Source organism: Arthrobacter rhamnosi, from assembly GCF_054510855.1.
The window spans coordinates 111,167-225,900 of record NZ_JBTNDT010000004.1 but is presented as its reverse complement, the minus strand read 5'-3'; the positions used below and the strand labels follow the sequence as shown (position 1 = coordinate 225,900).

The following is a 114,734-nucleotide window of genomic DNA, read 5'->3' as shown; positions in this document are numbered from 1 at the left end:
CAGCCCGTCCTGACGAGGAAGTTCTCATGCACCGCATCACCACTCTCACCACGCTTGCCCTAGTCACCTTCCTGTGGCTCATGGGGTGTTCCTCGGGCTCGGTAGAGAATGAAGCACCGACCACGGGGGCAACATCCTCGACGTCTGCCGCAGCAGAAAACACCCCCGCGACCTATCAACTCGATCAAACATTCACGGCGACGACTTCCTATGGAGCAGTGATTACCGTTGAACTCCCCGCGGCGGGACCACCCGAAGTTGAACAGTTACGGACGGATCTGAAGATTGACCCGGTCAGTTATGCGAAAGTCGGCATCGACAACAGGCAGGGCACAACAGATGTGGACGTCTACCTGATCACCGTCTACGACGAGAGCGGAACCGCCTACGAGTTCCAGGACCTCTCCGTGTTCCACATAGCTGATTGGGGACCGAACTACACCGATGCCCTCGGCGGCGTCGAAGGTCAGTACGGCTACACCCTGGCCGACGGCACAGTCCTCGACGAACGCGTCGGGGACGACCTCAGTAGAAAGTCCGTCGACCTTCACAACAAGTACCTGAACGGCACAAACGCTTCGAAGCTCGAGGTCTCCACCGGTTGGCTTGCTTCCACTACAACCAAACTGCCTGAGCGGATCACCGGTATCACCATCCAGCCCGATGGGCTGAGCGAAGAAGTAGCCATGGCACCAGGCGGGACGATGCCGTCGGTCAAGGCCTCCCCGGCCCCAACCACCAGCACAACGACCCCGCCTGCCCAACCCACAATTCCCCCCAGCAAATTGGCCCCAACAGAGGACGCTACTTCTGACATGGGTACGACCGAGAAGTTCACCTACGAGGAAGCCCTTGCAGCTGTCAACAACGGCATGCCGTACTACGAAGCTTTCTGCCTTCGCTACGAGCCCACCACTGATGGAGGCAGGTCCCAATGCGAAGGCATCGAAGCCGGCACTGTCGACCCCGTCACTGGCGAGTACCTCGGAGGGTAAGCCCAACAATCGGCGCCCTTACCGATATCCTCAGAATAACAACAGGTGACGGGCCGCCTGTTGCTTTCTCAGGGGAACAGCGACACCTCCTCATCTGTTGTGAAACACTTGCCTCCGACCGCGCCCTAATCAGCGGCAGGATGCCCCGCACCCATTCCCTTTAGGACGACTGTGAAGAACGCGCTTTTCCCCACCCTTACCGTTGCAGCGCTACTGTTCACGGCATGCAGCTCGGCAGAGACCGCGGCATCCTCTGAAGATGCGACACCGGCACCTACTGTGTCTGTTGCACCAGCGTCCCCCAGCGCGGAGCCCGCGGAAAGCTCTTCTGCCGCCCCAACGCCGAACAGGAACGAGCGCGGGGACATCATCAAAGCAATCGGTGAGAACGGCGGATGGAAAGCGGTCGAGGGTGGACCCAACACCATCAACTTCAAGGTCACCTCCATAGCTCCGGCAGTTTGTGACAGCCCATACCCAGGAGAAGCCAACGGCATTCCCATGGCGGTCACCCTCGAGATCGAGACCACCGCGGACTTCGAAGGACCGATCGCCGTTAACGGAGTTCCTGGTCAGATTAGCTTCGGGCCCTCCTACTGGAAGGGTTACGCGGACAACGGAACGCGAATGAATACCGTCGACTCCAACATCAACAGGACCTGCCTGGCCAACGAAGCACTACTGCTCCCGGACTACATTGGCAAAGGAGAGAAGCTGAACGGTCAGGTCATCCTCGACGTCACCACTCCAACCGGGGAACTGTCTTACTCCCCTGACGGTGGCGGGAGTGGTTGGGTCTGGCAGTACCCGTCTGCTGGCTAAGAATCAAGTAACCAATGCCGAAGTCGATGCCCGCATCACCTGCCCCCGTCCCTGAGTACAGGGACGGGTGATCCACGGATGACACTGACGCTCGACTCGATCCTGCGAAGCGTCGGGATCGATTCTGGTGAAGCCCAAGTCATCCGCCACGCCTACGTGCGCGAGCACGAGGACGTTGGCCTCAAGGGCATCCATGCGGACTCCACAGACGACGAGATTCTGGACTACACGCGACAGCAATCCGCGAACCGGCGCGTCTTCCCCATCACGCCGGCCGCCATCTACGTCATCTTTGTGCGCGAGGGAGGCGATCGGGCTCGACTTTGGTCGGTGGTGGAGAACCGCGGCGAAACCTCGAACGACGGACAGCTGCGCGTCTTCAACCTAGTGATGTCCGAGCACATGGTTGACCTGAGGAACCGGCTGGTCATCCGCTAGAAGTCACCGCGCACCTGGCGGCTCAACGGCCCAATGGCCGCCGGCTAACCGGTCATGGAGATCGCAGATGCGGGCATCGGGGTCATGACTACATCGATGTTCACCACATACTGCCGTTGCATGCTTCCGGCCCAACAACCACGCGATTGCAGGACCTTGCACTTCTCTGCGCCAACCGTCATCGCATGATTCACCGTGGCAACCCCTGGCTAACGCCGAACGAACTTAGAGCCATGCTTAGTTCCGGCACCTAGCGGTCGGCTCATGGTCTCTTCGGACATTCGGCGGAGGGAAGGGGTAGTGTTTGCCAGCTGAGGATGGTACGAAGGGGTCGAGGTCCCCGAGGATCAGCAGCGCCAACCGCTGTTCCTCTTTTGAGGACCTCGACCAGTCACGGAAGAGTCCCTGCGCGTCGACTGCACCTTCAATCCGAGTTACGACTTCCGTAGCGGTGACAACCATGTTCGCATTCTGCTGAACCACACGCCGGTCAGCACTGATTCAGGTTCAGCCATTGGTTCTCAGGCTTCGGATCAGGTTGATGACATGGCTCGGGTTGCGGTCGAGCATAAACGTATCTACATAAACCGTGCCATCGAGACCCACGTGGTCTGCATTCAGTTGGGCTGTAGCCTCGGTGAGTCTATTGGACATTAGATTGGCTTCTCCTGATTCTAGGGGGTGCCGTAGGATTACCGCAATGCGCCCCTCAGCAGGACTTTCCCATAACGCACATGCAGCGAACTTGTTTTCGAGGATGGGAGCGTTGTAGACCTTCGCCCAATTGTTGATCGCGTGCCGGTGCTGGTCCAACTCAATCGTCAACTCTCGACCATCGAGCACCGTCTTCAGGTCTTTGGCTAGGCGCCAATCAAGTAGGGCATGGTACGCCATATTCGAATAATCACGCAGGCAGCGGTAACAGGAAGAGGAGCACTCGATAGAGTGCTCACCGGCCAGTTCATCTAGGTAAGTATCAATGTCTACGAGGTATTCGGGAAGGATGTCGGGTTTCCCCAGGTGACTGCTGAAGCCAGCGCCATTTTCTAACGTATCAGCAAGGAAAGCGAATGTGGTTGTCCTTCCATCCTTCAGCCCGGTGTGAATTCCCGCATTGAACTCTTGGGCCTGTATATCGAGTTTTTTCGCACCAACTGTCCTCATGAGGAAGCTCAACGAGTACCACGCGGCTCGGCGGCCTTGAATCGAGTCATATGCGCCGTTGCGTTGGGCCTTCCCGCTGCTCAGATCCAACCGCAGCCCTTGAGACTCAATCACTGCTGACTTGGGGCCGTAGAACAGAAAGTCCGTCGGTTGGATTGTACCCAGCGCGGCGGCGATGGAAGGCTTGGACTTGTCGGTACCGACGTTACTCGACCCGTCAGCAGCTAGGGCTATGTAGCCTCCCCAGTAATCGTTGGGGAGTACTTGCTGGAATTGGAACGATTTGCCGGAATTGTCATTGATCACGTATCTTTTTCCGGGGCCGGAGTATGCGACTGAACTGGGAAGGGAAACGGGTAACAGTTTTTGAAGGTCGGCCACGGCCCGGGTGGAGGTTGATTTGGGCGACCAGGAAAAGTTGCCGTCAAAGTCGCGGGGATTGTCTGCTCGATATCCTTTGGGTTCCCGGAGATCGATGGTACTGAAAATTCCGGGGTCAGCTCCACACCGCGGGCAAGAGCCTCCTGCATATTCTGAGCCTGCTGGTCTCTCTTCCACGAACGCGCACTGCCTACACACGTCAATCAGTCGTTGGTCTCCCAAGGCATTGTCCTCAGCTGCGACTGTGCGACCAGCCGGGTAGAAGGCGGCGGCGCCGATAACAGGATAAATTTTCCCGTCGCGCACCAGCTCACTTCCGGGAGAAAACTGGTTGACTGCCATCGCTGCATCGCGGTCGATCACGTTGTTTGGCGGCCAGGGGAAGGCGGAACTCGGTTTTCTGAGGTAAAGGTTCCGAACTTTCGAAGGGAACCCGAACATCGGTAGGAGACCGCTTTCAGCCAGCCGCTGACTAAGGTCAGAATGGCCCGGGACGTCACTGAAGGCAACCCGGGATATATCCTCAACCAAGGACGCGATACTCGCACGCGCAGAGCGCAAGTCATCCTGGCTTAGGTTCGTGTATGTCGCTAGACCGCTGACCGCCTCATCAACTGCGGACCGGTTCTCATCAAGCCATTCGCTCAGCCGTGGCTTAACGCTTGCCCAGTCAGACACCAACCCGAACTGACCGTGTGTGTTATTACCAAATCCCTGAAATTCCTCGTCTAAGGAAAGGACATCGGACAAACCGATGAATGCACGCCGGAGTGTCTCGCTTCTCAATGCTCGGATGTAGATTTCAGGGCGGTTGAGTGCCAAGTAAGGCTTCGGTGTCGGTTCGTTGGTGATGAGTTCGGGCCGCCCGAAGTAATACTCATCGTGGCTGCGGCCCCTGCAGACGGTGAGAGAGACGGCCATGGGGGTCAATCGGCGACCGGCACGTCCTACGCGTTGTTGGTAGTTGAAGCGCGTAGGTGGCATGTTTGCCAGGATGACGGAATCTAGGGCGCCGATATCAACGCCGGCTTCCATTGTTGTGGTGACGGAGAGAAGTTCGATCCCGTCAGACTTCTTGTTTTCCGTCTGATTAAGGAAGACATTCTGGAAGCGGGCTTGCCGAGATTGGGCGGCAAGGCGGTCGGTCTGGCCAGTAAGTTCAGCTGACGTGAGGCGGAACTGTCCTTGAGCATATGTGGCCTTATAGCCGTAATAGTCGAGGACAGTCCCGTGAGTAGTTGCCTCTGGAAGGTCTTTCCCGCAGTACGTGCACAGACCACACCCGTATACCAAGTGTCGGCGTCGGCAGTTCTGACATGTCCATTCATTGGTTGAGGGCTGGTACATGGTCGCGCCGCCGGGGACGATGAGGAAGTTCAATACAGCGTCGCCCCATGCCTTCCGAACCTCAGATTGGACATCATCGAAGTCCATATCGAACTTCAGCGCGACAGCTTGCCAAAAGCTTTTCAGTTTCCTCGGGGGCGTATCTGAAACGTACCTCATGCCGACGAATCGCCGCATTCCTGCGAGGATACGAAGGCTTGATTGGGCGATGGCAGCCGAAGACGATGGAATATTCTGGACAGCACTATCAGATCCGACGAGTCCTACCCAACCTAGGCCCAAAGATTCGTAATCACGGCCTACTCCGGAAAACAGCCCGTCGATGATTTCCTTCTGCAGAGCTTCGTCTATGGCATTAGCCAGCTTTGTCTGGGCGGTCGATAGATCGCTTTTGCGTGCTGGTGAAGGATCCCAACGGTAGATGAGGGACCAGGATGAGGGGGTCTTCTCGTCGGTTCGCTGGAGGGAAGCCGATGGACCACCGGGATTTATGCCCATTTCTACGAGTCGCTGACTGACACGTTCAGTAAGCACTGGAAGAGACGGTGACTGAGCGAGTCGGCGAATCGCTTCACCTTCCGGCATGTCACTGTCGCCTTCCCAGACATCCCGCAGGTCGGTGTACGCGCGCAAATCCTTGGCCTGCAGACGTTTGATGGCATCCCCCGACTCCGGAGTGCGCCGCCGGTCAACAACATGTTCCCTAGCTAAACCAACATCTGCGGTGATTCGGTCGGAGGCGGCGAGTTCGGCATGAAGAAGTAACCGCAGGAGATCCTGATAGTGGCGAAGACTGATTCCAGACGATAGTTTGGCCGCATCCTGCCGGCTGTCGGTGAAGACGATCGTCTTCCGGTTTTCCGGCTCCAGGTCTTGAAGCAGCTCAGTGATGAGCACCTGATTGATCTTCTCGAAACCGGTGCGCATTGCTCGGATGGGCGATCTCTGGCGCTTTTTATCTGCCGCTGAGACTGCCCCGTCAGCGGTGTGCGTTATCTCCCAGTCATCGGCGCAGTTGGGGCACCGTGTGGGGAACGGGGACAACTGCTCCGGATCCCTTTTAGGTACCCCCGTGTTTGGTCCGCGTTTACCAGTTGGGGCAACCACATGGAACGTCCAGCCTGTGTGATCGTCACTTTCGGTTGGCCGCAGTTCGCCTGTCTCGGGTCTGAGGACCGACCTGCGGAACGCGTATTCGACTTTTTTGCCGTCTACCTTCCACTCCAGATCATCCAGATCAGGGCGCTCCTTATGTGGCCAATAAAGCAGGTAGTTATTGGCTGTCCGCTCAAGACCCACCTGGTCAGGCAGGTGCTCGATGTCGGACAAGTCGGCCAGCAGTGTTACCTTCCCCGGAAGCTGCGTTGAACCGGAGGGTGTGTACCCTCCTAGGAAAACGTCGCCGCAATTCTGGCAGTACAAAAACTCCAACACTCTGGAACCGCACAGACACCGGCTCACTGGTTCGGAATACAGGCGCCCTACGGGTCGTGTGAGGGTACCTGATTCCTGTACCTCCGGGCAGGCAGGATCGGTGCAGGCCCACATGCCCGGTACGTTGCGGAAGAAGAGGTGGGTTCTTAGTAAGGGCCATTTGATGTTGCCTGGGCTCTCCGCAGGTGTTGCAGCAGCTCTTAAGAGCTTCTGCACCGCTTCAACCCGTGAGCCTTCAGACAGCGCCGGGAATAGGTGCTGTCCCATCTGCTTCAGAGATTTTGCCTCCGGTTTCGATTTAGGCTTTCCGTCCTCTGCCAGGAAGAAGACGTTGCTCAAGGCGCTGGCGCCCAACAAGGAGTCTTCCGGGGTAGCAATACTGTCCTGGCTTGCAAACCCAGTGTTCGAGAGGTCGAGTGTCGGGTCTTGTGCGCGGATGAGTTGGCCTGGGTGGAAGTCGAAGGATTCGCGGGGAACACCAAAGAACTCCTCGACGAAGGCTTCATCTCGGTTGGCTTCCAAGGACGCCGAGGCGGCAATGACTTGGAACTGGTTCGTGTTTTCAACTAGTCCGAGTCTCATCTTGAGGTTGCGGATGAGCAGCGCGACTTCTGTGCCCGCGGTACCTCTGTAGGAGTGCAGTTCATCGACGACGAACGTGAATCTATGGTCAGGACTGGCTCGCAGCCACTGACGGGTCGAGTCAAAGTACCGGCTGTCGCGTTCGCGTAGGAGCAGGACGTTCAGCATCGAATAGTTGGTAATGAGGATGTCCGGAGCAGCGTGGGCCATGTCCCACCGGGAAACCATCTCAGCTCCGCCAAGGCGGGGCATGAAGTACTTAGACTCGTCGTCAAGCTCTTGTATTTGGCCGCTGCGATGATCGACGTCTTCAAGGTAGGAGCGTAAATTCCCCATCGGGACCTTGTCCCCCAATCGTCCGGTTACAGGCGTCGCACCCGTGTATCGGCCGAAGTAGAAGCGGTGGCCTCGTCTGTTTTCATCTAGCCAGCTCCGGGCGGCTTCGCTGTCTAGAGCCTTTCGCAGCCGGATGAGTTGATCATCAACCAGGGCGTTCATCGGGTACAGGATGATGGAGCGGACAGCTTTGATGCGTCCAGTCTCGGTTTCCCGTTGTGGCACGAACGGCCCATTGGCTCGCCTCCACCAAGGCGCAAACGTCGACCCGCGGCCACTCCACGAGCTTGATTCGGTTAGGAGGTTTGACAGGAGCGGTAGGAGGAAAGCTTCTGTCTTACCGGCACCGGTACCTGCGGTCACCACGACGTTGCGTCTGTCCCTCACAACGGATCCCAGGGCCGCCTCTTGGTGGGTGTACAGATCCCGGCCAGAGGGAATAAGGCCCGTTCGTGCGAACTCGACCAAATCCTTTGAGGCACCAGTTCCTTCTACGGATTTTTCAAAGGACTGCGTGGACGTTTTGTATTCCGGCCGCAGTTCGATGAAGGGTTCACGATAGACACCGTTGTCCTTATCGAGAATCCGACGTCGTTCTGCCTCAAGATTCTCGTCAGCGAGTCCGAACGGCGTGTCATAGTAACGGAAATAAGACTCGCGTAAATGGTTGAAAGTCTCAACAATGTCTATAGGCATGAATTTGTCTTTCTACGGAATGAGCATGAGTGTTGGAAGTGTTCAGCGCACTTGCAGGTGTTGATGTACGGATCGAGCGATAGCTGAAGCAACAGAAACGGGCACGTTCTCATAGGCCCATGCTCCGTCTCGCGTCCTAATGGGGCTGATTCCGCTGCACGAGACCAACGCCCGGCGGTGCTGCACGGGTAGCGGCAAAGCGGCATTGACACTCAGTGCCCCGATGGGATCAGCAGTCTTCTCAGTAACTCGCAACTGAAAGTATTTAGTGTCTCTTCTAGACATAACCAGACACTTTCCTTCGGCGTTGGTGGTTGAAAACCAAGCCCCCGACCGGGAAAGCCAATATTGATAACGACCATTAACTGTCTGCCTAAAGAGCCCGTCTCGGCTGAGCACTTGAACAGGGACAAATTCCTGTGCTGAAAGATCAAAAAACTCGATCGGCACTCCGTGCATGTTTGGCCCTGCAGACCGAGGTCCTGAAGTCAGCGGAGGAAGACTCGCGGCTATGGCAGACGCGGCACACGGAATGAAAATCGCTCCTACATCAGCAACGACTCTCCTCAGCTCTGATTCACTGTCGTATTCAATAACTAATGCGCTAGGGTTTCCGAGAGATGCCGCCTCGGAGTTTACTGATTCGATTTTGTGAAGCACCACAACTTCTTCCAGCCGTTCCTCCAACTCAGGTGTTCGTTCGCCGATAACCAATGCAAACGCGGAGGAGCCCGGAAGTTGTGTGATTACGGTTGGTCGGATTCGCCATCTGCTCTCTGCCCACAACAGGTCAAGATGCCCCAGCACCTCCAAACGTCCCAGATACGCTCTAGAGACGTTGATTTTGGTACGTGCTGAGCCCTCTACAAGCGCAGCGACGGATGAAGTTACGTCGGAGATGCGGCCATGACCACGGCAGCTCAACCACTGAAGAAACAAATCACCGTGCATAGATACTGTCCTTAATTGACTGCGACAAATATGCTCGCCAAAGAGGATCGGGGTTGCCAATAGTTTCCTGAGCTACTCGCCTCCAAAAAGCCAGGGCTGGTGCGTCAAGCACTCCAAAGGCTGGCGGATCAGCAGTAATACAAAGCGGCTTGGAAAGCTTCCCTCCCCATTCTGTCAAAACCCAGCTTGCACCCTCGGCGACAGGGACTTTCCATCGGTACGACTCGGGAAATCCGAGATCTCTTAAAGACGGCGGGATCAAAAACTCAGTACACTTCCACACCAACCCTGCAGGGGTTACAAACCATACGGCCGCCCCTCTTCCCCGCCTACACAAAACGTATTCAAAAGAGTTTTTTTCTAGGTCGGAACCAGGAACCTTGAAGTCATAATTTCTTTCTTTAATCTTCCCTTGCGCAGCAGAGCCGCTCAAGTGGACGAAAAACTCTAGTTTTGAGCTATCGACTGAAACGACATGCTTGCCCGCGGTAAAAGTTCCAACTAGCCGGAGAGAAAAAAGCGACCCATTGGGCTTTATCCGCATTCCAGGCAACTTGTCATCGAGGACAACTTGGACGTACTCAACCGAATGGTCTTCTGGGAGCTGCACATCCGGTTCACCCCCTAGCAGGTAGTGTTGCCCACCGACATCTGTGTGGAGCTTCAAGCCGTTCACGAGTCGTGCTTGCAAGCTAGAAGGCACTTTGAGGAGCTGGCCCAGGCTGTTGAACGAGCCTGCCGATGACAGGTCAATCGGCTCTACGAAAGTCACCCCGGCATATACCGCCCATCCCGGAAAGAGCGTGCCCCGAAATCTCCAGTAACCGGGAGCGGCGCTACTAGCCAGAAGCTCGTTCAGCTCCGACACGTCGGATTCCTGGACTACCAACAGGTGCTGCTCACCAGGACTAACGCTGGCTACTGACTGCCAGTGCCCCGATAAGGAGTCTCGACGCAGAACCCACAGTTGGCGCACTCTCTTCGTCAGCACTGCTCGGGTTCCTGTCGCCCGATAAGGGTGGTTGATCAATGAGGCGTTCTGAGAGAGGTTGCCGTCTACCACCTGGTAGACGGATCCATAATCAGGTTTCCTGATCGTCAGCAGCGTACCGTTATCCTGCTTCAGTTCGTCCGTTTCCAACCGGGGGTGTACCGGAATCACCCAGCTGATGGACCAGTCGTCCGAGTCAATACGCAGGCTCAGGTCCAGCCGCACTTGGTTATCGGCTTGAGCCGGTTCTGCGGACTGTTCGGTGGCCAACTTGACGATTACAGCCAGCAGCAACGGATTGCCCGGGCCTGCTTCAACTAGATCGACGAACCCCGACGAGAATCCCCTTGGCTTGTCCATCCACAAGCGAAGTTTCGCTAACAGCTCGTCGGGTGAGGGCGGGGAATTTCGGTCGACCTGGAGTCTGTCGAAGAACGCAGACAGTCTCTCTCGATCAGATGCTTTCAGCACGGTTTGGGAAAGCGGGTAGCCAATCCTTTTGAAAGTCTCGTGAGTGTGTATGGTGCTGGTACCGACCAAGTCTCGGTTTCGTTCTATCCAGTCATCCAGTGTTTTCCACATCTGGGCAACTTGATCAAAATGCTTCTGCATTCCCGTCGCAGTGAGCCTGTTCGTGCCGGACGTCATCAAACTGACGAGCCGAGGATAGTAAGCAGAGGACGAAAACATTCCGTCTCTGCGCATCCGGGATGCGGCGAGAACGGTGACGGCTAGCAAGGGCAGACATGGTGGTGGCTGGTCTTGGGGGCCCGTCCTCCATGAGGCAAGGCGCCGGTCAATACGCTCGAAAATCGCAGGCTTATCGGTTTGCCTAAGTTCGGCAAGAACAGCTGAGCGCAGCGACTCCATTGGATCAGGTAGAGCAGGACATAGCCGCTTCAGTTCTTCGTCATCGAGGAACATGACCACGGGTTCATCGAGTTGGTTCGCCGGAAAAAATTCGGCGGACAACTTTGACTGCCATCGGTCGTAGTTCATCCAATTTTCTGAACCTTCATCATGCCCCACGCTTACAACTCTAATCAGTGTCACTGACACCTAGGCCCCGGCCACGCCGGCCTCAAGTCACCAGTTATTAGCCCATGAGGTATGCCGTCCTGAGTCTGTTGGGGCATGAACCACCCGGATCAGTAGATCCTGAGCTCGACGCAATTAGAGCAACACTGCGCTTTTGGAGCCGAACGACTCTCGCACGGCCAGGATATTCCGAGCAACGGCGCTCTTTTACTCGCTAGTGTTCCGGCCGGAGCTGGTCTGTAACATCCTGTCGACGATCAGACGGGACTCGCAGGTACGCCGCCCACGCGCGGTCAAGCTCGGTTAGACCTCGCCTCCCACGCATCATCCAACGAATGAGTCTGCGAAGCTCTCCGGGACTAAGGTCCCTTGCAGCCGTAGCGGCGTCCTGAACATCGATGGGTGTTGCAACTCGCCCTGACCTACACCGTTTGCATTCAGTTACGAGGGCATCTGCTTCCCGACCATCGAAGGTACGGATGGTGCGGCGCGAGACCGCGAGAACGGCTGTCATAACATTGTCGTCTGGGTATGGCTCCGCACCCGCGATTCCGCACAGGGTACACATGTACCCGTCTCGTGCGAGGACCGCCTGTCGCTCCTTGCTTGAGAGAGTTTTTTGCGGCGCAGCATTCCTCCGCTCCCGCGGGTCCCACACTGCTGCTCCAGCCTTCACAAACCGCTGGTCTTCGGCGAGCAAAGATGCATCCTCATTGCTCGAATGCACAACCCACCCGTAGTCCCTTAGATCCCGAATCCTTCTGTCTATTTGAGAAACACCGGGAAAAGCATTCCGCAGCTCGGTTTTCGTGAAGGTACCGCCCTCACCGACCACCTGCAGAAGCCAGAGAGCCCCCCGAACCATCGACCCTGCCGTGGACTCAGGGTTGTCCCAAGCTGATTGTTCCATGCTGTTTCCCCAATCTCATGTCGCCGACCTGCTAACCCTTTACCGATAACGCTCGCGCTACTGCGCCGTATGCCAAGGTGGAAGCTTGCTCGCCGCGTCCTGTCCAAGCTGCGGGACTTGGTGCTCGATAATTTCCGCTGGTATTTCGAGCTTGCACGAGGCCCAGCTCCCGAAGGGCCCCGAATCACGTGGGACGTTTGCTGCAATCCATTCCTGGGGCACAGACCCCACTCCGATAATCTCGTGTTTGGCGGTCAGCCGCACGGCGACCAGCACCCATTGCTCATCGCGGAGCATCACACTGCACTCGTGCCGCGACAGATATGCCGTAAATCGTCCGGCCCGGGTTGTGCTTTTGACCTCGAGGTGAGCGGACACCGTGCCCTGGGCGAAGGCGATGTCGTATCCGAACCCATCAGACCATGTCGACACATGGTCGACGCGGCCGTTAGTGCCTTCCCTGAGTAAGGTGACGAGCGCTGCTTCGCCCGCAGCACCCACCCGCTCACGCACAGTGGTGTCGACCTTGCCCCAACTGGTAATCAGCTGCTCATACACCCCGTTCGAGTCGAGGCCCAAAACGTCGCCGGCCGAGACAATGTCCGAGGGCAGCTCGTCCGGTGATCGAACGAGCTCGTCAGCGTCCTGTACCCAGGTAGGTGCTGCGTTCTCGAAGATTGCACCCAAAATCAAATTCGCCGGAGGGATCGGGGGTTTCCTTGGTTCAAGGAGCTTCAGGTCGCGCAGCCAGCCAAGCGCAGTGGCGTACTGAGTGGGCGACAAGTCGCTGTACTGTCTGTGGGTCGTCAGTAGGGCTTGAGCGCGTGGGACGCCACCGCTTGTGGGCAGGATTTCCAGCCACCGCCTGGCAGCGAGCAGGACCGGTTCAGGTGGAAGACGCATGCAGGTGGCCCATCAATGCCTGAAGGTCGCCCTTGTCGAGACCTCCACCCACGGGGGGTTCCTCATCCAGATCTGCGAGCTGCTGCACCGCAGGGTCATCGAGGACACCGCCCATGAATGTCAGCTTGCTGGCAAGCCGTGCCGCAACTACCTCATCGATAGTGCCTTCTGAGGCCAGGACTGTAATGCGGGTTGCGACGTCGGGCTTTAGCCCCAGACGGTGGATCCGATCGAGACTTTGCAGGAAGCGGCCTGCAGCGAAGTCACGGTCCACGTACACCGCGTCATGGCAGTCATGATGCAAACTGATCCCTTCGCCCAGCGTCGCGGGATTGGACAGCAGCACCATGCAGTCGGGGTCGTCTCTAAACCGCTGAATCTGCTCTTCACGGTCAGGGGTACCTCCGTGCACCATGGCAGGGCCAAACTGTGCCAGGATCCGTTGCAGAGTATTGAGGCTGCGAATGAAAGTCGACCACACGAGGGTCTTCCGACCCTGAGCGGCGTTATCACGCACGATCGCGAGCACTTCCTGATACTTCGGCGACATTTCGTAGGCAGGTAAGTCCTGCATCAACTGATAAAGCGAGGACCGCTGTGGTACTGCAAGCGGGGGAACCTGATACGCCAGCGGTTCATGTCTGGTAGTTCCGACTGCGAGAAGAGCAGGGCTGGTTGCAGCCATGAGCATGTAGACCAGGATCCGACCGAGAGCCTGAAAGTCTCCCTCGTGTCCCGTTGCCCGGGCAGAGAATTGGCCGACGAGGGCCTCGTAGATCTCGGCGTGCAAAGGTGGCAACGCAATGGTCCTGAGCGTGGTCTCCACTGGCGGCAAATCAAGCTCGCCTTTCGTTGTCCGCGTGAAAAGCGGCCGAAGCGCGCGGCTCGCCTCGGCGAGATTGCCACCGTTAACTGCCCGGAGAACGCTTTGGCGACCAGTTCCCGGCCACACAAAGCCGAAGAGGTTTTCAAGATCTTTGACGCCGTTTGGTGCTGGTGTCCCAGTGAGGATAAGCCGGCGCTTGCTGCGGGGACCGAGAGCGAGGCAGGCTGCGCCATATGCCCCATCTGCCCCAAGTTTCATGCGGTGGGCCTCGTCAAGGATAATCATCGAAGACCGCTCCGTGAGCCAGCGGCTAAGCGAACCAACCAAGTTCGGGATTCGCTCGTAGTTGACGATGATTGCTTCCGCTGAACTCGCCGGGGCACCGTCGACTACTTCCAGAGACAGCGCCGACTGGAAGCACTTGGTGTTCTCGTACTGCCATGCGCTGTAGCTCGACTTAGGTCCTACAATCAGCAACCGCTCGATACCCTCCCGGCGGCGCAGGGCTTGAAAAACCGCCAGCCCAACTCTCGTTTTGCCGGCGCCAGGGACGGAGAAGTTTGCGCCGTGCCGCAGCGACAACAACTTGGCAACGTCGCGGCGCTGGAACAGCGTGAGATCACCGATCCATTCGGGCCCAAGAACTTCGGGGACAGACTCCGCCTCCACGGCTTCTGGTGCGTGTGGAGAATCGAGTTGATGAGAAAGAGTCTGCGCGTCGTGCAATGAGTCGACCACAAGCGCCTGCAAATGCGTGTCCCAGACCACTTCGCCGTCGGCCGTATACGGCCACTTGCTGAGGACCTCAAGGTTCATCAGGAGGTCGTCGAGCTCGATCTCGACGCTACCTGGCGACCGCCGCGTACTGCTCCGGAAGCCGACCGCGAGTCTACGAAGATCCTCCTCCAGCCCGGGCCGGACAAGAAGCCGGGCTCGCGTCGCGTCGACAGCGAGACTAAGGGTGAGGCTCGGACCATTGACTGACATTATCGGGAGCGGACTGCGCTGAGGAGCCAGGCAACGCCTTCCCCGGGGGCGGGAAAGGTCCGTCCTGCCTGGCGGGCGAGACTTTCGAGACTATCGCGGAGCACGATGAGTGCGTCATCGAAAGCTTCGTCGTCGAGGGCTCGCTTTGCCTTTGCCTCCGCGAACTCGCTCGCACACTGTGTAACGTAGTCCGCTGCGTCGGTTAACCGCTCGGGCACTGCGGTTTGCCGCTTGACGAGCTCTGCGTTTTGCCCGGCAAGCTTTACCGCCACGGCAAATGTGTCGCGCGCCTGCTTTATTACCGTTGATGCTTTCGCTATGTCCTCGGGGGTCGAACTCTTGTCATCGTTGGCCACGGCCTTCGCCTGGAGAAGTTGATTCGTAAGAGCTTCGGCGGACGCAGAATCGTTGCTCTGATCCGGCAGTATAGCTCCTGGAATGCCCGGAACTGACAGCTTCTCTGAGCGGGGCATAGTCGACTTAAGATCCTCCGGCAGACGGCTTTGAAGGTACCGCACGTGAAAGTCTGCCTCTGCGAGACGCAAGGAGGTTTTCGGGTAATCCAGAAGCACCATCGCCAGCCGTGAGTGCATGAGCCGCTTAGCTGCATCGGAGTCGGTTGTAGCCAACTTTGTGTAGTCGCGGTGGAGCTCGCGAAGCTTCTCCTGGTGCTGCTCAAAATCAATCAGACGCAGGGCTGCACCATCCGGGGTTTTACTGCGGTCGATTGCATCGAGTATGAGCGCGTAAACCCAGCGGTCGCGTTGCAGCGTAGCTGGTTTGATGTTGAAGTCCCTAGCAACGTCGGTTTCGGAGCGGCCGCGCCCCAGTTCCTCGTCGATCGCGATCAGACGGTTGATGTAGGAGTAATCACGCCGCCGGTCTCTGCGCAGCTGGAGGGACAACTCCACCGTGTTGATGTCTTGACGCGAGGTGTCATCCGGCAGAACGCCGACCCTAATATTTCGCTCGCCGAGATCGCGCAACGCGGCAGCTCGAGTGTTGCCGTCGACCAGGATCCCATGCGGGCTCACGATGCCAGCCTCGCGCTGACCGACATCGTCCAGCTCGTCCATCAACGCCGTGTAGTCAGGGTCCCGCTGATCCGGGTTCGCAGGCCGCTGCCTAAGTAGGTCGTGGAGGTACTCCTGGGCTATTTGCCCCCAGGGATCCTCGTCAATTGCTTTATCGCGTTCCGGATCGAGCGTTCGCTGAGCGCGGATCCGGTGAGTGTCCGGGTTGAAGAAAAGCATATCGACCGGCATAGAGATCACATACAGATGGCGTGGCTCACCACGCCAGTCGATCGTGATCTTGGCGCCGTCTTCAGTCATTGCCTGTTTCAGGCGCTGACTTATGACGGCTTTGATCTCCTCCCCTTTGGGAGGTATGCCGAAGTCTGTCACTGAGAAAATCCTCGCGCTGGTTCTTGATGAAGTGTGCCAATACCCTGACACTCGAAGCCTATCGGCCGCCTCCGCAATACTGCTGGAGGACCTAGTGTGGCGCGGTTGCTCAGGAAACTAACTATGTCGAGCGAAGGCCAGTTCGCTCAGCTAATTTTCGAGCGTAGACGGTCGATCGCGAAAGCCTCGTGGCGGGCGTGGCCCTCCTGCCCGCGGAAGGCGCGCCACTCCCCGAGCTTGTATGTGGGTGTGCCACCGCGCAGACGCACCTCGACGTCGAAGTCGCGGCGGATGAAGCCCACCCTGCGCTCAATCTCCAGGTCGGCCAGGGTTCCTCGGAGCGCTTTGCGCAACCCCGCGAGCGAGATAAAGCCCCCATGCTCTCGTAGCACCCGGTACACCTCGTCATGGCTGACCACACCATGGATGTTGGTCGAGGTTACTTCCTTGCGCAGTGCCGACGCGATGGCGACCCCAACGGCACGCGCTACCGGCGGGGGGAACGCATTGCCGATTTGCCGGTAGGTCGACGTCTTACGCCCTTTCCGTTCAGCGAAGTCCCACTCATACTCTGGACCCCACCACCCCTGAATGCGCGCAACCATCTCATTCGTCAGCTTGGGGATGAAGTCACCCGGGGTGTCAGGACCAGGTGCCGCATCCGCAATTCCGAGGCCATCAACGCCCAATAAGCGCCACTCGCGCTTCGCACGGGTCGGGCCAAGATCGGGTCCGCCGTGCTTTTTCGAACCACCGACGATGGTTGGAGCCACTCGATTGGCCCTCATCGCCCAAGCCTCCGCACCCGGCCAACCGTTCTCTGCCATCAGATCGTAGAGGGCAGCGCCCACCGTCTGTGTGGAGGGAATCGGCTCCGGCCACGCGAAGTATGGTGCAAACTCTTCGCGCAGCGCTACAAGAATGAAACGAGGCCGTAACTGCGGGACACCGTAGTCCCTCGCCTCCAGAAGCCGCCAGTCAGCCCGATACCCCAACTCGGCGAACCTATCGAGTACGGCCTGTCGATAACCGGCAAAGCGCGGCATCGACAGCCCACGGACATTCTCAAGCAGCACGGCGTCAGGCATCATTCGACCCGCCGCCTCGACAGCCCACGCGAACAGGTCACGCTCATCGGATGAACCCAGTTGCTTACCGGCGATTGAGAACGGCGGACACGGCACACCACCGGCAAGTAACGACACGCCTACGTGGTTGGCGGGGTTCCACACCGACTCGTCAGCGACGTCCCCAATGGCGACCTCCGGCTCCGGGTGCCCCTCGCTAGCCGCGAGGCGGGATAGGTTGCGCTTAAGGGTGTCGGCCGCGGCATGGTCGATCTCGACCGCCAGTGTGTGTCGGAACCCAGCGAGATGAAGGCCGAGGCTTTGGCCGCCGGCCCCGGCGCAGATTTCGACGGCGGTCAGCTCGGTGGTGCGTTTTGTCCATTGCATGATGGCTCCATTCTGGCAGGGCTCACCGACTCTCTCGAAACGCTCACCGCATTCATGCAGCTCGATGCAACCGACTGCTAACCCGGCTCTCGGTCCTGAACGTGCAGGAAAATCACTAGCCGTCATGGCCATAGTGGCAGGACTTGCGTTGACGCCGCTGTTGCCGCTGAAGGGGTCGTGCAGACGGTACGGTGAATTCAAATTTTAGGGGGAGCTATGCGTTCAATTCCGGCCGAGCCCGAGTTCACTGAAGCTCAGTCTGCCGAGAGGGCTGCGTGGGAGAGGCTACGCCAGGACCTGCCAGGTAATGCCGTCGTCGCCCACTCCGTGCAGGTGCGTGACGGTCGCGCGGAGTGTGAAATAGACCTGCTGGTGTTCTGGCCCGGCGTCGGCCTTGCTGCCATTGAAGTCAAGGGTGGCCTCGTGTCGATTGAGGGCGGTCAGTGGTACCAGTCCGGCGGCACCGACGGGCGGCACAAGATTCAGAGCCCCGTCGTCCAGTCCCAGAGCTCCATGCATGCCTTTCGCACCTGGATGGAGAAACAGCTGGGTAGCCGTGTTTCGAGCAGGTTCGCGTACATGGCGTGCTTCCCCTACACACAGGTTCCACAGCAGTGGGAGATGGCGGGTTGTGCTCGAACCCTGATTCTCGACGCGGATGACCTCCTCTCCCCCGCCATTCGTATTCGTGAAGCCATCGAGCGCGAGGGCGGTGGCACGAATCCGTTGGCCACCTCTTTTATGGAGCGCATGCTGCCGAAGTTAGGGCAGCTCGAATCAGTAGTTGACCCGTCCTATTCAGCCCGCGAAGCGGAGGACAACCAGGATCACCTCACCGAGCGCCAGGCGATCCTCCTCGCCGCCACCCGCTCACTGCCTCGAGTGCGGTACGTGGGCGGGGCAGGAAGCGGTAAGACCTGGCTGGCCATCGAGAAAGCCAAGCGGATGGCAAAGGAAGGCAAGCGGGTCGGCCTTCTCTGCTACAACAAGGGGCTCAGCCAGCACCTCCGGAACCAGGTGCAGGGCTGGCGCCAGGCAGCCCCGGTTTTCACGGGCGAGTTCCACGAATATGCCCTCGCACTCGGTGTACAGGACGGCAAAGGACAGGAGTACTTCGACGAACAGCTTCCTCAGGAGCTCCTGGTTCTTGCGGAGTCCCTGCCGCAAACGGAGAAGCTCGACGCCGTCGTCGTCGACGAGGCACAGGACTTCGCCCCGCTTTGGTGGCAGGCCCTGAAGATGTGCCTGAAGGACCCGGAGGCAGGCGAGATCTACGCTTTCATGGACGACCAGCAGGACGTGTACCGGCGCTGGAAGGCTCACACGCTTGAAGAGGGAACCGCTCCGCTTGCCGACCTTGTCCCGATTCACATCGATGACAACCTCCGCAATACCCGCAGGATCGCAGAGACCTTCAAAGGCTTCGCTGGCCCCCACTTCAGACCCAGAGGTGCAACCGGCCTGCCTGTCCGCCGTGTCCGCTGCTCAACCGAGGACGCCCTCGACCTGGCCGGGGACTGCGTCGATGCCCTCATCGAGGAGGGCTGGGCCGCAAATCAGATAGCGCTCCTCACCACTCGCCACCGCCATCCCGTGCACCAGGAACACTTCGACAACGGCACCATTGGCGACTACTGGCGCGAGTTCTATCAGGACGACGCCGAGTTCTACGGACACGTCCTCGGGTTCAAGGGTCTTGAACGCTCCGTCATCATTCTGTGCGTCAACGGCTTCCGCGATATGGAACGAGCGGCCGAGCAGCTGTACGTCGGGCTGTCTCGAGCGAGAAGTCTTCTCGTCATCGTCGGTGACGACGCCGAGATTACGGCAGCTGGCGGCCGAAAGCTTGACCAAGCACTGCGGAGTGCCGAGCAATGGCTCCCCGCCGCTAGTACGCCGGCTACTTGGGTCTGACGTCCGTGACGACCGCAACGAGACGTCTCACGGATTCGAAGGACAGCTCGGACAACGGTACATTCGGGCGGCGTTTCCATTCGGATTCGCGCAGGATTGATGCAGCGCGGTGGAAATCCTCAATCTCCTTGAGATGCCTGAGAAATGCGCCCATGCGATGGTGGTAAGCATCCGATCCGGCCGCTTTCGGTATTGCCGTGAAACTGAGTTCAATGGACGTTGAGCTCGCCGTGTAGTGATAGACGTAGACGTGCCCGGTTGTGCCGGCATCGTCCAACACGATCTGAAGGGACCCGGCCGGCACGCCCTTCTCCCGCTTCACTGAACCGACGAACGGAATACTGCGGTGCCGGGCCTCTTTGAGGAGTAGATCGAACCTGGACAAGTTCTCCGGGTCGTTGTCCCGCATCCATGAACGACATTCTTCCTCGGTCCAGCGCCCATGGGTCCGCTCCGCAGCGGCAGTCTTCGCCTCGGCGAGTTCCTCCCCGTACGTGGTCGGCAGGAGGATCTCGGTGTGCTCGGTCAGCAGCCGCTTGTACGCGACGGCAATGACCGATGTTGCCGGTCCGGACGTCGCGTTCAAGTACTCGACGATGCGCGTGAGGTCGTCGTTTATGGCGTCCACCGCCAGCACGATATTGAAGCGCCCCTCTTTCAGGTTTTCAGCGACGGCGCTGGCAAAGTCGGGATTCGCCGAGACGACGCTGTCGGAGAGACTTATGCCCGAGCGAGCGAGCCATCGCTGCTCAAACTCAGCCAGCGGCATTCGCCAAAACGCTGATGCGTAGTCGAACATCTGCCCGATGATTTCGCGCCGCACCTGGCGGTTCGAGGCGAGCTTGCACTCGACCAATGTCAGGCCGCCTGCCTGATCCACAACGATCAGGTCGGCAGGGCCTGCACTCGACTGCACCTCCTTGCATGCAACGGCGTCCTCTCCTACCCCCGGGATGAGACCTGGATGGTCGGCAAGAATTTGCTGCAGGTCGGCCTCACGCTCGTAACCGACCTGGGACGGCTCGCTCCAGGAGCCACCCAGCGGACGCACGAGGATAGAGGACATCCCTACTCCTCGGGATCAGCTATGTCATCGTCATTGTCAGGCTCAATCCCAAGCTCGATGCCATGCATCCAAAGCACGATGTCCATCACTCGCAGCGCCGAGATGTGTTTAGGAGCATCAGCGGTCTCGCGTATAGCCTCCAGCCGCTCAGGGAGATCGGTACCATCAGTCAGCGCGGCGTGCCATGTGGTCCACTGGCCTCCGGAGTCCTTCAGTCCCATGAGGGGACGAACCACGGAGTCGTAGATAGGGATCAGACGCGGGCGTTTGCGAGCCATGATCTTGCTTGCCCGAGTGGGGCCGATGCCCCACTGCCCGTACTTCCTGCCCCGTAGAAGACGCCACAGCTCGTCTGCGGGATTACCCGTTGCATTCAGCTCGTCGATGTCCGTATCCCAGAGGTCGACGTCAGCCGGAAGCTGACGAAGCAGGTCAGCAATTTCGTCGGCGTGCTTCTCCAGCAAACCGATAGCTGCGCGTCCCTTGATATCCACCGACAGGAAGGACACAGCTACCAGGTCGTCGGCAGTGATGAGGTCAGCAACGTCCGGCCGATCGCCGCCCCCCGCCCAGTCATCGAACCGCGTCCCCGTGCGAGGACTGGAATTGCCCGCGATAGGTCGGTAGTACCGTCGGACCAGGTCCGCGGCCTGGGTCACGTGGTCTTCGTCGAGGATTGCAGGATAATTCATGCTGCTTCTTCCTGTAGGTGTCGCCGTGCCAAACACTGGCGGCTCCGGTCAGCAAGGCAACGTCGTTGCCGTGCTAGCTTCTTGCCTGACTACCGCCAACAGTGCCCGCAGCTTCCACTCAGGCATTCTCATTAGGGCACTTCGTACTCCGCCACGCCATTGTCAGAACTAAGCTTCTTTCCTTCTACCATGGGGCAACCTGCGATGACTATCTCCGGGTGCCTGTCGATGCTGATTGGAACACCATGCTGTCCATGATCAGCCACACCCATACGCACAAACAGGACAGCCCACGTTTCGACTCAGATGCTCTTGTTTGCTCGTCCGCCGCAGAAGATATTCATTACGCACAAAATGTTCCGATCTCCCTGCGCAGAGGGCGAGCTCGTTCATGGCACCTCCCGCGGCGGCCCGAGCAGCCTGCCAGCGGGAGCACTTGAGATAAAGTTCCATTTTTGCCGCAAAGGCGCCGCCCAGTCGGGCTGAACGTCAAGCGCGTGCGCCAACAGCCCATCGACGTGGCGAAGGTAGCTCTCAATCGACGTGAAGCCACGGGAGGCTGAATATTCAGCAATGCCGAAACGCTCTGCCCCGTATACGTGCCATTCAATTAAGCGCTTGAAGTCGTGCCTGAGTCTTGGATACTCGGAATCCACGAGCATCCCGAGCACTAGGAGGCGGCTTCCCGGAGGCCGAATACGTATCTTGTCCTCGTTGAGAGTGAAGCCGTGCGCAGCAACCTTGCTTCGCACCTGCCTGACAATGCGAAGTGCCTTCGATCGCGAGAAGGTCCCGGAGGATGAAAAAATCAAATCGTCTGAATACCGGCTGTAACGGAGATTCAGATGTCGGGCGAATAACACAAGCGACTCGTCCAAAGCGGCGGCAACAAGATTCGCTAGTAACCCGCTAGTCGGCGCTCCTTGAGGCAGGAACCGCGCTCCCCCTTCACCTGCTCGCCTAGTACAGATGAACGCCAATTGCGAGGAAAATTCCTCCGTCAGACCAATGCTAGTGAATGCCGCCGCAACCCGAACTGCGCTGACCGAACCGAAGAAATCCTTCAGGTCGAGCTTGACCAACCATCTAGCCGGGGAATGTACCCTCGCACAATCGGTGACGGATACTCCCCTGTGATAAGCGAAGCTTTGTGATGCCCGTTGGGGGGCCGACAAGATATTGTCTAGAATTGACCGCTGCAACTTCCCAAGATCACGCGAAGGAGCAGCAATGATACGGAGGGCGCCGTTCCGTCCTTTCGGGATACGAAACTCAGTATATGGATCCACCTGACCCCGAATAAGATCGAACAAAGCGGTCTCGGATACTTGAGTCTTTTGCATGAGCTGCTGCAGATTCGTCAGTTCCACCGCTCCCCCAAAGGTCCAACTCGTGAGCGATGCCGACGTTTCCGCAAGAGACCGCTGCCGACTACTCAGTATCTACCAATCAGAACCATCATCAAACAAGAACCGACACAATTGGGCGGCCCAGCGCTTCGCGAGACGCTAATAGGGATAGCCGATCTATCCGGAGTAATCGGCCTGCCCATGCTAGGCGCCAACGGCCTCCTGCTATGCGGACTGTATCTTCCTGTCCTACCTCGGTCAATTCGGCCAGATCGTGTCTTCACAATCTGATCAAGCCGTCCTCGAAGCGGACCTCGCTGAATCATGAGAGTGGTCTCCGTACAGCACCGGCTTTCAGTGATCGTTCAATTCCTCACAGACGTCCCGGCTGCACGATCACTGGTGATGACCAGCTGACGTGGCGCGTACGCTGTTGGTTCCAGGCTCCCGTGATGCTCTGGGAACCCATCTCCTCGTACCTTGGCGGTGCTCAGGACGACCACGAGAGCCGCCGCACGTCAGGTTCGAGTAATTCTTATGGATGGGCAGGAGTCCCGACTTCGGGATGAGCTTGAGAACCTTGTTGCAGATAGAACATTTTCCTTCGATGTTTTGTCCCTCGACCGACTTCCGGTCCTCGATGCGTTCGCCCGAAAGGTCGCAGCTCCTGCCGTTTGGTGCTACGTGATCCGGCACGATCAGCTCGAATTGAAACTTGAGTCTGGCACCACACAGGCGGCATCGTTTCTCGGCGCCCGGCAATCTCTCGGTCATCCAATCAGAGTACGGATTTGACTGATAGTACGGGGGTTTGCAGACGAAGGCTTCACCAAGCTTTTGAGTAGCTTCTCGGACGGCTGGATCACGCTGATTCCCGGGCAGGTCGGGCCCGCGCGCCCAGGAGAGTCGGATGCACGACGGACGACGGCAGTTGGGGTGCTGGCGCTAGGAGTGTCCCGACGGCACGTTCTAGCCCTCCGGCTCCGAGGTCGTGTGCTGAGCTTCTACACCGTCCGAGCACCGCATGGGTTTGGGACGGAGCGTCATAATCCGGATACGGGGCTTGATCAAATCCCGGCGGGTCGTCAATGACGCAACCATTTGCAGCCGTGTTCAGAGCCGGACGTGCGCGGTGGATAGCTCACGTATCCTGGCTCGATGGCTGAAGCACGAGGTAGTGACTGGACGGACGCGGAGGTGGGCGCCATCGTTTCCAGCTATCTGGGGATGCTGCGGCTGGAACTGGCCGGGGAGCCGTTCAATAAGGCTGAGGAGAACCGAAAGCTTCAAGAGATTATTGGCCGCACCAAGGGCTCTATCGAGTTCAAACACCAGAACATCTCAGCCGTCATCATCGAAGCCAAGGGCATCCCCATTGACGGCTACAAGCCGATGCGGAACGTCCAAGACCGCCTACGCACAGCGGTCCTCGATGCCTTTCAGGGTGACGCCGAGTTGCGGCAGCTCATGCTCCGCTCGGTTGAAGACACGGTGCTGCCGATGAGCGGTCCTGCAGATTTGCTGTTCCAAGCGGACGCGCCAGTTCTGGAGCTGACCAACACGAATGGAAGGCATCCCCGAGCGGGGCGCTTCGTCGATTTTCAGCAAGTAGAGGCTCAGCGAAGGGATCTCGGCTTAGCGGGGGAACTGGCGGTCGTCGCCCACGAACAGCGCACCCTGAGGAACCTTGGCAAGACGAAACTCGCGGATCGGGTAGAGCACGTGTCCATCACGCATGGTGATGGATTGGGCTATGACGTGCGATCTTTTAGGCCGTCCGGTGAGGAGAAGTACATCGAGGTCAAAACGACCCGAAGCATCAAGCAACTTCCGTTCCTGGTCTCACGCAACGAGGTCGAATTCTCGACTGAAGTTCCCGACCAGTTTCACCTGTACCGCGTGTTCCAGTTCGGCAAGCCCCAGGTGGGCTTCTACAGCCTTGCAGGTTCACTGCGAAGCACAACAAAACTCGACCCAGTGGTCTATCAGGGACGGCCAGCCTAACCCAGCGGCGAGGGAGAGTGGAGGGAGTCGAGCCCGCAATCCTCAGCCAAAAGGCTTATCCGGGTCACAACTTCCGCTATCTTCGTCGTAGATCCCGCAGCGGGGACCGCTGCACTGGCATTGTCCCCCAAACATCACAGGTGGATGAGCGCCAGCAGGCGGCACACAGAACCGTGGCTTTGACGTCAGTTGCCGGCCCTAAGGCGCTTAAGTCGTGTCCGCCGCTATGCGCAATGCCAGCCGGTATGGTGCTCGCAGTATCCAAGGAAAGCAAGGCGTTCGATACCAGCAGAGCCGGACTTCACCGAAGAGCGGCGCCGAATGCCGCAGGGCGAACCCCTTCACGAGGTAGCGGGGTCTGGACGACGCACCTCTGTCTGAAACTCACGAGCCGACTGGTGCGCCCAGGGCGTCGGCCGTCTCCCACCAGAGCCGGTTCACCTCGACGTAGCGGTCGGTGGGGTCGAGCGGCTTCGCCCACGGCTTGTCGATGATGTAGTGGATGTTCTTCACCGCCGCCGGGTTCCACACCGACGGGTGCTGGTGCTGCAGGGTCTTCAGCGCGTTGTACACGTAGGGCAGCGGACGCCAACGGTCGCGGTAGAACTCGTTGAGGAAGTCCTGTTCCGCGAACGGGTAGTGCGACAGATCATCCACGCCTGCTAGCCGCCACATCATGTCGGCGAACACGGCCTCATCCGGTGACAGCACGAGGAAGCCGCCGTTCAGGTAGTTGTCCGTCGCGCCCGGTTCGGTGACGTGGTCCCCGCCCCTGCAGTGCGTGTAGAAGCAGGTCTCGGGTGTCCAGCTCGGCGGATAGCTCGCGATCCGGTTGGGGTTGCACCGGCAGGCGTGGCACGCGGCGATGGCGCCGTCGGCCAGGTCCAGCGAGAACAGCTCGTCCATGTTCCGAGTCACCAGCATGTCGGCGTCCAGGAAGACGACGCGCTCGAACTCCGTGAGGCCCCAGACAGCCAGCTTGGTCCACACCTCCGCGAACCGGGCGTTGGCGTAGCTGTCCGTCGACCCCCCGGCCGGACGCAACGGTGCCACGTCGCGCAGGAGGCACCCGTCGTCCTGCAGGAGGCGCCGGGCCTGCTCGTCGATCCCCTCGGTCACCATGACCACGAGGGGGATGGTGCTGCCGGAGGCCGCGAGCGACGCCCGCAGCGTACGCACCCCGATCAGGTAGTCGGATTGAGTCAGCAAGGTCACCCAGGCGTTCATCGGTGGTGTTCCTGTCCTAGTGGGCGGGTCGGGTCAGTCGAGGAGCGCATCGGTGAAGGCATTCGCGAACCTGTGCTCCGGGTCCAGCGTCTCGCGCACCCGGCGGAAGGCTTCCCACTGGGGGTAGAGCGCCGGCCAGTCGTAGAGGGACTCGTCGAAGTACTTGCCCCAGTGGGGACGGCCGCCCTCCTCGGCCAGGGCCCGCTCCACGGCCCGGAGGAAACTGCTCCCCTCCTCGGACAGCGAACCGTCGGCCGCGTAGTAGACCACGAAGCCGAAGTAGCAAGTGTCCTGGCCGTTGGACGGGCTCAGCCATCCGTCGGACGCGCCGGTGCAGCGGAGGATCACCGGGTAGTGCATGCGAGGGCGGGTCTCCGCATGCCAGTCCTTGATCTTCCTGATGACCGCTCCGGCCTGCGCGAGCGGGATGCCGATCTCCACGTTGATCTGGGGGGTCGCGATCCCCTTGCAGAACACCTGGTAGATGTCACCCGTGACGTCGGTGAAGTCCCGGAAGCGCGACACCGTGCGGAGCGACTTGCCGTTGTCGGCGACGCCCTTGCTGTCGTCGCGGAGGTGCTGCAGCGTTGCCTCGATCGTGCTGTTCATGGACGTATCGGTCGTCGCGTACTCCACGAGCTGACTGCCGCCGGCCCGGTACCGCGACACCTCGTCGTCGGACGCCTCGTTGGCGGTCCACACCTGGACCTGGTTCTCCTGCGGGAACCACCACGCCTTGACCAGGATGTTCTCCCGGTTCCAGGTCTCCAGGTCCGTCTCGAGGGTGCCGGCGTCGACGGCCTTCTTCACGCAGGTGTAGATCATCGACTCCCGCGCGCGCAGTGTCACGGCGGTGATCACGCCCAGCGAACCGAGGCCGAGCTGGACGGCGGGGAAGTCCGGGTGGTCACGGTCGAACTCCGCGACCGTGCCGTCGGCCAACACCATGCGGATGGCCAGTGCGGCGCCGGCGATCGAGCTCTGCTGCAGGCCCTGACCGTGGGTTCCGGTGGACAGGGCGCCGGCCAGCGTCTGCTCGGCGATCACCCCGGGTGAGGCGTCCAGCATCTGCCCTCGCGCGGTGAGGAACGCATACACCTCGGCCAGGGAGGTGGAACCGGCGAAGGTCGCGGTGTCCTCGGTGCTGGAGATCAGGCCACTCAGCCTGCTCAGGTCCAGGAGCGTGCCGGCTCCGTCCGCGACCTCGATCATCCTGCCGGGCGACATCCGGCTCCCGATCATCCGGACCCGGCCGTCACTGGTGGACAGGAAGTCGCACAGCTCCGCCTCGGTGGCCGGCGCGACGACCGAGCCGGGCAGGCCCAGCCGGGAGTTCCTGGCCCAGTTGCGGAGCCGGACGTCCTCGCCGGTGAGCTCCGGCTCCTGGTGGGGGTAGGTGAGCTGTGTGATGACCATGACGAGTCTCCTGTAGAAGTTCGGTTCTGCCTTCTAAGCCGCACCGACGGGCGCGGCTGATCCATCGGGCACGGGTGTTTCCGGCCACCGTGGATGAATTTCTGGATGTCTACACTGACAAAATGACTGTCGTCTGCGTACCCGATTCGAATGCCCGCGATCTCCTCGGAGCCCTTCCCGACGAGGTCGACGTGATCGTCTGGGACGGCGAAAGCGAGAAGCCCGCACGCCTGGCGGAGACCGTCTTCTGGGTGCCGCAGGTCGAGGACTCCACCAACCTCGCCGGGAAGTTCGCCGCCATGCCGAAGCTCGAGGTCACCCAGCTGACGAGTGCCGGCGTCGAGGACATCCTCGAGCACGTCCCGGACGGTGTGACCCTGTGCAGCGCGCGTGGCGTACACGGCCCGGCCGTCGCCGAACTGGTCCTCGCCGTCGTCCTGTCCACGCTGCGTCGGCTGCCCCACTTCGGCGAAGCGCAGCGACAGGGCCGGTGGGACCCGATGGAGGCCGACGACCTGCGCGACAAGCGCGTCCTGATCATCGGCGCCGGTGACCTCGGAGAACAGACCGCGCGGCGCCTGCAGAGCTTCGACGCCGTTCCCGTGCTCGTGGCGCACACGGCGCGCGACGGCATCCACGCGACGTCGGAACTGCCGGACCTGCTGCCCGAGGCCGACGTGGTGGTGCTGACCGTTCCGCTCACCGCCGGTACGACAGGTCTCGTGGACGCGGAGTTCCTGTCCCGGATGCCCGACGGCGCCCTGCTGGTCAACGTGGCGCGCGGCAAGGTCGTGGACACCCCGGCACTGCTCGCAGAACTGACCTCGGGGCGACTGCGTGCCGCCCTGGACGTGATGGAGCCGGAGCCCCTGCCTGCCGACCACCCGCTGTGGAACGCGCCGAACCTGATCATCACCCCGCACGCCGCCGGCTCGATCGCCCAGTCCGGCCCACGGGCCTTCGCGGTGGTCAACGCGCAGGTGCGCCGCTACGTGGCCGGCGAGGACCTCGTCAACGTCGTGAAGGGCGCCCACTGAATCCTCACGCATACGCCGTGAAGTGCGGGCCGAGGGTGTCGAGCCAGGCGACCGGATGCACGGCCACGGCGTCGGCGCCGGGCCGGGCCCACGCGGCCGCGAGCGCCTCCTGCAGCGCCGCTCCGGTCCGGGCGAACGGGTAGCGGTCGAGCACCCAGCGGCGGTTCTCCGCACGGACCGGCGCCAGGGCGTCGAGGTCCTGGATCAGGGACGCCACCCGGTCGCGGATCAGCAGCGGTCGCTGGTCCGGGACCCGCCAGGCACCGTGTGCCTCGAACAGCTCGTGCCCGCCGCCGCCGTCGTACCCGACCACGAGGCAGCCCGAGGCCAGCGCCTCGGCGACCGGCAGACCGTAGCTCTCGGTGTGCCCGAGGGCGACGAAGACCGCAGAGCCCGCCAGGGTGGCGGCCACCTCCGCCCGCGGGGCCTGGACCAGTTCCACCAGCTCCACCCCGGAGAGCCGTGGCTCGTCGGCCAGCAGCCGCTTCAGCAGTGAGGCCTCGCGCGGCCGCTTCTTCGGGAACCAGCTCACCCGCAGCGGCGCGGTGGTGCCGGGGGCGAACAGCTCGCCGTCGACCGGGTTGGGCACCACGCTCACCGGTAGGCCGGGCAGCGCAGCGGACAGCACGTCGCGGCTCTCCTCTGACACCACCCAGATGGCGGGCGCCGGCGACCACCCGGGGAAATCCTCGCCCGGGGCGCCGGCGGCGAAGGTGTAGAAGTGGTTTTGGTTGAAGATGACCTTGCGGGCTCCGGGTGCCGGATCGCGGCCCTGGACGGTCGGTGTCTCCGGCAGCACCAGGAGGTCGTCTGCGCCGATCGCGGTGGTGGCGCCGAACAGCATCGGCACGTCGTCGGCGATCCAGTCGGTGCGGTCGTCCGGATCGGGCAGCCACAACCAGGCCTCCAGTCCGCGCTCACGCAGCAGCCGGACGTGCTGGCTCATCACGTGCACGCCGCCGCTGTGGTGGCGCGTGGCGAAACCCGCGTAGACGATCCGCCCCGGAGACCGTCCGAAACGGCTCACCATGCCGGAGCCGTCAGGTACCACGACGCGCCGCTCCCGGTGTTGTGGGCGGGGAACGAGTCCGGGCCGAGCCCGACGTCGGCCCGCCACCCGTCGCCCCACTTCGCGTCCAGGCCGTGGAGGATCTCCGCCCGGTTGCCCTCGGAGCTCTGACCGGTCCTGTTCATCGTCTGCCGCCGTAGGTGCGAGACGTAGGCGCCCTCCGTGACCACGCACCGCAGGCCGGCCGCCCGCACGCGGATCGCCAGGTCGATGTCCGCACCGTAGCCGTGTCGGGGGAAGGTGACCTCGTCCAGACCTCCCAGCTCGATGACGGGGGGCACCGCGAACGCTATGGCGGTGCCGTCGCAGAAGTCGACGTCGCGCAGCACGTCGCGCGGGACGTACTCCGCGGCGGTACCCGGGATCGCACGGGCCCGCTGGTGGAGCCAGAAATCGTCGTAGCAGGCCGCCGCGAGCGCGATGTCGTCAGCCGTCAAGAAGGGCGCGAGCAATCCGTCGAGGAACCCGGGCGAGAGCCGGATGTCGTTGTTCAGCACCACGCAGACCGCATGGCCATCGCGCGACGCCGTCTGCAGGGCCCAGTTCGCGGCGCCGATCCACCGCAGGTTGCGCCCCGGACGGTAGACCGAGATGTTCCCCTCGGGGAGCACGTAGTCACCTGCGTTGTCGACAACGACGATGCGCAGGGCCGGGTCGAGGTCGCTTCCGTCGCGGCACAGGTCACGCACCACCGCATCGGTCAGCTCCGGCGAGCCGAAGGCGGGGATGACCACCAGTGCCGAGGCGGCGGTCGTCAAGGGGGTCACTGCTCGGCGCGGGCGGCGCGGCCCTCGCGGTGGCCGTTCAGCGTGATGGTCAACATCGGTTCCCGTCGGGTCAGGTGGACGTGTGCCACGGCAGTGAAGACTACGGAGTAGTTCTGCCAGGCCGGGCGAAAGGATGGCTCTTTCTTGTGTGATGTGCCCCACTCGGCCTAGAGTAAATACATCGTGTCCGTACTACTTGTACGCACTCTTCCTTCCGCACACAGTCCTCCCGTACAGAGAGAAGATTCGCCATGGCAGCCGAATCGCTTCCGAAGTCCCGCATCCCACTGTTCGACGGCATGAACCGCATCCCCGGCGGACTCATGCTCATCCCCCTGATCCTCGGCTCCATCGTCGGGACCTTCGCCCCGCCTCTCCGCCGGCGACCGAGCAGGCCCGGGACGCGACGTAGCGGTGTCGAGGAGAACGGCTAACGTGGAGTCCTCCGCACCCATCGTCGGCATCGCGGCCGACGACGTCACCGGCGCCACCGACTCCGTGGTCCAGTTCTCCCGCACCGGCTGGTCCTCCCGGCTGCTGCTGGGGGAACTGCTCCCGAACTCGGTGGCACCGGGCAGCGCCCTGGCCGTGAACACCGACGCCCGCGCGATGGGCACCGGCACCGCCCGGCAGGCTACGGCGAGCGCCATCAGGAACCTGGTCAGCGCCGGGGCGAATCACCTGTACCTGAAGATTGACTCCACCATGCGCGGCAGCGTCGGGGCGCAGGTCGTCGGGGCTCTCGACGCGTGGCAGGAACAGCACCCCGGCTGCTTCGCCGTCGTGTGCCCGGCCTACCCGGCCATGGGGCGCACCGTCGAGGACGGTCTGCTGCGCGTCCACGGCGGACCGGCCGAGAGCTCCCCCGCGGGCCGGGATCCGGTCACGCCGGTTCCGACGAGCGAGTTCTCGCAGCTCCTGCCCGGCACGACGACGATCAGCCTCAGCGGCTCCGCCGAGCGGGATGCGCAGGCCCTCCGGGGCGCGGCGGGCGACGGCGTCGTGGTCGTCAATGCGACCTCCGACGACGACCTCCGCGCCCTTGCGGCAGCACTCGTCGTCGCCGGTCCGACGGCAATCCCCGCCGGGTCGGCCGGCCTCGCCGCTGCGCTGGCAACAGCCTGGGCCGAGTCGGGAGCCGTGCGCGCTTCACCGGAACCGACCCCTGCAGCGCAGGGGCCGCGGATCGTCGTCGTCGTCAGCTCGCTGCACGACGTCGCCCGCGCCCAGACCGACCACCTGCGCTCCCAGCTGGACCCGGCCGACCTTCGCATCCTGCAGCCCGACGGGTCGCTGCTCGACCAGCCGAACCGGCTCGCGCAGTGGGCCGCCGGAGAGCTCGAGCTCCCGGAGTCGCTCCCGCGGGTGATGGTCATCATCTCGCCCGAGGCGGTCGGCGGCTCCGAAACCCTCAGCGGCGCTGCCATTGCGCGCAGCCTCGCGTCGGTGGTGCAGCAGACCCTGGCCCGCGCATCCGTCGGCGCCCTCGTGCTCGTCGGCGGCGACGGGGCCCGCGCCGTCCTCGACGCAACCCGCGCCCAGGCGCTGCGCATCACTGGCGCCATCCAGGAGGGCATTCCGGTCGGCGTCGTCGAAGGCGGCACCGTGGCTGGGAAGATCGTCGTCACGAAGGCCGGCGGCTTCGGGCCGGTCTCCGCCCTGCTCGACACCGTCACCGAACTCACCCGAACCCTCACACCCACCCTCGCCCACTCCACGGAGGCATCCTCATGAGCATCCCCACCCTCGCCGTCACCCTCGGCGACGTCGCCGGCATCGGACCGGAGATCACCGCGAAGTCACTCCTCGGGCACGACGACGTCCGGCAGGAATGCAGGCCCGTCGTCATCGGCGACGAGGCCGCCATGCGCCAGGGCGTGAAGAACGTCGGCGGCAACCCGGACACGGTCCGCGTCCTGTCCTCGATCGAGGACGCCACCAACGAGCCCGGCATCATCGAACTCCTGCAGACCGGTCCGTCACTGGCCGACGTGAAGCTCGGCGAGCTCAGCCCCGCCGCAGGTGATGGCTCCTACCGCTTCGTCGTCGAGGCCTGCCGCCTTGCCCGCGAGGGCAAGGTGCAGGGCATCGTCACCGCGCCGCTCAATAAGGCCGCGATGCACGCCGGCGGACACAAGTGGCCCGGCCACACCGAGCTGCTCGCGCACGAATTCGGCGTGGAGAACTTCAGCCTCGTCCTCTCCGCGGGCGACCTCTACTTCTTCCACCTCACCACCCACGTCTCCCTGCGGCAGGCCATCGAGGACGTCACGCCGCAGCGCACCACCAACGTCATCGAACTCGTCAGCGCTTTCACCAAGGCGCTCGGCAACCCGGACGAGCCGATCGGCCTCGCCGGACTGAACCCGCACGCCGGCGAGAACCGGCTATTCGGTGACGAGGACGCCGACATCCTCGCCCCCGCCGTCGCCGCCGCCCGCGAGAACGGCATCAACGTGCACGGGCCCATCCCGGCGGACGCGCTCATCCCCGCCGCGGTCAAGGGCAAGTGGAACATGGTCATCGCCTGCTATCACGACCAGGGCCACGCACCCTTCAAGGCGGTCTACGGCGACGACGGCGTGAACATCACCGTCGGCCTGCCCGTCGTCCGCGTCTCGGTGGACCACGGGACGGCGTTCGACATCGCCGGACAGGGCATCGCCCGCGAGGCGAGCCTGGTGCTGTCGATCCGTCGGGCCGCCGCCCTGGCGCCGGGCTGGGACCACGTCTGGCGGACTGCGCAGAAGAAGTAGCCGGCCCCGGACATTTAGGATCGGAATCATGACAAGCGACGAAGACCTCGACCCTCCCGTCCCCAGCTACCTCGAGGGCATCGAGCTCAAGCGGGTCCACGACGGCAAGGTCCTCGAGGAGCACGACGACGACGGCTCGTCGCCCATGGACAGCCCGGGCGAGTAGCTCCTCGACGACGATCCAGAACCGGAGCAGACCTCATGGCTGGAACAGAAACCCCTGACGCTCCCGAGCGCACGCTCGACGCCGGGAGTAGCGAGCCGCTGCATTTGCAGTTGCGTGGTCACCTGCGGGCGCAGATCATGAACCACTCGCTGCCGCCGGGGACGTCGCTGCCCAGCGAGGCCCAACTGCAGGTGCGGTACGGCGTCTCCCGGTCCGTGGTGCGTCAGGCCCTCGGTGCGCTCGCTGACGAGGGGCTGATCGAGCGCGGCCGTGGTCGCGGCAGCACCGTCGCTCCGCGGCGTGAGCACCACCGCCTCGTGCATCGGACCTCAGGGCTCTCGGCGCAGATCGGGAGTACCGGGGCGACGGTGGGCACGAACGTGCTCTCGCTGGTGGTGCAGGACGCTGATGCGTCGACGGCGGTCCTCGGGACGCCACAGGTCCTCGCCCTCGAGCGGGTGAGGACGGCCGACGGTGTGCCGATTGCCGTCATCCATACGTGGCTGCCCGCGCCAGCATTCGTCGACCTGACGGCCGAGTCACTGCGGGACGCGTCGCTGCACGCGGTGCTCGCGGAGAAGTTCGGTGTGCAGATCACCTCCGGGAAGCGGCAGATTCGCGCCGTGCCCGGCGACCGGGACCTGCTGGGGCTGCTGCATCTGGACGCAGGCTCGCCGGTCCTGCTGCTGGAAGGCACCAGCTACGATCAGGACGGGCGGCCCGTGGAGGTCTTCTCAACGTGGCACCACCCGGATCACGTGGTCTTCGACATCGACATTCAGCGAGAAGCCGCAGAACCGGGTCCCGCCCAGCGGCCAGAACCGCCGTTGTTACCTGCCGATTCGCCCGGCGTTGCCGACCGAGCCCGCCAGCTGGGCGCGGAACTGCTGCGCTTTGCCGACCAGATTTCCAGCCCGGGCCGCTAACCTCCACGTCGTCCCGGCCATCGGCGTCGCCCTGTGTCCTGAACACAAGATCGCTGCACGTGCCGCTGGAATGGTCTCGCAGCGGCCAATCTGCGAGCAGTAGCTTTCCAGATGTTCGTACCGGTGACCCCATGTCACCACTAGGAGCAGCGTCTTGAACCCCACAACCGGTTCCAGCGGGACGCCTGTTCTGCTGAAAATCGGATAACCGCGCTGAGGGGTTGACCTTGGTTCTGGCTGGTCCTAGCGTCAGGGCACAAAACTATCTGACCTCTCATGGGAGAACCCAGCATGGATCTCAACGGTACGTCGCTCGAAAATGCTGACATCGCAGGAATCCAAGCCGCACTGTTCACCGGTCGGGTCACTGCCCGGCAGTTGGTCGACGCTTACCTCGACCGGATCGAGGCCTTCGACCATGCCGGCCCTGAACTGAACGCAATTGTCACCATCAATCAGGCCGCCAGGGAACAAGCTGATGCGCTGGATTATGCTTACCAGCAGACAGGGCAACCGGTGGGGCCTCTGCACGGCATCCCCATGGTCATCAAGGACTGCTTGGAAACGGCTGATATGCCGACCTCGTTCGGATCGGAGATCTTCGCTGACTTCCGGGCGGAGGAAGATGCAACAGTGGTCGCTAGACTGCGGGCCGCGGGTGCCATCATCCTGGCGAAAACAACACTCCCTGACTGGGCCACATCATGGTTCAGCTACTCCTCCCGTACCGGGGTGACGAAGAACCCCTACGACCTCGACCGCGATCCAGGAGGATCAAGCAGCGGAACAGGCGCCGCCATCGCGGCAGGGTATGCAACCGTGGGGCTAGGCACAGACTGCGGAGGATCAGTGCGACTACCGGCCTCATTCTGCAACCTGGTAGGGGTTCGCTCCACCCCCGGTTTGATCAGTCGAACCGGATGCAACCCTTTGGTCAGCGCCCAGGACACCATCGGGCCGATGGCCAGATCCGTAGAAGACGCCGCCCGCGTATTCACCGTAATGGCCGGCTTCGACGAGAGCGACCCACTCACCTACGCCTACTCCGTGGCACGCGCTCCGGCGTCCTACGTGGACAACCTGGTCCCTAACGCCCTGCAGGGACGACGTGTTGGAGTACTGCGCAGCGCATTCGGTGCTGACGCTGACCCCAACTCTGCCCCCGTCAATCAGGTGATGGCCAGCGCCCTCGATGAGTTGAGGGCAGGTGGTGCCACTCTCGTCGATGTCACGATCGATGACCTGTCCGGGTGGATCGGTCGAACGTCCATGTACACGATCAAGTCCAAGCAGGACATCAACAACTGGCTCTCATCCAAACCCAACCCGCCAGCCCGCACCGTCGCCGAGATCATCGACTCCGGCCGGTACCACAAGAAACTCGACCTCCTCGAGGCGTTGGCAGCCGGACCCGATGATCCGCTGAACGACCTGAATTACTACACCGCCTATACCGCGCGTGAAGCGTTCATGAAAACGGTCGTCAATCTCATGGAGGCCAACAACCTCGATACGTTGGTCTATCCGACTTGCCAGGTCACCCCGCCAACCCACGAGGACACCGATTCCGGGCTGTGGAACACCTTGAACTTCCCCACGAACACGGTCATAGGTTCGCAGACCTGGATGCCGTCCATGACGGTACCGGCTGGCCTGACCGACTCCGGTCTGCCCGTCGGAATGGAGATACTCGCACGTCCTTACGATGAGCCCACCATGTTCGCAATCGGCTACGGCTTCGAACAGGTCATCGGGCACCGATCTCACCCCCAGAGCGCACCAGTAAGCTTCTAACCGCCAGGTGCCCAAGACATAGGGCGGTTAAGTCCTCAGGCTGGACTTGCAGGCCCCTATGAGCCTTCCTCGCGCCTGCGGGCCGGCGGCGCGCACCCCTCCCGAGAGTAAGCCTATGTTTATGCTGAGCTGGGACACGGCCGCTGCCACGTCCGCCACGTCGTCGTCCATCTGAGGAGCACCGCATGACCTATGAACTCCGTACCTACACCGCCAACCCGGGTAAGATGGACGCCCTCGTCGAGCGCTTTCGAACCAACACGATCGGCCTCTTCACGGAGCACAACATGAAGAGCCTCGGCTACTGGACCCCCGTAGGAACCGACGACGTCCTCGTCTACCTCCTCGAGCACGACGGCGACCCGAAAGCGAACTGGGCAACTTTCCAGGCCGACCAGCGGTGGATCGACGCGAAGTCGGCGTCCGAGGTGGAAGGCGCCCTGGCGGCGAAGATCGAGTCAGTGATGCTCGAGCCGACAAACCTGTACCCGATAGCCGTCGCCCGCTAATCCGCGTCAGCTGTCCGGGCCGGAAGCGGAGCCGTCAGCGCCGTAGCATCCGCCGGTCCCGCCACGCGGCCGTGGACCACAGCGCCCAAAGCACCAACACGGGCTGAAAGAACAGGCGAGCGAGCCGGGCGCCGTCGGTGTCCAGTCCGAACGCGCTCACGCCGTCGACATACTGGGCGATGTTGCCCGGGAAGATCGCGACGAAGAACGCCGCGACGACCCAGCCGACCAGCACGCGGTGCCGGCCGAGGAACACCAGGCCCGCTCCGAGCACCAGTTCAACGACGCCGGACACCACCACCACGACGTCGGCATCGATCGGCAGCCAGGACGGGACCTGAGCGGCGAACTCGGACCGCGCCACAGTCAGGTGAGCAATCCCGGCGACCAGGAGGAAGACTCCGAGGACGAGCCTCGCGATGGTCCGGGGCCGGGAGGTGCGCGCAGGAGATGCCATCCGGCGGAGCCTAGCATCGAGTCACGATCGAGCCGCGAGCAGAAGTCGACCTGGATCTCGGGATGTCACCGTCGGCCTCCTGCTACACCATCAGCCGGGCAGGGAGCATCCAGTACGCACCCTGCCTGACGAGCGCGCCATCTGGATATCGTTGGGATCGGCCGAAGCCGGAGTCCCGCAGGTGCCGCCGATAGTGATCCCCCGACGTCGAAGGAGCCCGCCATGACCGATGCCGAGACCGCAGCCGACGAGTCGAAGGTCGTCCTGGTCGCCGGAGTGGGCGGGGTCATCGGTCGGCATGCCGCGGACGAGTATGCCAGCCGCGGTGCACTGGTCCGCGGACTGAGCCGTCGACCGGTTGCCGGTGCCCGGTGGGAGCACCTGTCCGTGGACCTGCTCGACCCGGAAGCAGCGCGGACCGGACTGGAAAGCGCCCGGGACACGACCCACCTGGTGTTCGGCGCCTACATCGAGCGGCCCACCACTAGGGAGCAGATCGAGGTCAACAGTGCCCTGCTGGTCAACACCCTGGAAGGCCTCGAAGCAGCCGGCACACCGCTGCGGCACGTCACCCTGTACCAGGGCGGGAAGGCGTACGGCGCCCACCTGGGCTACTTCAATACCCCGGCCAAGGAGCGCGATCCGCGGCTGATCCAGCCCAACTTCTACTACGAGCAGGAGGACATCCTCCGCGCTGCCGCAGCGAGGCGCGGCTTCGACGCGACGATGCTGCGCCCGGAGGGTGTGGTGGGGTACGCCGTCGGCAACCCGATGAACATCCTCATGGTCATCGCCGTCTATGCGAGCATCTGCCGGGAACTCGGCCAGCCCCTGCGCTTCCCCGGCACCCACGCCGCCTACGACGCCCTCTACCAGGTGACCGACGCATCCCTGCTGGCTCGCGCGACCGTCTGGGCAGGTTCGGAACCGCGAGCCGCCGGCGAGGTCTACAACATCACCAACGGCGACCAGATCCGGTGGCGACACCTGTGGCCAGTCTTCGCCCGCCACTTCGGGATGGACTACGCCGAGCCGCAGCCCGTCCCGCTCTCAGAAGCGATGCCGCAGCACCAGGACCTCTGGCAGCAGATGGTGACGAAGTACGGCCTCGTCCCCACTCCCTACGAGGACCTCGTGGGCTGGTCCTTCGGCGACTTCCTCTTCCGCTCGGGCTTCGACAACGTGACCTCGACCATCAAGGCCCGGCAGCACGGATTTGCCGATTGCCTCGACACGGAGGATCGATTTATCGAGCTCTTCGGCGAACTGGCCGCTACTCGGATCATCCCGCCACTGGCCTGACAGGATCCGGTCGGGCGGGTCGGGGCACGCAATGTCGCCGCGGCTTCTCGTCATACACACCGGAAACTCCCAGCCTCCGATAAAATCAGGGTGCTGCCGTCCATCGCGCCAGCACCGAAGGCCTGCCCGGACAGCAATCCGTTCCCGGAAATAACTACCGTGCGCGCGCAGATTCGGTGATGATGGACGGCAGAACGCCGCAGAAAGCCCACGAAGGAGACCGCCATCGCCCCCCGGAACCGCACCAACGAACGACTCCGCGCCACCCTCGCCCTCCTGGCCGACAACCAGAAGTCCGGAACCGCCGTCGCACCCAGCGAACTGCTGTCCCAGGCCGTGGCGCAGGTTCCCTTCGACGACAAGGAAGCCGAACTCCTCGGCGGCGGTGTCCCCCGCGGCTACAAGGCCCTGACGACGACGACGGCAAAGCTCGTGAAGGCCGGCTGGCTCGTCAAGGGCCGCAGCGGCTGGACCGCCACGGAGGAGGGCGTCCGCGCCGTTCACGCCTTCACCGATCCGGAGCAGTTCGTGAACGCGATGATCAGCGGCGCTCCGGTTCCCGAGCAGGCGGAGGCTCCGGCACACGCACCGCAGGCGCCCGAGTCCCTCGGTGAAGAGGCGCAGGCCGATCAGGCCGAGCGCGCACCCGAGACGGCCGAGACATCCGAGGTCTCGGAGACGATGGCGGACCTGGCGCCGTCCGGTTCGGCCTCCTCGTCGGGAGCCGAGGACCCGACGCCGCCCGATGTCACGCCCACCCTCGAGGTCTCGGACACCGCCCCCGAACACGCGCCGACGGACACACCCGCCGACGAGGCGTGGCAGGACCAGCCGCAGTCGGTCGGCCTCTCGGGGAACTTCGACCCACTGTTCGGCGAGGCAGGCCACTGGAGCACGGACCTCCGCGAACTGCAGTTCGTGTGGGAGCCGACGGAGAACACCTGGAAGCAGACCCTCAAGCTGCCCGCCGGCAACTACCAGTTCAAGATCCTGGTCAATGGCTCCTGGGACGAGAACTACGGCCGGTTCGGGGTGCGCGACGGCGACAACCACGAACTGCACCTGCTCTCCGACACCTCGGTGACCATCCGGTTCGACTACGGCACGAAGGACATCGAGACCTCCTAGGTCCGAGTCCGGCCCCGGCCCCGTCAACTGCTCCGGCAGTGGGCGGGGCCGTCGTCGTTGGCGGGGTGTACTCCACCGCTCGCTGATCCTGCACACCTGCCGGGCCGGACAGCAGACGCAGCTGTCCTCCCGCGTTGCAGAAGGAGGGGCGCAACCCCTAGATCGTCAGCAGGCTGATCACTATGGTTGGTCCATGACGGACCCCGGAGCGCGGCGTGCGACGCCGATGATCAACTCGGACATGGGCGAATCCCTCGGCCTCCACTCCTTCGGCAACGACCTCGCACTGCTGGACACCGTGGACGCCATCAATGTGGCCTGCGGCTTCCACTCGGGTGACCCGGACGCCATGGCCGACACCGTCGCCGCGGCCCACGGGAAAGGCGTCCGGATCGGCGCGCACCCCGGACTGCCGGATCTCGTGGGCTTCGGCCGCCGCGAGATGAAGCTCTCCCCCGCCGAGGTGGAGCACATCATCCTCTACCAGGTCGGAGCCCTCAGCGCCTTCCTGCGGCGGGAGGGAGCGCCCCTCAACCACATCAAGCCCCACGGCTCCCTGTACGGCATGCTGGCCCGGGACCCGGAGCTGATGCGGAGTGCGGCTCGCGTGGCCCGGCTCGTCGACGTCCCGATCTACGGCATCGCCGGCACGGCCCACCAGTCCGTCTGCGAGGAACTTGGCATACCGTTCGTCGCCGAACTGTACGTGGACCTCAACTACGGACCCGCCGGCGAACTACTGATCCAGCGCCGCCCGGAACCGACGGATCCGGAAGCGGCCGCTCGCCGCGTGACGCGCGCGCTCTCCGACGGGCAGGTCGAGGCCTCGGACGGCACCCTGCTCACCATCCCGTTCGACAGCATCTGCGTCCACTCGGATGCGCCCAACTCACCCGCCGTGGCGGCAGCAGTCCGCTCCGCCCTCGACAGCTACTGACCCAACCTCCCGAAAGGACTCCCCGTGGCCGACATCGTCTCCCCACTGCCAGGCATCTTCTACCGCAAGCCCGGACCGGACAAGGAACCCTTCGCGAACGAAGGGGACTCCATCGAGGCGGGCCAGACCATCGGCGTCGTGGAGATCATGAAGCAGTTCTCCGAGATCCGCAGTGATGTCGCCGGCACGCTGGAGAGCTTCGCGGTCGAGGACTCCGGAACCGTGAATCCCGGGGACGTCATCGCCACGGTGTCGGAGGGTTAGCGATGGAACGGGTGCTGATCGCCAACCGCGGGGAGATCGCCGTGCGGGTCATCCGCGCGGCCCGGGAGCTGGGACTGCAGACGGTCCTTGCGGCGAGCGAACCGGACCGCGACTCCTACGCGGCGTCCCTCGCCGACGACGTCCAGGTGATCGGCCCGGCGTCGGCCGCTAAGAGCTACCTCGACACCACCGCGGTGCTTGCCGCCGTGGAGGCATCCGGGGCCGACGCCGTCCACCCCGGCTACGGTTTCCTGTCCGAGAACGCGGAGTTCGCCCGGGCCGTCGCCGCTGCCGGGATCACCTGGGTGGGCCCCTCCGCCGATGCCATCGAACTGATGGGCAACAAGTCCCGCGCACGGCAGGCCGCAGAGGATGCCGGGGTGCCCACGCTCCCGGGGAGCCACGGCGCCCTGGACCCCGACGTCGACCCCCTGCCCATCGCGCATGCTGTCGGGTATCCGCTGGTCGTCAAGGCGTCCTCCGGCGGCGGCGGGCGGGGCATCCGCCTGGTGACCCGGGAGGAGGACCTCGTCGGAACCGTCGACGTCGCCCGCGCGGAGGCGAAGGCGGCATTCGGCGACCCCGCCGTCTACCTCGAGCATTTCGTCCAGCGCGCACGCCACGTCGAGGTGCAGATCCTCGGTGACGGCGAGCGCGTCATCCATCTGGGCGACCGGGACTGCTCACTGCAGCGCCGCCAGCAGAAGATCATCGAGGAAGCCCCCGCACCCTCGCTGCCCGACGACGTCCGCGAGACCATCCTCGCCTCGTCGATCGAGCTCGGACTCCAGTGCGGCTACTCCGGTCTCGGGACCATCGAGTTCCTCTACGACGCGGACCAGGAGCGGGCGGCCTTCATCGAGATGAACACCCGGCTCCAGGTGGAGCATCCGGTCACGGAGATGGTTACCGGCCTCGACCTCATCCGGGAGCAACTGCTCGTGGCGGCCACCGGCAGACTGCGGCTCCGCCAGGAGGACATCACCTTCCGGGGCCACGCCTTCGAATTCCGGATCAACGCCGAGGATCCATCGCAGAACTTCATGCCGAGCCCCGGCACGCTGCAGCGCCTGGAGTGGCCGGGAGGCCCCGGCGTAAGGATCGATTCCGGCGTCGTCGCCGGATCCGCCGTCGCACCCTACTACGACTCGCTGCTCGCCAAGCTGGTGGTGTGGGACGAGACCCGGGCCGAGGCCATCCAGCGATCAATACGCGCACTCGGGGAGGTGCGGATCGAGGGCGTCAAGACGACCCTCCCGCTCCTGTCGACCGTCCTCCAGCGGCCCGAGGTACGGGACGTCACCCACCACTCGAAGTTCCTCGAGTCCACCCCCGACCTCCTCGGAGCCCAGCCATGAGCCAGGTATCGCAGCAACTGGAGGCCGCCCGCTACACGTGGGGCGGCGATGAGTTCCTCTTCGTCGAGATCGCCGAGAGCATGAGCCTGGCCGCCAACTTCAAGGCGAACGCCATGGCGACACGGCTGACCGCGCGGGTCATCGACGGCGTGGTGGACATCTGCCCGGCGAACGCCTCCCTCCTGCTGCGCTTCGACCCCGACACGGTGCCGCCGGACCGACTGGAGGCGCTCGTCCGCGAGGTCGAGGAGGAAGTGGCCCAGCTCAGCGAGCAGACGCTGGAGACCCGCATCATCGAGATCCCGGTCTGGTACGACGACCCCTACACGCGCGAGACCGGCGCCCGCTTCCGCAAGGGCCACCAGCGGCCGGAGGGGACGGACCTGGACTTCGCGGCGGAGGAGAACGGCCTGTCCTCCCCGCAGGAGTTCATCCGCAAGCACCACGAGTCCCCCTGGCTGGTGTCCATGGTCGGCTTCGTCGCCGGGCTGCCCTTCATGTTCCAGATCGTCCCGCAGGAGGAGCAGCTCGAGGTCCCGAAGTACCTGAGCCCGCGCACGGACACGCCGCCGCTGACCGTCGGCCACGGCGGCTGCTTCGCCTGCATCTACTCGGTGCGGGGCGCGGGCGGCTATCAGATGTTCGGGATCGCCGCGGCGCCCATCTTCGACCCGGCGCAGAAACTGAGCGACTTCTCGGACTTCATGATCTTCTTCCGGCCCGGGGACATCGTGAAGTTCCGGCCCGTCGACGAGGACGAATACCGCGCCATCCAGGCCGAGGTCGACGCCGGCACCTTCACCTACCGTCAGGCTCCGGTCACCTTCGACCTGCAGAAGGCCCTGACCGATCCCACCGCCCACAACCGGGACCTTTTGGAGAAGCTCAATGGCCTTTAACATCGTCGAACCCGGCCTCGCCACCTCGGTCCAGGACCAGGGCCGGCTCGGCTACTACAACGTCGGCATCCCGCAGGGCGGTGCCATGGACCAGCTGTCCGCCTCGATGGCGAACGCCCTGGTGGGCAACGCCCCGACGGACGCCGTACTCGAATGCGCCTACCTCGGCCCGAAGTTCACCACCGACACCGACGCCGTCCTCGCCGTCACGGGAGCGCCCGTCCAGGTGAAGGTCAACGGCACGACGGCGGAGCAGTGGACCCGGCTCTCGCTCGCTGCGGGCGACGAGGTGTCCTTCGGGATGCTCTCGGGCGGCACGCGCTACTACATCGCCGTCCAGGGCGGTATCGACGTCCCCCTGGTCCTCGGGAGCCGCAGCACCTACGCCCTCGGCGCGCTCGGGGGTCTGCAGGGCCGCACCCTGAAGCCCGGTGACACGGTTCCCGTCGGCGCCGTCGGCCCGTCGTCGGGATCCGGCAGGGACTCGATCCCCGAGGACCTGAGGCCGGTCTATGCGAAAGAGGTCACCGTCCGCATCCTGCCGGGCCTGTACGACCACAGGCTCACGGCCGAGGGCATGGAGACCCTGCTCAGCGCCACATGGAAACTGACTCCCGTCGCCGACCGCACCGGCCTGCGCTACTCCGGCCCGGACATCGCGTGGAAGCCGCGCACCCAGCCCTTCGGAGCCGGGTCGGACCCGTCCAACATCGTGGACGCGGGCTATGCGATCGGGTCGATCCAGATACCCGGTGGCAAGGAGCCGATCGTGCTGCACCGCGACGCCGTTTCCGGCGGCGGGTATGCCATGGTCGCCACGGTGATCAGCGCGGACATGGACCTCGTCGCCCGCAGCGCGCCCGGGACCGTGACGCACTTCGAGGCCGTGACCATGGAGCAGGCGCTCGCCGTGCGGGCGGACGCGGCGAGGATCCGCAGGGCCGTCTGGGAGTGAGTGCCGTCCGGGAGTGAGGGCCATCCGACCTCGCGGCACTCCCGCTCTGTACCGGGTGGCCCGCCGTCTGTACGATCGGGCTGGGCTCCACTGACGGAGCCTCGGCGAAGGGAGCAATGCAATGGAGCATAGGCTTTTCGACCTGGGGGATTTCAGCCTCCAGAAGGGATCCGTCCTGCCGTCCGCCCAGCTCGGATACACCACGCTCGGGAAGCTGAACGAGGCGAAGGACAACGTGGTGGTGTGTCCCACCTGGTTCACCGCCACACCCACCGATACGGCGACGTGGATGACCGGCGAGGACCGCGCCCTGAAACCGAGCGAGTACTTCATCATCGTGCCGAACCACTTCGGGGCGGCCGTCTCCTCCTCGCCGAGCAACACACCTCCCCCGTTCGGCCGGGGCACGTTTCCACGGGTCACCGTGTACGACAACATCAACGCCCAGTACCGGCTGGTGACCGAGGAGTTCGGGATCGAGAAGATCCGCCTGGTGTCCAGCTGGTCCATGGGCGCCGCCCAGACCTACGCCTGGGCCGCGCTGCACCCCGAGATGGTCGAGGCGATAGCCCCCATCTCCGGGTCGGCCCGCACAGCGCACTACAACCAGGTGTTCCTGCACGCCCTCATCCGTGCGATCACCGGGGATTCCGACTGGAATGACGGCTTCTACGGGGACAAACCCCCGGTGCGGGGACTGAGGACCTTCGCGTCGATCTACGCCGGCTGGGGTTTCTCCGAGCCGTTCTACCGCGAGGAGGTGTACCGCGGGTTCGGCGCCGCCAGCCCGGAGGAGTTCATCGAGATCTTCTGGGAACCGTTCTTCCTGAAGTGCGACGCCAATGACCTCCTCGCGCAGATCCGGACCTGGATGCACAACGACCTCGGCGACCATCCCACCTTCGGTGGCGACTTCGACGCCGCGCTCGGAGCGATCCGTGCGAGGACGATCATCATGAACGCCGAGACGGACCGGTACTTCCCGCCCATCGACAGCGAGTACGAAGCCGCCCGCATACCGGGTGCCATCACCAGGCCCATCCCGACCATCTGGGGCCATCTGGCTCCCTTCAACCCCGCCGATCAGGCATTCATCGACGAAGGGATCAGGGAGCTGCTCGCCGACTGACCGGAGTGGCTGGACGCCAGAACCCCGACGCCGGCCGACGCGCTGCTCTCGCGCACGAACAACTCAGGGGCATGGCGCACGGAGTCGACCTCCTCGCCGTTCATCACCCGCCGCAGCATGCCCACGGCGGCCCGCCCGATCTCGACCATGGGTGAACGCACCGAGGTCAGCGGAATGGGGAGCTGCGCGGCGAGGGACGTGTCATTGAACCCGACGACGGCGATGTCCTGGCCGACGACGAGTCCGGCGGCACGGAAGGCCCCCATCGCACCGATGGCCGCGAAGTCATTGACGGCGAACACCGCCGTCGGCATGTTCCCCCGGAGGGCCAGCAGCTTGTCGCCCGCCTCCCGGCCACCCTCCGTGTCGAAGCGGCAGTACAGGATGCGGTCTCTCGGCACCTCGCCGCCCAGTTCGTGCCACCGCTCGACGAACCCTGCCGTCCGGTCCACTCCCGTGCTGGCATAGGGCTCGCCCGCGAGGATAGCGACGGATCGGTGCCCGGTGCTCCAGAGGTGGTCCGCGACCAGGCGCCCACCCGCCGTGTCGTCGCAGGTGGAGGAGGGGAATCCCGGGTAGCGGCGGTTCATGAGGACGAACGGCACGTGGCGGGCGGTGAGGTCGTCGACCAGGCTGCTGCCGGCGTGAACGTCCCCCAGGATCAGCCCGTCGACCCGGCGCGCCAGCATGATCTCGGCCTTGCGCCGCTGCTCGTCCAGGTTGTCGTGGGAGTTCATCACGAAGGTCGAGTGGTTGCTCTCGGCGGCAGCCTCCTCGACGCCCTCGTACATGGTCGCGAGGACGAGGTCGGAGAGCCGCGGCACGATCACCCCGATGGCCCGCGTCCTGCGGGTACGAAGGCTCGTGGCGTGCGGGTCGGGCGAGTAACCCCGCAGCTTTGCGAGGTCCCGCACCTTCCGGGCCGTCTCCGTCGAGGCGGCCCCACGCGCCACCTCCGTCTCGGAGTGCAGCACCCGCGACACGGTGGAGACGTGGATCCCCAGCTCTGCAGCGAGGTCCTTCAGAGTCACCGCTGCACGTCCCTTGCCTGGTGCCTTCACGGCTGCCCCCTTTCCTTCCAGTTCCGGGTGTGTTTCGCGTTCGTGAACTCTTGAGCAGTCCATTGACGAGACCCACCTCACATCCTAGGGTTTTCCTCAGCAAACCCAAACGTTTGGGTCCGCTTTCGCTCCTTGGTAGGTAGCCCCACACAACTCCTCGTCCTGACCCGGACCTTGGATCCCGTGGCGACTACCCAAACGATTGGGTAAGGGAGGACAGCATGGGAACCACAACCGGGCAGGTCGTGCTGCTGGCGACCGGCGGCACGATCGCCTCCCGCTCCGAATCCTCAGCGGGCGCGACCGTCGCCGCCGATGCGGGCAGCACAGTCCTCGCCGCGGCCGGGCAGAACGCCTTCGCCGTGGACGTCGTGGACCTCATGCAGAAGGGCTCCTACCTCCTCACCTTCGACGACATGCTCTCGGTGTGCACTGCCATCCGAAAGGCTCTGGCATCCCCGGAAACCCTCGGCGTCGTCGTCACACACGGCACCGACACCATGGAGGAGACGGGCTACCTGGCCGACCTCCTCCACGACGACCCCCGCCCGGTCGTGTTCACGGGGGCCCAGCGGGCGGCCGACAGCGAGGATCCGGACGGACCGGCGAACCTGCGGGCCGCCATCGCCCTCGCGGCGTCACCCGACGCGCGGGGCAGGGGCGCCCTGATCGTGTTCGACGGCGAGGTGTTCCCGCTGCCCGGTACCCGGAAGACGGAGACGACGCGCCTGCGCGCCTTCAGCAACCCGGACCTCGGGCCGGCAGGGTCGGTCGCGGGCACCGGAACCATTACGCTCGGCCCGGCGCCGACGCGGCCGGAGTCCCTCGACGTCCCCCCGATCGGCAACTCCGTCCGGGTCGACATCGTCCCCTCCTATCCGGGAGCAGACGCCACCCTCTTCGCCGCCGCCCTCGGCGCCGGTGCCCGCGGGATCGTCCTCGAGGCCACCGGGCTCGGGAATGCCAATGCCGAACTCTGCGACGCCGTGCGCGCAGCGGTGCGCGACGGCGTCGTCGTCGTCACCAGCACCCGCGTGCATGCGGGACCGGTCCGCGGCGTCTACGGCGCCGGCGGTGGCAGGACGCTCGAGGACGCCGGCGCCGTCCCGTCCGGGCTGCTCCGCCCGTCCCAGGCACGCACCCTCCTGCATGCGCTGCTCGCGCTCGGACTGCCGCCCGACGACGTCGCCCGCCACGTCCGCGAGCGCGGAAACCCCTGACCGACCACCCGTCCCCCATCCCCACCAGGAAAGGCCGTACCCATGACAAAAGATATCCAGATCGCCTTCGGCGTCGACGTCGATGCCGTTGCCGGCATGCTCGGCTCGTACGGCGGCGAGGACTCCCCCTGCGACATCTCCCGCGGGCTCTTCAGCGGGGAGGTCGGCGGTCCTCGGATCCTGCGCCTCTTCGAGAAGTACTCCCTCCCCTCCACCTGGTTCGTCCCGGGCCACTCGATCGAGACCTTCCCGGACCTCACCCGGATGATCGTCGACGCCGGCCACGAGATCGGCGTCCACGGCTATTCGCACGAGAACCCGATCGCCATGACCCGCGAGCAGGAGACGGCGATCCTCGACAGGTCGATCGAGCTCATCGAGAAGGTCTCGGGCCGCCGTCCCACCGGCTACGTGGCCCCATGGTGGGAGTTCTCGCCCATCACCAACGAGATCCTGCTCGAGCGCGGCATCAAGTACGACCACTCGCTCATGCACAACGACTTCGAGCCCTACTACGTGAGGGTCGGCGACAGCTGGACGAAGATCGACTACACCCAGCCCGCCGAGGCCTGGATGAAGCCCCTCGTCCGCGGGCAGGAGACCGACCTCGTGGAGATCCCGGCCAACTGGTACCTCGACGACCTCCCTCCCATGATGTTCATCAAGGCCTCACCGAACTCCCACGGCTTCGTCAATCCCCGGGACATCGAGCAGATGTGGCGGGACCAGTTCGACTGGGTCTACGCCGAGATGGACTCCGCCGTCTACACCATGACGATCCACCCGGACGTCTCCGGCCGGCCCCAGGTCCTGCTCATGCTCGAGCGCCTCATCCAGCACTTCAACTCGCACGAGGGCGTCACCTGGCACACCTTCGACCAGATCGCCGACTCGTTCCTGGCACGCAATCCCCGAAAGGAATCGAACTGATGTCCACCAAAGAGGCGGGTGTCGACCTTTCGACACCGACGAGTAACGAGCAACGCAATTTCCCCGTGTTCTCGAAGAAGAAGACCAGCACGGCGACCGTCCTCGCCCTCTGCGCCTGGACCGTCGCGGTCTTCGACTACGGACTGTTCGGCACCCTGCTGCCCGCCATGCAGGACGAGTTCGGCTGGACGGCGCCGGAAGCGTACGCCGTCAACACCTGGATCGCGGTCGGAACGGCCATCGTCTGCTTCGGCATCGGACCGGTGATCGACCGCCTCGGCCGCAAGAAGGGCATGATGCTGACGGTCGGCGGGACCGCCGTCATCTCCGGCATCACCGCCCTCATCCCGGCGACCCTCGGCTTTGCCAGCAATGCGCTCCTGGTCCTCGTCCGATCCTTCGGCGGATTGGGCTTCTCGGAGCAGGCCGTGAATGCGACCTACATGAACGAGGTCTACCAGGTCACCGAGGACGAGCGGAAGCGCAAGCGTCCCGGCTTCCACTACTCCTTCATCCAGGGTGGCTGGCCGCTGGGCTTCCTCCTCGCGAGTGCACTCGGACTGGCGTTCCTGCCCCTCCTGGGCTGGCGCGCGCTCTACCTCATGGCCACGATCCCGGCGATCATCATCGTCCTGCTCATCAGCAAGAAGCTGAAGGAGACGCCGCAGTTCGAGTTGCACCAGCGCCTCACCGAACTGGAGAAGGGCGGCAAGAGCGACGAAGCCCACGCACTCGCCGCCGCCTACGGCGTCGAGCACTCCTCGGTGTCGCCGCTCAAGCGCATCTGGGAAGGCGAGTTCCGCCGCAACACGATCGTCTTCTCGCTCGCCTGGATCCTGAACTTCTTCGGCATCGCGATCTTCAGCGTCCTCGGCACCTCGGTGCTCGCCAACGCCAAGGGCGTCGAGCTGACCGACGCCTTCCTGCTGCTGATCGTCATCAACATGCTCGCCTACTTCGGCTACGTCTTCCACGGCTGGATCGGTGACAAGGTGGGCCGGAAGAGGACCATCATCGTGGGCTGGATCATCTCGGGCCTGTCCTTCGCCGTGATGCTGAGCCCCCTCGTCTCCAGCCCGTTCCTGATCATCCTCACCTACGGCACCGGCCTGTTCTTCCTGGTGGGCCCCTACGCCGCCATCCAGTACTTCATGGCCGAGTGCTACCCCGTCAGCTGCCGGGCCACGGGTCTTGCCTTCATCGGCGCCATGAGCCAACCGGGGACGATCATCGGCGGCGCCCTGTTCACCATCGTCGCCGCTGCGGCAGGCACCGGTGCGGCGGCCCTGTGGGTCGGCGCCGTCGGCACCCTGCTCTCCGGCGTCCTGATGATCGCGGCCCGGCCCGTCGCGGCCGTCGCCCTCGAGGAGCCCCATGCCACAGTCTGAGGTAGCCATCGTTACGGGTGCCGCCAGCGGTATCGGCCGCGCCCTCGCCGTCCACTACGCCGGCCGGAACGTCCGGACCGTCATCGGCACCTTCCCCGGCGACCCGCACGACCCGGAGGAGACCCTCTCCGGTGTGCGGGCCGCCGGCGGCGAGGCCGTCATCCACGAGGTCGACGTCCGCTCCACTCCTTCGGTGGATGCGTTCGCACAGCGCGCCCTGGATGAGTACGGACGCCTGGACTACGCCATCGCGAACGCGGGTATCCTCCGCAACGCTCCGCTGAACGAGCTGACGGACGATCTCTGGACGGCCATGCTCGACGTCGACCTGACCGGCGTGCTCCGTACGCTGCGGTCCGCGTCGCAGCGGATGGACGGACCGGGTGCGCTCGTCGCCGTATCCTCCATCGCCGGCGGCGTGTACGGGTGGGAGGAACACGCGCACTACGCCTCGGCCAAGGCGGGTGTCCTCGGGCTGGTCCGGAGCGTCGCGTCCGAACTGGGACCACGGCAGATCCGCGCCAACGCGGTGATCCCCGGCCTGATCGAGACACCGCAGTCCCTCGACCCCGTCAACTCGCTGGGCCCCGAGGGCCTCGAGCGGGCCGGCAAGGACATCCCTTGGGGGCGCGTGGGCCGGCCGGAGGAGGTGGCCGACGTGATCGGGTTCCTGACCTCGGACGCTTCCCGGTACATCACCGGGCAGTCGCTCATCGTGGACGGCGGCCTGACCATCAAGATGCGCGCATGACGGCGGCTGGAACGGGCGGTCCCCGGGGTGCCGGCGGTCCCCGCACCGTCGTCGTGACTGGAGGCGCAAGCGGGATCGGGGCGGCGATCGCCGACGGGTTCTCCGCGCAGGGGGACACGGTGGTGGTGCTGGACCGTTCCACCGGGCCCGGGGTCATCGAGGTCGACGTCGCGCGGGAGGACAGCGTGAGGAACGCCTTCGCGGCTGCCCGCGAGCGGGTCGGGACCATCGACATCCTGGTCAACAGCGCCGGGCTGCTCACCGAGTCCCCGATCGAGGACATGTCGCTGGAGCTCTGGTCGGAGACCATCTCGGTGGACCTCACCGGGGTGTTCCTCTGCTGCCGCGAGGTGGTCGGCCCGATGCGGCGCCAGCGGTGGGGGCGGATCATCAACATCTCCTCCCAGCTCGGCATCAAGGGCGGCATGGGCCTCGGCCACTACAGTGCGGCGAAGGCCGGGGTGATCGGGATGACCAAGGCCCTGGCCCTCGAGGTCTCGGCCGACAACGTGCTGGCCAACTGCATAGCCCCGGGGCCGATCGAGACACCGCTCGTCGACGGGATCTCCGAGGACTGGAAGGTGGCGAAGCGCGCGGAGCTGCCCCTGCGGCGGTTCGGCGTGCCGGCCGAAGTGGCTCCGACAGCCCTGCTCCTTGCGAGTGATCCGGGCGGCAATCTGTTCGTCGGCCAGACCCTCGGCCCGAACTCCGGCGACGTCATGCCATGACCCGGACACTGGACTGCTGATGTGTGGGGCATGCGGCCGCACGGTCGTCGCCGATCCGGCGCTCGGACCGGTGCGGACCACGCGGGACCTGCTGGTCGTGGCGCAACTGGTGAACTCGATCACCGCCGGACTGCCCGGCGGGCCCGTCGTGCGGGTGAGCGGTGACGCCTGGATCCTCGCGGGACGCACGGGCACCAGCACCAGGTGCGACACCGTCGAGCAGTTGTGGACCGTGCTGGTGGAGCAGTCTGTGCGGTCGCCTGAGGCCGCGGCACGATTGAGGGAGCGCATCGCCGACGGGCTGCCCGGTGCGTCCCCGCTCGCCGGGCGGGTCTTACGGGAAGGACTCTCGGTGGGCGCCCACTGACGGTTGCCGGAGCTCCTGAGCGCTGTAAGTCCTGCCCGATTCCGGCCCCGTCCGCTGCCTTCGCAGTGGGCGGGGCCGTCGTCGTTGCGGGCTGAGTCGCCGTCGTTCTCTAGTTTTGGCGCCCCAAACGCGTGTCGCGGCGGAGCACGCCGGTCCTCGAGCCGTACGTCTGCAAAAGCCGGGAACGAAGGCATGCCATGTGCGGCATTGCGCCCAAATGCTCGCTTGGAAGCGCCTGTTGCGGCAGGAAAATCCGGTCTGCGGCACGCGCACAGGCGAGAACCGGGATCGACGGCGGGGCCTGCGCGGCTTCCTGCACGCGTTTCGCTTTGAAGCGCGTGTCGCACTCCAACACGCCGTCATCGGAGCAATCTGTCGGTGAAACGCGTGCACGACGCCGCACCCGGTCCACCAAGCCCTCGTCGACGGCACTCCGGGCCGCCGAACCGCCGCCGAACTGAGCCACCCACCGCCGGGCCGAACCACCCGAGCCACCCGAACCGACCCAGCCGACCTGCACCGCACCCGCATCAGCCTTCGCGCAGCTTTGCCCAAGGTCGCCCCGAAACGAGCCAACGGTCCCGGCGCGTGCAGCAGGATGAACGAGGATCATTTAGGGGGAGGGCTCGGGTCGATGGGCGCAAGGGATCGCGAGTGGTTCCATGAGGGCCGCGACGCCCGGATGAACGGCGTGCGCCGGTCGCCGTCGGGCAGGATCCCGGAATGGTCGCTCGACGACGCCCTCCGTCAGGCCTCTGCTCCCCCGCCCTGGCGCCCCGGTCCGGCACCGAAGAAGCGCCGCCGGCCGAGGGCGAGGCTGCGGCTCGGGACCGTAGGCGCGCTCGCACTTCTCGTCTTCCTGTACCTGACGCCGACGCTGTTCGACCGCTACGTGCTGCCCGCCGCCCTGCCGTACCTGCCCGGCGCCGAGGTGCCGCCCCGCGGCGTCGAGGCCGGCGACGTCCCGCTCGGGGCTCCGCCGCCCGCACCGGCGTCGAACGCGTTCAAGCTGATGGAGTCGCCGGTCGAGGACCAGGAGTGGGTGGCGTACGACCCCTGCCGCCCCGTGCACTACGTCGTCCGGCCGGACAACGCACCGGCGGGGTCGGAGAACCTGGTCCAGGAGGCCGTCGCGGAGGTCTCGGCGGCCACCGGACTGCAGTTCGTGGACGACGGCGCCACGACGGAGGCACCCTCCGAGGACCGCGACCTGTACCAGCCGGAGCTGTACGGCAAGAGGTGGGTCCCGGTGCTCATCACATGGACAAGCCCCACCGAGATTCCGGGACTCGAGGGCGACGTGGCCGGGCTCGGCGGCAGCGACTACGCCCAGACACCGGGACACCCTCTGGTGTACGTGGGCGGGCAGGTGCAGCTCGATGCTCCGGATGCCGCCGAGACCCTGCAGTACCCGGACGGCCGCGCGTACCTGAGAGCGACCATCATGCACGAGCTCGGGCACGTCGTCGGGCTCGATCACGTCGATGACCCTCATCAGCTCATGTACGCGGACAACATCGGGCAGACCTCCTTCGGCGACGGAGACCGCGCCGGCCTCGCACTGCTCGGCACCGGCCCCTGCGTGCCCGGACTCTGAGTCCTTGACCCCCGTCGTGCAGCATCCCTAGCGTGAAGTCATGACCTCCCCCGATATCCGGTTCTACTTCGACCCCGTCTGCCCCTTCGCCTGGATGACCAGCAAGTGGGTGCGCATGGTGTCGGAGCAGCGCGACTACTCGGTGGAGTGGCGCTTCATCTCGCTCCGCCTGCTCAACGCCGCCATCGACTACGACGCCCACTTCCCCGCCGGCTACGAAGCCGGGCATACCGCGGGCCTGCGCCTGCTGCGCGTCGCCGCACGCACCCGGGAGGAGCACGGGCCCGACGCCGTCGGGCGTCTCTATGAGCGGCTCGGCACCCGGATCTTCGACACGCAGAAGGACGATTCCGACGGCGGCCACCGCGGCACGGCGGACTTCCTGGTGCCGGTCCTCGCCGAGGCGGGACTGCCCGAACAGCTCGCCGACGCCCTCGAGGACTCCTCGCTCGACGCCGCCCTCCAGGCAGAGACGGACGAGGCCCTCTCCCTGACGGGCAAGGACGTCGGGACGCCGATCATCCACTTCGAGCCGCCGGAGGGCGTGGCCTTCTTCGGTCCCGTGATCAGCCGCCTGCCCGATCCCGACCAGGCCGTCGAACTCTGGGACCACGTGCTGGGCCTGGCGCGGTTCCCCGGTTTTGCCGAGCTCAAGAGGAGCCTGCGGGAGCGCCCCCAGCTGCGCAGCTTCGGCGTAGCGGAGGACGAGGCCGGGCTGCAGGAGGACTGGCACGGCGGGAGCCGCCGGACCAGGAAGTAGATCTCCGGTCCCATGCAACACGCGGAATGGTACCTGTCACGGCCATGTCGCTGTACGACCGAAGCGGATTCCACCGAGGGACGTCGACGACGTACCCTAGGCGAATGAGCAATGAAGCGTCCGCAGCGATCCTCGCCCCGTTCGATCCGGACGGCGGGGACGACCAGCCTGCCGCAGCGCTCGAGTCGCTCATCTCGACGGTCGAGGCGGAGGTCGCTGAGCTCCAGTTCACCCGCTTCACCAACGACGACGCCGTGGCGCTCGGGCAGCTCCTCGTCCAGCTCGGTGTCAGCCGCAACCTGCCGATCGCGATCAGCATCTGCAAGCCGAACCACATCCTCTTCCGGGCCGCGCTCGACGGCGCCACCCCCGACAACGACTACTGGCTCGATGCGAAGGGCCGCACGGCCGCGCGCTACTTCGTGCCGTCGCTGCTCGTCGGCCTGCGTGCACGACGCAACGGCGGCCACGCCGAGGACAACCCGATGTTCGACACCTCGACGCATGCCGCCCATGGGGGCTCGTTCCCGCTGTACGTCCGGGGCGTGGGACCCGTGGCCACCGTGACGGTGTCCGGGCTGCCGCAGCTCGAGGACCACAAAATCGTGGTCGAGGCCCTGCGCACCTTCCACGCGGCCGACGGGCTGTAACCCGGCACCGTGCAGCCGCGTCAGCGCGGCACCCGGATCACCCCTCCACGCGACGCTGGCTCGCCAGGGGAAACTGCCGGCGGGCGTCCGCGACCGCCGGAAGGTGCAGGTCCACGGTCAGGACGTCCTCCACCGGGCCGCACGAGCCCAGCACCTCTCCCAGGGGGCCGGCCACGATGCTTCGGCCGATCGACACCGGCTCGGACTGGGACACACCCGCGACGAATACGCCGTTGTCCAGCGCACGCGCACGGAGCAGCACCTCCCACTGGTCCGTCTTGCCCGGTCCCGGCACCCACGACGACGGCGCCAGGACCACCGGCGCTCCCGCGTCCGCCAGCGCCCGGGCCACTCCCGGGAACCGCAGGTCGTAGCAGGTGAGCAGTCCGACGACGGTCCCGTCCAGGGAGAAGGTGACGGGTCCGACGTCGGGCGCCGGTTTGATGTGCCGGGACTCATGGAAGCCCTGGCTGTCGAAGAGATGGATCTTGCGGTAGGCCGCGACCAGGGACCCGGTGGGGTCCAGCGCGACGATGGTGTTGTAGGCACGCTCGTGGTCCTCGGAGGTCTCGATCACCCCTGCCACCACCGTGATCGCGTGCCGACGCGCCATCGCCGCGAGCGCCCGGACCACGTCGCCGTCGAGCGGTTCCGCGGCCGTGACGAACGAGCTGTCCACCCGGTTCTTCTCGTAGCTCGCGTACTCGGGGAAGACCGCGAGGGTGGAGCCGGCGTCGGCCGCCGCGGCAGCGACCTCCTCCATCCGGGCGAGGTTCGCTGCGGTGTCCGGGCCGGACGCGAGCTGCCCGAGGGTGATGCGCATACCTCCTATGAAACGACTTCCTTCTCCACCGACACCAGTTCGGGCGGCGCGGAGCGGAAGCCGCGTGTGATGACGGCGAGCACGACGATGCCGATCGCGAGCCAGACGAGGCCGAGCGTGATCGCCGTGGGGTCGAGCTGGGTGAGCAGAAAGGCGTCGACCACGGCGCCGACGGCGGGGATCACCAGATAGGAGAAGGGGTTCAGGCTGCGCCCGGTCCGCTTCTCGCGCAGGTAGTAGGCGATGACGGAGACGTTGACCAGGGTGAACGCGGTGAAGGCACCGAAGTTGATGAACGAGGTGGACGTGGCGACGTCGAGGAAGACCGCCACGAGTCCCACGATGCCCGTGATGACGAGGTTGATCACCGGCGTGCGGAAGCGGTCGTGGAGGTAGCCGAACACCTTCCGCGGCAGCACGGCGTCGCGGCCCATCGCGTAGAGCAGTCGGGATGCGCTCGCCTGGGCTGCGAGACCGGAGGCGAACTGCGCGACGACGAGGCCCGCGAGGAAGACCGCGCCGAAGAGCTGGCCGCCGATCTGCAGGGCGATGTCGGAGGCGAGTGAGGCCGAGTCCTCGAACGTGCCACCGGGGCGGATCAGCTGGGTCACGTAGGAGACGGACACGAAGATGGCTCCGCCGATCAGCGCGATGAGCATGATGGCGCGCGGCATCGTCTTCTTCGGCTCCACGGTCTCCTCGGTGAGGGTCGTGACGGCGTCGAACCCGAGGAAGGAGTACGCGGCGATGGCCGCACCGGCAGCGATGGTACCGAGGTTCGCCGTCGGGTTGATGAACGGTGCCGAGCTCACCAGCGCGCCGGCGCCCGACGTGCTGACGAGGGTCCCGATGGTCAGTGCCACGAAGATGCCGATGACGAGCAGCTGGAACGCCATCAGGAGGTAGTTCGCCTTCTCGGCGACCCGGATCCCGATGACGTTGAGCACGGTGGTCACGAGCACGAAGGCCAAAATCCACACCCAGATCGGGGTGCCCGGGAACTGCGCGGTGAGGTAGGACCCGCCGATCAGCCAGATGACCATCGGCAGGAAGAGGTAGTCGAGCAGGATGGCCCATCCGACCAGGAACACGATGCGGGCGTCGATGGTGCGCCGGACGTAGGTGTAGGCGGAGCCGGCGACGGGGAACGCGACGGCCATGCGTCCGTAGCTGTGCGCCGTGAAGAGCATCGCGAGGAGGGCGAGGAGGTAGGCCGACGGCGATGCGCCGCCCGTCGCCTCGGCAATGACGCCGAAGATCGCCAGGACGATCAGGGGTGTGAGGTAGGCAAGTCCGAACAGGACGAGCGAGGGCAGCCGGAGGGTGCGGGTGAGCTGAGACGAGGTCTGCATGGCTAGTCCTGACGGGCAGTGGACGCGGGGGTCCAGGTAGCGGGATCGATGCGGCCGGAGTACATGGGCAGCTCGATCGGGGTCTCATGGGCGCGGAACTGGGACCACATGCGGTTCAGCCCGGCGGTGCCGTGCGTGCGCACGTAGTCGATGCGCGACAGGTCGAGGGTGGCCGCCATCATCCCGGTACCCTCGTCGTCGAGAGATTCGAGGACCGTGCCCTCCGGGTCCACGATGAGGCTCTGGCCGCGCCCGGTGGGGCCGGCACAGTTGACGCTGACAATAAACACCTGGTTGACGATGGCGTTGGCCCGGGCGAGGACCAACTCGTGTTCGCGGTCCTCCGTGGTGGTCTTGACGACATTGAGGATCACGTCCGCGCCGAGCCAGGCGAGCTGGCGGGTCACTTCGGGGAACCACGCGTCGTAGCAGATGGACAGACCGGCCCTGCCGTAGCCCTCGAGGTCGACGGTGACGAAGGCGTCCCCGGGGTCGTACGGCTCAAAGGGACGCCACGGGAAGATCTTGCGGTAGCTCGCCTCGAGCTCGCCCTGCGGGGAGAACACGAGGGCGGTGTTGAACAGCTGCCCCTCGGGCCCGCGCTCGCAGATGCTTCCGGGCACGAGCCACACGCCGAGGTCCCCGGCGAGCTGTGCGAGCTCCCGCACGAGGGGCCCGTCGAGGGGCTGCGCAGACTCCTGGAGCGCTTCCGTGCGCGCCTGGTCGGGGTAGCCGTCACCGAACAGGTGCAGTTCGGGGTAGACGAGGAGCCGGGTTCCGGGATGCGCCGCGAGGGCGTCGGAGACCTGGGTGGCGAAGACCGAGAATGGCTCACCGATCGCGATCGGTTCGGACTGGACCGCGAGGAGCGGTAGGGGCTGTGACATGGGTCGCCTTGGCTTGCAGTGACGGGGCTCACGCAATATTAGCTCATATTGAACTATTATCAAGGCGGGACGACGTTAGGGTGAAACCATGGCTGCTGAAGTGCGGGAACCGCCGGGTACGGCGGCGTCGTCTCCCCTGCCGTCTGCACTGCCGGCTCCTATGCCCTCTGCCCTGCCGCCCGGCCTGCCGCCCGGTCACGGACGGCGCAGCGCCATCGATGCCGTCCGCGCCCGCATCGCCACCTCCATCTCGCTCGGCCTTATCCAACCCGGCGAACGGCTGCCGGACCAGGCCGACATCGCCCTGGGGCTCTCGGTCAGTCCGATGACAGCCCGTCGGGCGATGGCGAGCCTTGCCGACGAGGGGATCGTCGTCCGGCGGCGTGGACGTGACGGCGGTACCTTCGTCGCGGCGGATCCTCCCGCCGTCGCCCTGGAGAGGCTGTCCCTGGGACTGCCGGATGCCGCGGCCGTCCACGATCTGGTGGACCGGCGCCTCCTCGCCGAGTGCGCGGTCACCCACTTCGCCGCCGTCAACGCCACGGAGGACGAGCTGGAGGCGCTGGAGGCGCTGACGCAGCGCATGGGGAAGGCCACCAACTGGTCGGAATACCACCAGGCCGACGACGCCTTCCACCGGTCCGTGGCCGCGGCGTCCCACCTCGGTGCTGCCACCGCCGTGTATTCGGCAGCCCTCGGCGAGCTGTACGAGCACTTCGTCCCGTACCCCATCGACGCACTGCACCGCGCCAACGAGGACCACATCGACCTGGTGCGTGCGCTGCGGAGGCGCGACGCGGTTCAGGCGGTCTCGATCGCCCACGCGCACGTCGACAGCCTGCACTCGACGATGTTCATGGAACTCGCGCGTCGCGCCTAGCTGCCGGCCGGTCCGGCCGGTCCTCCTACGACCTCCCGCACGACCTCCCGCATGACCGAATATGACGGGGACCACTGGCGCAGCCGATGCCCGGTGCGCTTAGCTGTAGCCATAACCATCCCGAGCGGCCGAGAGACCTGGATCGACGACGCCGCAGCAACCCTCCCTGTGTAGCAACGGGGAACGGTGCTACTGCCAGGACCGATGGAGAAGCTACACGCTTTCGTTGGTCTCCCCTCCCGTGCTTCCGCACGCCCGGGTGATCGCTGGCTGTCCTGTCTGCCCTCCATCGGGCGATGATTCAGGAGCCCAGCGTGACAACAGCAAGCCCCAGCACACCCCGCACCCTCGCCCTGCTCGCAGCGGCCGCAGGCCTTCTCCTCACCACATCGGGCTGCGGAGGATCAGCCGCAGCGAGCGAGGACGACACGTTCGTCTTCGCCACCGGCAAGGACATCTCCTGCCTCGACCCCCACGTCGACGGCGACATGCCGCAGGCCTCGATCGCGGCGAACTACCTCGACTCCCTGGTCTCCCAGGACAGCGAGGGCGCCATTCATCCGTGGCTCGCCACGGACTGGTCAGTGTCCGACGATGGCCTCACCTACACCTTCACGGTGCGCGACGACGTCTGGTTCACCGACGGCACGAAGCTCACCGCGGAGGCGGTCAAGGCGAACCTCGACCACATGGTCGACCCCGACACGCAGTCCGGCACGGCCGGCGGCTACCTCAAGCCCTACACCTCCACCGAGGTCGTCGACGACACCACCGCCGTCGTCACCCTCAACCGCCCCTACGCGGCATTCCTCGAGGTGCTCGCCCAGCCGTTCCTCGGCATCGAGTCACCCGAGGCCCTCAAGCGCCCGCGGGCCGAGAACTGCAACGCGCCGGTGGGCTCGGGCCCCTACAAGATCGTCGACTACGTGCCGCAGTCGAAGGTCAGCCTCGTCCGCAACGAGGACTACAACTCCGCTCCTCCCTATGCGAAGCACCAGGGCCCGGCCCACATCGAGAAGATCGAGTGGCGGATCGTCCCCGAGGACTCCACACGCTACGGACTCCTCCGCGCCGGCCAGGTGGACGCCCTCGACCTCATGCCGTCGGTGCACTTCGACGAGGCCGAGGCCGATCCGAACGTCGAACTCATCCTGCAGGACCGGCCCGGGAACCCGACCAACCTGATCCTGAACACCACGCGCGCACCGTTCGACGACCTCAACGTCCGCAAGGCCTTCCTGCGCAGCGCCTACGTGGATGCGGGCATCAACAGCGTGTACTTCGGCACCGTGACCCGGGCCGGCGGACCGCTGAGCTCCACCACCGGCTTCTACTCCCCCGACTTCGAGCACGTCTACGATCCGGACCCCGAGGAGGCGGCACGCCTGCTCGACGAGGCCGGCTGGACCGAACGCGACGACGAGGGCTACCGCGTGAAGAACGGCCAGCGCCTCACGGTGCACTTCCCCTACACGCCGGACTGGTGGCCCACAGCGCACCAGGCCCTGGTCACCCAGATCCAGGCGACGGCGAAGAAGGCAGGGTTCGAGGTGCTGATCGAGAACGGCGACGGCGCCAGCGTCAGCGAACTCGGCAACAACTTCGAGTACGACCTCCGCGCCGACTACTGGAACACCAACACCGCTGACGTGTTGCGCATCGTCTTCTCCTCGGAGTACACCGAGTCGGCGGGCTTCGTGCCCAACGGCTCGGGCTTCCGCAACCCGGAGCTCGACGGCATCCTCAACGACGCACTCGCGACCGACGACCCGGAGGTCCGCAAGGACCTCTACTACCAGGCGCAGCAGATCGTGAGCGACAACGCACTCCAGCTCCCGCTCTACAACCAGGCCAGCCAGGTGGCGCTCCGCAGTGACCGCTTCACCTCGCTCGCCCTCGAGCCGAGCCTCTCCCTCCCCTACCTCTACGACGTCACGGCGGTCGATTCCGAATGAGCACCTCCCTCGATTCCCTCAGTGCGGCACCCCGCACCACCGCGACCGTCGGCAGTGCCGGCAGCGTCATCCTCCGACGGATCGCCGGCAGTGTCTTCGTCCTCTGGGCCGCAGTGACCCTCACGTTCTTCGTCCTCCGCCTCACGCCCGGTGATCCGGTCACCGCGATCCTCGGCGGCGCGGGCTCGTCGCCGTCGCCCGAGACCGTCGCGGCGGTCCGGGCGGAGTACGGGCTGGACCAGCCGGTCCTCGTCCAGTACTTCAGCTACCTCGGCAACCTCGTCACCGGGGACTTCGGGGTGTCCTACATCTTCAAGGTCCCGGTCGTGGAGATCATCGGCCCGCAGATCCTTCCCACGCTGCAGCTCGCCGGGCTCGCCCTGGTCTTCGCGTGGGCGATCGCACTGGCCTTCACCCTCCTGACGGTGGGCCGCGGGCGCGTGCTCGACGGCGTCGGCCGTGCGGTCGAGGTGTTCTTCGCATCCCTCCCCCAGTTCTGGGTCGGCATCATGCTCGCTGTCGTCTTCGCCGTCATCCTCGGCTGGTTCCCGGTAGCGGGGAATGACGGATTCAAGTCGCTCGTGCTGCCGGCGCTGTCGCTCGGAGTCCCCCTCGCCGGGTTCATCGCCCAGGTGACGCGGTCCTCCTTCGATGACGCCCTCGCGCAGCCGTTCGTCCTCAGCGCCCGGGCCCGTGGCCTGAGCGACACGGCCGTCCGGATCACGCACGCACTGCGCCACGCGATCCTCCCCGGCCTCACGCTCTCAGCCTGGGCGGTGGGCTCGCTCGTCAGTTCCGCCGTCGTCGCCGAGATCATCTTCGCCCGCCCGGGCCTCGGCAGGTCCCTCGTGGACGCCATCGTGAACCGCGACCTGCCCATCACCCTCGCGGTGGTGTTCATCACCGCAGCGGTCTACATCCTCGTGAACCTCGCCGTGGACCTCCTCTACCGCGTGGTCGACCCCCGCACGAACCCGAAGGGATCAGCAGCATGAGCCTCACCCTCGACCCCACTCCGACGGCGGAGGGCGGCACCGCCGTTCCCTTGTCGCCCGCACCGGCCCCTTCGCGTGCAGGACGCCTGGTCCGCAACACGCCGATCGGTGTCTGGATCGCCGCCGCGCTCCTCGCCTTCCTGGTGCTCGCAGCACTCGCTCCGTTCGTGTTCCTGCGGCAGGATCCCTTCGAGATCGACCCCGCCAACGCCTTCCAGTCACCCAACGCCCTCCATCTGTTCGGCACGGACCAGAACGGCCGTGATGTCTTCTCCCGCGTCATCGCCGGTACGGGCCAGTCGCTGCTGCTCGGCCTCGCCGCCACGGCGATCGGGCTGATCCTCGGTGGCGCGCTCGGCATCACCGCCGGTGTCTCCGACAAGTGGCTGGACTCGGCGATCTGCCGTTTCGTCGAGGTGCTGTTCGCCTTCCCGGGCCTGCTCCTGGCCCTGATCGTCATCGCGGTGTCCGGCACCGGCGTCGTCACCGCTGCCATCGCCGTCGGGGTCGGTTCCGCCCCCGGTTATGCAAGGATGCTCCGCACCCAGACCCTGCAGGTCGTGGCAGCTCCGTATGTGGAAACAGCCCTGTCGCTCGGCCGGTCCCGGTCCCACATCCTCTGGCACACGATCGTCCCCAACGTGGCGCGCCCCCTCTTCGTCCTCGTCACCCTCGGCATCGGACAGGCCATCGTCTGGGCGTCGTCGCTGAGCTTCCTCGGACTGGGCGCGCAGCCGCCCGCCGCCGAGTGGGGCGCCATGCTCGCCGATGGACGCAACTACCTCCAGGTCGCCTGGTGGATCGCGGCCTTCCCCGGCATCTTCATCACCCTGGCCGCGCTGACCACCACCGTGGTGGGCCACCACCTGCAGCGCCGACTCGAAGCAGAGGTCTGACATGACTGAGAACATCAGCGGCACCGCAGGGCAGCAGCCCCTGCTCGCCATCGACAACCTGAACGTCTCCTTCACCACGCCGCGCGGCACGGTCGACGTCGTCCGCGATGTCTCGCTGGCCCTGGCGCCCGGCAAGGCGCTGGCCCTCGTGGGCGAGTCGGGCTCCGGCAAGACCGTCACGGCCCGCACGCTCGTCGGGCTCAATGCGGCCAACGCCCGGGTGACCGCCGACCGGCTCGACGTACTCGGCCACGACGCGACCCGCCTGTCCGAACGGCAATGGCGCGGACTGCGCGGCAAGGACATCGGCTACGTGCTGCAGGACGCCCTCGTGTCCCTCGACCCCCTGCGGACGGTGGGCCAGGAGATCGACGAGGCACTCCGGGCGCACGGCGTCCGCGGCAAGGCCGAGCGGCAGGAACGGGTTCACGCCGCCCTGCGGGACGCCGGGATCCCCGACCCCGAAATCCGGGCGCGGCAGCGCTCCGGGGAACTGTCCGGCGGCCTGCGCCAGCGTGCACTGATCGCCCAGGCCACGGTGCTCAACCCGCAGCTCGTGATCGCCGATGAACCGACCACCGCACTGGACGCCACGGTCCAGGCGCAGATCCTCGAGCTGCTGGCCGGACTGAAGGAGCAGGGCCGCGGGCTCATCTTCATCTCGCACGACCTCGCCGTCGTCAGCCACCTCGCGGACGAGATCGCCGTCATGCAGAACGGGCGCATCGTGGAATCCGGCCGGGCGTCCGAGGTGCTGGGCAACCCGCGCCACGAGTACACCCGCCAGCTGATCGATGCCGTGCCCTCCGCCGCCGGCAAGGGCACGCGGCTGTCCGCCGTGCCGCGGGTCTCGGTGACCTCACGTCCCGCGCGGCACTCCGCATTCTCCGACGCGGCCCCGGCCCTCGAGGCCCGCAACCTCCTGAAGACCTACGCCTCCCCGGACAGCACGCGCCGCACCGTGGTCGACGACGTCTCCTTCACGGTGCCTGCGGGGAAGACCCTGGGCATTGTCGGCGAATCGGGATCGGGGAAGTCGACGACGGCGCGCATTGCGCTCGGCCTCACCGAGCCCGACGCCGGAACGGTCACCCTGGGCGGGCTGCCCTGGGTAGGGCACGTCGAAGGCACGGCCGGCATCCTTGCCGATCGCAGTGATAGCAGGGAGCGCCGGGCCTCCGGCGCCTCCCGGCTCTCCGGGTCCGCCGGCAGCCGGCGAGCACGGGTCACGACTGCTGCGGCTGCCGTGACCGAGGATCTCCGCCGCCCGCACCGGCCCGACATCCAGCTCGTCAACCAGGATCCGCTGAGTTCCTTCGATCCGCGGTTCAGCGTGGGCCGGGTCATCACCGACGCCCTGGACGCCGGTGCCGTGGGAACGCCGGGCGAGCGGAGGGACCGGGCGGCCGAACTCCTCGGGCAGGTGGGCCTGCCGCTCGACCTCATCGAGCGGCGGCCGCTCACCCTCTCGGGTGGACAGCGCCAGCGTGTGGCCATCGCCCGCGCCCTCGCGCTCCAGCCACGTGTCCTGCTGCTCGACGAGCCCGTTTCCGCACTCGATGTCTCGATCCAGGCGCAGGTCCTCGACCTGCTCGCGGACCTCCAGGAGCAGCTCGGGTTGAGCTACCTCTTCATCAGCCATGACCTCGGCGTCATCCACCACGTGAGCGACGACGTCCTGGTCCTCAAGGACGGCCGCGTGGTCGAGTCGGGTAGCGCCGAGGCGATCTTCACCACCCCGACCACGGACTACACGCGGGCGCTGCTCGCCGCCGTTCCGGAGATGCCCGAGCGCCGGTCCGCCGTCGTCGTTCCCGGCGCCCCATATGCGCAGGGTGACGCAGGAGCCGACCGATGACCGCCTGCGCCACCGACGGCCGGTTCGCGGTCATCGCATCCCCGTGCGCACAGAATCCAGCAGGAGCTGACCGATGACCACTGAAACCCTGACCGCACCCGTGACCTACGGCCGACTCGCGGAACGGTTCCGACCCCTGTTCGACGAGATCGCGGCCGGGGCCGCGGAGCGCGAGAACGAGCGGATCCTGCTGCACCGCCAGGTGCGTCAGCTCGTCGATGCAGGCTTCACCGCGCTGCGGGTTCCCGTCGAGCTCGGAGGTGGCGGGCTCTCGGCGCCGCAGTTCTTCCGGCTGCTCATCGAACTCGCTGCCGCCGAGTCGAACCTCGCACAGGCCCTTCGGTCCCACATCGCGTTCGTCGAGGACCGGCTCTACGCGAACGATACTGTCTGGCTGCGTCGCGTCGCCGAAGGAGCGGTGCTGGGCAACGCGTGGACGGAGACCGGACCTGTCGCCGTCGGCGGTGTCAGTACCACCATCACGCGCGACGGCGAGGACTACCGCGTCGACGGCACAAAGTACTACACGACCGGAAGCCTGTACGCCGACTGGATTCAGACGGGTGCGCGCACGGACGACGGCGTCGACGTGATCGCCCTCGTGCGGCGGGACGCGCCCGGGGTCGAGGTCATCGATGACTGGGACGGGTTCGGCCAGCGCCTGACCGCAAGCGGCACGTCCGTCTTCCGGAACGTCGTCGTGCCAGCCGAGGACGTCATCATCGAGGCGGACCACCCGCCGTACGACACGGGTGTCTACCAGCTCATCCATGTCGCAACGCTTGCGGGGATCGCCCGCGCAGCTGTCCGGGACGTGGCTTCGGAGGTGCGCGGGAGGACCCGGACCTTCAGTCACGGAAACGGAACAAGGCCCAGTGAGGACATCCAGGTGCAGCAGGTGGTGGGGGAAGTCTCGGCTCTCGCGTTCGCGTCCGAGGCTGCTGCACTCCGGGTGGCCGAACTGGTGCAGGAGGCCTACGAGGCGCACCTCGACCTCCCGCGCGAGGAGGCGGACTCTGCCGCAGTAGCGGTGGAATTCGCTTCCTCACAGGCGCAGATCGTGGTGACGGAGCAGGTCCAGCGTGCTGCTTCGACGATCTTCAACGCTCTGGGCGCATCGTCGACCCGGAAGGGCCTCCAGCTCGACCGGCACTGGCGGAACGCCCGCACCATCTCGTCGCACAACCCCGTGATCTACAAGTCGAGGATCGTCGGCGACTGGGAGATCAACGGGACCGTGCCGGAATTCGTGTGGCGGGCAGGCAATGCACCGGGGACGACGACGGCGGAGACCGGCGCGGGCGCTTAGCGCGGGGCTCGTGGGGGTGTAGCACGGGCCGGTGCGGGTGATCGTCCCGGGTTCGTGCGGGCGAGCGATGCCGGGCGGGTCGCCCCTGGTCTTCGTAAGGTATGGGATTTACATGCCCTTGCTAAAAGGAGAAGGAGCGTCCTCTAGTTGTCCACATAGGCTCCCAGGGCCGCTGGAGTAGTACGTGTGTTCGATAAATTTGGGGTATGGCCATCGCCCCGATCGAGCGTCCCGCGCAGACCCCGACCTCAGTCGAGTCGGCGTGCGCTGTGCTGACGGCGTGTGCCCGGGAGGTGAGCCTGCAGGGCCGTGTTCTGTCCCGGTCGGAGGCGCTACAGCTCATCGTCGACGTCGAACAGGCCTCGAGGATTGTGGATCATCTGCAGGTCCTTGCCGCCCGCTTAGCCGAGGAGCACTACAGGGTCGACGAACCTGATCCCGGCCCCCCATCCGGGAGCACGTCCGGTGCTGGGTCGCTTCTGGCCCGGGCGGAACAGGCCATCCGCGCCGAGGCCCCGACTCCCGCCGGTTCCAGCCTCGCTTCCTCGGACACCGTCTCGTCGTCCGCGTGGGGTGCGGGGGCGGAAGCAGCTGCGGACGGGTTCAGGGATTGTGCCGATTTCCTGCGCGGGACCCTCGGGATCAGCCGCGCCGAGGCCCGGCGCCGACTGGCGCTGGCAGACCTGGTGCTGCCCCGCACCACCCCCACGGGCGCCCCACTGCCGGCCCGGCTGGAGGCCCTCGGTGCGGCGTCGGAAGCGGCCCTGATCAGCGGTCGGGCCGCGACGATCGTCTCCCAGGCCGTGCACCGGGTCCACTCTTTCGCGACCCCGGAGCAGGTCGAGTCGATGGAGAAGCATCTCACCCGGCAGGCTGTGGAGTCCGACGAGGACATCCTGCGGGTCCTAGCCCACCGCTGGGAGGGCGTGTTCGATCAGGACGGACAGGAACCCACCGACAAGATCCTCCGGGCACGGCAGGGTGTGTTCCTCAAGGGCCGCCGCCACGGCCTGCACGTCCTGGAAATCGGCGCCACCGACGAACAGTTCGAACACCTCGCCACCGTCATGAACACTGCCACCAACCCCAGGACACTCAACGGTCACGCCAACGGTGCCGATGCTGGTACTGCAGGGAACGACACCGGGTCAGACTCAGGCTCAGACGAAGACTTAGGCAACGACACCGGGTCAGGCCCGGGCGAGGACTTGGGCAACGACTCCGGCTGGGGTGCGGGTGCGGACGTGTTCGGCGATCCGGGCGGTGCAACGAGGGCCCAATTGCTGCTGGAGGGACTGGTCGGCGCGTGCAGAATCGCCCTGAGCACCGGCGGTCTTCCCGCCACCGGAGGCCACCGACCCCAGGTCATGGTCACCATCGACTACCAGGACCTCCTCGGCCACGCCCAGCACCCCGGACAGGGAATCTTCGCCGGGCAGGCCACCGCCCGGACCATCCGGCGGATCGCCTGTGATGCGGACATCATCCCGATCATCCTCGGCGGAGCGGGTCAGGTCCTGGACCTCGGACGAGCCCAACGCCTCTTCCCGCCCCACCTGCGCCGGGCCCTGGTCGCCCGCGACAAGGGCTGCGCCTTCCCGGACTGTTCTATCCCCGCCCCCTGGTGCGAAGCCCACCACATCGACCCCTGGTCCCGCGGCGGCACCACCAGCATCACCAACGGGGTCCTGCTGTGCTCGAGACACCACCACCTCATCCACCAAGGCCACTGGAAGGTGCAACCCCGAGACGGTGTCCCCTGGTTCCACGCACCCGGGCACCCCGGCCGGGCAGGAACACCCCGCACCAACACCTACTGGAACACCGGACAAGCCGTCCACCACCAACTCCACCAACTCGACGAAGGGCTGGCACGTGGAGAAATCCTGCAGGAGGAACCACTCCACGATCCATCCCGCCGGCCCCCACGATCCCTGGTTGGAACCGACCGGAACACATAAAACCGGCCACCCCTGATTGGGATTGGCCCGAACAGACAAAGCCGGCGAGCCTTGGCTGGAACCGACCGGAACATACAGAACCGGCCACCCCTAATTGGAATTGGCCCGAACAGTCAGAGTCCACCAGCCCCGGCTGGAACCGACCCGAGCAGACGGGCCCAGCCAGTCCTGGCTGGGGTTGGCCGGAGCAGGCGAGGTCAGACCAAACCTGACCAAAGCCCAGCACCGAGCCGGCCAATTCCACGAGGGCCCGCCCGGACTCTGCGCTCGAACGCACGTCCGGATCGGAACGCAGGTCGATATCTAAAGGCTAGTCGGCATCTAGGACACGCTGGTATCCGAATCCACGTCGAGGCGCACCGTAGTTAGCAAAAGCGACACCGCGCTGACCCAGCGGACACGCGAAAGGCGGCGCTCAGAGAGCGCCGCCTTTCGTAGTTCTTACGACCTCAAGGCCCCCTGGATGGCCTCCGCGATCGGCGTCTCGCCGCTGTTGAACTGGATGGTCTTGTCCACCGTCCCGAGATCACCGAGCACGACGGCAGCCACGTGGGCGACATCCTCCCGGGGAACGGAGTCGCGCTGCGGCTTGTCCGATACCTCGATCTTGCCGGTTCCAGGGTCGATGGTCAGGGAACCAGGTCCCAGGATGGTCCACGCGAGTTCCGACTTCCGTAGGTGCTCGTCCGCCGCCGCCTTCGCCTCCGCATAGTGGAAGAAGCCGTTGTCCTTCGGCACCCCGTGGTCCTTGCTGGCCCCGAGATAGGAAACCATGACGTAGCGGCCGATCGAAGCTTCCCTCGCTGCATCCATAGACCGGATGGCTGCATCCCGATCGACCGCGTACGTGGCCTCGGGGCTGCTGCCGCCCGCACCTGCGGACCACACGACGGCGTCATGCCCCCGGAAGAGGTCGGCCATCTGCTCCACCGACAGCTCCGCGACATCTGCCACGACGGGCGTACCTCCCGCCTGCTCGACGTCCGCAGCGTGGTCCTGGTTGCGGAAGATCGAGCTCACCTGGTGGCCCTGACTCGTAAGGATCTTCGTCAGGTGCAGGGCTACTTTTCCGTGTCCACCGATGATGGCTACGCGTGACATGGGAACTCCTTCAGGTCGTCGGCTGTCTTGCTTTCGACGCTAGTCCCCTTGCCCGAGGGCTGGCCACCTACCGGCAGGCGTTCAGCCACCGGCGCACGCCTATTCCCGGTTCCGTCTGTGGGTGCTCAGGGGGCTTCAATGGGCAGAAGCAACTCCTTCACCGAGGGATCCGTCCGCAGGAACTCCTGTACGGCGGGGTCGGCGAACGCCTCGGTGAGCTTCTTGATGTTGTCTGTGTCGACGTAATCGGTGCCGACCGTGAGTTGTGCGGCGAACTCGTCGGGCGCCGCAGGCGCGAAGATCTGCTTCTCGAGCGGAATCTTGGCGGCCGTGTAGTACTCGGTGTAGCCGACGGCAGCATCCAGGTCCGGCAGTGCCCGGGACTGGGCACCGAAGTCGAGGAGGGTGAACTTCAGGTTCTTCGGATTCGAGGCGATGTCATCCTGCGTCGCCTCCCACTTGTCGGTGCCCTCCTTGAGCGTGATCAGCCCTGCCCGCTCCAGCAGCCAGAGACCTTGGGCCTCGTTCGCCGGGTCCGAGTAGAGGGAGATGGTGCCGCCATCGGGAATCTGGTCCACGCTCGTGTACTTGTCCGACCAGATGCCGAATCCCCAACGGAAGACGGGCGCCACTGCCGTCTCGCGGAAGTCCGGGTTGGCCTCCAGCACCTGTCCGAGCCACAGCTCGTGCTGGTACACCGTCGCCGCGACCTCGCCCTCGCTGACGGCCCGGTTGATGGTGTTGCTGTCGCTCAATCCCTTGAACTCGATGTCGATGCCGTACTTCGGCGCGATGTCCCGGTCGATGAATTCGATGAGCGCCTGCTCCGCGTGGTTCCCCTCGGCGGTCGCAACGAGGAGGGTTGCGCCTTCCGTTTCCGCCGCAGACTCGGACGGGTTGAGCAGTGGCACGGCAATGAAGGCGCCTGCGGCCAGGACGGCGACAGCCCCGCCTGCAATCCATGGTGCCTTGCGCCGCTTGCGGAGGATGAATCCGTGGTCCGCACCGGCTGGCGAGGAAGTCGACGATGTTGGCTCAGGAGCAGTGTTTTCGGACATGGCAATGCCTTTCTGGGCGCGCTCGGGGAAGCGCAGGGGTGGGATGAGCATGAATGAAACGGAGAGGATGCGGGGGGGGTGACGCGCGGGACGTCAGGCGCGCTGCAGACGCTTCTGCGGCGTCGTGAAGCGTACGAGGCGGTCTCCGACGATCTGTACGAGGGCGACCGTCACCACCAAGATCACGATCGTCGCGAGCATGACGGTGTTGTCGAAGCGCTGGTAACCGTAGGTGACGGCCACGTACCCGATACCGCCGGCACCGATGGTGCCCGCGATGGCTGAGTACTCGATCATCGCGATCACCTGGATGGTGAGCCCGCCGATGACCGCCGGAACAGCCTCGCTGAACTGCGCCGTGCGCATGATCTGCAGGTGGGAGCCGCCGGCGGCCCGAGCCACCTGGACCATGGACGGCGGCACGGACCGCAGCGAGTTCTCGACGATACGCGTGAAGAACGCGATACCGGCCAGGGACATGGGGACCACGGCAGCAGCGATGCCGATGTTCGTGCCGGTGATGAAGCGGGTGAACGGAACAATGGCCGCCATGAGGATCAGGAACGGAAGCGATCGTCCGATGCTGATGATCCAGCTCAGTGCCGCGTGGAGTGCGGGGCGTTCGTAGAGGCCACCGGGCGCGACGTTGTGGAGGAGGACTCCGAGGGGCGTGCCGAGGACGAGGACTACAGCCATGACGACGCCGACCATCGTCAAGGTCTCGCCATAGGCGGGCAGCAGCAGCGCCGGCAGGTCGTTGAAGGGGACGTCGGCGCGGGGAAGAATGAGGGCGCTCATGCCACGTCCTCCAGCACGGCCGCGGCCGGAAGGAGCTGGTGCGACTGGCCGCCTCCACCGCCGTCGGGCGTTCCGCTGAGTCCGTAGCGTGCAAGCACACCCTGGACCCGGACGTCGTCGTCGGTTCCGATGCCGAGCGTCGCGCTCCCGGTGTTGACACCGTGGACCGTCTCGACGGAGGCGCCCAGAAGATGCACCACGGCACCGAGGTCCCCGGTGAGCCGCTGGATCCAGTCTCCGGGCACATCGGTCGAGTCATAGGTTACGTACCAGGTACGGGTTCCGGCCTCCGGCCCGGCATGGCCGCGCCGGGGCTGCAGCGACCGCCCGAGGAGGGAATCGTGCGAGGTCAGGAGTTCCACGAGGTCGCCCTGCTCGACGATGCGACCGTGGTCCAGCCGCGCCACCGTGTCGGCGACCTGCCGCACGGTGTCCATCTCGTGCGTGATGAAGACGACGGTGAGGTCGAGGTCGTTGCGCAGCTGACGGATGAGGCCGACGACGGATCGGGTGGTCTCCGGATCGAGCCCCGAGGTCGCCTCGTCCGCCAGGAGGATGGACGGCCGCAGCGCGAGCGCCCGAGCGATTCCCACGCGCTGCGCCTGGCCGCCGGAGAGCTGGAACGGGTAGTGGCCGGCCTTGTCCGACAACCCCACCCGGTCCAGTAACTCGGCAACACGGGCCCGCGCCTCGCCAGGAGTGACACCGAGGTATTCGAGGGGCAGGGCGATGTTCTCCGCGGCGGTCCGGCGGCTGAGCAGGCTCGAGGACTGGAACACCGTGCCGATACGGCGGCGCGCCTCACGCAGACGCTTCTCCGGCAGGCCCGACAGCTCCTCGCCATTGACGACGACGGCCCCCGACGTGGGACGTTCGAGCAGGTTGATGCACTGGGCGAGGGTGCTCTTGCCTGCACCGCTCGGCCCGACGACGGCAGCGATGCGGCCAGTGGGCACCTCGAAATCGAGGTGGTCGAGCACGGTGACGGCAGCGTGCCCACGACCGTAGGTCTTGGTCAGGTGTCGAAGCGAGATCATGGAGTTCCTTGGGCAGGACGCGGTGGGGCAACGTCGATGGGATGGGCGTGCTGCAGGTTCGGCCGCCGGGAATCCGGCGGGCCGTGTCAGATCAGTGCGGCATCAGGGGCGGACGGATTCGAGCCGGAAGCGCGCTCCGCGGTGCTCCTCGGGGAGACGGTCGCCCTTGCCGAACAGCTTGTTGCGCAGGGTTCCCTCGACGTACTCCGTGGGATAGGCGCCACGCTTCTGCAGCTCGGGGACCACGTACTCGATGACGTCCTCGAAGGATCCGGGGGTGATGGCGTACGCCAGGTTGAAGCCGTCGACGTCGGTCTCCTCGACCCACGCCTGAAGCTCGTCCGCAACCTGAGCGCCTGAACCGACGATGCGCGGACCGAGCCCACCCATACCGCCCCATTCGGCGATGTCCCGCACGGTCCAGGGTTTGCCGTCGTCGTTCACCTTCTGGAAGGTGGCGACGGCCGAGTGGATGGCGTTGGACTTCACATTGCCGAGCGGCTCATCGGGAGCGTAGACGGACAGGTCGACGCCGAACCAGCCGGAGACGAGCACGAGCGCTCCCTCGTAGCTGACGTACTTCTGGTACTCGGCGTGCTTCGCCTGGGCCTTCTCCTCGGTCTCGTCGGTGATGACGGTGAGCAGGGTGTAGATCCGCACGGAGTAGCGGTCACGCCCCTCGGCCTCGACGGCGTCCCGGATCTTCTTCACGACATCCTTCAGGATCGCCTTCGACGGTGCACCCACGAAGACCGCCTCGGCGTTCCCTGCTGCAAAGGCGATACCGCGGGAGGAGGCCCCCGCCTGGAAGATGACCGGGGTGCGCTGCGGCGAGGGCTCGCTGAGGTGGATCCCCGGGACCGTGAAGTACTTGCCGTCGTGGTTGATGTCGTGGACCTTCGCCGGGTCGGTGAAGACCCCGGTCTCGCGGTCCCGGATCACGGCGTCGTCCTCCCAGGACCCCTCGAGCAGCTTGTAGAGCACCTCGAGGTACTCGTCCGCGTGGTTGTAGCGCTCGTCGTGCTCGAGCTGGTCCTCGTTGCCCATGTTCCGCGCGGCGGAGGGAAGGTAGCCGGTGACCACGTTCCAGCCGACCCTGCCATTGGTGAGGTGGTCGAGCGTGGAGAGCCTGCGTGCGAACGGGTAGGGGTGCTCGTACGCGGTGCCCGCCGTGACCCCGAAGCCGAGGTGCTCCGTGACGAGCGCCATGGCGGAGACGAGCAGGAACGGATCGTTGACCGGCGTCTGCGTCCCCTGGCGCAGCGTGGCCTCGTTGGAACCGCCGTAGACGTCGTAGGTGCCGAGCACGTCGGCGATGAAGATGCCGTCGAACAGGCCCTTCTCCAGGGTCTTGGCGAGGTCGGCCCAGTACCGCAGGTCCTTGTAGCGCCACGACTGATCGTCCGGGTGCCGCCACAGGCCCGGCGACTGGTGGCCCACGCAGTTCATGTCGAAGGCATTGAAGCGGATATGGCGCGGTGATGCGGGCATGGAAAATCCTCATGTCAGGGCACTGCCATGAGGGAAGCGCCATACTTGCCCGCATGGTGCATGCCGGGCCGAATCCTCACCTGGGGCACCCCGCTACAGCGAGAGGGTTGCCGTCCAACAAACCAGGGTTTGACGTTGGAACTCTTGATTCTGGGAATGAGCCTAGATGCCCGTCCGCGCCGGCGTCCATATGCACCCGTCACAGTGCGTCACGATCGGCAATGCCTCACGTGCAGCACAGCATCAGCGGAGGTAGGACGCCCCATTCACGTCGACCACGGTGCCGCTGACCCAGAGCGGAGCATCCGTGGCGAGCCATGCCGCGGTCTGCGCCACCTCCTCCGGCGTCGCCACGCGGTTGAACGGACTCTGTGCCCGGACAGCGTCGCCCTCCGGACTGTCGAGCACCGACCGTCCCATGTCCGTCTCGACGAAGCCGGGCGCGACCGCCGCCGAGAGGATGCCGGAGGGTGCGAGCGCGACGGCCAGCGACTGGGTCATGGAGTGCAGCGCAGCCTTGCTCGCCCCGTAGGCAGGGGTGAGGGGCTCACCCCGGTAGGCGCCGCGGGAGCCCACGCTGATCAGCCGACCGCCCTCGGGGCCGGAGGGCCGGTCCAGCAGGTGGCGCGCCACGAGCCAGGCCAGGTTCGCCGGCCCCAGCAGGTTGACGGCGAGGGTGCGGCGCCAGGCATGCTGCCAGTCGTCGAAGGACGCCCGGGCAACCGGATGCGCCTCGAAGATCCCCGCATTGTTCACGAGGACGTCGACCCCACCGAGTTCCCGCACGGTTTCATCGACGATCCGCACGCACTCCTCCGGATCGGCGACATCGCCGACGACGACGGAGTGACCTGCGCCCGGCAGGGCATCGCGGACCGCCAGGGCCGCGGTCGCATCACGTCCTGCATGCACGGCGATGCGGTGCCCCCGTCCGGCCAGCTCATGGGCGATGGCGGCGCCGATCCCGCGGCTCGCGCCGGTTACCAGAATGCTCAGTGTCATGGATCAGACGCTACAGCCCGCATTGCGCCGGGAGCCCGAAGAGCACGGGTGGAATCGGACAACCGAAAAAGAGGCAGAACCAGGAAGTCCACCTTGCTACGCTGTCAAGCTACTGCTCATGCTCGGTAAAGGACCTTGATGGACCCATTCAGTGCGCACCTCGACAGGGGAATCCTGAGGCTTCGGTGGAAGCGCGGCGTCGAGATCACCTATGCGCATGCCGTTGCCGCCGCCCGCGCCCTGGCGGAATTCCACGGTCCCACCGCACTGCCGCTCCTGGTCCACATGCACGGCATCACCGGGATCACCCCGGAGGCACGCGTGGGAATGGCTGCCTACCGCGGGTTCTCGAAGGTCGCCGTCGTGGGTGAGGACGTCGTCGACGAGGTGATGTCGGGGTTCTCGCACCGCTCCCCCACCGTCACTCGCTATTTCTGCTCCGAGACCGAAGCGCTCGCATGGCTGCTCGATGGCAGCACGACCGGACAGGCTACGAGACCGGCGTCGCGGGACTAGCACAGGACCGCCGGGACGGGGCGTTGACCCGTTCTCGTGGTGAATGCGAAGGTGACAGCATGAGCTTCGAGAACAGCGCGATCCAGGTTACGAACAACGAGGCGAAGAGCCGCTACATCGCGAACCTCGACGGCGACCCTGCAGGCATGGCGGCGTACGAACGGTCCGGGAACACCATCGTCTTCACGCACACGGTGGTCGACGAAGAGGTCGAGGGCCATGGCATCGGCAGCACCCTGATCCGGTACGCGCTCGACGACGCCCGTGCGCAGCACCTCACCGTGGTCCCGCAGTGCGAGTTCGTGGCGGCCTTCATCGAGGACCACCCCGAGTACCAGGACCTGGTGAACTAGCTCGCGCGTCCGGCCCCTCAGCCAGCGCCACATCGATGAGCACCTCGGCCGCCCGACGCGCCTGCCCTGCCGCTTCCGGGGTCCCGGCGATGGCCGCCGTCGTCTGCGCGCCCTCCGCAAGGATCGACAGCTGCGCCGCGAGGTACGACGGCGCCCCTGCCTCCTCCGCCAGGCGTCCGACGTAGTCCTGGAAGGATGCCTTGTGCTTCCGGGCGTACTCCGCGACGTCCGGGCTGACGGCTCCGAGTTCCGCGAAGCTGTTGATGAAGCCGCATCCGCGGAAGGAATCCTGGTCGAACCACTGCGCAAGGAAGTCGAAGATCGCGAGGAGCCGTGCACGCGGCGTCGAGGCCTGCCGCACCGTCGCATCCAGTCCTTCCGTCCAGGACCGGTGCCGACGTTCGAGCACCGCCAGGACGATGCTGCCCTTCGACGGGAACTCCTGGTACAGCTTCTTCAGCGAGACGCCTGCCGCCGTGCGCAGCTCGTCCATGCCGACGGCCTGGATTCCCTTCGCATTGTAGAGCTCGTCGGCGGTCGCCACGATGCGGGAGCGGGCCTCGGAAATATCCATGCACCCATTCTACTTGTAGGGAGAACGATCGTTCTATACGATGGGATCACCGAGAGAGAACGAACGTTCTCTTACTTCGAGACAAGGACATGGTCATGGGCTTCATCGCAGTCGGCACCGAGAACACCACGGACATCGAGCTCTACTACGAGGACCACGGAACGGGCCAGCCCGTCGTCCTGATCCACGGCTACCCGCTGGACGGCGGCTCGTGGGAGAAGCAGACCGCAGCTCTCCTCGATGCCGGTTACCGCGTCATCACCTACGACCGCCGGGGTTTCGGCAAGTCGAGCAAGCCCACCACGGGCTACGACTACGACACCTTCGCGGCCGACCTCAACACGGTCCTCGAGACCCTCGACCTGCAGGACGTCGTCCTCGTGGGCTTCTCGATGGGCACCGGCGAAGTGGGCCGCTACATCGGCACCTACGGAGAGGCCCGCGTCGCCAAGGCTGTGTTCCTCGCCTCGCTCGAGCCGTTCCTCCTCCAGACCGAGGACAACCCCTCCGGCGTCCCCTCGACCGTGTTCGACGGCATCCGCGACGCCGCCATCGAGGACCGCTATGCCTGGTTCACGAACTTCTACAACGACTTCTTCAACACCGACGACTTCCTCGGCAACCGCCTGAGCGAGGAAGCACTGCGCAACGCCTGGAACGTCGCCGCCGGAGCCTCCTGGTACGCGTCCTTTGCCGTCGTCGACTCCTGGCTGACCGACTTCCGGTCCGACGTCGAGAAGGTGACCGTCCCGTCGCTGATCGTCCATGGCACCGGTGACCGCATCCTGCCGATCGACGCGACCGGCCGCGAATTCACCAAGCGCCTGCCCTCCGCGGAGTACGTGGAGATCGAGGACGCACCGCACGGCATGCTCTGGACGCACGGTGCGGAGATCAACGAGGTCGTGCTCCGCTTCCTCGCCAAGTAGCATTCCATCCGCCGCAGGGCCAGGCGCCCTGCGGCGGACGTCGCCGGACGTCCCTCCTAGAACTGGATACCGCGGGTGAGTCCGCCGTCGATCAGGAGGTTGGCTCCCGTGGTGCGGCTGGACCGCGGGCTGGCAAGGAAGACGACGGCGTCCGCCACCTCCTGCGGCGTGCCCATGCGGCCGGTCGGGTTGAGGCCCATCGCCGTGGAGAACAGCTCCGGGTTCCCGCCCTCGATTCTCTCCCAGACTCCGCCCTCGTGGTAGGTGTTGCCCGGCGAGACGGTGTTGGCCCGGATACCCTGTTCCGCGAGCTGGAAGGCCAGCCCCGCCATGTAGGCGATGAGCGCGGACTTCACGGTCCCATAGGGCCCCGAGGCGAAGTCCACCTCGCGCCCGGAGACGCTGGAGATCGCGGTGATCGACGGCGTCGCACTCCGTGCGAGATGCGGGAGCGACGCCTTCACGAGGCGCACCGTCCCCATCAAGTCGACGCGCAAGCTCGCCTCCCAGTTCTCCTCGGTGTCCTCCATGGCCAGGGCGCTGACGTTACTGACCACGGCGTCGATGCCTCCGAACTCCATCGCCACGGTCTGCACCCACGCTGCAAGAGCAAGACCGTCACCGACGTCGACGACGTACCCGGCGACCCGCACCGGGGATGAGGCGAAGGCCGCTTCGGTCGCCGCCACCTCTGCGGCATTCCGCGCGCAGAAGGCCACATTCACCCCTTCCCGCGCGAACGACTCGACGACGGCGCGGCCGATACCCTTCGTGCCGCCGGTCACGAGGGCGGTGGTGCCGTCGAGGTGCAGGTCCATGGAAGTCCTCCGGTGAGGGTCGGTGGTCGGTTCGGTGCTCGGTTCGGTGGTCTGGAAGGCCCGGCGCCCGCCCTGCCGGCGCAGCCCCGGGTGGTTCAGCGGAGCTCGGCGCCCTGCCGGCGGAGGTGGGCATGGAGTCCGCCATAGGCGTCGACGGCGGGAAAGAGCGCCTTGGGCGCCTTGACCACCACGCTGTAGTTGACGTCGACGGCGTTCGCGATCGGCGCGAGGGCCGTCTGGGTCAGGAGCTGATAGGCGTCGAGCTGGTGCAGCCCGAAGAGATCACCGAACCACCGCACCATCTCCAGCTGGCCGATGCGCCAGGAGTCCTCCATGGGGCGCGAGGACCCGACCGCCATCCAGTGGTAGTCGGTCTCGAGCCGCGGCCAGGCGGGAGCACCGCCCTTGATGAGCTCGACGATGATCGTCGAGTGCATGGCACCTTCGACAGCCGTGCCGCACGCCTCTCCCTCGCCCTGACGGTAGTGTCCGTCCCCGACGGAGAACAGGGCGCCCTCCACGTTGACGCCGAGGTAGACGGTGGTGCCCGGCTTCACGTCGGGCGCATCCATGTTGCCGCCGAATCGCTCGGGCACCAGCGAGGAGCGCACCTCGCCACCGGGAGGAGCGACACCGACGGTGCCGAGCATCGGCTCGAGCGGGAGCGCGACCTCGAAGTCGCCCAGCCGTCCCTGGAAGCCGACCGTCCGCCGTGCGGTGTCGACGTGGTAGATCCAGGTGATGTCCGGCAGCGGCTCCTGCAGGGTCGCAGTGCGCTCCGTGCTGGTCAGGCCCCCGAAGAACGGGATGGTGGCGGACGATCCGTAGGAGCGGGCCGGAGTGAGGTCCACGATGTGCAGCGCGAGGGTGTCCCCCGGTTCTGCACCCTCCACATAAAACGGGCCGGTCTGCGGATTGACGAAGTCCAGGTCCACCTTCTCGCCGGACACATCGTCGACGGAGGTCAGCGCGTTGTTGAACGCGTCCTCGGTCCAGAGCTTCAGTGCGGTACCCGGCTGGACCGTGAGTACCGGGGCGCTACCACCGAAGGTGTACACGAGCTGGTCGCGCCGCGGGTGGTACTCGATGATCTCCATGACCGGATGCTACGGGGCGGCCCCGGCCCGGACAAGGGCCGGAAGCCGTCCCGACCGCGGAGTGTCAGGTGGCGACGGACAGCGAGGACAGCACGTCGTCGAGGCGCTCGTACCCCTCGATGACACCGTTCTCCATCCCGCTGCTGATCATCGCGTCCCTGGCCTCGACGGCGAGGAATACCGACCGCGCCGAACAGCGCGTGCGGCCGTCGTCGAGCTCCTCGAGGACCATGCTCTCGATGCTGGCCTGGTGCGGGGCACCCTCGAACTCGAACGTCTGGATGATCCGCTCCGGCGCGAGAACGGTGTGGAAGACGCCGCGGAAACCGTAGGCGTGGCCCTCGTCGTCGCGGTGGATGTAGGAGTACGAGCCGCCGGTGACGGCGTCGAACTCGAGGACCTCCATGGTGATGCGGCGCGGGCCGAGCCACTGGCGCACGAGGTCCGGCTCGGTGAATGCCCGGAAGACGACGCTCCGCGGGGCGTTGAACTCGCGGACGATGTCGACGAATGGTTGGCCGGGTTCCGCCGTGATGGTGGTGGGATTTTTCATGACTGTTCCTTGGACTGGTGCTGCAGGGTTGCGAGCACGCCGTCGAGCCTGCGGTATTGCCGTTCGGCTTCCAGGCGGTAGGTGTCGATCCAGCCCGTCAGAGTTTCGAGCGCGGCGGGATCGAGATGGCAGGGACGGCGCTGGCCGTCCCGCGTGCGGGTGATCAGGCCGGCCTGCTCGAGCACCTGGATGTGCTTGGAGACTGCCTGCTTGGTCATGGCGAAGGGTTCCGCCAGTTCGTTGACGGTGGCCGAGCTGCGCGAGAGCCGCGCGATGATGGCCCTGCGGGCTGGGTCAGCGAGCGCCGAGAAAGCGGCATCCAGATCATCGTCCTGCATGATCCACCTCCTCGTTGATCAACCAGCTGGTTGATAATGCAAGGATAGGCCTGCCGGCGCCAGGGTACAAGAGGAAAGGCGGACGACGGCGTACCGCAGGAACGAGCATGCGCGCGGCCGACCCGCCTCCTGCTCAGGCCCCGCATCGGGACCCTCTGCTCAGGCGCGGCCCTTCAGAATGAGGTTCCAGTACACCTTCGGCAGCACGACGCGCTCCACGATGAACGTGGATCTGCGCTCGCGGGCCAGGTTCTTCCAGCCCGGCACGGTGGGCATCGGCGAGTACTTGTCGTCGAACTCGGAGAACACGACCGTCTTCCGGCTTACCACGAAGGGGCACGCCGAATAATGGTTGTACTTCGCGGTGGGCTTCTTCCCCTTGATCACGGCTTTGAGGTTCTTGGCGAGCACCTTCGTCTGCATGCGAAGCGCCGCTCCCGATTTGGAGTTGAGCGTCGAGGCGGCGTCCCCCAGGGACCAGATGGCGGGGAAACGCGGATGCCGCAGGATGACGGGGTCCACCTCGACGAAGCCTCCGCGGTTTCCGGGCGCCGGAAGGTCCGTGCTCTTCAGCCACTCCGGCGCGGACTGCGGCGGCACGGCGTGGAGGACGTCGTAGCTGATCGTCTCGGTGGTGTCATCGGTGGAGCGCCGAAGCACCACCGTGCGTGCCTCCGGATCCACGGACTCGAGCTGGGTGCTGTAGCGGACCTCGATCCCGTACTCGTCGATCTTCCGGTTGAGTTCCTCGTCGATGATCTCCATGCCGAAGATCGTGGGCGTGGAGACGGCGAGGACCACCCGGATGTCCTTCAGGACGCCCTGGCGCCGCCAGTGGTCGCACGCGAGGTACATCGGTTTCTGGGCGGCACCGTCGCACGAGGCCGGCCCGGGCGGCTGCGTGAAGACCACGGTCCCGCTGGTCAGGTCCCGGAAGAGCTTCCAGGCCTTGGGAGCGAGTTCGTACTCGTAGTTCGATCCCCCGTACGGCCCTTCCATGGCCTCCTTGAGACCCGGGATGGCCGTCCAGTCGTTCTGGATCCCCGGGCATACGACGAGGTGGTCGTAGGTGACGGCGGATCCGGACTCCAGCAGCACCGTGTTGGAGTCGGTGCTGACATCGGTGGCCTTGTCCTGGATCCAGGTGACCCCCCGCGGCATCACGGCGGACTGCAGGCGCACCGCCTCGAACGCGTCGGCCGTGCCACCCGCGATGTGCGAGAAGAGCGGCTGGTAGAGGTGCCGGCTCCGGGGCTCGATGACGGCGATGTCCTTCAACCGGTATCGCTTCAGACGCCCGGCGAGTGACACGCCGGCGTTGCCGCCACCGATGATGAGCACCTGGTGGTGGCGTTTCTCCCCCGGAGCGGGGATGACGGGGACCATCCGGCCCGCCCGTGGAGTGCTCGTGCTGGATCCGATGGCAACTACCTCTTCTGATCACCCTGCGCGGCCTGTCCCCTGACAGTACCGCTCGGCACCGACGCAGGACAGGGAACCGGGAAACCGGGGTGAGGCCAGGGCCCCTGCCGCACCGGATCGGCACCGCGGCAACCGCCGGGCCGCCGGGCCGTACCGGACGCCACGGGACCGCACCGGACGACGCCGGTCAGCCGCGTGCGTACCTCGTCACGAAGGTCCGCAGGATCGTCGCGGGCCTGTCCACCACCAGGGCACGGGCCCGCGCGATGTAGTCGTCGGCCTCCTCCGGCGGGAAATAGCCGGCATGGCGGTAGGTACGGATGCGCCCCACGAGGGCCTCGACGTCGAGTTCAGGGTGGAACTGCGTCGCGTACACGTTCTCCCCCACTCGGAACATCTGCACGGGGCAGGTGGCCGACGACGCGAGCAGCACCGCCGATCCCGGCATCGCAGCACACGCTTCCTTGTGCCCCACGTAGGCGGCGAACGACGAGGGCAACCCGGCCAGCAGCGGATCGGAGACGCCGTCCCTGGTCAGGGTGACCTCGACGGCGCCGACCGGCTCGGCGTAGGTGGAGTCGATGACGGCTCCCTGGTGGCGCCCCAGGGTCCCGACGCCGTAGCACGCACCGAAGAAGGGGTAGTCCTCCTCGACGACACGGTCCAGCAGCCCGCCGAGCTCACGCTCCACACGGACCTGGACGGCACTCTTCTCCTCCTCCGGGTCGGAGGAATTGAAGGGGCTGCCGCCGAGGAAGATCCCGGAGTAGTCGGCGAGATCCAGCTCGGGCAGCGGCTCCGCCTCCAGCCGGATGCGCCGCAGGTCTCCCTCGGCCAGGCCGCCGTAGCGCAGGAAACTCCGGTATTCGGCGTCGGCGGCATGGTTCTCGGCACGTGTGCCCAGGAGGAGGAACGGTTTCACCCCTCGATGCTACTGGCCCCCAGCTCCACAATGCCGCCGTCTGCGACGCGGGCAGCAGCGCCCTCCCCGGAGACGACACCAGGCCACCGGATTGCCCCGGTGGCCTGGTGTCCGATGCTGTCGGATCAGCGGTTGGCGCCCGCGCGGTCGGACAGCTCGGCGTCCAGTTCGGACAATTCCTGCGCCACCCGCTCCAGATCCGCCTTGGAGATGGCCACCGGTCCGGCACTGTGACGGCCGCGGGACGGCTTCAGCGCGACGACGTCGGAGTCCCCCGTACCGGCCGCTGCGTGCGCGGCGCCGTCCTTGCGTGGAGAGTGTGCAGGCGCTGACTCCGCTGCGGACGGGGCGGCAGCCTGCGCTCCGGCGACGGCGGGCGTGGTGCCCGTCGCCGCGGGTGACAGGGAGGCCGCGGGACCGGCGGGTGCGGCCTGGGCGAAGTCGACCGTACGCCGCAGCGGGGTCTCCTTGATAAACAGCACGCACACGAGCCCGAGGACCGCGATGACCGCCGTGATCAGGAAGATCAGGGCCGTGCTGTCGCCATAGGCGGCCCGCACGATGTCGGCGATCGGCGCGGGGAGGTCGACGAGGTCGAGCGAGCCGCCGGCCGCACCGCCGCTGGTGGGGATGCCTGCCGCAGCGAGGCCCTCGGTGGTCTTGTCCGCGACCTGGTTTCCCAGGATGGCGCCCAGGACAGCCACGCCGGCAGCCCCGCCGAGCGAGCGGAAGAACGCCACGGAGGCACTGGCCGAGCCGATGTCCTTGACCGCCACGGTGTTCTGCACCGCGAGGACGAGGTTCTGCAGCATCAGGCCGAGGCCCATGCCGAACACGAAGGTGTAGATGCCGACGACCCAGAGTTCCGTGAGGTGGTCAATCGTGCCGGCGAGTCCGAGGCCCGCGATGAGGAACAGGCCGCCCGCGATGAGGTACCTCTTCCACTTGCCGAACTTCGTGACGAGCTGACCGGCACCGATGGATCCGAGCAGGTTTCCGGCGATCATGGGGAGCGTCAGGAGGCCTGCCTCGGTGGGCGTGGCGCCGCGTGCCACCTGGTAGTACTGGCCGAGGTAGCTCGAGGTGGCGAACAGCGCGATGCCGACGGCGATCGAGGCGATGATGGCCAGGGCGGTGGTGCGCTCGGAGATGATCTTCAGCGGGATGATCGGCTCGGCCACTCGGGCCTCGACCACGAGCAGGAGTGCGAGCAGGATCACGCTGCCACCGACCATGAGGGCGCTCTCGCGGGAGAACCACTCGTAGTAGCCCTCCTTGCCGGCGAAGGAGACCCAGATGAGCAGGAGGCTGACGCCGGCGGTCAGGAGGACGGAACCGAGCCAGTCGATCCGGGCCTTGCGGCGCGTGTCGGGGAGCTTGAGGGTGACCTGCAGCAGGATCAGGGCGATGATCGCGAGCGGCACGCAGACGAAGAACGTCCAGCGCCAGCCCAGGGGCGAGTCGACGATGAAGCCACCGAGAAGGGGCCCTCCGGCCGTGGCGACGGCCATGACGCCGCCCATGTAGCCGGAGTACCGGCCGCGCTCGCGCGGGGCGATGATGGTGCCGATGATGGCCTGGGCCAGCGCGGTCAGGCCGCCCATGGCGACACCCTGAACGACGCGCGCGGCGAGCAGCAGCGGGATGGTCTGTGCGAGGCCTGCGAGGACCGAGCCCGCCACGAAGATCACGATGCTGACCTGCACCAGGATCTTCTTGTCGAACAGGTCGGAGAACTTGCCCCAGATCGGGGTGGTTGCCGCATTGGCGAGCAGCGCGGCCGTGATGACCCAGGCGAAGTCCGTCTGCGACCCGTTGAGGTCGCTCATGATCGTGGGCAGGGCGTTCGCCACGATCGTGCTGCTCAGGATCGCCGTGAACAGACCGGCCAGCAGACCCGTGAGCGCCTGCAGGATCTGTTTGTGGTTCATGGGCTCAGCAGCCCCGTGATGCGGGGCCCGGGCCGGGTGCGGCGCGGGCGCTGTTTCCGCCGTAGTGGAATGGGTGGCCATCAGAGTGCTTCCTTCGTGATCTCGGACGAGGAGTCCAGGTGGTGACGGCCGCCATTGCCCGTGTGGTGTGCTGTGGTGCGGGGAGTTCTGGGAGCGTCCAGGACGGCGTGTCCTGCCGCGCCCGAGGCGGCGGAGCGAAGTGCTGCCGTGAGGTGCTGCACCGACGAGGACGCGGCCTCGGCCTCGCTCTCGGTCCAGTCGGAGAGGATCTCCCGCAGGGTCTCGGCCCTGCGCTCGTAGGTCTCGGCGAGGTAGCTCTGCCCCTCCTCCGACAGCGAGAGGAGACACGCCCTGCCGTCCAGCGGGTCGGGTGTGCGGACCACGAAGCCGTACTGCTCGAGGTCCGCGAGCTGCCGGCTCAGCGCCGACGGCCCCACGCCGAGCTTCGCGGCGAGGGCCGATGCGCGCATCGGGCCGCCCTCACCGATGAAGAAGAGGACCCCCGTGTGGGCGGGCCCCAGCTCCGAGTGCTTCATCCCGGCGGCGGTGACGCCGCGCAGGGCACGCTGCAGATCGAAGATGTTGTGCACCAGCTCCGCGGCCGTGTGCTGTGCTACTGACATTTCCGACTCCCGGCCTCATTACTTCGTTGCTCTAAGTAACTGTACGCCTGCCGTTTCGTTAGGTCAACTAAATAAATCACCCTCCGCGCTGGCGGCTCAACGAGGTGCTGCGGCCTGCCCTTTTCATGGACGACACGCCATCGAACGCCTCATACTGTCCGCCGACCGGGGCTTCACCCGGCGCCTCGCGGTCCCGCTGCGCGTCAAGAATGCGGGGACACGGCCCCGAAGGCTTGCGGTTCCGGCCACCGCCCTGTTAGGCCTGATACACAAGGGCAGTTGGATCACCTGTCAGGAAGTGCCCACCCCCGGGCCACGGAAGAGGACGTTCGCCATGACGCGCAAGGAACCCCGCGTAGAGGAAGTCGACGAGAAGGACATCGAGGTCTCGGAGCGGCCGAAGGACTGGGCGGCGGGCATCCCGGGCGTCTACCACTCCATGAAGCCGGCGATCGAGCACATGGGCGTGAAGCGCACTCTCCAGACCGTCCTCAAGATGAACCACAAGGACGGCTTCGACTGCCCGAGCTGCGCCTGGCCCGACCCGGCTAAGCGCAAGACCTTCGAGTTCTGCGAGAACGGAGCCAAGGCCGTCACCTGGGAAGCAACGCCCGTGGTGATCTCCTCGGACTTCTGGGCCGAACACTCCATCAGCGACCTCCGGGAGCGCTCCGAGTACTGGCTGGGCATGCAGGGGCGCCTCGTGGAGCCCGTGTACAAGCCCGCCGGTGAGGACCACTACCGGCCGGTCAGCTGGGACAAGGCCTTCGAGATCGTCGGCAACAAGCTGAAGAGCCTCGACGCCCCGGACGAAGCCGCCTTCTACACGAGCGGCCGCACCTCGAACGAGGCCGCGTTCCTGTACCAGCTGTTCGTACGCGGCTACGGCACCAACAACCTGCCCGACTGCTCGAACATGTGCCACGAGTCCTCCGGTTGGGCAATGGGCCAGACCATCGGCATCGGCAAGGCGACGGTCACGTTCGACGACTACGCCGACGCCGACCTCATCATCGTCATGGGCCAGAATCCGGGCACGAACCACCCTCGCATGCTCACCGAGCTGGAGGCGTGCAAGGAGTCCGGCGGCCAGATCGTCTCCGTGAACCCCCTGCCGGAAGCCGGCCTGAAGCGCTACAAGAACCCGCAGAAGGTCAAGGGCGTCGCTGGCAAGGGCACCGAGATCTCCGACCAGTTCCTCCAGGTCCGACTGGGCGGCGACATGGCCCTCCTGCAGGCCGTGTCCAAGCGCGTGTTCGAGGCCGAGGCGAAGAACCCCGGTACCGTCCTGGACCACGCATTCCTCGAAGAGCACTGCGAAGGCCTCGATGAGCTGCGCGACTACCTGATGAAGCTCGACGACGCCACGGTCCTCGAGGCCACGGGCCTGCGGATCGAGGAGATCGACGAGCTCGCTGCACGCTACCTCGCGGCGGACAAGGTCATCATCACCTGGGCGATGGGCATCACGCAGCAGAAGAAGGGCGTCGCCACGATCAAGGAGATCATCAACCTCCTCCTGCTCCGCGGCAACATCGGCAAGCCCGGCGCCGGCGCCTCCCCCATCCGCGGCCACAGCAACGTCCAGGGCGACCGCACCATGGGCATCTGGGAGCAGATGCCCCAGACGTTCATGGACTCCCTCGGCAAGGAGTTCAACTTCGAACCGCCCCAGGAGCACGGCGTCGACGCCGTGGAGTCCATCCGGCGCATGCGCGACGGCGACGTCAAGGTGCTCGTGGCGCTCGGTGGCAACCTCGTCTCAGCGATCTCCGACACCCAGGTGGCGGAGAAGGCCTTCGCGAACACCGAGATGACTGTGCAGATCTCCATCAAACTCAATCGCTCGCACCTCATCACCGGCGAGGAGGCGCTCATCCTCCCCTGTAAGGGGCGAACGGAGATCGACCGCCAGGCCACCGGCGAGCAGTTCGTCTCCGTCGAGGACACGGTCTGCGCCGTACACCCCTCCTGGGGAAGCGTCGAGCCCGTCTCCGACAACCTGCTCTCCGAACCGGCGATCATCAGCCGGCTCGCCCGCGCCACGATCGACGGCAAGATCGACGCCGACTGGGAGGGCTTCGAGAAGGACTACGACCTCATCCGCGAGCACATCGCGCACGTGGTCGAGGGGTGCGAGGACTACAACCAGAAGATTCGCCTGAAGGGCGGCTTCATCATGGCGAACGGGCCGCGTGACTCTCGGACGTTCAACACGCCCACGGGCAAGGCCGTCCTCACCGTCAACGACCTCGAGTACCTCGAGCGCCCCGAGGGCACGCTGATCCTGCAGTCACTGCGCTCCCACGACCAGTGGAACACCACGATCTACGGCCACAACGACCGCTACCGCGGCATCAAGAAGGGCCGCCACGTGGTGTTCATGAACCCGGAGGACATCGCGGACCTGGGCCTGACGGACGGCCAGAACGTGGATGTCCACGGCGTGTACGACGACGGCGTGCAGCGCGTGCTCCGCGCCTACCGCGTGGTCTCGTACCCGACGGCGCGCGGCTGCGCAGCTGCGTACTACCCCGAGGCGAACGTGCTGGTTCCGCTCGACGAAGTGGCGGAGGGCAGCAACACGCCGAGGTCGAAGCAGATCATCGTCCGGTTCGAGCCGAGCAACCACACGGCACCCGAGGCGCACGATTCCGTCGCGACCGTACAGGCGCCCGAGGTGGAGCCGGATGGCTTCCCGACCAACGGCACCACGGCGCCGGCCAAGAAGGCGGAGGCAGCCAACGCCTGACGGCACCGCCGCGGATAGACTGCTCCGGTCGTGACGACCGGAGGATCGGACAGCGTGGAGGAACAGTCGGACACACAACGGGCTGGGCAGCACACGGGACCGCAGGCTGCGCACCCGGCAGCGCATCCCCGCGTGCTCCAGGCCCAGCAGCGCCGCGTCATCCGCGTCCTCGTGGCCGCCCAGATCCTGGGCGGCCTCGGGGCCGGCGCAACACTCTCCCTGGGTGCTCTGCTTGCTGCTGAGACCTCCGGGTCGAGCGCGTGGTCGGGGATGGCCGCTACCATGGCAACCCTGGGCGCCGCCGCGGCAGCCGTGCCCCTCGCAGCCCTCGCCCAGCGCAGGGGACGCCGGGTGTCCCTGGCTACGGGCGCTGTCATCTCCGGCGTCGGCGCAGTGCTGGCGATCGCCGCGGCATCACTCTCCGCGTTCCCCCTGCTGCTGCTCGCCCTCGCGCTCCTGGGCGTCGGCTCCGCGACGGGCCTCCAGGCCCGTTTCGCAGCCACCGACCTCGCCTCCGAGGGGACACGGGGGCGGAGCCTCGCCGTCGTCGTCTGGTCCACCACCGTCGGGGCGGTCCTGGGGCCCAATCTCTTCGAACCCGGCGCGGCGGTCGCGCTGGTGCTCGGCATCCCGCCGCTCAGTGGCGGGTTCGTCTTCTCCGCAGCGGCGCAGGCGGGCGCCGCGGCCGTTTATGCGCTCGGGCTCCGGCCCGATCCTCTTCTGACCGCCCTCGCCCGGCAGGCGGATGCCCGGCCCGTCGGCAGCGTGGCGCCCGAACGCCGGCACGGGCTCCGCATCCTCGCCGAGAATCCCTCGGCGCGCTTCGCTGTCGCGACCATCGCGGTGAGCCACGCCGCCATGGTCTCGCTCATGTCCATGACCCCGGTGCACCTCCACGACCACGGCGCGGGGCTGTCCGTCGTCGGACTGACCGTCAGCCTGCACGTAGCAGGCATGTACGCGCTGTCGCCGGTGTTCGGTTGGATTGCGGACCGCTTCGGGAAGACGCAGGGCATCCTGTGCGGGCAGGTCCTCCTGCTCCTGGCACTCGTCACGGCCTGGCGTGGCTCCGAATCCGACGGGTGGGTGACCACGAGCCTGGTACTGCTCGGCCTCGGCTGGTCGGCCTGCGTCGTCTCCGCGTCGGCGCTCCTGGCCGGCGCGGTGGAACCCTCCGAGCGGACACCCGTACAGGGCTTCTCCGACCTCGTGATGAATGGCTCGGGCGCAGTGGGCGGAGCCCTCGCGGGCCCCACCCTCGTGCTACTCGGCTATGCGGGCCTCGGGCTCGCCGCCGCGGCGCTGGTCGCCGTCGTCATGGCCTGGACGCTTACGCGCCTCGGCTCGATACGGCGCGGAACACCCGCGGCGGCGTGACGCGCTACTGGGCCGTACCGGTCCAGCCTGCCTGCTCGTTGGTGTGCTCGTCCTTCTCGATGATGGTCAATACGGTCTTCACGGCCTTCTCGATGGCCGCGTCCGTCTCGGCCCGACCTTCGGTAGTGACGGTGCCCGCGGCATAGCCGACCATGAAAGCGCTGATCACACCGGCATCCGCCGACAGCAGGTGCGAGGTCCGTGCGGCGAGCTCCAGGATCCTCGCGTGGTCCAGTTCGAGGTCGAGGACCTGTAGGGCCTGGCCGAGCGTGCGGCTCCAGTCGTTCAGGGTGCGCTCGGCGTCGTCGGGCGTTGCCATGGGATCTCCTCGGGTCGGGTACGGGCCGCGGTTGCCGACCGCGGCCGGCAACACTCCCCCAAGCTTTAGCACCCAAGCCGCATCCCTTCAATGGCTGGCGCCCATCAACCATCCTTGACTTCACTTCGTACCGGGGATGGAGTAGCTGACCTTGGTCCTCGAGATACCGCTCCCGTGGGCCGCCGGCACGGCGGTACCGACCCCTCCGGAACGCACGGTGCTCGGCGTCGCCCCGAACCACCGGCGTACGCACCGCGTGAGGGCCGACTGCTCGGACAGGCCCACCAGTCCCGCGACCTGCTGCAGGGGTAGATCGCTCCGCGTCAGCAACCGGAGCGCGGAGTCCCGGCGGACGTCGTCGAGCAGTGCCTCGAACGTGGTGCCCTCCGCGGCGAGCCGCCGCTGCAGCGTCCGCGGGTGCATTCCCAGCAGCCGGGCCGCGGAGTCGATGCGGGGCGGCGAGGTGCCGAGCATGCGGTCGATCGCGTTCCGGACCTGCGGGGCGACGACCCGACCCGGCTCCGGGAAGTGGCTGTGCAGGTAGTCGAGCGCGATCTCCCGCAGCGTGTCATCCACTCCGGCGAGCGGGCGGTCGAGGAGGCTGCGGGGCACGCGCAGCAGGGACGCGGCGGCACCGAAGCGCACCTCGGCCCCGAAGAATTCGGCATACCGGGAGGCAGGAGCTTTCGGCGTGTGCGAGAGGTGCACCGAATGGAGGCCGTAGGGCCCGTCGACCAGGAAGCGGATCATCCGATGCGAGAAGGCGAGGATGGCGTCCGTGGCCTGCCGCGGCGGCGTGCCCTCGGAGGACCCGTAGCAGAGGCCCACTTCGCCGGGACGACCTTCCGGGTCGGGCACGATCGTGAAGCGCAGCACCGGACTGTGGAGGAAGAGGAACTGCGACGCGCACTCCAGGGCAGCGCCGACGGTGGGCGAGTTCTGCACGGCGACGGCGAGCGGGCCGAGGATACCGATGTCCTGGTATTCGGAGATGCGCAGGCCGAGGTCCGGACAGGGCAACACGCGGGCGGCACCCTCGAGGAGCTTGGCCATGGCCACGTCGGAGACGAGGACGTCGTCGCTGTCTAGGGCTTCCACGGGCACACGGTAGTGCGCTGCGAGCGCTGCGGCGTCACCCCCGAACTGTTCGACGATGGTGCGGAAGCCGCGCATGCCTGCGGATCGGATCACGGAGCCCATGTCGTCCAAGGGTAAATAGGTGTCGCGCGAAGTCAAGCATGAGGACGGGCGACCACCGAATAATGGATCTATGGAATCCTCCCCCGAACACCTCGACGTCGTGATCGTCGGCGCCGGGCTCTCCGGCATCGGCGCCGCCTACCGCGTCTCCACCGAACTTCCGGGCAAGAGCTTCGCCGTCCTGGAAGCCCGCAGTGCCATCGGCGGCACGTGGGATCTCTTCCGCTATCCGGGCGTCCGCTCCGACAGCGACATGTTCACCCTCGGCTACCCCTTCCGCCCGTGGACCGAGCCCAAGGCGATCGCCGACGGCGTGTCCATCCTCATGTACATCCGGGAGACCGCCGAGGATCCGCGGATCCAGGAGCGCATCCGGTTCCGCACCAGGCTGGTCGGCGCGGCGTGGTCCTCCGACGACGCCCGGTGGACCCTGGAACTGGACGTCACGGACGACGACGGCACCACCGAACGCCGACGTCTCACCTGCGGATTCCTCTACCTCTGCAGCGGCTACTACAACTACGAGCACGGCTACGACCCGACCTTCCCGGGCCTCGGGTCCTTCGAGGGCGAGGTCGTCCGGCCCCAGTTCTGGCCCGAGGACCTGGACTACACGGACAAGCGCGTGGTCGTGATCGGCAGCGGTGCCACCGCCGTCACCCTCGTGCCGTCGATGGCGGAGGACGCAGCGCATGTGACGATGCTGCAGCGCTCCCCCACCTACATCACGGCGGTCCCGAGCCGCGACAAGTTCTCCGACGCCGCGCGCCGCCACCTGCCCGCAGGGCTCGCCCACCACGTCGCGCGGGCCAAGAACGTCCTCTTCACGCAGGCCTTCTTCCAGCTGTGCCGTCGCCGCCCGGAGCTCGCCAAGAAGCTCATCCGCTCCCAGACGGCGCGGATCCTCGGCGACGACACGCTCCTGGAGGAGCATTTCACGCCCGCCTACAACCCCTGGGACCAGCGGCTCTGCGTCGCGCCGAGTGCCGACTTCTTCCGGGCCCTCAAGTCCAGCAGGGCCTCGGTGGTGACGGACACCATCGACACCTTCACACCCCACGGCATCCGCCTCTCGTCCGGGAAGGAACTCGAGGCCGACGTCGTCGTGACCGCCACCGGGCTGTCGATGCTGCCCCTCGGCGGTGCCACGTTCACCGTCGACGGGAAGCCCGTGAACCTCGGCGACTCCTGGGTGTACCGGGGGGTCATGGTGAGCGGCGTGCCGAACCTCGCCCTCTGCGTGGGGTACACCAACGCCTCGTGGACGCTGCGCGCGGACCTCAGCTCGCGCTATGTCTGCCGCTTCATCAAGTACTTGGACCGCACCGGCCACCGCTATGGCGCACCGGCCGCCGACGGCGGGATGAAGGCCCATCCCATCCTCGACCTGACATCGGGGTACGTGCAGCGCGCGGTCTCGGCCTTCCCCAAGCAGGGTGACCGGCAGCCGTGGATCATGCGCCAGAACTACCTGCTGGACGCCCCGACCGCACTGCACGGCAACCTCGCGAAGAACATGGTCTTCGACGCCCCCGCACCCCCAAGCACACCCGCACCCGACCTCCAGGAGATCCACGCGTGAGCATCCGACCCTTCCAGTTCGCCGGCGCCACCGCCGTCCTCACCGGAGCCGCTGGAGGCATGGGCCAACACCTGGCCCGCAAGCTCGCCGAGCGCGGGAGCACGCTACTGCTCGTCGACCGCGACGCCTCCCGGCTCGACGCCGTCGCCTCCTCCATCCGCTCCACCTATCCCGGCAGCAGAGTCACGACGTTCGTCGCGGACCTCGCGGACCGCGGTGCCGTCGAGCGCCTCGCGGCCGATCTGCTCGCCGCCACCGACACCGTGGACCTGCTGATCAACAACGCCGGTGTGGCCCTCGCGGGGAAATTCGACCAGATCAGCATGGAGGACTTCGACTGGGTGATGGCCATCAACTTCTCCGCGCCCGTACTGCTCACCCACCGCCTGCTGCCGAGGATCTCCCCCGGCGGACACATCGTGAACGTCTCCAGCCTGTTCGGCCTCGTGGGACCGAAGGGTCAGACGGCGTACTCGTCCAGCAAGTTCGCCCTCCGCGGCTTCACGGAAGCACTGCGCAACGAACTCCTGCCGCGCGGCATCGGCACCACGTCCGTCCATCCCGGCGGCATCCGGACCGACATCGCACGCAACGCACGCATCGGCGGCAACCTCAGCGAGGCGGAGGTGAGGAAGGCGAAGGCCGACTTCGACAAACTGCTCACCTTTCCGGCCGACCAGGCGGCCGAGCTCATTCTCGGAGCGGCGAAGGCCCGCAAGCCGCGCCTGCTGATCGGGCTGAGCGCCAAGGTGCCCGACGTCGTCGCCCGCGTTGCGCCGATGTCCTTCGGCACGCTGGAACGCCGCGCAACGGCACTCGTCCGCCTCGCCGGGAAGGTGCGCCGATGAGCGGGGCGCATGCCGGATCAGGGTCATCCGGTTCCGCTGCGCCTGCGTCGATGTCGAGCACGGCCGACGAGGGCTTCCTGCGGGTCGACGGGATCCGCGTCCGCTATCGGGACGAGGGCGCCCGGGAGAAGCCTCCCGTCCTGCTGCTGCACGGCATCGGCCGCAGCCTCGAGGACTGGGAGGGACTGTACGGCCGGCTCGCCCCCGCCCACCGTGTCCTCAGCGTGGACCTGCCCGGCTTCGGGCTGTCCGAGAGGACCGAGGGACGGTACTCGATGGAGTCGATGGCCCGCTTCGTCCTGGCCGCGCTCGACACCCTCAGTGAGCACCGGCCCCTGCACGTCGTGGGCAATTCGCTCGGAGGCGCAGTCGCCATGAAGATCAGCGCCCTCGAGCCCCAGCGCGTCCGGAGCCTGGTACTCGTGAACAGCGCCGGCTTCGGCAAGGAGGTGACGCTCGCACTGCGGATCCTCGCCGTCCGGCCGATCGGCCGACGGCTCCTGAAGGACAAGTCCCGCAAGGCCGCCTACCGCACGGAGCGCTCGCTGTTCTACGACAAGAGGTTCGTGACCGAGGAACGCCTCGACCACGCGCAGGAGGTGGGCAGGAATCCCGGCTACGACGACGTCCTGCTGGCCGTCGCCCGGCACCTCGGCACCGTCCGCGGTGTGCGCCGGCGGTGGCGGACCCAACTCCTCCGCACGGTCGCCGCCCAGCGGAAACCCACCCTCGTGGTGTGGGGCGACGAGGACCGGGTCCTCCCGGCGTCGCACCTCGAGCACGCCCGCACGGTGTTCCCGCATGCGGAGTTCCACCTGTTCGAGAAGTGCGGGCACATGCCGCAGATCGAACGCGAGGAGGAGTTCGACGCCCTGGTGCGGCAGTTCATCAGCGGCGTCGAGGCACAAGGATCAGGCGGTTCATCTGGACTCGACACCGATGAGCCGAGCTCTCCCGCTGACGCTCGCGAGGAGTGACGGCGTGAACTAGAGTCAGGGCTTCGGGTGTGTCGACGGTGATGCTGACACACCTGACCGCACGACCGTCAGGACAATAGATCAAGCGAAGGAAACCCCCCGTGCCTGTCATCGCTATCATCGGAGCTGGACCGGGACTCGGGGCGGCAGTTGCGCGGAGGTTTGGGCGCGAAGGCTTCTCGATAGCCCTGATCTCGAGGAACCAGTCGAAGCTCGACGTCATGGCTGCGGAGCTCGAGGACGCCGGCGTGACCGCCCGTGGTTACGCTGCAGACGTGCTGGTACCGGCAGCGTTGGAGGACGCCCTCACACGTGCCGCGGCCGAACTGGGACCGATCACCACGTTGCAGTACAGCCCCCTCCCATCACGTGAATACCTGAAGCCCGTACTCGACATGACTCCCGAGCTGGCGTTGGAAGCATTGCGGTTCTCGGCTCTCGGGCTTATTCACGCGGTGCGTACGGTTCTACCAGCGATGCGTCAGGCAGGAGGCGGCAGCGTCCTCCTGATCAATGGCGGAACCTCGGTCAAGGCACGCGCCGACTTCGCCGGCACATCGGTCGCGTTCCCGGCCGAGAGCGCCTACGGCGAGATGCTCCACGACGCACTCGAGGGTGAGGGCATCCGTGTCGCGCAACTCGTGATCCCCGGTGGCATTCCCAAGCTTCAGCTTGCCAACGGCATCGACGACGTCGCCGATCGTGTCTGGGGCCTCCATGCCGTAGCGGGTCCATTCCGCACCATGCTCATCCCGCTCGAGGACGGTAGGGAGTAGGGGCACGTTGCGTGCTGATGAGCGCGCTGGGCCCCCTGGCCCCGGCGCCCCGTCGGTGATGGAATGAACCATGACGCGGGTCATCTACTACACGGCCTCCACGCTCAACGGCTTCCTGGCCGATGAGCACAACTCGCTGGACTGGCTCTTCGCCGTCGAACCACCACCGCCCGAACTCTACGAGCGCTTCCTGGGGACGGTAGGCGTCCTGGTGGAGGGCTCGACGACGTACGAGTGGGTGCTGGACTTCGAGGGGCTGCTCGCCGATCCGGACAAGTGGAGCACGCTGTACGGCGAGCGCCCCACGTTCGTCTTCACGACGCGGGACCTCCCGGTCCCGGACGGCGCGGACGTGCGCCTCGTGTCGGGCGACGTGCGCGCGGTGTTCGGGCAGCTGCGCGAGGCGGCGGGCGATCGCGACATCTGGGTGGTCGGAGGCGGCGACCTCGCCGGGCAGTTCCTCGCGGCGGGACTCCTCGACGAGATCCAGGTGGCCATCGCGCCCGTCGCGCTGACGGGCGGAGCCCCGCTGCTGCCGTTGCGGGTCGAATCGGACCGGCTCACGCTGCGGTCCGTCGAGCAGCAGGGCCAGTTCGCGTTCCTCACCTACGACGTCGCGCACGGCCCGCCGTAGGTCCGGCGGCGTCAGTGCGGCGCGGAGGCGCCGTCGTCGTTCGCCCCGACGCCCCGCTGGCCGCCCGTCCCGGACTGCGGCACGTAGGCATCCCGCCAGCGCGCGAGTTCGGCGAAGAACCTGGACCGGGCCGGCTGCGGTGAGAGGGCGAGGTCATGGATGCCGCCCTCGATGCGCACCAGGGTGACGTGCCGGCCGAGGCGGGGTGCCCGTGCCGCGATGTGGTCCACGTTGAGGACCACGTCCGTCGACGAGATCCGCTCCGGCTCCCGCACGGGATTCGAGGTGGCGTCCGAACACGCGACGAACACGGGACAGTCGATGGCGAGCCCACGGTTGAGGAGCGCATGGCCGGCGCGGATGGTGCGCAGCCAGCCGGCGACGACGGGGAACCCGCCGTGCGGCTTCCACGCCAAGTTGTAGTCCCAGTCCCCTCCGGTCTCCCGGTGCAGGTAGCGGCCGTAGGAGGTCCCGAGCTTCCCGACGACGGTGCGGGGCTTGAGCGTCCCGATCCGGTGGACCGCGGCCGTGCCGAGGGTGCGCTGGAACAGGCTGGCGTTGAGGTCGAACCAGGGGCTGTTGAGGACGAGCGCGTCCACGATGCCGCGGCCGCGCCGCCGGTGTGCCCAGAGGGAGGTGATCAGACCACCGGTCGAGTGACCCATGACCGCGAGGACGTCGTGACCTTCGTCCTCGCGGATGATCCGGGCGGCCTCGTCGAGTTCCTCGTCGTAGTCCTCGAGCGAGGTGACGTAGTTGGGTGTCTGGTGCTCCCCGATGGACCGGCCGTACTTCCGCAAATCCAGGGCGTAGAAGTCGAACCCCGCCTCACGCCATGCCTCGGCGAGATTGGTCTGGAAGAAGTAGTCCACGAAGCCGTGGACATAGAGCACAGCCCGGCGTGAACCGCCCGGGACGGCAGAGCGGACCAGCGTCGCGACGACCTGGCCCTCGTCGTCGGGCCGCAGCGGCAGCGTCCGCACGTCGTAGCCGGGCCCGAGGAAGTCCTCGCGATACGCGTCCTGGTGCTCCGACTCCGGTGTCATGATGGTCCTCCCTGACCTGGATCCGGACGGAATGCCCGGATGGACGCGTGGCGAACGGCGGACCTCCCCGTTCATCCGGGAGTCAGTCCACCGTTCCCAGTGTGTCACCGGTCACGGCTAAGCTGGCGCCACCGCACCACAACAGGAGCTGATTCACCGTGCCAGGAAGTTGCATCAGGGGGCACCGCCGCGCCATCGCGGCGGTCGCCGTCAGCTGCGTCGCAGCACTCGTACTCGCGCCCGCAGCAACCGCCGCACCCGGCGGAAGCAAGGGTCCCGGGAACCCGACGGCCACCATCACCGTCCTCGGGACCAGCGATCTCCACGGCTACATCGAGAACTGGGACTACTTCACCAATGCGGAGTACGACGACGCCGCGCACAACGACGTCGGGCTCGCCAAGGTCTCGGGCCTCATCAACCAGGTCCGCGCCGACCGCGGCGCGGAGTCCACGCTCCTCATCGACGCAGGCGACACCATCCAGGGCACGTCGCTGACGGACTACTTCGCCACGGTCGAGCCGGTCACGGCGAGCGGCGAGACCCATCCGATGGCCGCCGCCATGAATGCCATGGACTACGACGCCGCAGCGCTGGGCAACCACGAGTTCAACTACGGGCTGCCGCTCCTGCGCAAGTACGAGGAGCAGCTCGACTTCCCGCTCCTCGGCGCCAACGTCGTGGACTGGACCACCGGTGCGGAGGCCTTCACGCCCTACGTCATCAAGACGGTCAAGGTCGCGGGGCAGAAGCCCATCCGGGTCGGCATCCTCGGCCTGACCAACCCGGGCATCGCCATCTGGGACAGGAACAACGTCGAGGGCAAGCTCCGCTTCCGCGGGATTGTCGAGCAAGCCGAGAAGTACGTTCCCGAGATGAAGGCCGCCGGCGCGGACGTCGTCGTCGTCAGCTCGCACTCCGGCACCTCGGGCACCTCGTCCTACGGCGGCGACCTGCCCCTCGAGAACGCGTCGACGCAGCTCGCCGAACAGGTACCCGGCATCGACGCGATCCTCGTGGGGCACGCGCACCAGGAGATCCCCGAGCGTTTCGTCACGAACCGGCAGACCGGCGACCAGGTGCTGCTGACCGAACCGAAGAACTGGGGCATGCGCCTGTCCGTGATGGACTTCGGGCTCACGAAGGTGCGCGGACAGTGGGACGTCACCTCGGCGTCGTCGGAACTGCTGAACGCCAACACCGTGCCCGCCGATCCGAAGGTCTCGTCGATCATCGCCGAGCAGCACCAGCGCGTCATCGACTACGTGAACACCCCCATCGGCACCGCGACGGAGACCATGTCCGCCGCCGATGCGCGCATCCGCGACACCGCCGTCATGGACTTCGTCAACGAGGTGCAGGCCGGCGCCGTCGGCAAGGCCCTGGAGGGGACACCGAACGCCGACCTGCCGGTGCTGTCCATCGTGGCGCCCTTCAACCGGGCCGCCGTCATCCCCGAAGGTCCCGTGACCATCCGTGACATGGCCGGACTGTACGTCTTCCCGAACACGCTGTTCGGCGTGGAGATGACCGGCGCCCAGGTGAAGGACTACCTCGAGTACTCGGCGAAGTACTTCAACCAGACCGCTCCCGGCGCTCCGGTGGACCCTGCGACGCTGACCAATGCCGCGGGAACGCCCGACTACAACTACGACATGATGTCCGGCGTCTCCTATGACATCGACATCAGCAGGCCCGTCGGTGAGCGCATCACCAACCTGAGCTACAACGGTGCGCCGATCGACCCCGCGCAGCGCTTCGCCGTGGCCACCAACAACTACCGGCAGTCGGGCGGCGGGAACTTCCCGCACATCGCCTCGGCTCCGGTGCTGGTGAACCAGACCACGGAGATCCGCCAGCTGCTGATCGACTACCTGATCGCCGAGGGCACGATCGACCCCTCGACCTTCTTCCAGGAGAACTGGAAGCTGACGCGCGACGGCGTGCCCGTGTTCGGGTAATCCCGCCCTGCCAGCGACGGCACAGCAGAACAGCAGGACGCGGACCCTCCGGTCCGCGTCCTGCTGTTCGAGGTTCCAGAATCCAGGTCCTACATTGGGAGCATGACCCTCGACATCTCGACGGCGACGCCCGACGACGCCGCCGCCCTCGCGGCGTGCGCCGCCGTCGCCTTCCCGCTGGCCTGCCCACCCGATGCGGACCCGGACGACATCCAGCGGCACATCCGGACGCAGCTCTCCGCGGAGCGGTTCGCCGCGAACATCGCGGCTCCCGGGCACACGATCCTGTGCATCCGGGACGGCGACGGAATCGCCGGATACAGCATGATCGTGCTGGACCAGCCGTCGGATCCGGACGTCCTGGCGGCGCTGTCGGCCTCCCCGGCCGTGGAGCTCAGCAAGTTCTACGTGCATCCGGGCCATCACGGCCGAGGGTCCGCCGCCGCCCTGATGGCGGCGACCCTGGAACGCGCCGCCGCGTCCGGGCTGCCGGGCATCTGGCTCGGCGTGAACCAGGAGAACGCCCGCGCCATCCGCTTCTACACGAAGAGCGGTTTCCGCACCGTGGGCACCAAGCGGTTCCGGCTCGGGAACCGCTTCGAGGACGACTTCATCCTGGAGCAGACGCTGCCTGCCCGCGCGGACAGCGTCGCCTGAGCTCCAGCGGGCCGAGGCCCGGCAGGGCCGTCATTTCTTCGCCAGCCTCTGCGGGCTGACGCTGATGATCGGGACGGGGAAGTGGGACGCCCGGATGGGATCCAGCAGGTCATCGGTGATGCCGGCCGTGAACTGGTCCAGGCCGAACACCTTGAAGAGGGCTTCCCTGCCGAACTTCGAGCTGTCGGCGACGAAGAAGGCTTCCTTCGCGATGGACCGCATGGTGCGCTTCAGCTCCAGCTCGTAGCTGCTCGTATTGAAGATCCCCTGCTCGTCCACCGTATCCGCGCCGAAGATGGCCACATCCACGCGCAGCTGCTCGATCTGCTGGACCGACGAGGGACCCCAGAGCGTGTACACGTTGGGGAGTAGTTCGCCCCCGATCAGGACCAGATGTGCGCACTGGCGGTTCGCGATCTCCAGACCTATCCGCAGGTCGTTCGTGACGACCGTCAACCGCGAGTTGTCGAGGTGTTTTGCCACCTCGAGGGTGGTCGACCCGCTGTCGAGGAGGATCGTCTGGCCGTCCAGGACCTTGTCCGCCATCGCCCGGCCGATGGCTTCCTTCTCCCGGTGGTGGAGGGATTCCTTGATCAGCGACGGGGTGTCGGTCTGCTTGACGGGGTAGGCGCCGCCGTGCGTCCGCTGGATCAGTTCCAGCTGCTCCAGCTTCTCGAACTCCCGCCGGATCGTCGAGGGATTGACCCCCAGCCGACGCGCCAGCTCCACGACCGACTTGAAGCCCTCATCCTGAAGGATCTCGATGATCTCCGCTTGGCGCGACATAGGGGTCCTGACGTCGATGGCACTCCGATTCGGCCATAGTACTGCGCGGTTTGCGCGACATCGCGCAGAACTGCGCGAGTCGTGAAGAGACCCGCGCAGAATAAGGGCAAATTCGTTGACACTCGCGCGGACGCGACCCTAGAGTTCAACTCCATCCAGCATCCTCGAACTGCTCTGATGCAGCGGGTCGCTGCATCGCATTTTCACAAGGGAGTGAACATGAAGCACAGCAAGTCTGCCCGAATCCTGTCCGTGGGCGCCGTCGCGATGCTCCTCGCATCGTGCGGAACGACGGGCGGCGGAGGTACCGCGGAAAAGAGCGAGGGAGGCGCAAGCGCCGCCCCCGAGGACATGACGATGGTGACCGTCGTGAAGATCAGCGGTGTCGGCTGGTTCGACCGTATGGAGGAAGGCGTCAACAACTTCGCCGAGACCACGGGTATCGATGCCCGCCAGGAAGGCGCGGACGACGCGAGCCCGGAGAAGCAGATCCAGATCATCCAGGACCTCATCCCCCAGGCGCCGACGGCGATCACGGTGGTACCGAACTCGCCGGAGGGGCTCGAGAACGTGCTCACCCAGGCACGGGATCAGGGAATCGTCGTCGTCACGCATGAGGCCAGCGGCATCAAGAATGCGGACATGGACATCGAGGCGTTCGACAACAAGGCCTATGGCGCGCAGATCATGGACAACCTCGCCGAATGCATGGGAGAGAAGGGCGAGTACGTCTCCTTCGTCGGTGGCCTCACCGCGAAGACCCACATGGACTGGGTGAGCGGAGCCCTCGATCAGCAGAAAGCCGAATACCCCGACCTGACCCGCGTCGAGGATCCGATCGAGAGCAAGGAAGACGAGAACGTCGCCTACGACCGGGCCAAGGAAGTCCTCGCGAAGCACCCCGACATCAAGGGCTTCCAGGGGTCCGCCGGTACGGACGTGGCCGGCATCGCCCGCGCCGTCCAGGAAGCAGGCAAGCAGGACGACGTCTGCGTCATGGGCACCAGCATCCCGTCGGTTGCCAGCAAGTACCTCGATGACGGATCCATCGACAAAATCTTCTTCTGGGATCCGGCCCTGGCCGGTGAGGCGCAGCTGAAGATCGCCCAGCTCCTCGCCGATGGCGAGGAGGTCGGGGACGGCACCGACCTCGGCATCGAGGGCTACGACTCGCTGAAGAAGCTGGAAGGCTTCGACAACGTGGTCGTCGGCGATGCGGCGGTCGTCGTGGATAAGTCCAACGTCGGCGACTACAACTTCTAGCAGCGACGCGCAGCCTGGGAGGGGTCGGCACGGACATCACCGCGCCGGCCGCCCCGCTGCAGACCGAGGACGCACCCATGACCAGCACATCCTCCGCGCCCGACGGCGCACCTCCGGTCCTTGAGGTCAGGAACATCTCCAAGAGTTACGGCGGCGCGAAAGCCCTCCAGGACGTCAGCCTCTCCCTCGTGAGCGGCAACGTCCACTGCCTGGCCGGTGAGAACGGCTGCGGCAAGTCCACCCTCATCAAGATCATCAGCGGAGCCGAGCATCCCGATGGGGGCGAGATCTTCATCGATGGCCGGGCTCATGCCTTCATGACTCCCGCGGAGGCGATCAAGGCCGGCATCCAGGTGATCTACCAGGACTTCTCCCTCTTCCCCAATCTCACCGTGGCCGAGAACATCGTGCTCACGTCCGCTGTTGCCGCTCGCAGCAGGACCTTCTCCGCGCGGAGATCCCGGCCGGCCGCCGAGCGCATCGTGAAGGAGCTGAGGCTGCACCTGGACCTCGATCAGGACGTGGAGCGCCTCTCGGTGGCCGACAAGCAGCTCACAGCGATCTGCCGCGCCCTGGTGAACGATGCCCGGGTCATCATCATGGACGAACCGACGACGGCGCTCACCCACAGCGAGGTCGCGAGGCTCTTCACGGTCGTCCGGACCCTGCAGCAGCGCGGCGTGGCTCTCGTGTTCGTCAGCCACAAGCTGGAGGAGGCCCTCGAGGTCTCACAGGACCTCACCATCCTGCGCAGCGGCAGGAACGTCGTGTCAGGACCCACCGCCGGTTTCGACCGGGGATCGCTTATCCGGCACATGACCGGACGTGACGTCAACGAGACCCGGCTGGTCACCACCCCGCGGCTGGAGGAGGATCCCGTCCTGACCGTCGACGCACTCACCCTCCAGGGCGCGTTCCACAACGTCTCCTTCACCCTGCACCGCGGGGAGATCCTCGGGATCACGGGGCTGCTCGGCTCCGGCCGCAGCGAGATCGCCGAGAGCCTCTTCGGGGTGCTGCCCGCCGACTCCGGGACGGTCCATGTGAACGGGAAGCGGGTGAGGCTGAACTCCATCGAGGACGCCATCCGCGCGGGGATCGGGTACGTCCCCGAAGACCGGCTCAGCCAGGGACTCTTCCTCGAGAAGTCGATCGCGGACAACATCATCGCCGGGTCCGTCGACAAGCACCTGCAGGGCAGGCTGTTCGTCGACTCCCGGAAGGTCGCGCAGACGATCAAACGGCTCTTCGATCAGCTGCGCATCAAGGCAGCGAACGTGACAGCTCCGGTCCGGAGCCTCTCCGGCGGCAACGCCCAGCGCGTCGTCCTCGCGAAGTGGCTGGCGAACCACCCGGCCATCCTGATCCTCAACGGTCCCACCGTCGGGGTGGACGTCGGCTCCAAGGAGGAGATCCTCGCGGTCCTGCGGGAACAGGCGGACGGCGGCATGGGCGTGATCGTCATCTCCGACGACGTCCCGGAGCTCGTCGCGGTCTGTAACCGGGTCCTGGTCGTGCGGCAGGGCGCCGTGGTCGACGAACTCGGCGGCGAGGAGATCCAGCCCGGAGCGATCGAGGAGAGGATGGCGGCATGAGCGACGTGCTCGCCCGGACGAAGCAGCTCCGCTGGGCCGACCTGCGCGGAGCCAACAACGAGGGGGTCCTCGCCCTCGTCCTGCTGGTGCTGATCATCGGCATGGCACTGATCAGCCCCTCCTTCTTCACGGTCGGCACGCTGTTCTCGATCCTGCGCGGTGCCATCGTGCCCATGGTGTTCGCCCTCGGAGTGCTGATCGTCATCATCTCCGGTGGCATCGACGTCTCCTTCGCAGCCATCGCGATCTTCGCCGGGTACACGACCGTGAAGGTGTCGGGCGCCGGCGGTTTCGATCCTGGGCTCATCGGGGTCTTCGCGATCGCCTGCGGCATGGGGGCCCTGCTCGGGCTGGTGAACGGTGCCGTCATCGCCCGCTTCCGGCTCTCGACGCTGATCGTCACCCTGGGGACGCAGGGGATCTTCCGGGGGATCCTGGTCGCCTACATCGGCTCGCGCTACATCGCGGACCTGCCGGGAAGCATGTCGGCGGTATCGACGGCCACTGTGATCTCCATCCGGGCCGGCGACTCCGAGGCCTTCCTGCACGTGCTCGTGGTCCCGGTGATCGCCCTGTGCGTCCTGGTGGCGTGGGTGCTCAAACGGACGATGTTCGGTCGTGGGATCTATGCGATCGGCGGCGATCCGGAAGCTGCACGCCGTGCCGGGTTCGCGGTGACGAGGATCCAGGTGGCGCTGTACGTGCTGGCCGGCGTCCTCGCCGCCTTCGCCGGGGTGCTGCATGTGATCCTCGGCCGCAACGCCAATCCGCAGGCGCTCGTGGGAACGGAACTGGACATCATCGCCGCCGTGGTCCTGGGAGGGGCCTCCATCTTCGGCGGCAGGGGTTCGGTCCTCGGAACGGTGCTCGGGGTGCTGCTCGTGCAACTGATCAACAACAGCCTGATCCTGGTCGGCATTCCTACCGCGTGGCAGCGCACCGCCGTCGGCGTCCTGCTGATCGTCGGCGTCGGGATCCAGGCCCTCTCCGCGAAACGGCAGTCCAAGAAGGTCTTCGTCACCGAAGAGGCGGGGGCGTAACCGTGTCCCTGGACCAGAAGAACGCCGGGCCCACCCTGGGCCGGCTCAACGCGCAGCTCGATCAGGGACTCGGGTCCTTCCTCGCCACGATCCGAAGGGAGAAGGGCATCACCCGGATGCTGATCCTCCTCCTGCTGTCCTTCGCGATCTTCGCCCTGCTGAAGCCGGCGATCTTCCTGAATCCGCTCAACCTCGAGAACATCGCGATCGCCTCGCCCGAGATCGGCATCCTGGCCGTGGCGATGATGCTGGCGATGGTGACCGGCGGGATCGATCTGTCGATCGTCGCCATCGCGAACTTCGCGGCCATCACGATCACCACGGTCTACTCCGGGATCGCAGCCGGGGATCCGGCACAGGCCGCCGCGCTGATGCCGCTGATCCTGGTGCTCGGGCTCGCAACGGCCCTTGTCGCCGGGCTGTTCAACGGGTTCCTCATCGGCGTCGTGGGGATCACCCCGATCCTCGCCACGCTGGGCACCATGCAGATCCTGAACGGCATCGCCGTGGTCTGGACGAATGGGCAGACGCTCTACGGTGCGCCCGAGGCCCTTACCACCTTCGCGACGACGACCGTTGCCGGCATCCCCGCGCTCTTCCTGTTCTTCCTGCTGGTCGCCGCGGCCATCGCCGTCCTGCTGAACAGGACACCGCTGGGGCTGAAGCTGCAGCTGCAGGGCGCCAACCCCCTGGCCGCCAAGTACTCCGGCATCGGCAGCCGGAGGGTCCTGATGGGCACCTACCTGGTGTCCGGTCTCCTCGGCGGTCTCGCCGGCATCGTCTTCCTCGCCCGCAACCCGACGGCGAGCGCCGACTACGGGTCGTCCTACGTCCTGCTCGTCATCGTGATCGCCGTGCTGGGAGGGACCAACCCGAGCGGAGGCTTCGCGACCGTCGCCGGTGTGGTCATGGCCACGCTGACACTGCAGATCGTCTCCAGCGGATTCAACGCCATCCGCCTGTCCTCCTATGAGTACTCCATAGCCCAGGGCCTCATCCTCATCGCGGTGATGGTCTTCGACCAGATCCACTTCCGGAGGAGGAAAGCCCGCAAGGATCTCCCGGACACCAACCCGGTGCTGCCGTAACGACGAAGGAAATCATGAAGAAGATAATCAACGACCCGGAGAACTTCGTGGACGAGATGATCGAAGGGATCACGCTGGCCCATCCGGACCTCGTCCGGACCCCCGGCAGCGATCCCCGGATCTTGGTGCGGGCCGATGCCCCGCTCCCGGGCAAGGTCGGCATCGTCACGGGCGGCGGCTCGGGGCACCTGCCCCTGTTCAAGGGGTACGTGGGCAGGGGCCTCTGCTCCGCCGTCGCCATCGGCAACGTCTTCTCCTCGCCGTCGTCGGAGCAGATCCTCGAGGCGACCCTGGCCGTCAACGGCGGCGCCGGAGTCCTCTACCTCTACGGCAACTACGGCGGGGATGTCCTCAACTTCGACCTGGCAGCCGATCTGGCCGAGCTCGAGGACGTCGAGACGCGCACCGTCCTGGGCCGGGACGACGTCGCAAGCCAGCCGAGAGAACGCGCCGAGGACCGCCGCGGCGTCGCCGGCATCGTCTTCGCGTACAAGGCCGCCGGTGCTGCCGCCGAACGGGGCGACAGTCTCGCCGAGGTGGCGGCCGTGGCCGAGGACATCATCGGGAACACGGCGACCATGGGCATCGGCCTCTCCCCCACGATCCTTCCGACGACGGCGAAGGCCAGCTTCGACCTGCCCGACGGCGAGATGGAGATCGGGATCGGCATCCACGGCGAGCCGGGCATCCACCGGGGACAACTGGAGACGGCCGACCAGATCGCCACCCGGCTCGTCCACCCGCTGGTGGAGGACCTCGGACTGACGGCCGGGGACCGTGTGGCCGTCCTGGTCAACGGGATGGGAGCCACTCCCCTGGAGGAGCTCTACGTCCTCTACCGGCGTGTCCACCACATCGCCGAGGAACTCGGCCTGACGGTGGAGAAACGCTACATCGGCGAGTACGCGACGAGCCTGGAGATGGCGGGGGCCTCGATCTCGCTCCTCAAGCTGAGCGATGAGCGGCTCGCGTTACTCAATGCCCCCGCCGAGTCTCCGTTCTTCCGGGAGGGATGAGTGCCATGCAGGGACCGGACATCAACACAGCCATCCGCAACGCGCTGGCCGACGTGATCCAGTACGCCGACGAGCTGCGCGACCTCGACGCCGCGCTGGGCGACGGCGATCTGGGCGTCACCGTCTCGCTCGGCGCCAAAGCGGTCCGCGCCGCGCTCGAGGAACTCCCCGACGATGCGCTCCCCGCCGACATCGCGAAGACCTGCGCGAAGGCCTTCGCGAACGCCAACCCGTCGACCATGGCCGCACTGGTGGCCGGGGCGTTACTGGCGGGATCCCGGGTCTGGGGCGACGCCGCGACGATCAGCGTCGCCGACGCCGGCGCCTTCGCCACCGCGGCAGGCGAGAACATCGGCAAACGCGGAAAATCGCAGGTCGGTGACAAGACCATCCTCGATGCCCTGATGCCCGCCGCGGAAGCACTGTCCGCCGGTGATCCACCGGATGCGGCCCTGGACAAGGCCATCGATGCGGCACAGCGCGGCGTGACGGACACCGTCGGCATGCAGTCGCGCCGGGGCCGCGCGTCCTGGCTCCAGGAGCGCAGCATCGGCCTGCAGGACCCGGGGGCGACCGCGTTCCTGCGGTTCCTGCAGTCCTGGAAGGCCGCGAACTAGCATCCGCACCCCTGCCTGCCGGCCCGGCAGGCACCCCGAACAGAAAGCTGGACCCCCATGACGTGGCTGGACGACGTATTCGAGGTACCCAAACCGGTCATCGCGATGTGCCACCTGCAGGCACTCCCGGGTGACCCCTCCTACGATCGGGACGGCGGCGTCGCAGCAGTCCTCGACCATGCACGCCGGGAGTTGCAGGCGCTGCAGGACGGCGGTGTGGACGGCATCCTCATCTCCAACGAATTCAGCCTGCCCTACCTGACGAAGACGGAGCCCATCACCGCCATCACCATGGCCAGGATCATCGGCGAGCTGCGGGACGGGATACGGGTGCCCTTCGGCGTGAACGTCCTCTGGGACGCGACGGCCTCGATCGACCTGGCTGTCGCGACGGGTGCCTCGTTCGTCCGGGAGATCTTCACCGGCGTGTACGCATCGGACTTCGGCACGTGGGACACCAACGTCGGCGCCACCGCACGGCACCGCAGCGCGGTCGGCGGGGAGAACGTCCGGCTGCTCTACAACATCGTGCCGGAAGCCGCGTCCTACCTCGGGTCGCGGACCATCGCCGACATCGCCCGGAGCACCGTCTTCAACTGCCGGCCCGACGGGCTCTGCGTCTCCGGACTCACGGCCGGCGCCCCGACCGACACCAGTGTCCTGGCGACGGTCAAGGAGAATGCGGGATCCACTCCGGTGATCGTCAACACGGGCGTTAGGGCGGCCAACGCCGCGGAGCAGTTGCGCGTCGCCGACGCGGCCATCGTCGGGACCTACTTCAAGTCCGACGGCGTCTTCGAGAACCCCGCCGATACCGCGCGTGTGAAGGAACTGATGTCCGAGGTCCAGAACCTCCGACGGTCGCTGTAGCCGCCGTGGAGCTGTTCGTCGGCATCGACGTCGGAACCTTCGAGACGAAGGGGGTGCTCGTCGACGTGGAGGGCGTCGTGCAGGCGCGCGCCCGACGCCGGCACGGGATCTCCACGCCCCGGCAGGGGCACGTGGAGCAGGACGCGGACCTGGTGTGGTGGTCGGACTTCGCCGCGGTGAGCTCGGAGCTGATGGCGTCGGACGCCGCCCGGGACGGGACCGTCACCGCCGTCGGCTGCAGCGCGATCGGGCCGTGCGTGCTGCCGCTCGATGCCGGCCTGCGCCCGCTGCGCCCGGGGATCCTGTACGGAATCGATACCAGGGCCTCCCGCGAGATCGGAGAGCTGGAGGAGGCCCTCGGCGTCGACGAGGTCTTCCGGCGGAGCGGCAATACGCTCACCAGCCAGTCCGCCGGACCGAAAGTCGCCTGGGTCCGGAACAACGAGCCGGAGATCGCGGCGGCCGCGCGCTGGTACGTCACGGCGCACGGCTACCTCGTGGCCCGGCTCACCGGCCGGGTGACGATGGATCACGGGACCGCGGGGTATTTCCATCCCTTCTACGACCTCGACAGCCAGTCCTGGGATGTCACGGGCTGCGAGAATGCCGTGCGCCGTGAGCAGTTGCCGGAGCTGGGCTGGGCCACGGACATCGCCGGGACCGTCACCGAGGAGGCGTCCGGGCTCACCGGTCTCCCGGTGGGGGCCACGGTCGTCTTCGGCGCCGTCGACGCTCCCGCGGAAGCGGTGAGCGCGACTGTGGTCGATCCGGGCGATCTCATGCTGATGTACGGCTCCTCGACCTACATGATCAAGGTGACCGAGGCGCCCCTGCGCGGGAAGGTGCTCTGGTCCGCCCCGTACGTCTTCCCCGGGACGTTCGTCCTGGCCGCCGGCACGTCCACGGCGGGGACCCTGACCCGGTGGGTGGCCGATGTCCTGGGACTGGACCTGTCCGTCAGCGACGACGAGCTCTTCGGTGGACTGCTGGCGCTCGCGGAGCAGTCACCTCCGGGAGCGCACGGCCTGCTGCTGCTTCCGCACTTCAGCGGGGAACGCACCCCCGTCCACGATCCGACGAGCCGGGGAGCCCTGATCGGTCTGTCGCTCGAGCACGGCCGCGCGGATATCGCCCGGGCAGTCCTGGAGGGGGTCGCCCACTCGGTCGCGCACGCTCTCTCCGCCTACGACGACGTCGGGGAGACCCCTGAGCGGGTCCTCGCGGTCGGCGGCGGGACGAAGAACCGGATCTTCACCCAGTCCGTCACGGACATCACGGGCTCCCCGCAGACCGTTGCGCTGACGGACGGCGCAGCCCTCGGCGATGCGGCGATCGCGGCCTTCGCCGTCGGCAGGCTCCCGCATCGGGACAGCATCAGGGACTGGGTCCGGCTCGGCGAGAGGATCGACGTCGAGCCGTCCAGTGCCGCGGTCCTCCGCAGTGACCACGCCGACTACCTGGAGCTGTACCGCTCCCTGTCGCCCCTGAACGCACGGAGGATGGAGAGACGCCATGACCGCTGATCACCGGTGGGCCCTGCTCGCAGCGCAGGTCGCCGGCGGCACCGGCGTGAGGAATGGCAGCAGGGTCTCGGTCTTCATGACGGATCCGCAGGTCATGCCCGCGGTGGAAGCCTTCGTCGAGGAGTGCTACCGCCTGGGTGCCTGTCCGCAGGTCCTGGCGACCGACGAACGATTCGACCGGATCGCCGTCGCGCACGCCCCGGTGGAGATGCTGTCCGCGCCCGCTCCCCTGGAGCTGGCGTCGATGCACTGGGCGGACGTCCACGTGTCCTTCCGGGGCATGGTCGCTCCGACGGGCGACGACGTCGACGAGGTGCGGCTCGCCGCCCAGCGCCGGGGGAAGGGCCTTGTGTCCACTGCCCGGTGGGAGGAGACCGCGTGGTGCCTGGTGCGGGTCCCGACGCCGGAGTGGGCCGAGCTGATCGGCGTCGGGTACGTCGGTCTGCTGGACGAGTTCTTCGCCGGCTGTCTGGCGCCCTGGTCCGACCTCCGCGCGCGCTGGGACACGCTGTGTGCTGCCCTCGAGCAGGAGGACACCGTCCGCGTCGTCACAGGGGACACCGACCTCACCTTCCGGACCGGTGGACGGACCTGGATCAGCTTCGCGGGCGAGGCGAACCTGCCGGACGGGGAGATCGCCACGGCTCCCCTCGACGACGGGGTCGACGGTCACATCCGCTTCCCCGGCACCTTCTGGTTCGCCGGTACTCCCATCACCGAGCTGGAGCTGCGGTTCGAGGGCGGTACCGTCGTGGAAGCGTCCGCGGGCCGGGGCGAGGGGTTCGTGCACGAGCTGCTCGGCACCGATGCGGGTTCACGGCGCGTGGGGGAACTGGGCATCGGGACCAACCCCGGCATGACGACCGCCACGGGCGACCTGCTGATCGACGAGAAGATCCTGGGCACGATGCACCTGGCGCTGGGACGGGCCTATCCGGACTGCGGCGGCATCAACCAGTCGTCGCTGCACTGGGACATCGTCAAGGACCTGCGGAAGCCCGGGTCCTTCCTGTCCGCCGGAGATCACGCGCTCATCGCGGACGGGGAGGTGACGGGCCTGCTCGCGGAGCACACCCGTCCGGCACCCCCGCCCTGAGCGACGCGACCCTAGTCGACCGTCAGCTCCCCCATGCGGCCCCAGCCCTCGGCAGCGATGCGCTCGCTGATGATCTCCGGCGTCTCCACGAGTGCCTGCGGCATGTCCTCCATGGCCTGGGAGAAGTGGGCGCTGTTGACGTGGGCTTCCGCGGCGTCGTCCTGGAACGCCTCGACGAGCACGAACCGGTTGGGGTCCTCGACGCTGCGGGACCAGTCGAACCAGAGGTTCCCCGGTTCCTGGCGGGTGGCCTCCGTGAAGTCCCGCGTCAGATCGATCCAGCGGTCGCTCCACTCGGGCTTCACGTTGAACTTGACGACGATGAAGATCATGGGATGGTGCCTTCCTGGTGGACGTACTGTGCTTGGGTACCGTTCCAACCTATAAGTTCCTGCGCGTGCGCGCTTCCCGCCTGCGGGGAGTTGTCAGAGCGCGAGGCTGGGGTGCAGCTTCCCGAGGGACCACGAGCGGTGCCGGTGCGCCGCGACGACGGACAGGCCCGCCGCGAGCACGAAGAAGACCAGCAGCTGAGCCGCCGAGAGCCAGACGACACCGAGGTCTCCGCCGGCGATGAGGTGGCGCAGGCCGACGACGGCGTGCGTCATGGGCAGCAGCGGGCTCAGGAACTGGAAGAAGCCGGGCGCCGTCGCCACGGGGTAGGTGCCTCCCGCGGACGTGAGCTGCAGCATCAGCAGCACCAGCGCGACCAGCCTGCCGACGCCGCCGAGCAGGGCGACGAGTGCCTGATGGATGGCGGTGAAGACCAGCGCCGTGAGGATCGTGAAGGCCAGCAGGCCCATCGGGTGGGGCGTGGTCAACCCGACGCCTGCCACCAGGACCCCGAGGAGCACCAGTGCCTGCAGCACCGCGAACAGCGCGCCCTGCAGGTAGCCGGCGGCCGACACCCGCCAGGAAGCGGCCGTCGAGGCCAGTGCGCGCGGCGACAGTGCCCGGAGCACGATGTAGGTCACGATACCGCCGACCCAGAGGGCCAGCGGGATGAAGTAGGGCGCCATGCCCTCGCCGTACGCGTCGACGGCATTCGCGTGCGTCCGCTCGACGGCGACCGGTGACGCCCCCACGCCGCTCAGCTCCGTGCGCTGGGCGTCGGAGTAGTCCGGCACCTGCCCTGCGCCCTGCTCGAGCTGCTGTGCAAGGTCCCGCGAGCCGCTGGACAGGGTCCCGAGGCCGTCCTCGAGCCGGGTGGCGCCGTCGTACGCCTGCCCGGAACCGTCGGCGAGGGCTGCCGCTCCCCCGGCCACCTGCTCCGCACCGCTGCTGAGCGTGGACGCTCCTGCGGCGAGGCGGCCGGCGCCGTCGGAGGCGGAGACGATGCCGTCACGCAGCGCCGGGGCGCTTGCAGCGAGGGTACCGGTCCCCGACTGGAGCTGCTCGAGCCCGTCGGCGAGGCCCGCCGCGCCCTGTGCCACCTGTCCGGCACCCGCTGCGGCACCGTCCGCGCCGGTCGCGAGCTCGGAGGCGCCGGTGGCGAGGCGGCCTGCGCCGTCGGCCGCGGCGCCCGCTCCGGCGGCCGCAGTTCCGGCACCGGTGGCGAGGTCCGTGGCGGAGGCAGCGAGGGTCCCCGTGCCGGTGGCCACCTGCTCGCTCCCCGCAGCCGCGGCATCCGCGCCGGACGCGAGCTGCTGGAGTGCGGCGATCCGTTCGGCGTCGGTCAGTGCACCGTAGTTCGCGGTGAGCTGTGCGAGGCCGTCGGACACGGCACGCGAGCCTGTGGCCGCCTGCCCTGCACCGGCAGAGAGCTGCGTCGCTCCCGCGGAGAGGGCCGCTGCCCCGTCCCCGACCTGGGCGACGCCGTCGGCGACGCTGCGCGTGCCGTCCGCGAGGGCCGTCGCCGAACCGGACAGCGAGCCGGCCCCGTCGGCGACCGACCGCGTTCCCGCCGCTGCCTGTGCGGCTCCGTCGCGCACCGCTGCTCCTCCCGTGACTGCCGCTGCGGCACCCTCCGCGAGCTGCTGCGACTGCGGGACAAGGTCCGTCGTCGCCGCCTCGAGCTGGGCCAGCCCGGCGGCGAGGTCGGAGGCTCCTCCCGAGAGGTCCGCCGCTCCGCCGGCGACCTGCGCGCTGCCGGAGGACAGCTGGACGCTGCCGTCCACGAGGCTGCCGAGCCCGACGACGAGCGAGCCCGACCCTTCATCGGCACTCCGTGCGCCGTCGGCGATCCTGCCGGCACCCTCGCCGGCTTCGGTGAGCTCGCCGTGCAGGGAGGAGAAGCCCAGGTAGATGCTGTCGAGGTAGTCCTCGGTGGCGCCGGACTGCACCTGGCGCTGGAGGGTGGCGGCCACGGTGTTGCCGACCTGGCCGACGATGTAGCTGTCGGCGTCGTTCGTGGTGATGTCGAGCGTCGCCTGCGCCGGGGTGTCGCCACCGACGGAGGCGAGCCTGGCCGAGAACCCCGACGGGATCTCGAGTGTGGCGGCGTAGGTCCCGTCATCGAGGCCCTCCTGCGCGTCCTCCCTGCTGGCCTCGACCCAGGTGAACCCGGCGCCGTCCGAGGAGGTGAGGGTACCGGTGAGGTCCGCGCCCGCCGAGATGGTGGTTTCGGTGCCGTCGGGGCCGGCAGCCGTCGCGGGCTGGTCCTCGTTCACGACGGCGGCCGTCAGGTGGTCGAGGTTGCCCGTCGGGTTCCAGTTGGCCGCGAGGTAGAGCCCGCCGTACAGCGCGGGGATGATGGCGATCACCACCAGTGCGGCCCTGGACAGGAGGGAGATGCGGAAGCGGGAGAGTTCCGTGCGGAGCAGGGAGAACACGGTTTTACCTGGTTTCTGGATCTGGGGTCGGGGCGGAGACTGGGGCGCCCAGGGTGTGGACGGTGGCGGGACGCACGGGCAGGGCACCGAGACGGCCCGGGTCGAGGACGTCGTCGAGCTCCTGCCAGTCCTGGCAGGTGGCGACGACGGTCAGCGGCCCCCCGTCGCCGCGCCGGGTGCGTTCGAGGGTGAGCAGTGCGGCCCAGGCGGCACGGCGCTCGTCGGCGGTGCGGAGCTGGTCGACGTCGTCCACCACGAGGACGTCGGGACCCGACACGAGGGCGAGGACGAGGCTGAGCGTGAAGCGCGCCACAGGTGAGGCGTCGCGCACCAGTTCACCCCGGTGGAGGCGCGCCTGCGCCAGTGGCCCCGACGGTGCGTTCCCGCCGACCACGTCCTCGAGGGCGGCGAGCAGGTCGTTGGCGGCGGTGATGGTGCGGTCCACCCGCTCGCGGGTGGCCGACCGCCTCCACCACGGGCCCGCCAGCCCGAGCGCCTCGGCCACGTGGTGCCGCACCGTGAGGTTCTCGTCGAGCGGCACCACCGTGGCGTTGCCCGTGAAGCCCACGCGGCGGCGCACCTCACCGGCGTGCCGTGGCAGTGCGAGGCCGAGGACCGAGAACCGCCCCGCGGAGACGGAGAACCGTCCGGCGAGCGCCAGGGCCAGGGCGGTCCTGCCGGTCCCGGATGCTCCCGCGAGCACGGTGAGCGACCCGGCCGGGACGTCGAAGCTGACGTCCTCGAAGATCGTCCTCCTCCCCGTCCGTAGTGCCAGGCCCTCGACGACGATGGCAGGAGCGCCGCCCGCCTGGGCGTCGGGGTTAGGGAGCAGGGAGGTGACCATGGCGATCCTCAATTTCGATACTCGGAGTATTCAATACCAATGGTATCGTAACTGTGGGAGGACGACATGACAGCACGTACGACAACCGACAGCACGACGGCGGGAAGGCCACGCCGCCGCCCACGGCGCGAGGACGTCCGCGCGGGGCTGCTCGTCGCGGCGCTCGAGGTCTTCGAGGAGATCGGCTACGTCGCCGCCCGGCTGGACACGATCGCCGAACGGGCCGGGTACACGAAGGGCGCCGTCTACTCGAACTTCGGCTCCAAGCAGGAACTCTTCGCCACCCTGCTGGGCGAACGGCTCGCCGACACCGCCGCGGACGTCCTCAGCCAGGTGGATCACCTGACCTCGCTCGACGAGACCGTCCTGCACACCGCGCGCTACCTCGCCCGGGGTGTCCTGCGCGACCAGCGCTGGCATGCGCTCGTCGTCGAGTTCGCCCTCCAGGCGGGCCGGGACCCCGAGGTGGGTGCCGTGTTCCGCGAGCACCGGCGCACCCGGCGCTCGCTGCTGGCCGCGACGCTGGCCGAGCGGGCGGCGGCCTTCGGCGCGCCGTCGGACCCGGAGCACTACACCGTCTTCGCCACCATCCTGCTGGCGACGGTGAACGGCATGGCCATCGAGTGCGCCGCCGATCCCGGCGCCGTCACCGAGGAACAGGTGACCGAGAGCATCGCGGCCGTCCTGCGCGCCGCCCTGGCCACCTAGCAGTAGGGTGTTCACGGACCATGGCGGGAAGGGGTACGGAGTGGACTGGCACGTGCTGCTGGAGGCCGGCGTCGCGATCCTCGCGGCCTACGGGCTCTTCCTCCTCTTCCTGGGCCTCTACGCCAGGCGGCACCCGGAGATCCTGTCGCTGACCGACGTGCTGCGTCTCGGACCGGACCTCCTGCGGCTCATCCGCCGGCTCGCCGCGGACCGGACGGTCCCGGGGCGTGCCCGGTTCCTGCTCGGCGCCCTCGTGGTGTATCTTCTGCTGCCGATCGACCTCGTCCCGGATTTCCTGCCCGTCATCGGCTACGCGGACGACATCGTGCTGGTCGCCGTCGTCCTGCGCGCCGTCGTCCGGAGCGCCGGACCGGGAGCGCTGGAGCGGCACTGGCCGGGATCCGAGGGAGGCCTCCGCCTCGTGCGCGGGCTGGCGGGCGTGGGCGGTCCGGAGACCGGTGGGCCCGGCCGCAATACTGCGTAACGAAAAGTCATGAAGCGTCTTTGAACGGGCGTAATCTCCTCCGCATGGAGCATTCCACGGGATCGATCCCCACCCTTGACCTCAGTACCGCACGTTCCGCCGATGGTTCCTTCAACCCCGGCTTCATCGAGGAACTGCGCAACGCCGCGCACACCGTCGGCTTCTTCCACGTCGTCAACTACGGCGCCGCGCCCACCCAGGTGGACGACCTCTTCGATGTCACGCGCCGCTTCTTCGACCTCCCGCTCGAGGAGCGGCTGAAGATCCACAACCGCACCTCGCCCCACTTCCGCGGCTACGCGGGACTGGGGACCGAGATCACGCGCGGCAGGCCCGACGCCCGGGAGCAGATCGATTTCTCCCCCGAGCGTGAACCGCTCAGCGATTACCCCGCCGACGAGCCGTACTGGCTGCTCCAGGGGCCAAACCTGTGGCCGCGGGAGACCCTTCCCGAACTCGAGGAGCAGGCGATGGCCTGGGCCGGGCTGATGTCCCGGGTCGGCGCCGAACTGCTCTCGGCCATCGCCGTCGCCCTCCACCTCCCCGAGGACTACTTCGCCGAGCCGTTCGAGAGGACGCCCGCCTGGATGGCGAAGCTCGTCCACTACGTCGGAGGCGTCGTGGAGGGAGCCGGATCCCAGGGAGTGGGCGCCCACGCCGACTACGGCTTCGTGACCCTCCTGCTGCAGGACGAGGTGGGCGGCCTCGAGGTCCTCCCCCACAGCGCGAGCGAGTGGGTCCCGGTCACACCGATACCCGGGGCACTCGTCGTGAACCTCGGCGAGATGCTCGAGGTGGCCACCGAGGGCTACCTTGCCGCCACCATCCACCGCGTCACCGCGCCCCCGGCGGGCGTCGACCGCTACGCCGTCCCGTTCTTCTGGTCACCGCGCCTCGACGCCGTGATCGCGCCGGTGCCGCTCACGGAGGACCTGAAGGCCGCGGCCCGCGGCATCACGGACGATCCGGAGAACCCGATGCTGTCCACCTACGGGTCGAACGTCCTGAAGGGCCGCGTCCGCGCCCACCCCGACGTCACCGAACTCCACCACCCCGAGCTCGCCAAAAAGTAGACGCGGGGACGACGACGGCGGCACCCACCGGGTGCCGCCGTCGTCGTGATGTCCGGGATTCCCCGCACCTCAGGACCGGTCGGGGCCGTCCACCCAACGG

At 66.3% G+C, this 114,734-nt stretch carries 104 protein-coding genes and 2 riboswitches (1 of these 106 cut by a window edge); of the genes, 62 read left to right on the top strand and 42 right to left on the bottom strand.

The window, feature by feature from the left end:
• Window positions 1-26: 26 nt before the first annotated feature.
• The 4 genes from ACX80I_RS09905 to ACX80I_RS09890 all read left to right on the top strand — a co-directional run bounded on the left by ACX80I_RS09905 (window position 27) and on the right by ACX80I_RS09890 (window position 2,509).
• Window positions 27-995 (top strand): hypothetical protein, encoded by a 969-nt coding sequence (locus ACX80I_RS09905; RefSeq protein ID WP_459344945.1) that lies wholly within the window; start codon window positions 27-29, stop codon window positions 993-995.
• Between the two features lie 171 nt (window positions 996-1,166).
• Window positions 1,167-1,817 carry a hypothetical protein gene (locus tag ACX80I_RS09900; protein WP_459344944.1) on the top strand — a complete coding sequence of 217 codons (651 nt, stop codon included), beginning with the start codon at window positions 1,167-1,169 and terminating at the stop codon, window positions 1,815-1,817.
• A gap of 78 nt (window positions 1,818-1,895) precedes the next feature.
• Window positions 1,896-2,255, top strand: coding sequence for a hypothetical protein (locus ACX80I_RS09895; RefSeq protein WP_459344943.1), 360 nt, complete (start codon window positions 1,896-1,898; stop codon window positions 2,253-2,255).
• Between the two features lie 14 nt (window positions 2,256-2,269).
• Window positions 2,270-2,509 carry an HNH endonuclease gene (locus ACX80I_RS09890; RefSeq protein WP_459345157.1) on the top strand — a complete coding sequence of 80 codons (240 nt, stop codon included), beginning with the start codon at window positions 2,270-2,272 and terminating at the stop codon, window positions 2,507-2,509.
• A 253-nt stretch (window positions 2,510-2,762) separates the two neighbouring features.
• Here ACX80I_RS09890 and ACX80I_RS09885 read toward each other — a convergent pair whose 3' ends face one another.
• The 7 genes from ACX80I_RS09885 to ACX80I_RS09860 all read right to left on the bottom strand — a co-directional run bounded on the left by ACX80I_RS09885 (window position 2,763) and on the right by ACX80I_RS09860 (window position 17,661).
• Complete coding sequence (locus ACX80I_RS09885; RefSeq protein ID WP_459344942.1) at window positions 2,763-8,195, bottom strand: DEAD/DEAH box helicase; 5,433 nt, start codon at window positions 8,193-8,195, stop codon at window positions 2,763-2,765.
• Between the two features lie 940 nt (window positions 8,196-9,135).
• Window positions 9,136-11,166 (bottom strand): hypothetical protein, encoded by a 2,031-nt coding sequence (locus ACX80I_RS09880; RefSeq protein ID WP_459344941.1) that lies wholly within the window; start codon window positions 11,164-11,166, stop codon window positions 9,136-9,138.
• Between the two features lie 223 nt (window positions 11,167-11,389).
• The gene (locus tag ACX80I_RS17285) at window positions 11,390-12,040 is read right to left on the bottom strand and encodes a KpnI family restriction enzyme N-terminal domain-containing protein (protein ID WP_525929868.1); all 651 of its coding nucleotides are present in this window, start codon (window positions 12,038-12,040) and stop codon (window positions 11,390-11,392) included.
• A 102-nt stretch (window positions 12,041-12,142) separates the two neighbouring features.
• The gene (locus ACX80I_RS09875; RefSeq protein WP_459344940.1) at window positions 12,143-12,868 is read right to left on the bottom strand and encodes a protein NO VEIN domain-containing protein; all 726 of its coding nucleotides are present in this window, start codon (window positions 12,866-12,868) and stop codon (window positions 12,143-12,145) included.
• A gap of 103 nt (window positions 12,869-12,971) precedes the next feature.
• A complete protein-coding gene (locus ACX80I_RS09870; protein ID WP_459344939.1) occupies window positions 12,972-14,630 on the bottom strand; it encodes a DEAD/DEAH box helicase in 1,659 nt (552 codons plus the stop codon).
• Window positions 14,631-14,800: 170 nt separating this feature from the next.
• A complete protein-coding gene (locus tag ACX80I_RS09865; protein ID WP_459344938.1) occupies window positions 14,801-16,207 on the bottom strand; it encodes a hypothetical protein in 1,407 nt (468 codons plus the stop codon).
• A gap of 146 nt (window positions 16,208-16,353) precedes the next feature.
• On the bottom strand, window positions 16,354-17,661 hold the full coding sequence (locus ACX80I_RS09860; protein ID WP_459344937.1) for a DNA cytosine methyltransferase: 1,308 nt from the start codon (window positions 17,659-17,661) through the stop codon (window positions 16,354-16,356).
• A 216-nt stretch (window positions 17,662-17,877) separates the two neighbouring features.
• On the opposite strand from ACX80I_RS09860, the gene ACX80I_RS09855 reads away from it, so the two are divergent.
• Window positions 17,878-19,575, top strand: coding sequence for a nuclease-related domain-containing DEAD/DEAH box helicase (locus tag ACX80I_RS09855; protein WP_459344936.1), 1,698 nt, complete (start codon window positions 17,878-17,880; stop codon window positions 19,573-19,575).
• Here ACX80I_RS09855 and ACX80I_RS09850 read toward each other — a convergent pair.
• From ACX80I_RS09850 to ACX80I_RS09840, 3 genes are all read right to left on the bottom strand, one after another.
• Window positions 19,562-20,641, bottom strand: a complete 1,080-nt coding sequence (locus ACX80I_RS09850) for a hypothetical protein (RefSeq protein WP_459344935.1) — start codon at window positions 20,639-20,641, stop codon at window positions 19,562-19,564. The genes ACX80I_RS09855 and ACX80I_RS09850 overlap by 14 nt on opposite strands.
• Window positions 20,642-20,643: 2 nt before the next feature.
• Window positions 20,644-21,333, bottom strand: a complete 690-nt coding sequence (locus ACX80I_RS09845; RefSeq protein WP_459344934.1) for a DUF6308 family protein — start codon at window positions 21,331-21,333, stop codon at window positions 20,644-20,646.
• Between the two features lie 389 nt (window positions 21,334-21,722).
• On the bottom strand, window positions 21,723-22,676 hold the full coding sequence (locus tag ACX80I_RS09840) for a reverse transcriptase family protein (protein WP_459345156.1): 954 nt from the start codon (window positions 22,674-22,676) through the stop codon (window positions 21,723-21,725).
• Between the two features lie 1,164 nt (window positions 22,677-23,840).
• Here ACX80I_RS09840 and ACX80I_RS09835 point away from each other — a divergent pair.
• Window positions 23,841-24,686 (top strand): protein NO VEIN domain-containing protein, encoded by an 846-nt coding sequence (locus ACX80I_RS09835; protein WP_459344933.1) that lies wholly within the window; start codon window positions 23,841-23,843, stop codon window positions 24,684-24,686.
• Between the two features lie 384 nt (window positions 24,687-25,070).
• On the opposite strand, the gene ACX80I_RS09830 is transcribed toward ACX80I_RS09835, so the two are convergent.
• Together ACX80I_RS09830 and ACX80I_RS09825 are read right to left on the bottom strand one after the other, a co-directional pair.
• Window positions 25,071-25,895: a glycosyltransferase family 8 protein gene (locus tag ACX80I_RS09830; RefSeq protein WP_459344932.1), complete on the bottom strand. Its 825-nt coding sequence runs from the start codon at window positions 25,893-25,895 to the stop codon at window positions 25,071-25,073.
• A 51-nt stretch (window positions 25,896-25,946) separates the two neighbouring features.
• Window positions 25,947-27,329: a D-arabinono-1,4-lactone oxidase gene (locus tag ACX80I_RS09825; RefSeq protein WP_459344931.1), complete on the bottom strand. Its 1,383-nt coding sequence runs from the start codon at window positions 27,327-27,329 to the stop codon at window positions 25,947-25,949.
• A gap of 122 nt (window positions 27,330-27,451) precedes the next feature.
• Between ACX80I_RS09825 and ACX80I_RS09820 the strand changes: the two genes are divergently transcribed.
• On the top strand, window positions 27,452-28,366 hold the full coding sequence (locus ACX80I_RS09820; protein ID WP_459344930.1) for a 2-hydroxyacid dehydrogenase: 915 nt from the start codon (window positions 27,452-27,454) through the stop codon (window positions 28,364-28,366).
• Window positions 28,367-28,370: 4 nt separating this feature from the next.
• Here ACX80I_RS09820 and ACX80I_RS09815 read toward each other — a convergent pair whose 3' ends face one another.
• Both ACX80I_RS09815 and ACX80I_RS09810 read right to left on the bottom strand, forming a co-directional pair.
• Window positions 28,371-29,396: a glycosyltransferase gene (locus ACX80I_RS09815; protein WP_459344929.1), complete on the bottom strand. Its 1,026-nt coding sequence runs from the start codon at window positions 29,394-29,396 to the stop codon at window positions 28,371-28,373.
• Window positions 29,390-30,193: a glycosyltransferase gene (locus ACX80I_RS09810; protein WP_459344928.1), complete on the bottom strand. Its 804-nt coding sequence runs from the start codon at window positions 30,191-30,193 to the stop codon at window positions 29,390-29,392. Before ACX80I_RS09810 ends, ACX80I_RS09815 begins: the two co-directional genes overlap by 7 nt.
• A 260-nt stretch (window positions 30,194-30,453) precedes the next feature.
• Here ACX80I_RS09810 and ACX80I_RS09805 point away from each other — a divergent pair, with 260 nt between their 5' ends.
• From ACX80I_RS09805 to ACX80I_RS09775, 7 genes are all read left to right on the top strand, one after another.
• The gene (locus ACX80I_RS09805; RefSeq protein ID WP_459344927.1) at window positions 30,454-30,636 is read left to right on the top strand and encodes a 2-keto-3-deoxygluconate permease; all 183 of its coding nucleotides are present in this window, start codon (window positions 30,454-30,456) and stop codon (window positions 30,634-30,636) included.
• 1 nt (window position 30,637) lies between these two features.
• Window positions 30,638-31,936, top strand: a complete 1,299-nt coding sequence (locus ACX80I_RS09800) for a four-carbon acid sugar kinase family protein (protein WP_459344926.1) — start codon at window positions 30,638-30,640, stop codon at window positions 31,934-31,936.
• Entirely contained in the window at window positions 31,933-32,958 is a 1,026-nt protein-coding gene (gene pdxA / locus ACX80I_RS09795) for a 4-hydroxythreonine-4-phosphate dehydrogenase PdxA (protein ID WP_459344925.1), read from the top strand. Before ACX80I_RS09800 ends, pdxA begins: the two co-directional genes overlap by 4 nt.
• A gap of 28 nt (window positions 32,959-32,986) precedes the next feature.
• Window positions 32,987-33,124, top strand: coding sequence for a hypothetical protein (locus ACX80I_RS09790; RefSeq protein WP_459344924.1), 138 nt, complete (start codon window positions 32,987-32,989; stop codon window positions 33,122-33,124).
• Window positions 33,125-33,159: 35 nt separating this feature from the next.
• On the top strand, window positions 33,160-34,050 hold the full coding sequence (locus ACX80I_RS09785) for a GntR family transcriptional regulator (RefSeq protein WP_459344923.1): 891 nt from the start codon (window positions 33,160-33,162) through the stop codon (window positions 34,048-34,050).
• A gap of 291 nt (window positions 34,051-34,341) precedes the next feature.
• On the top strand, window positions 34,342-35,844 hold the full coding sequence (locus ACX80I_RS09780) for an amidase (protein ID WP_459344922.1): 1,503 nt from the start codon (window positions 34,342-34,344) through the stop codon (window positions 35,842-35,844).
• A gap of 185 nt (window positions 35,845-36,029) precedes the next feature.
• Complete coding sequence (locus tag ACX80I_RS09775; protein ID WP_459344921.1) at window positions 36,030-36,353, top strand: NIPSNAP family protein; 324 nt, start codon at window positions 36,030-36,032, stop codon at window positions 36,351-36,353.
• Between the two features lie 34 nt (window positions 36,354-36,387).
• On the opposite strand, the gene ACX80I_RS09770 is transcribed toward ACX80I_RS09775, so the two are convergent.
• Complete coding sequence (locus tag ACX80I_RS09770) at window positions 36,388-36,810, bottom strand: DoxX family protein (protein WP_459344920.1); 423 nt, start codon at window positions 36,808-36,810, stop codon at window positions 36,388-36,390.
• 222 nt (window positions 36,811-37,032) lie between these two features.
• Between ACX80I_RS09770 and ACX80I_RS09765 the strand changes: the two genes are divergently transcribed.
• From ACX80I_RS09765 to ACX80I_RS09730, 8 genes are all read left to right on the top strand, one after another.
• Window positions 37,033-38,112, top strand: coding sequence for an SDR family oxidoreductase (locus ACX80I_RS09765; protein ID WP_459344919.1), 1,080 nt, complete (start codon window positions 37,033-37,035; stop codon window positions 38,110-38,112).
• 336 nt (window positions 38,113-38,448) lie between these two features.
• Window positions 38,449-39,240, top strand: coding sequence for a pullulanase X25 domain-containing protein (locus tag ACX80I_RS09760; protein WP_459344918.1), 792 nt, complete (start codon window positions 38,449-38,451; stop codon window positions 39,238-39,240).
• Between the two features lie 193 nt (window positions 39,241-39,433).
• Window positions 39,434-40,177 carry a 5-oxoprolinase subunit PxpA gene (pxpA, locus tag ACX80I_RS09755; RefSeq protein ID WP_459344917.1) on the top strand — a complete coding sequence of 248 codons (744 nt, stop codon included), beginning with the start codon at window positions 39,434-39,436 and terminating at the stop codon, window positions 40,175-40,177.
• A gap of 24 nt (window positions 40,178-40,201) precedes the next feature.
• The gene (locus tag ACX80I_RS09750; RefSeq protein WP_301229198.1) at window positions 40,202-40,441 is read left to right on the top strand and encodes an acetyl-CoA carboxylase; all 240 of its coding nucleotides are present in this window, start codon (window positions 40,202-40,204) and stop codon (window positions 40,439-40,441) included.
• Between the two features lie 2 nt (window positions 40,442-40,443).
• Window positions 40,444-41,799 carry an acetyl-CoA carboxylase biotin carboxylase subunit gene (locus ACX80I_RS09745; protein WP_459344916.1) on the top strand — a complete coding sequence of 452 codons (1,356 nt, stop codon included), beginning with the start codon at window positions 40,444-40,446 and terminating at the stop codon, window positions 41,797-41,799.
• The gene (locus ACX80I_RS09740; protein WP_459344915.1) at window positions 41,796-42,698 is read left to right on the top strand and encodes a 5-oxoprolinase subunit B family protein; all 903 of its coding nucleotides are present in this window, start codon (window positions 41,796-41,798) and stop codon (window positions 42,696-42,698) included. The genes ACX80I_RS09745 and ACX80I_RS09740 overlap by 4 nt, the downstream gene beginning before the upstream one ends.
• Entirely contained in the window at window positions 42,688-43,653 is a 966-nt protein-coding gene (locus tag ACX80I_RS09735; RefSeq protein ID WP_459344914.1) for a 5-oxoprolinase subunit C family protein, read from the top strand. Before ACX80I_RS09740 ends, ACX80I_RS09735 begins: the two co-directional genes overlap by 11 nt.
• Before the next feature lie 121 nt (window positions 43,654-43,774).
• Window positions 43,775-44,782 carry an alpha/beta fold hydrolase gene (locus ACX80I_RS09730; protein ID WP_459344913.1) on the top strand — a complete coding sequence of 336 codons (1,008 nt, stop codon included), beginning with the start codon at window positions 43,775-43,777 and terminating at the stop codon, window positions 44,780-44,782.
• Here ACX80I_RS09730 and ACX80I_RS09725 read toward each other — a convergent pair.
• Entirely contained in the window at window positions 44,737-45,843 is a 1,107-nt protein-coding gene (locus ACX80I_RS09725) for a LacI family DNA-binding transcriptional regulator (protein ID WP_459344912.1), read from the bottom strand. The two genes, ACX80I_RS09730 and ACX80I_RS09725, sit on opposite strands and share 46 nt — an antisense overlap.
• A gap of 221 nt (window positions 45,844-46,064) precedes the next feature.
• Between ACX80I_RS09725 and ACX80I_RS09720 the strand changes: the two genes are divergently transcribed.
• From ACX80I_RS09720 to ACX80I_RS09680, 9 genes are all read left to right on the top strand, one after another.
• Complete coding sequence (locus tag ACX80I_RS09720; RefSeq protein ID WP_459344911.1) at window positions 46,065-47,063, top strand: asparaginase; 999 nt, start codon at window positions 46,065-46,067, stop codon at window positions 47,061-47,063.
• 42 nt (window positions 47,064-47,105) lie between these two features.
• Window positions 47,106-47,993 (top strand): polysaccharide deacetylase family protein, encoded by an 888-nt coding sequence (locus tag ACX80I_RS09715; RefSeq protein WP_459344910.1) that lies wholly within the window; start codon window positions 47,106-47,108, stop codon window positions 47,991-47,993.
• Window positions 47,993-49,381, top strand: coding sequence for an MFS transporter (locus ACX80I_RS09710; RefSeq protein WP_459344909.1), 1,389 nt, complete (start codon window positions 47,993-47,995; stop codon window positions 49,379-49,381). Before ACX80I_RS09715 ends, ACX80I_RS09710 begins: the two co-directional genes overlap by 1 nt.
• Window positions 49,368-50,132 carry an SDR family NAD(P)-dependent oxidoreductase gene (locus tag ACX80I_RS09705; protein ID WP_459344908.1) on the top strand — a complete coding sequence of 255 codons (765 nt, stop codon included), beginning with the start codon at window positions 49,368-49,370 and terminating at the stop codon, window positions 50,130-50,132. The genes ACX80I_RS09710 and ACX80I_RS09705 overlap by 14 nt, the downstream gene beginning before the upstream one ends.
• The gene (locus tag ACX80I_RS09700; protein WP_459344907.1) at window positions 50,129-50,860 is read left to right on the top strand and encodes an SDR family NAD(P)-dependent oxidoreductase; all 732 of its coding nucleotides are present in this window, start codon (window positions 50,129-50,131) and stop codon (window positions 50,858-50,860) included. The genes ACX80I_RS09705 and ACX80I_RS09700 overlap by 4 nt, the downstream gene beginning before the upstream one ends.
• A gap of 19 nt (window positions 50,861-50,879) precedes the next feature.
• A complete protein-coding gene (locus ACX80I_RS09695) occupies window positions 50,880-51,227 on the top strand; it encodes a hypothetical protein (RefSeq protein ID WP_459344906.1) in 348 nt (115 codons plus the stop codon).
• A gap of 634 nt (window positions 51,228-51,861) precedes the next feature.
• On the top strand, window positions 51,862-52,824 hold the full coding sequence (locus ACX80I_RS09690; RefSeq protein WP_459344905.1) for a matrixin family metalloprotease: 963 nt from the start codon (window positions 51,862-51,864) through the stop codon (window positions 52,822-52,824).
• Between the two features lie 40 nt (window positions 52,825-52,864).
• Window positions 52,865-53,584 carry a mycothiol-dependent nitroreductase Rv2466c family protein gene (locus ACX80I_RS09685; protein WP_459344904.1) on the top strand — a complete coding sequence of 240 codons (720 nt, stop codon included), beginning with the start codon at window positions 52,865-52,867 and terminating at the stop codon, window positions 53,582-53,584.
• A gap of 104 nt (window positions 53,585-53,688) precedes the next feature.
• Window positions 53,689-54,234: a heme-degrading domain-containing protein gene (locus tag ACX80I_RS09680; protein WP_459344903.1), complete on the top strand. Its 546-nt coding sequence runs from the start codon at window positions 53,689-53,691 to the stop codon at window positions 54,232-54,234.
• Window positions 54,235-54,271: 37 nt separating this feature from the next.
• Here the strand turns inward: ACX80I_RS09680 and ACX80I_RS09675 are convergent, their stop codons facing one another.
• The 3 genes from ACX80I_RS09675 to ACX80I_RS09665 are packed head-to-tail and all read right to left on the bottom strand — an operon-like array spanning window position 54,272 to window position 57,296.
• Entirely contained in the window at window positions 54,272-55,057 is a 786-nt protein-coding gene (locus ACX80I_RS09675) for a carbon-nitrogen hydrolase family protein (RefSeq protein WP_459344902.1), read from the bottom strand.
• Window positions 55,058-55,062: 5 nt separating this feature from the next.
• On the bottom strand, window positions 55,063-56,409 hold the full coding sequence (locus ACX80I_RS09670; RefSeq protein WP_459344901.1) for an APC family permease: 1,347 nt from the start codon (window positions 56,407-56,409) through the stop codon (window positions 55,063-55,065).
• 2 nt (window positions 56,410-56,411) lie between these two features.
• Entirely contained in the window at window positions 56,412-57,296 is an 885-nt protein-coding gene (locus ACX80I_RS09665) for a carbon-nitrogen hydrolase family protein (RefSeq protein WP_459344900.1), read from the bottom strand.
• 88 nt (window positions 57,297-57,384) lie between these two features.
• Between ACX80I_RS09665 and ACX80I_RS09660 the strand changes: the two genes are divergently transcribed.
• From ACX80I_RS09660 to ACX80I_RS09630, 7 genes are all read left to right on the top strand, one after another.
• Window positions 57,385-58,176 carry a FadR/GntR family transcriptional regulator gene (locus ACX80I_RS09660; protein ID WP_459344899.1) on the top strand — a complete coding sequence of 264 codons (792 nt, stop codon included), beginning with the start codon at window positions 57,385-57,387 and terminating at the stop codon, window positions 58,174-58,176.
• Between the two features lie 112 nt (window positions 58,177-58,288).
• Window positions 58,289-58,387: riboswitch (SAM riboswitch) on the top strand.
• A gap of 103 nt (window positions 58,388-58,490) precedes the next feature.
• A complete protein-coding gene (locus ACX80I_RS09655) occupies window positions 58,491-60,131 on the top strand; it encodes an ABC transporter substrate-binding protein (protein ID WP_459344898.1) in 1,641 nt (546 codons plus the stop codon).
• Complete coding sequence (locus ACX80I_RS09650) at window positions 60,128-61,126, top strand: ABC transporter permease (RefSeq protein WP_459344897.1); 999 nt, start codon at window positions 60,128-60,130, stop codon at window positions 61,124-61,126. The genes ACX80I_RS09655 and ACX80I_RS09650 overlap by 4 nt, the downstream gene beginning before the upstream one ends.
• Window positions 61,123-62,022, top strand: a complete 900-nt coding sequence (locus ACX80I_RS09645; protein ID WP_459344896.1) for an ABC transporter permease — start codon at window positions 61,123-61,125, stop codon at window positions 62,020-62,022. Before ACX80I_RS09650 ends, ACX80I_RS09645 begins: the two co-directional genes overlap by 4 nt.
• 1 nt (window position 62,023) lies before the next feature.
• Window positions 62,024-63,880: a dipeptide ABC transporter ATP-binding protein gene (locus ACX80I_RS09640; RefSeq protein WP_459344895.1), complete on the top strand. Its 1,857-nt coding sequence runs from the start codon at window positions 62,024-62,026 to the stop codon at window positions 63,878-63,880.
• Between the two features lie 73 nt (window positions 63,881-63,953).
• Window positions 63,954-65,189 (top strand): acyl-CoA dehydrogenase family protein, encoded by a 1,236-nt coding sequence (locus ACX80I_RS09635; protein WP_459344894.1) that lies wholly within the window; start codon window positions 63,954-63,956, stop codon window positions 65,187-65,189.
• A gap of 206 nt (window positions 65,190-65,395) precedes the next feature.
• Window positions 65,396-67,150 carry an HNH endonuclease signature motif containing protein gene (locus ACX80I_RS09630; RefSeq protein WP_459344893.1) on the top strand — a complete coding sequence of 585 codons (1,755 nt, stop codon included), beginning with the start codon at window positions 65,396-65,398 and terminating at the stop codon, window positions 67,148-67,150.
• A gap of 441 nt (window positions 67,151-67,591) precedes the next feature.
• Here ACX80I_RS09630 and ACX80I_RS09625 read toward each other — a convergent pair whose 3' ends face one another.
• From ACX80I_RS09625 to ACX80I_RS09600, 6 genes are all read right to left on the bottom strand, one after another.
• Window positions 67,592-68,251, bottom strand: a complete 660-nt coding sequence (locus tag ACX80I_RS09625; protein ID WP_459344892.1) for an SDR family oxidoreductase — start codon at window positions 68,249-68,251, stop codon at window positions 67,592-67,594.
• Window positions 68,252-68,376: 125 nt separating this feature from the next.
• The gene (locus tag ACX80I_RS09620) at window positions 68,377-69,309 is read right to left on the bottom strand and encodes a MetQ/NlpA family ABC transporter substrate-binding protein (protein ID WP_459344891.1); all 933 of its coding nucleotides are present in this window, start codon (window positions 69,307-69,309) and stop codon (window positions 68,377-68,379) included.
• 93 nt (window positions 69,310-69,402) lie between these two features.
• Window positions 69,403-70,107, bottom strand: coding sequence for a methionine ABC transporter permease (locus tag ACX80I_RS09615; RefSeq protein ID WP_459344890.1), 705 nt, complete (start codon window positions 70,105-70,107; stop codon window positions 69,403-69,405).
• Window positions 70,104-71,144: a methionine ABC transporter ATP-binding protein gene (locus ACX80I_RS09610; protein WP_459344889.1), complete on the bottom strand. Its 1,041-nt coding sequence runs from the start codon at window positions 71,142-71,144 to the stop codon at window positions 70,104-70,106. Before ACX80I_RS09610 ends, ACX80I_RS09615 begins: the two co-directional genes overlap by 4 nt.
• Before the next feature lie 102 nt (window positions 71,145-71,246).
• Entirely contained in the window at window positions 71,247-72,635 is a 1,389-nt protein-coding gene (locus ACX80I_RS09605; protein ID WP_459344888.1) for an LLM class flavin-dependent oxidoreductase, read from the bottom strand.
• Between the two features lie 36 nt (window positions 72,636-72,671).
• Window positions 72,672-72,785, bottom strand: a riboswitch (SAM riboswitch).
• 93 nt (window positions 72,786-72,878) lie between these two features.
• Window positions 72,879-73,637 (bottom strand): SDR family NAD(P)-dependent oxidoreductase, encoded by a 759-nt coding sequence (locus ACX80I_RS09600; protein ID WP_459344887.1) that lies wholly within the window; start codon window positions 73,635-73,637, stop codon window positions 72,879-72,881.
• 138 nt (window positions 73,638-73,775) lie between these two features.
• On the opposite strand from ACX80I_RS09600, the gene ACX80I_RS09595 reads away from it, so the two are divergent.
• Together ACX80I_RS09595 and ACX80I_RS09590 are read left to right on the top strand one after the other, a co-directional pair.
• A complete protein-coding gene (locus tag ACX80I_RS09595) occupies window positions 73,776-74,153 on the top strand; it encodes a DUF7793 family protein (protein WP_459344886.1) in 378 nt (125 codons plus the stop codon).
• Between the two features lie 59 nt (window positions 74,154-74,212).
• On the top strand, window positions 74,213-74,506 hold the full coding sequence (locus ACX80I_RS09590) for a GNAT family N-acetyltransferase (protein WP_459344885.1): 294 nt from the start codon (window positions 74,213-74,215) through the stop codon (window positions 74,504-74,506).
• Here ACX80I_RS09590 and ACX80I_RS09585 read toward each other — a convergent pair.
• Entirely contained in the window at window positions 74,466-75,080 is a 615-nt protein-coding gene (locus ACX80I_RS09585) for a TetR/AcrR family transcriptional regulator (RefSeq protein ID WP_459344884.1), read from the bottom strand. The genes ACX80I_RS09590 and ACX80I_RS09585 overlap by 41 nt on opposite strands.
• Before the next feature lie 95 nt (window positions 75,081-75,175).
• Between ACX80I_RS09585 and ACX80I_RS09580 the strand changes: the two genes are divergently transcribed.
• Window positions 75,176-76,009, top strand: coding sequence for an alpha/beta fold hydrolase (locus ACX80I_RS09580; RefSeq protein WP_459344883.1), 834 nt, complete (start codon window positions 75,176-75,178; stop codon window positions 76,007-76,009).
• 56 nt (window positions 76,010-76,065) lie between these two features.
• Here ACX80I_RS09580 and ACX80I_RS09575 read toward each other — a convergent pair whose 3' ends face one another.
• From ACX80I_RS09575 to ACX80I_RS09540, 8 genes are all read right to left on the bottom strand, one after another.
• A complete protein-coding gene (locus ACX80I_RS09575; protein ID WP_459344882.1) occupies window positions 76,066-76,827 on the bottom strand; it encodes an SDR family NAD(P)-dependent oxidoreductase in 762 nt (253 codons plus the stop codon).
• A 95-nt stretch (window positions 76,828-76,922) separates the two neighbouring features.
• Window positions 76,923-77,924, bottom strand: a complete 1,002-nt coding sequence (locus ACX80I_RS09570) for an acetamidase/formamidase family protein (RefSeq protein WP_459344881.1) — start codon at window positions 77,922-77,924, stop codon at window positions 76,923-76,925.
• Window positions 77,925-77,988: 64 nt separating this feature from the next.
• Window positions 77,989-78,477 carry an SRPBCC family protein gene (locus tag ACX80I_RS09565; RefSeq protein WP_459344880.1) on the bottom strand — a complete coding sequence of 163 codons (489 nt, stop codon included), beginning with the start codon at window positions 78,475-78,477 and terminating at the stop codon, window positions 77,989-77,991.
• Complete coding sequence (locus ACX80I_RS09560; RefSeq protein WP_459344879.1) at window positions 78,474-78,815, bottom strand: ArsR/SmtB family transcription factor; 342 nt, start codon at window positions 78,813-78,815, stop codon at window positions 78,474-78,476. Before ACX80I_RS09560 ends, ACX80I_RS09565 begins: the two co-directional genes overlap by 4 nt.
• A gap of 159 nt (window positions 78,816-78,974) precedes the next feature.
• Window positions 78,975-80,201 (bottom strand): NAD(P)/FAD-dependent oxidoreductase, encoded by a 1,227-nt coding sequence (locus tag ACX80I_RS09555; RefSeq protein ID WP_459344878.1) that lies wholly within the window; start codon window positions 80,199-80,201, stop codon window positions 78,975-78,977.
• 223 nt (window positions 80,202-80,424) lie between these two features.
• Window positions 80,425-81,159, bottom strand: a complete 735-nt coding sequence (locus tag ACX80I_RS09550; RefSeq protein ID WP_459344877.1) for a glutamine amidotransferase — start codon at window positions 81,157-81,159, stop codon at window positions 80,425-80,427.
• A gap of 125 nt (window positions 81,160-81,284) precedes the next feature.
• Entirely contained in the window at window positions 81,285-83,090 is a 1,806-nt protein-coding gene (locus tag ACX80I_RS09545; protein WP_459344876.1) for an MFS transporter, read from the bottom strand.
• Between the two features lie 80 nt (window positions 83,091-83,170).
• On the bottom strand, window positions 83,171-83,734 hold the full coding sequence (locus ACX80I_RS09540) for a MarR family winged helix-turn-helix transcriptional regulator (RefSeq protein WP_459344875.1): 564 nt from the start codon (window positions 83,732-83,734) through the stop codon (window positions 83,171-83,173).
• A gap of 334 nt (window positions 83,735-84,068) precedes the next feature.
• Between ACX80I_RS09540 and ACX80I_RS09535 the strand changes: the two genes are divergently transcribed.
• Window positions 84,069-86,486 (top strand): FdhF/YdeP family oxidoreductase, encoded by a 2,418-nt coding sequence (locus ACX80I_RS09535; protein ID WP_459344874.1) that lies wholly within the window; start codon window positions 84,069-84,071, stop codon window positions 86,484-86,486.
• A 30-nt stretch (window positions 86,487-86,516) separates the two neighbouring features.
• Window positions 86,517-87,863, top strand: coding sequence for an MFS transporter (locus ACX80I_RS09530; RefSeq protein ID WP_459344873.1), 1,347 nt, complete (start codon window positions 86,517-86,519; stop codon window positions 87,861-87,863).
• A 4-nt stretch (window positions 87,864-87,867) separates the two neighbouring features.
• Here ACX80I_RS09530 and ACX80I_RS09525 read toward each other — a convergent pair whose 3' ends face one another.
• Together ACX80I_RS09525 and ACX80I_RS09520 are read right to left on the bottom strand one after the other, a co-directional pair.
• Complete coding sequence (locus tag ACX80I_RS09525; protein ID WP_459344872.1) at window positions 87,868-88,182, bottom strand: DUF6457 domain-containing protein; 315 nt, start codon at window positions 88,180-88,182, stop codon at window positions 87,868-87,870.
• Between the two features lie 120 nt (window positions 88,183-88,302).
• A complete protein-coding gene (locus tag ACX80I_RS09520) occupies window positions 88,303-89,382 on the bottom strand; it encodes an AraC family transcriptional regulator (protein WP_459344871.1) in 1,080 nt (359 codons plus the stop codon).
• A 70-nt stretch (window positions 89,383-89,452) separates the two neighbouring features.
• On the opposite strand from ACX80I_RS09520, the gene ACX80I_RS09515 reads away from it, so the two are divergent.
• The 5 genes from ACX80I_RS09515 to ACX80I_RS09495 all read left to right on the top strand — a co-directional run bounded on the left by ACX80I_RS09515 (window position 89,453) and on the right by ACX80I_RS09495 (window position 94,199).
• Window positions 89,453-90,964: a flavin-containing monooxygenase gene (locus ACX80I_RS09515; protein ID WP_459344870.1), complete on the top strand. Its 1,512-nt coding sequence runs from the start codon at window positions 89,453-89,455 to the stop codon at window positions 90,962-90,964.
• The gene (locus ACX80I_RS09510) at window positions 90,961-91,812 is read left to right on the top strand and encodes an SDR family NAD(P)-dependent oxidoreductase (protein ID WP_459344869.1); all 852 of its coding nucleotides are present in this window, start codon (window positions 90,961-90,963) and stop codon (window positions 91,810-91,812) included. The genes ACX80I_RS09515 and ACX80I_RS09510 overlap by 4 nt, the downstream gene beginning before the upstream one ends.
• A 50-nt stretch (window positions 91,813-91,862) precedes the next feature.
• The gene (locus ACX80I_RS09505) at window positions 91,863-92,789 is read left to right on the top strand and encodes an alpha/beta fold hydrolase (RefSeq protein ID WP_459344868.1); all 927 of its coding nucleotides are present in this window, start codon (window positions 91,863-91,865) and stop codon (window positions 92,787-92,789) included.
• 101 nt (window positions 92,790-92,890) lie between these two features.
• Window positions 92,891-93,565 carry an SDR family NAD(P)-dependent oxidoreductase gene (locus ACX80I_RS09500; protein WP_459344867.1) on the top strand — a complete coding sequence of 225 codons (675 nt, stop codon included), beginning with the start codon at window positions 92,891-92,893 and terminating at the stop codon, window positions 93,563-93,565.
• A 70-nt stretch (window positions 93,566-93,635) separates the two neighbouring features.
• Entirely contained in the window at window positions 93,636-94,199 is a 564-nt protein-coding gene (locus ACX80I_RS09495; RefSeq protein ID WP_459344866.1) for a dihydrofolate reductase family protein, read from the top strand.
• 11 nt (window positions 94,200-94,210) lie between these two features.
• Here the strand turns inward: ACX80I_RS09495 and ACX80I_RS09490 are convergent, their stop codons facing one another.
• Window positions 94,211-95,245 carry an alpha/beta hydrolase gene (locus tag ACX80I_RS09490; RefSeq protein ID WP_459344865.1) on the bottom strand — a complete coding sequence of 345 codons (1,035 nt, stop codon included), beginning with the start codon at window positions 95,243-95,245 and terminating at the stop codon, window positions 94,211-94,213.
• Between the two features lie 158 nt (window positions 95,246-95,403).
• Between ACX80I_RS09490 and ACX80I_RS09485 the strand changes: the two genes are divergently transcribed.
• Together ACX80I_RS09485 and ACX80I_RS09480 are read left to right on the top strand one after the other, a co-directional pair.
• Entirely contained in the window at window positions 95,404-97,206 is a 1,803-nt protein-coding gene (locus tag ACX80I_RS09485) for a bifunctional metallophosphatase/5'-nucleotidase (RefSeq protein WP_459344864.1), read from the top strand.
• 102 nt (window positions 97,207-97,308) lie between these two features.
• The gene (locus ACX80I_RS09480) at window positions 97,309-97,863 is read left to right on the top strand and encodes a GNAT family N-acetyltransferase (RefSeq protein WP_459344863.1); all 555 of its coding nucleotides are present in this window, start codon (window positions 97,309-97,311) and stop codon (window positions 97,861-97,863) included.
• A gap of 30 nt (window positions 97,864-97,893) precedes the next feature.
• Here the strand turns inward: ACX80I_RS09480 and ACX80I_RS09475 are convergent, their stop codons facing one another.
• Window positions 97,894-98,649: a DeoR/GlpR family DNA-binding transcription regulator gene (locus tag ACX80I_RS09475; RefSeq protein WP_459344862.1), complete on the bottom strand. Its 756-nt coding sequence runs from the start codon at window positions 98,647-98,649 to the stop codon at window positions 97,894-97,896.
• Window positions 98,650-98,868: 219 nt separating this feature from the next.
• Here ACX80I_RS09475 and ACX80I_RS09470 point away from each other — a divergent pair, with 219 nt between their 5' ends.
• The 9 genes from ACX80I_RS09470 (at window position 98,869) to ACX80I_RS09430 (ending at window position 108,757) form a co-directional block, all read left to right on the top strand.
• Window positions 98,869-99,912: an autoinducer 2 ABC transporter substrate-binding protein gene (locus ACX80I_RS09470; protein ID WP_459344861.1), complete on the top strand. Its 1,044-nt coding sequence runs from the start codon at window positions 98,869-98,871 to the stop codon at window positions 99,910-99,912.
• A gap of 77 nt (window positions 99,913-99,989) precedes the next feature.
• Window positions 99,990-101,507: a sugar ABC transporter ATP-binding protein gene (locus ACX80I_RS09465; RefSeq protein WP_459344860.1), complete on the top strand. Its 1,518-nt coding sequence runs from the start codon at window positions 99,990-99,992 to the stop codon at window positions 101,505-101,507.
• Window positions 101,504-102,547, top strand: coding sequence for an ABC transporter permease (locus tag ACX80I_RS09460; protein WP_459344859.1), 1,044 nt, complete (start codon window positions 101,504-101,506; stop codon window positions 102,545-102,547). Before ACX80I_RS09465 ends, ACX80I_RS09460 begins: the two co-directional genes overlap by 4 nt.
• A gap of 2 nt (window positions 102,548-102,549) precedes the next feature.
• Complete coding sequence (locus ACX80I_RS09455) at window positions 102,550-103,635, top strand: ABC transporter permease (RefSeq protein WP_459344858.1); 1,086 nt, start codon at window positions 102,550-102,552, stop codon at window positions 103,633-103,635.
• A gap of 14 nt (window positions 103,636-103,649) precedes the next feature.
• Window positions 103,650-104,651 (top strand): dihydroxyacetone kinase subunit DhaK, encoded by a 1,002-nt coding sequence (locus ACX80I_RS09450; RefSeq protein WP_459344857.1) that lies wholly within the window; start codon window positions 103,650-103,652, stop codon window positions 104,649-104,651.
• Window positions 104,648-105,268: a DAK2 domain-containing protein gene (locus tag ACX80I_RS09445; RefSeq protein WP_459344856.1), complete on the top strand. Its 621-nt coding sequence runs from the start codon at window positions 104,648-104,650 to the stop codon at window positions 105,266-105,268. Before ACX80I_RS09450 ends, ACX80I_RS09445 begins: the two co-directional genes overlap by 4 nt.
• A gap of 57 nt (window positions 105,269-105,325) precedes the next feature.
• On the top strand, window positions 105,326-106,138 hold the full coding sequence (locus ACX80I_RS09440; protein ID WP_459344855.1) for a BtpA/SgcQ family protein: 813 nt from the start codon (window positions 105,326-105,328) through the stop codon (window positions 106,136-106,138).
• A gap of 5 nt (window positions 106,139-106,143) precedes the next feature.
• On the top strand, window positions 106,144-107,661 hold the full coding sequence (locus tag ACX80I_RS09435) for an FGGY-family carbohydrate kinase (protein ID WP_459344854.1): 1,518 nt from the start codon (window positions 106,144-106,146) through the stop codon (window positions 107,659-107,661).
• Complete coding sequence (locus ACX80I_RS09430) at window positions 107,651-108,757, top strand: aminopeptidase (RefSeq protein ID WP_459344853.1); 1,107 nt, start codon at window positions 107,651-107,653, stop codon at window positions 108,755-108,757. Before ACX80I_RS09435 ends, ACX80I_RS09430 begins: the two co-directional genes overlap by 11 nt.
• Before the next feature lie 11 nt (window positions 108,758-108,768).
• On the opposite strand, the gene ACX80I_RS09425 is transcribed toward ACX80I_RS09430, so the two are convergent.
• From ACX80I_RS09425 to ACX80I_RS09415, 3 genes are all read right to left on the bottom strand, one after another.
• A complete protein-coding gene (locus ACX80I_RS09425; RefSeq protein ID WP_459344852.1) occupies window positions 108,769-109,089 on the bottom strand; it encodes a putative quinol monooxygenase in 321 nt (106 codons plus the stop codon).
• 93 nt (window positions 109,090-109,182) lie between these two features.
• On the bottom strand, window positions 109,183-111,525 hold the full coding sequence (locus ACX80I_RS09420; protein ID WP_459344851.1) for a YhgE/Pip domain-containing protein: 2,343 nt from the start codon (window positions 111,523-111,525) through the stop codon (window positions 109,183-109,185).
• 4 nt (window positions 111,526-111,529) lie between these two features.
• Window positions 111,530-112,369 carry an ATP-binding cassette domain-containing protein gene (locus ACX80I_RS09415; protein WP_459344850.1) on the bottom strand — a complete coding sequence of 280 codons (840 nt, stop codon included), beginning with the start codon at window positions 112,367-112,369 and terminating at the stop codon, window positions 111,530-111,532.
• Between the two features lie 66 nt (window positions 112,370-112,435).
• Between ACX80I_RS09415 and ACX80I_RS09410 the strand changes: the two genes are divergently transcribed.
• Genes ACX80I_RS09410 through ACX80I_RS09400 form a run of 3 tightly spaced genes read left to right on the top strand, consistent with a single transcriptional unit; the run spans window position 112,436 to window position 114,634 of the window.
• Complete coding sequence (locus tag ACX80I_RS09410; protein WP_459344849.1) at window positions 112,436-113,077, top strand: TetR/AcrR family transcriptional regulator; 642 nt, start codon at window positions 112,436-112,438, stop codon at window positions 113,075-113,077.
• 40 nt (window positions 113,078-113,117) lie between these two features.
• Complete coding sequence (locus tag ACX80I_RS09405) at window positions 113,118-113,561, top strand: YkvA family protein (RefSeq protein WP_459344848.1); 444 nt, start codon at window positions 113,118-113,120, stop codon at window positions 113,559-113,561.
• A 44-nt stretch (window positions 113,562-113,605) separates the two neighbouring features.
• Window positions 113,606-114,634, top strand: a complete 1,029-nt coding sequence (locus ACX80I_RS09400) for an isopenicillin N synthase family dioxygenase (RefSeq protein ID WP_459344847.1) — start codon at window positions 113,606-113,608, stop codon at window positions 114,632-114,634.
• Window positions 114,635-114,703: 69 nt separating this feature from the next.
• On the opposite strand, the gene ACX80I_RS09395 is transcribed toward ACX80I_RS09400, so the two are convergent.
• On the bottom strand, window positions 114,704-114,734 hold the 3' end of the coding sequence (locus tag ACX80I_RS09395; RefSeq protein WP_459344846.1) for a DUF3253 domain-containing protein. 239 nt of this gene lie beyond the right edge of the window; 31 of the gene's 270 nt are visible here — the last part of the coding sequence; its start codon lies off the right edge, out of view; it ends in the stop codon at window positions 114,704-114,706.

Coding starts and splice junctions, on each gene's coding strand:
- ACX80I_RS09905 (WP_459344945.1), top strand. CDS start 27: ATGCACCGCATCACCACTCTCACCACGCTTGCCCTAGTCACCTTCCTG.
- ACX80I_RS09895 (WP_459344943.1), top strand. CDS start 1,896: ATGACACTGACGCTCGACTCGATCCTGCGAAGCGTCGGGATCGATTCT.
- ACX80I_RS09885 (WP_459344942.1), bottom strand. CDS start 8,195: ATGCCTATAGACATTGTTGAGACTTTCAACCATTTACGCGAGTCTTAT.
- ACX80I_RS17285 (WP_525929868.1), bottom strand. CDS start 12,040: ATGGTTCGGGGGGCTCTCTGGCTTCTGCAGGTGGTCGGTGAGGGCGGT.
- ACX80I_RS09870 (WP_459344939.1), bottom strand. CDS start 14,630: ATGAACCTTGAGGTCCTCAGCAAGTGGCCGTATACGGCCGACGGCGAA.
- ACX80I_RS09860 (WP_459344937.1), bottom strand. CDS start 17,661: ATGCAATGGACAAAACGCACCACCGAGCTGACCGCCGTCGAAATCTGC.
- ACX80I_RS09855 (WP_459344936.1), top strand. CDS start 17,878: ATGCGTTCAATTCCGGCCGAGCCCGAGTTCACTGAAGCTCAGTCTGCC.
- ACX80I_RS09850 (WP_459344935.1), bottom strand. CDS start 20,641: ATGTCCTCTATCCTCGTGCGTCCGCTGGGTGGCTCCTGGAGCGAGCCG.
- ACX80I_RS09845 (WP_459344934.1), bottom strand. CDS start 21,333: ATGAATTATCCTGCAATCCTCGACGAAGACCACGTGACCCAGGCCGCG.
- ACX80I_RS09840 (WP_459345156.1), bottom strand. CDS start 22,676: ATGCAAAAGACTCAAGTATCCGAGACCGCTTTGTTCGATCTTATTCGG.
- ACX80I_RS09835 (WP_459344933.1), top strand. CDS start 23,841: ATGGCTGAAGCACGAGGTAGTGACTGGACGGACGCGGAGGTGGGCGCC.
- ACX80I_RS09825 (WP_459344931.1), bottom strand. CDS start 27,329: ATGGTCATCACACAGCTCACCTACCCCCACCAGGAGCCGGAGCTCACC.
- ACX80I_RS09820 (WP_459344930.1), top strand. CDS start 27,452: ATGACTGTCGTCTGCGTACCCGATTCGAATGCCCGCGATCTCCTCGGA.
- ACX80I_RS09815 (WP_459344929.1), bottom strand. CDS start 29,396: ATGGTGAGCCGTTTCGGACGGTCTCCGGGGCGGATCGTCTACGCGGGT.
- ACX80I_RS09805 (WP_459344927.1), top strand. CDS start 30,454: ATGGCAGCCGAATCGCTTCCGAAGTCCCGCATCCCACTGTTCGACGGC.
- pdxA (WP_459344925.1), top strand. CDS start 31,933: ATGAGCATCCCCACCCTCGCCGTCACCCTCGGCGACGTCGCCGGCATC.
- ACX80I_RS09790 (WP_459344924.1), top strand. CDS start 32,987: ATGACAAGCGACGAAGACCTCGACCCTCCCGTCCCCAGCTACCTCGAG.
- ACX80I_RS09785 (WP_459344923.1), top strand. CDS start 33,160: ATGGCTGGAACAGAAACCCCTGACGCTCCCGAGCGCACGCTCGACGCC.
- ACX80I_RS09780 (WP_459344922.1), top strand. CDS start 34,342: ATGGATCTCAACGGTACGTCGCTCGAAAATGCTGACATCGCAGGAATC.
- ACX80I_RS09775 (WP_459344921.1), top strand. CDS start 36,030: ATGACCTATGAACTCCGTACCTACACCGCCAACCCGGGTAAGATGGAC.
- ACX80I_RS09770 (WP_459344920.1), bottom strand. CDS start 36,810: ATGGCATCTCCTGCGCGCACCTCCCGGCCCCGGACCATCGCGAGGCTC.
- ACX80I_RS09765 (WP_459344919.1), top strand. CDS start 37,033: ATGACCGATGCCGAGACCGCAGCCGACGAGTCGAAGGTCGTCCTGGTC.
- pxpA (WP_459344917.1), top strand. CDS start 39,434: ATGACGGACCCCGGAGCGCGGCGTGCGACGCCGATGATCAACTCGGAC.
- ACX80I_RS09745 (WP_459344916.1), top strand. CDS start 40,444: ATGGAACGGGTGCTGATCGCCAACCGCGGGGAGATCGCCGTGCGGGTC.
- ACX80I_RS09740 (WP_459344915.1), top strand. CDS start 41,796: ATGAGCCAGGTATCGCAGCAACTGGAGGCCGCCCGCTACACGTGGGGC.
- ACX80I_RS09735 (WP_459344914.1), top strand. CDS start 42,688: ATGGCCTTTAACATCGTCGAACCCGGCCTCGCCACCTCGGTCCAGGAC.
- ACX80I_RS09730 (WP_459344913.1), top strand. CDS start 43,775: ATGGAGCATAGGCTTTTCGACCTGGGGGATTTCAGCCTCCAGAAGGGA.
- ACX80I_RS09720 (WP_459344911.1), top strand. CDS start 46,065: ATGGGAACCACAACCGGGCAGGTCGTGCTGCTGGCGACCGGCGGCACG.
- ACX80I_RS09715 (WP_459344910.1), top strand. CDS start 47,106: ATGACAAAAGATATCCAGATCGCCTTCGGCGTCGACGTCGATGCCGTT.
- ACX80I_RS09710 (WP_459344909.1), top strand. CDS start 47,993: ATGTCCACCAAAGAGGCGGGTGTCGACCTTTCGACACCGACGAGTAAC.
- ACX80I_RS09705 (WP_459344908.1), top strand. CDS start 49,368: ATGCCACAGTCTGAGGTAGCCATCGTTACGGGTGCCGCCAGCGGTATC.
- ACX80I_RS09700 (WP_459344907.1), top strand. CDS start 50,129: ATGACGGCGGCTGGAACGGGCGGTCCCCGGGGTGCCGGCGGTCCCCGC.
- ACX80I_RS09695 (WP_459344906.1), top strand. CDS start 50,880: ATGTGTGGGGCATGCGGCCGCACGGTCGTCGCCGATCCGGCGCTCGGA.
- ACX80I_RS09690 (WP_459344905.1), top strand. CDS start 51,862: ATGGGCGCAAGGGATCGCGAGTGGTTCCATGAGGGCCGCGACGCCCGG.
- ACX80I_RS09685 (WP_459344904.1), top strand. CDS start 52,865: ATGACCTCCCCCGATATCCGGTTCTACTTCGACCCCGTCTGCCCCTTC.
- ACX80I_RS09680 (WP_459344903.1), top strand. CDS start 53,689: ATGAGCAATGAAGCGTCCGCAGCGATCCTCGCCCCGTTCGATCCGGAC.
- ACX80I_RS09675 (WP_459344902.1), bottom strand. CDS start 55,057: ATGCGCATCACCCTCGGGCAGCTCGCGTCCGGCCCGGACACCGCAGCG.
- ACX80I_RS09670 (WP_459344901.1), bottom strand. CDS start 56,409: ATGCAGACCTCGTCTCAGCTCACCCGCACCCTCCGGCTGCCCTCGCTC.
- ACX80I_RS09665 (WP_459344900.1), bottom strand. CDS start 57,296: ATGTCACAGCCCCTACCGCTCCTCGCGGTCCAGTCCGAACCGATCGCG.
- ACX80I_RS09660 (WP_459344899.1), top strand. CDS start 57,385: ATGGCTGCTGAAGTGCGGGAACCGCCGGGTACGGCGGCGTCGTCTCCC.
- ACX80I_RS09650 (WP_459344897.1), top strand. CDS start 60,128: ATGAGCACCTCCCTCGATTCCCTCAGTGCGGCACCCCGCACCACCGCG.
- ACX80I_RS09645 (WP_459344896.1), top strand. CDS start 61,123: ATGAGCCTCACCCTCGACCCCACTCCGACGGCGGAGGGCGGCACCGCC.
- ACX80I_RS09640 (WP_459344895.1), top strand. CDS start 62,024: ATGACTGAGAACATCAGCGGCACCGCAGGGCAGCAGCCCCTGCTCGCC.
- ACX80I_RS09635 (WP_459344894.1), top strand. CDS start 63,954: ATGACCACTGAAACCCTGACCGCACCCGTGACCTACGGCCGACTCGCG.
- ACX80I_RS09630 (WP_459344893.1), top strand. CDS start 65,396: ATGGCCATCGCCCCGATCGAGCGTCCCGCGCAGACCCCGACCTCAGTC.
- ACX80I_RS09625 (WP_459344892.1), bottom strand. CDS start 68,251: ATGTCACGCGTAGCCATCATCGGTGGACACGGAAAAGTAGCCCTGCAC.
- ACX80I_RS09620 (WP_459344891.1), bottom strand. CDS start 69,309: ATGTCCGAAAACACTGCTCCTGAGCCAACATCGTCGACTTCCTCGCCA.
- ACX80I_RS09615 (WP_459344890.1), bottom strand. CDS start 70,107: ATGAGCGCCCTCATTCTTCCCCGCGCCGACGTCCCCTTCAACGACCTG.
- ACX80I_RS09610 (WP_459344889.1), bottom strand. CDS start 71,144: ATGATCTCGCTTCGACACCTGACCAAGACCTACGGTCGTGGGCACGCT.
- ACX80I_RS09605 (WP_459344888.1), bottom strand. CDS start 72,635: ATGCCCGCATCACCGCGCCATATCCGCTTCAATGCCTTCGACATGAAC.
- ACX80I_RS09600 (WP_459344887.1), bottom strand. CDS start 73,637: ATGACACTGAGCATTCTGGTAACCGGCGCGAGCCGCGGGATCGGCGCC.
- ACX80I_RS09595 (WP_459344886.1), top strand. CDS start 73,776: ATGGACCCATTCAGTGCGCACCTCGACAGGGGAATCCTGAGGCTTCGG.
- ACX80I_RS09590 (WP_459344885.1), top strand. CDS start 74,213: ATGAGCTTCGAGAACAGCGCGATCCAGGTTACGAACAACGAGGCGAAG.
- ACX80I_RS09585 (WP_459344884.1), bottom strand. CDS start 75,080: ATGGATATTTCCGAGGCCCGCTCCCGCATCGTGGCGACCGCCGACGAG.
- ACX80I_RS09580 (WP_459344883.1), top strand. CDS start 75,176: ATGGGCTTCATCGCAGTCGGCACCGAGAACACCACGGACATCGAGCTC.
- ACX80I_RS09575 (WP_459344882.1), bottom strand. CDS start 76,827: ATGGACCTGCACCTCGACGGCACCACCGCCCTCGTGACCGGCGGCACG.
- ACX80I_RS09570 (WP_459344881.1), bottom strand. CDS start 77,924: ATGGAGATCATCGAGTACCACCCGCGGCGCGACCAGCTCGTGTACACC.
- ACX80I_RS09565 (WP_459344880.1), bottom strand. CDS start 78,477: ATGAAAAATCCCACCACCATCACGGCGGAACCCGGCCAACCATTCGTC.
- ACX80I_RS09560 (WP_459344879.1), bottom strand. CDS start 78,815: ATGCAGGACGATGATCTGGATGCCGCTTTCTCGGCGCTCGCTGACCCA.
- ACX80I_RS09555 (WP_459344878.1), bottom strand. CDS start 80,201: ATGGTCCCCGTCATCCCCGCTCCGGGGGAGAAACGCCACCACCAGGTG.
- ACX80I_RS09545 (WP_459344876.1), bottom strand. CDS start 83,090: ATGAACCACAAACAGATCCTGCAGGCGCTCACGGGTCTGCTGGCCGGT.
- ACX80I_RS09540 (WP_459344875.1), bottom strand. CDS start 83,734: ATGTCAGTAGCACAGCACACGGCCGCGGAGCTGGTGCACAACATCTTC.
- ACX80I_RS09535 (WP_459344874.1), top strand. CDS start 84,069: ATGACGCGCAAGGAACCCCGCGTAGAGGAAGTCGACGAGAAGGACATC.
- ACX80I_RS09525 (WP_459344872.1), bottom strand. CDS start 88,182: ATGGCAACGCCCGACGACGCCGAGCGCACCCTGAACGACTGGAGCCGC.
- ACX80I_RS09520 (WP_459344871.1), bottom strand. CDS start 89,382: ATGGGCTCCGTGATCCGATCCGCAGGCATGCGCGGCTTCCGCACCATC.
- ACX80I_RS09515 (WP_459344870.1), top strand. CDS start 89,453: ATGGAATCCTCCCCCGAACACCTCGACGTCGTGATCGTCGGCGCCGGG.
- ACX80I_RS09505 (WP_459344868.1), top strand. CDS start 91,863: ATGTCGAGCACGGCCGACGAGGGCTTCCTGCGGGTCGACGGGATCCGC.
- ACX80I_RS09495 (WP_459344866.1), top strand. CDS start 93,636: ATGACGCGGGTCATCTACTACACGGCCTCCACGCTCAACGGCTTCCTG.
- ACX80I_RS09490 (WP_459344865.1), bottom strand. CDS start 95,245: ATGACACCGGAGTCGGAGCACCAGGACGCGTATCGCGAGGACTTCCTC.
- ACX80I_RS09480 (WP_459344863.1), top strand. CDS start 97,309: ATGACCCTCGACATCTCGACGGCGACGCCCGACGACGCCGCCGCCCTC.
- ACX80I_RS09475 (WP_459344862.1), bottom strand. CDS start 98,649: ATGTCGCGCCAAGCGGAGATCATCGAGATCCTTCAGGATGAGGGCTTC.
- ACX80I_RS09470 (WP_459344861.1), top strand. CDS start 98,869: ATGAAGCACAGCAAGTCTGCCCGAATCCTGTCCGTGGGCGCCGTCGCG.
- ACX80I_RS09465 (WP_459344860.1), top strand. CDS start 99,990: ATGACCAGCACATCCTCCGCGCCCGACGGCGCACCTCCGGTCCTTGAG.
- ACX80I_RS09460 (WP_459344859.1), top strand. CDS start 101,504: ATGAGCGACGTGCTCGCCCGGACGAAGCAGCTCCGCTGGGCCGACCTG.
- ACX80I_RS09450 (WP_459344857.1), top strand. CDS start 103,650: ATGAAGAAGATAATCAACGACCCGGAGAACTTCGTGGACGAGATGATC.
- ACX80I_RS09445 (WP_459344856.1), top strand. CDS start 104,648: ATGAGTGCCATGCAGGGACCGGACATCAACACAGCCATCCGCAACGCG.
- ACX80I_RS09440 (WP_459344855.1), top strand. CDS start 105,326: ATGACGTGGCTGGACGACGTATTCGAGGTACCCAAACCGGTCATCGCG.
- ACX80I_RS09430 (WP_459344853.1), top strand. CDS start 107,651: ATGACCGCTGATCACCGGTGGGCCCTGCTCGCAGCGCAGGTCGCCGGC.
- ACX80I_RS09425 (WP_459344852.1), bottom strand. CDS start 109,089: ATGATCTTCATCGTCGTCAAGTTCAACGTGAAGCCCGAGTGGAGCGAC.
- ACX80I_RS09415 (WP_459344850.1), bottom strand. CDS start 112,369: ATGGTCACCTCCCTGCTCCCTAACCCCGACGCCCAGGCGGGCGGCGCT.
- ACX80I_RS09410 (WP_459344849.1), top strand. CDS start 112,436: ATGACAGCACGTACGACAACCGACAGCACGACGGCGGGAAGGCCACGC.
- ACX80I_RS09400 (WP_459344847.1), top strand. CDS start 113,606: ATGGAGCATTCCACGGGATCGATCCCCACCCTTGACCTCAGTACCGCA.